We start from the raw sequence: 115,343 nt of genomic DNA, 5'->3' as shown, positions 1-115,343 counted from the left end.
AACTGTTGGGACGTCAAGAACAATTAAACAGTGATCAGATAGGTTCTTCAGGTTTCCTTCGTATTTGGAGAGGGTATTTTGTCTATTCATCTTTAAGTCTTAAAGAGCAAATCTTAGGGGTTAATAATAAAGAGGTCTTGAAAAAACGAATAAAGAAATCATCGGTAAATTGGTCATTTAAAGATGAAAATGATTTGTATTTCAATACTGTACAGAGCTTTTTATTATATACAGGTGTTGTGGGCTTATTTCTTTTCTTACTTTTTATTATTTGGATTTGGAAGGAGAATAATTTAGCTGGTCGATGTATTTTAATAACCTTTTGTGCCTTGTGTTGTATTGCCAGCCTTTTCTTTACACATACAATGTTGTTATATTTAATCCTTTCTATATTGATGAAACGTGAGAATGTTAAATGTGAAATGATTAGAATAAAAATTTAATATGAATACATTTCGGAAATCTTATTCTGTTTTGTTAGTAACAGTTCATTATGGAGCTAATTTTGGATCTGCTTTGCAAACTTATGCAACGGTGAAAGTTTTTAATAAGTTAGGCGGTGAAGTTACTACACTTAATTATATACGTAGAAGCGCAACATGGCCTTCTTATTTTAAAGATGCTTTGCAGTCTCTGCCTCGTATGTTACGTAGGTTAGGTTTTATTCCGAAGAAGATACTTAATGATTATTTTCTTTTCGGAGGATTCTTGAAAAAATATTGCAATCTGACTCAAAGGTATACTTCATTAGAGCAAATTAGAAAGAACTTACCCAATGCAGATATTTATGTAACAGGTAGTGATCAGGTATGGAATAGTACATATAATGGTGGGATAGATCAAGTTTATTATTGGTCTTTTCTCCCTTCTGGTACTCGGAAAATTTCATTTTCATCATCTATAGGTAAAGAGGATTTACCTTCTGGTGAATTTGAGGAAATGAAAGAGCAGTTAGATTCTTATTCGGCATTGTCTGTACGTGAAAAGAGTGCAAAGTGCTTATTGGAAAAAATGGGTTTTGTGGATGTAGAACATTTGCTTGATCCTACATTTCTCTTGTCAAAAGAAGAATGGAGGAGTTTGATAAAGAAACGGTTGTATAGAGACGAATATATATTGATTTATATACCTTATAACATAACTTCTAAAGAGATAATTTATACTACTGCAAAAAAAATAGCATCAAAGTACAATTTGAAAATTCTTACCTTTTCAAAAGATTACCGTTCTGAGAAGAATGCAGATAAAACATTTTTTTTTACTTCCCCTGAGGATTTTTTGTCTTTAATGTACTATGCGAAATTTGTTATAACTAACTCTTTTCATGGAACTGCATTTTCGATTAATTTGAATAAACAGTTTTGGGTGTATGAGCCATCTAAGTTTTCGACTCGTATATTAAGTATCTTGGAATTGGTAGGTTTGAAAAACCGTTTGCTGAACGATGTAATTTTAGATGATAATGTTGAATCAATAATCAATTTTAATGATGTGAACGTGATACTTCAGGCTGAGAGAAAGAAAGCTATGAGTTTTTTACAAAAGTCTATTTGAGTTGTATGTATTTAGTGTCAGGAAATAAGTCTGAATGTTGTGGTTGTACAGCTTGTCAGCAAGTTTGTAAAGAACAAGTTATAACCATGCAAGTGGATAATGAGGGTTTTCTTTATCCTGTAAAGGATATTGATAAATGTACTAACTGCGGCCTGTGTGAGAGAGTCTGTGCTTTTGTGCAGCCTACTTATAATCATGAACAGCCAAATGTGTATGCTGCTTATATAAAGGATCAAAAAGAAAGGCAAAAAAGTTCAAGTGGAGCTTTATTTTATACGATAGCTAAATTCGTTATTAATTCAGGCGGTGTTGTTTTTGGAGCAGCATTGGATAAAAAACTGAGTGTGATTCATCAGTCCGCACAAACAATTGAAGAGTTAACCCCACTTCGAGGATCTAAATATGTTCAAAGTAGTTTAGGAGATACCTTTAATATTATAAAATCATTACTTAAGTCGGGGCGTTTAGTGTATTTTACAGGTACCCCTTGTCAAGTTGCTGGACTTAAGGCTTTTTTGCGGAAGGAATATTCTAATCTTCTTACATCTGATTTAGTTTGTCATGGAGTACCTAGTCAGAAGCTTTTCAATCTTCATTTGAAATATTTGGAAGAACAGTATAATGGTAAAATTATTGATTATCAATTTAGGGATAATAAGAGATGGAAAGGAAGTGAAATTACTACTTATATAAAAGAAGAACAAATATTTAAGCGTGTTTTGCCAAGTTATGATTTGTCCCCTTATTTGTATTCTTTTATGTATTCTCTAACTTACCGTTATTCTTGCTATCATTGTCCTTTTGCAAAAATACCTAGGCAAGGAGATATTACTTTGGCTGATTTTTGGGGAGTACGTAAATATTATCCTCATATAAACGCATCAAAGGGAGTTTCTTTGGTTTTGGTTAATACAGGTTTGGGAAGGCAAATTTGGGAAAATGTAGAAAAAGAAGTCATGAGTATTAAGTCTGATGTGATATCAGCTTCAAAATACAATAAGAATTTAGTAACAGCTTCTCTTATGCCCGCCGTTAGAAATGGTATATATGAACGTATAGATAATGAAGGATATGTCGTTATTGCAAATAGTGTGTTTCGTACTCCTTTTTATTGGCGTATAAGAATTCGGATATTTATAGGAAGTTTGTTGAATGACAAGGTTAAGCAGTTGATGCTAAATCTGCTCGCTAAATATAAAAAATAAAAATTAGTTATTATTTGCTGTCAGTATGAAAAAAGTAATGCTCGTTTTCGGAACTCGTCCCGAAGCAATCAAAATGGCTCCTCTTGTAAAAGAGTTCCAAAAACATCCTGAGATATTCCAGACAATTGTATGTGTAACAGGACAACATCGGGAAATGTTAGACCAGGTTTTAAACATATTTGAAATAAAGCCTGATTATGATTTAAATATAATGAAGCAAGGACAGGATTTATATGATGTAACGGCTAAAGTATTGACTGGTATGAGGGATGTATTGAAAGATGCTCGACCGGATATTGTATTGGTACATGGAGATACAACAACGTCAACATCATCTGCATTAGCTGCTTTTTACCAAAAAATCTCTGTCGGTCATGTGGAAGCTGGACTTCGTACGCATAATATTTATAGTCCGTGGCCTGAAGAGATGAATCGTTTGATTACAGGACGTATTGCTAATTATCATTTCTCTCCGACACAACTTAGTCGGTGCAATTTATTAAATGAAGGGGTACGTGAAGATGCTATTATTGTGACTGGTAATACTGTAATAGATGCTCTTTATATGGTTATTGCTAAAATAAGAAAAGATAAATTGTTAAATAGCGAATTGAAGGAGATTCTTAAGAATGCAGGATATGATACCAATAGATTAATTAAGAATAAAAAGATGGTATTGATAACTGGACATAGACGAGAAAATTTTGGTGATGGTTTTATTTCAATGTGCTGTGCAATAAAGTCACTAACAGAGAAGTATCCCGATGTCGACTTTGTTTATCCTATGCATTTGAATCCTAACGTGCGTCGACCTATTCATGAAGTATTTGGGGAGAATCTTTCTGAATTGGATAATATGTTTTTCATAGAACCATTAGAGTATCTATCGTTTGTATATTTGATGGAAAAGGCTACAATAGTATTGACTGATAGTGGTGGTATACAGGAGGAAGCGCCAGGACTTGGAAAACCGGTTCTCGTAATGCGTGATACAACGGAACGTCCAGAGGCTCTTGATGCAGGAACTGTAAAACTGGTGGGGACTGATTATGAAAAAATCGTTAATAATGTATCGCTTCTTATAGAAGATTCATGTGCCTATGAACAAATGAGTAAAGCGGTCAATCCTTATGGAGATGGTAAGGCATGCTTTAGAATAGTGGAATATTTGAAACAGTAATATGAAATCATTTTTATTAATAGACTCTTCTTATCCTATCAATACAAGGAATATTCGTTTTCTTAATTCACTCAAGAAATATTTTCCAAATGCTTCTGTTGAATTTATTGGGTGGAATAGAAAGGGACGTGAAATTCTTGAAGAAGATAGGAAAATGCCTATCTATAATGAGATCTCGGAATTGGGAAATCGTAAGGCTAAACTTTTAGGACTTTGGGGCTTTTATAAATTTATTCGGAAATATAACAAACAGATGAAGCCGCAAGTTTTAATAGCATCTCATTGGGATAACTTACTATTAACCGTTTTATTAGCTAATCAGAATCAAAGAATTATATATGAAAACCTAGATATTCCGACTTCTACAAATAAATGGGTATTAAAGGTTCTTCACTTGATCGAAAAATGGTGTTTGAGGAAAGTAGATTTAATGACTGTTGCTTCACGTTTTTATGTCCCTTTATATTCAGATTACCGTGGAAAAGTTATTATAATAGAGAATAAATTGCCTAATGATGTACCTCGGATAACAGATTATCATTTATGTACTAATTCTCAGGCAAGTAATAAGGTTTTGAATATAGTGTTTCTGGGTAATATTAGGTATGTAGAAATTCTTAATAATTTGATAGAAGCAATACGTGACGATTCTTCTTTGTTTCTCCATATATATGGAGACGGGCCTTTTTATGATGAATTGCAATCTTTTGCAAAGGATGTCGCTAATGTGAGGTTGTATGGTAGATACAGTTATGGAGATATAACTCAAATATATTCTCAGGCAGATTTAATTTGGGCTGTTTATCCTGCTGATGATTATAATGTAAAATATGCCATCTCTAATAAGTTTCATGAATCACTTTACTATGCAGTTCCGGCAATTTATGCGTCAGGAACAGAACTGGCAAGTTTTGTAAGTCAAAATAGAATAGGCTTTGAGGTTGATTGTTATAGTGTTCAAGAAATAAGAAATTTATTTAATAAAATAACAAAAGAAAATTTGTTGGAAATTCATGGTGAATTATTGCATCAAAGAATACAAGAGAAAAAATGGGATGAAGAATTTATGCCATTTATAGATTATTGTAAAAATAATTAAATGTCTAAGATGCTAAACAAAAATAGAAAATTTCTTTTTCTTTCTCCCAAACCTCCTTATCCACTTAATGATGGGGGGAAAATTCGCTCATATCAGTCTTTATATTTTTTATCTAAGATTGGTTTAGTAGATGTTTTATATGTATCGGAAGAGAAAGATAACTTAGTAGTTGAGAGGGGGATAAAGTCTATAGCCAATAAAATCTATCCTTATTATATATCTAAATGGCGTAGATTGATAAATATGTTTTTAGGTTTGTTTGGTAAAAGGCCATTAAGAAATAGAATGCTTTATGTGTCGATAATTCAGAAATGGATTAATGATAATATAGAGAATTATGATGCTATATATTGCCAGACGCTTCGAATGGTTGATTATGTCATAGGGAAAAGTAATGCAGATATATATGTAGACTTTGTTGACGCAGTTTCAATGAATTATGAGAAAGCAGCTAAAAATTCTTCTTTATTACACTCTGTCTTTTATCGAATTGATTATAAGAGATTGTGCTGGTATGAAAAATTTGTCTTGGAAAATGTAAAACATTCTTCTATTATTTCAAATGTGGATAAAGAGTACATCGCTTCTAGAATGAAAGCTCCTATAAATTTATGTGTTATAGGTAATATGGTTCAATCTACGGGTAAGCAGGTTCGGCCGGCTGAAAATGAAAATATGATTTTGTTTGTTGGAAGAATGGATTATGAACCTAATGTTATAGCTGTTATAAATTTTGTAAGAAATATATTTCCTTATATAAAATCTTATTTCCCATTGGTAAAGTTTTATATAGTTGGAGCATTTCCGTGTTCTCGTGTTTTAAAACTTGCTGATAAAGATGTTATTGTGACGGGATTTGTTGATGATATTTATGATTTTTACGCAAAAGCAACAATTGTTGTAGCTCCTATGCTCACAGGAGCTGGTATTCAAAATAAAATCATTCAAGCAATGGAATTGGGATGTTGTGTTGTTACAACTACTATTGGAGCTGAAGGATTAGATATACAGAATGAAGAATTAGTGATAGCAAAAGATGCCAATGATATGATGAAAAAAATTCATTATTTGTTAGAAAATCCTTGTGAAAGGGCAAAAATAGGTGAAAAGGCAGTGGCTTATATTGAGAAAACAGTTAGCGAGTCTATAATTTTTAATGATTTTATGAATTTTGTAAATAACTGATAAATGAACAATTTTGAACCTTGGTATAAAGAAAAAATTTCCCTCATCTTCTCTGAAATCTTTGGTGGTATCTTTTCCCTTTCTTTTTTGAAAGCCATCTTTTCTTCCTTTGCCTATTTCTTACACGAACAGGTGATATGGCGAAAGAAGATTCACCATAAAGGAGATTATCGTATTCATGCACGTGCCTCTTTACGCAATGCTCAAAATATTTATTTGGGTGAAAATGTTCGTATTACAATGGATTGCTGTATATGGGCAGAACAGCATTCTAAAATAGTGTTTGGCGATAATGTACTGGTCGGTCCAGGAGTAAAGATGTTTTGTGGAAATCACGGTACAAAGCTTTGTAATACTCCGATGGTGTATCAGGAACGTCGTGAGAAAGATATCGTTATTGGCAATGATGTATGGATTGGTGCCAATTCTATTCTTGTTTCTGGTGCAAAGATAAATGATGGAGCTATTGTTGCGGCTGGTTCGGTGGTGACAAAAGAAGTACCAAAGAATGCTATAGTAGCTGGATCACCAGCTAAAGTTATCAAATACCGTTCTTAATAATAAATATCATTTCTCTCTATTTTTTTATGAATTTATTAACCTTCGACATTGAAGACTGGTATAATTGCGACTTTATCTCAGGTGATTTCAATTGGGATAAACATGAAGTGCGTATATATCAGGGAGTAGACCGTATTCTCACAGAATTAGAGAAACGGAATCAAAAAGGAACATTTTTTTGCCTTGGCTGGATTGCGGAAAGACATCCAGATGTGATTCGTTCTATTCAAAAGCAGGGGCATCATATAGGTTGTCATTCCTATCAGCATGAGTTGTCTTTCCGTTTTGATGAGAAGGCATTTAAAGCAGATACATTGAAGGCGAAATGCCTGATAGAAGATGTGACGGGAGAGGAAGTGAATGCATTTCGTGCTCCGGGTTTTTCTATTACCAAGAATAATACTTGGGCGCTTTATTGTTTGGCAGAGATGGGATTCAGATATGATTGTTCGATGTTTCCTGCTCCTCATGATTATGGTGGTATGCCAAGTTATGGAGAAGGTGTTCCGAAACGTATTGATGTTGGTGATGGAAGGATTATTAAAGAGTTTCCTATAAATATCCATCGGATAATGGGCAAACATATTGTTTTTTCCGGTGGTGGTTTCTTCCGTTTGTTTCCTTACTGGTTAATTAATCATTGGGGAAGACATAGTGATTACATGATGACTTATTTTCATCCGAGAGATTTTGATGAAGGACAACCTGTCATGAAAAACTTACCTGCCGTACGTCGTTTTAAAAGTTATGTGGGTATAAAAGGTGCGTTTACTAAGTTTCAACGACTATTGGATCACTATGAATTCTATAATGTGGAACAGGCGGATGAACTGATAAATTGGGATACTATTCCTGTAATACAATTAGATAGTTTAAAATAAGAGAATCATGAATATATTAATTACAGGTATTCACGGTTTTGTGGGCTCCAATCTTGTTCTTGCCTTAAAAGGACATCATTCCCTTTATGGTCTTGATATTATCGCCCCTGAAAAGGAGGGAGTAGTAAAAACTTTTGCTTGGAAAGATATTGAAACGACTTCTTTTCCGATGCAGCTGTTACCCAAGTTTGATGCTATCATTCATTTGGCAGGCAAAGCGCATGATACAAAGAATCAGTCTGCTTCTCAGGTCTATTTTGATATCAATACAGGGCTGACACAGAAGATATTTGATTTCTTTTTAGAATCATCTGCGAAGAAGTTTATCTTTTTCAGCTCTGTGAAAGCTGCTGCAGACAGTGTAGTGGGGGATATGCTGACAGAAGATGTGATACCGACTCCGGTTGGTCCTTATGGAGAAAGTAAGATTGCAGCTGAAGAATATATTCTTAGTAAGTTGAGAAGTGAACATGGAGAATTAAAAGTTGCTATGCAGCGCGATAAACAGGTGTATATACTTCGTCCTTGTATGATTCACGGTCCTGGTAATAAGGGTAATCTGAACTTGCTTTATAATGTGGTAAAGAAAGGTATCCCCTGGCCTTTAGGCGATTTTGAGAACAAGCGTTCTTTTACTTCTATAGATAATCTTTGCTATGTAGTGGAAGGTTTGTTGACAAAAGACGTAGCGAGTGGTATTTATCACATGGGTGATGATGAAGCCTTGTCTACGAATGAACTGATAGCCCTTATGTGTAAAGCTATGGGTAAGGAGCCTCACATCTGGAAAATGAACAGAAAAATGATGGAAGGTTGCGCAGGGCTTGGTACGCTGCTTCATTTGCCTTTGAATACAGAACGGCTGAGAAAACTGACTGAGAATTATGTGGTAAGTAATGAGAAGATAAAATCTGCTCTTGGCATTGACCGGATGCCCGTCCGTGCGGCGGATGGAATAATGAAAACAATACGGAGTTTCTAACCTATTTATAAATTGTAAATCGTGTATTATATCATTATATTAGTTCTGCTCTTTGTAGCAGAACTTTTTTATTTTAGAGTGGCCGATAAGTGTAATATCATTGATAAGCCCAATGAGCGTAGTTCTCATTCACGGATAACTTTGCGTGGTGGCGGTATAATCTTCTATTTTGGAGCTTTGGCCTATTTCCTGAGTAACCATTGGGAGTATCCATGGTTTATGTTGGCATTGACTCTGATCACTTTTATCAGTTTTGTAGATGATATCCGTTCTACTTCCCAAGGCCTGAGGTTGGTGTTTCACTTTACTGCTATGGCTCTAATGTTTTACCAATGGGGCTTGTTTTCGCTTTCTTGGTGGTGGATCATTATAGCTTTGATTATTTGTACGGGTATCATTAATGCTTATAACTTTATGGATGGCATCAATGGCATCACGGGTGGTTATTCATTGGTTATCCTTGGTGCATTAGCATATATCAATTCTGAGATCACTACGTTCGTAGAACCGGTTTTGATCAATACCGTTCTTTGTTCCGTCTTGGTCTTTTGTTTCTTCAATTTTCGTAAGAAAGCGAAGTGTTTTGCGGGTGATGTCGGTTCTGTGAGTATCGCTTTTATTCTCCTTTTTCTGATAGGGAGACTTATAATTAAAACAGAAGATTTCAGTTGGATAATCCTGTTATCCGTTTATGGTGTCGATAGTGTCCTGACTATTATTCATCGCCTGATGCTTCATGAGAACATCGGTTTGCCCCACCGAAAACACATGTATCAATTGATGGCAAACGAGTTGAAAATACCTCATGTTGGGGTATCATTAATTTATATGGCGGCACAGGCTTTGGTCATATTGGGTTATTTCTGTTTCGTGGGATATGGTTATTGGTATTTGTTGGGGATAATTGTATTATTGAGTGGCATTTATGTGTTGTTTATGAGAAGGTATTTTCATTTGCATATTCAAAAGAGAAAATAAAAATGAGTCTTCGGCTTTAGGAAGCAATGCGATGAATATCTGATAAAAACATTCTTTTTTTAAATAATAACGGGCGGTAAGGCGGTAGTTTGATGAACTATCTCTTACCGCCCGTTTCTTTTTTATAGTTTAAAATTCTACAACTTTATTTCTATCCTTATAACTTTATTGTATATTTGCCAAAACAATTCTATATTCACTGAATGGGCTTATTTAGGAAAATAATATATAGTTTTTTTCTTTTCTTACTGGTATCCATTTTGGGGCTTTCATCAGTTTTTGCAGTGACTGGGGAACACCCGGTACTGATTATCAGTTCGTATAATCCGGATGCTCGTCAGACTTCCGGAAATATATACGATTTCATGGAAGAGTTTGAGCGTCTGGGTGGAAAAGCTCCGATAGCTTTGGAAAACATGAACTGCAAAAGTTTCTCCGAGTCGCCACAGTGGAAATCGAAAATGGCGGAGATACTGGATAAGTATGAGGGAAAGCATGCGCCTGTATTACTTGTTTTAATTGGTCAGGAGGCATGGGCTGCCTATCTGTCACAAGCAGACTCTATACGCGGAAAGTTCCCGGTACTGACTTCATTGGCAAGCCGCAATGCCATTATTCTTCCGGATGATTCTGTAAATCTGAAAACATGGATGCCTGATGCAGTGGATTTCTTTAATGACTTTACTGATTCTTCTGTCAAAGCCGGTTTTGTTTACGAATATGATGTGGAAGCCAATATCAATCTGATAAAACACTTATATCCGAATACTAAGAATATAGCTTTTGTTTCTGATAACAGTTATGGAGGCGTTTCCTTGCAAGCCCATGTAGTAGCGGAGATGAAGAAACATCCGGAGTTAAATCTGATTCTACTGGATGGACGTACAAATACGATTTATACCATCAGTGATAAACTTCATGAATTGCCCCCGAATACAGCTTTGTTGATGGGTACCTGGCGTGTGGATATGTACGACGGATATTTTATGCGTAATGCAACTTATACCATGATGGAAGCTGCGGGTGATGTACCTACATTTTCCATTAGTTCTGTCGGTATCGGTTATTGGGCTATAGGTGGAGTGACACCCTCTTATCGGCCATTGGGCAAGGATATGGCGTATCAGGCAGTCCGTTTGCTGCAAGGAGCTGACAGTGATCGTATAGAAGTAGAAGTCATTCCTAATAAAGTGATGATGGATAGTAAGATTGTGAAGGAAAAGCGTCTGGATCTGTCTTTTATTCATCAGCCGATAGAAATGGTGAATGAGAATCCATCATTCTACGAACAATATAAATATCATATCTGGACTGTTGCAACCATTTTAGTCGTGTTATCTGCGGGGTTGTTTGTTTCATTGTACTTCTATTACCATACCAAAAAGCTGAAAGATGAACTGCAAGAGTCGGAGAGCGCTTTGAGAGATGCGAAAGACCGTGCAGAAGAGTCCAGCCGTCTGAAGAGTGCCTTCCTCGCAAATATGAGTCATGAAATCCGTACTCCGCTGAATGCAATTGTGGGATTCTCGGATGTATTGGCTTCCGGGGGAAGTTCGGAAGATGAACAGCAGGGGTATGTTGATATCATCAAAACCAATTCTGATTTGCTGCTTCGCCTGATAAATGATATTCTGGATGTTTCCCGTCTGGAGGCGGACCGGGTTACGTTTACATTTGAGGAATGTGATGTAGTGCCGTTGTGCCAACGCGTTTTGGCTTCTGTCAGTCAGGCTCGCAAGTCGGAAAATGAGTTTATCTTTGAGTGCGACCGTGAAAGTATGGATATGCGCACTGACACTCAGCGTCTGCAACAGGTTATCATAAATCTGCTTTCCAATGCCGATAAGTTTACCCGGAACGGTAAGATTACTTTGGGACTGAAAGTGGATGAGAAGCAAAGAGAAGTCCTGTTTTCTGTCTCGGATACGGGTACAGGTATTCCTTTGGAAAAACAGAAGCTTGTATTTGAGCGATTTGAAAAGCTGAACGAGTACGTACAGGGCACAGGATTGGGACTTTCCATCTGTAAGTTGACCGTAGAGAAGTGGGGAGGAGAGATCTGGGTGGATCCGGGATATACGGATGGGGCAAGATTTGTATTTACACATCCATTAGACATCGAACAACCAAAGAAATAACTAATAACTATGAAGAGAGTTTCCTTTTTTTTAGGGTGGATATTCCTCCTGGTAGTAGCTGTATCAGCTCAGGATAAGATCGTAAAGCTGAAAATAGTAGAGACCAGTGATATACATGGGAACTATTATCCTTATGATTTCATACTTCGCCATGAGGCTGGAGGAAGTTTGGCGCGCATACATGCTTTTGTGCAGAAAGAGCGTGAAGTTTATAAAGATAATCTGCTTCTATTAGATAACGGGGATATTCTGCAAGGCCAGCCTTGTGCCTATTATTACAATTATATTGACACTATTTCTCCGCATCTGGCAGCTGAAGTGTTGAACTATATGCAGTATAATACCGGCAATATGGGTAATCATGATGTGGAGACCGGGCGTGCCGTGTTCGACCGTTGGGCAAGAGACTGCAAGTTTCCCATTTTAGGCGCTAATATTATTGATACGGCTACGGGAAAGACTCATTTCAAACCTTATGAAGTTTTGGAGCGAGATGGCGTGAAGATCGTAGTGTTGGGTATGATTACTCCTGCTATTCCTATATGGTTGTCGGAGAACTTATGGAAAGGACTGCGCTTTGATGATATGGAAGAAACGGCTCGCAAATGGATGAAGATTATCCGGGAAAAAGAGAAACCTGATCTGGTGATCGGTATTTTCCATGCCGGACAGGATGCATTGCTGATGGGCGGTAAGTTTCGTGAAAATGCTTCTGTAGAAGTAGCTCGTAACGTTCCCGGATTCGATATCGTCCTGATGGGGCACGATCATGCCCGTGAATTGAAGAAGATTAAAAATATAGCCGGAGATTCTGTTTTGATTATGGATCCCGCAAGCAAGGGAATTGTTGTGGCAAACGCAGATGTTACTTTGAAACTTCGAAAAGGAAAAGTCATAGAGAAGCATATTGACGGCGCTTTGACGGATATGAAAGATTATGCTGCAAGTGAGGATTTCATGAAGCATTTTGCTCCCCAGCTTAATGCGGTGCAGGATTTCGTATCCAAGAAAATAGGCAGCTTCACAGAAACCATTTCCACGCGTCCTGCCTATTTCGGTTCTTCTGCCTTTATTGACCTGATTCATTTGTTGCAACTTGAAATAACAAATGCTGATATATCACTTGCTGCGCCCCTGTCGTATGATACGGAAATTAACAAGGGGGATGTGTTTGTGAGCGATATGTTCAATTTATATAAGTATGAGAACATGCTCTATACCATGAAATTGTCCGGTAAGGAAGTGAAGGATGCGCTGGAAATGTCATATAACTTGTGGACGAATCAGATGAAATCTGCTGATGACCATCTGTTATTGTTCCGCAAACAACGTCGTGAAGGCGCAACGGATCGTGCTTCTTTCCAGAATTTTAGTTTTAACTTCGATTCGGCAGCCGGCATCATATATACGGTAGATGTAACAAAGCCGAAAGGGGAGAAGGTTACTATTATCAGCATGGCTGGCGGCACTCCTTTTTCTATGGACAAGATGTATAAAGTAGCACTGAATTCATACCGTGGTAATGGTGGTGGAGAATTGTTGACTAAGGGAGCCGGGATTCCTCAAGATGAATTGAAAGGGCGTATCTTGTTCTCTACAGATAAAGATCTGCGTTATTACTTGATGCAGTATATAGAGAAAAAGGGAGTGATTGAACCGCATGCGTTAGGGCAATGGAAATTTATTCCCGAAGAATGGGTGGAGCCTGCCGTCAAAAGGGATTATGAATACTTGTTTGGAAAAGTGGAAAAATAATCGCTATCTTTGCAGTCGCAAATTTTAAAAAGGTGGTAGGAACGTGAACAAAGAGATGAAAAGAATTATAGGAGCTGTGTGCTTGTTGGTGCTGTTTGTGGCATATCAGACAAGTATTACAGCTTTTACTCATGTTCACTATGTCAATGGAGTGATCATTACGCACTCCCATCCGTTTCACGGTAAACATACACACTCCAAATCCGAACTTCTCGTTATTGGTCGTTTGTCAACTTTCCAGGCCCCGGAGGTTGATGTATATGAAGATTTGCACCCCATGCGAATACTTCTGGCAGTGCTGGAAGCTGAACAGGTGTCGCCTTTGGTAAAAGGAGGGGGAGAGCAGACAATTTCTCTTCGTGCTCCGCCGGCGCTCGCGGCGTAAATGATAATTTATTTAAATTATCATTTCTCTTTCCTCTTTTAATTTTATCAATACATACATTTTTTGAGCGCAAATTAATGAAAAAACATATACTTGCGCTGGTGCTTACGGTAGTTTGCATCAGCCTCTATGCTGTGAATCCTATAAAGGAAGGCAACATGATTTCCGGTCACGTGATTGTGAAAGGAACAGAAGAAAATATACCTTATGCAACTATATTGATTAAAGAAAACGGTCAGGGAACAGTCTCAAATGAAGAAGGCCAATTCGAATTTCGCAAGCTTCCTGCCGGAAAATATACGCTTCGTGTATCAGCTGTAGGTTATAAGACGCAGGAAAAAGAAGTAACTGTCAGTAAGGATTTTACCGCAGTTGTGCACTTCCCGATGGTGGAGGAAAGTTTCATGACTGATGAAGTGGTTGTATCTGCCAATCGCAATGAAGTGAGCCGGAAGAATGCCCCGGTTGTGGTGAATGTGATGAGTGCCAAACTTTTTGAGATGGTGAACTCCACCGACTTGGCAAAGACTCTGAATTACCAGTCCGGCTTGCGTGTAGAGAACAATTGTCAGAATTGTGGTTTTCCCCAGGTGCGTATCAATGGGCTGGAAGGTCCGTATTCTCAGATTCTGATTAATAGTCGTCCGATTATTAGTGCCCTTAGCGGCGTGTATGGACTGGAGCAAATTCCTGTAAATATGATAGAGCGGGTAGAAGTTGTACGTGGTGGTGGGTCTGCCCTGTTCGGAGCGAATGCAGTGGGAGGTACCATCAATATTATCACCAAAGACCCTATCAGTAATTCCTTCCAAGTTTCCAGTATGTTTTCGTGCATGGACGGACAGTCGTGGGAACAATATATGGGCGGTAATGTCTCCTTGGTTGCTAAAGATAATTCCTATGGTATTGCCTTGTATGAAAGCTATCGTAACCGTAACCCCTATGACCGTGACGATGACGGCTTCTCCGAACTTGGTAAGCTGAATATGAATACCTTTGGTTTCCGTGCCTACTATCGTCCTACACACTTCAGTCGCATCAATTTGGAATATCATACAACCAACGAGTTCCGGCGCGGTGGCAATAAGTTTGATTTGCAGCCCCATGAGTCCGACATCACAGAACAGACCAAGCACATCATCAATAGTGGAGGTGCCAGCTACGATCTGTTCTGGCGTGAATATAAGCATAAAATATCTCTTTACGGCTCTGTGCAGCATACAGACAGAAACAGTTACTATGGGGCTCAGCAAGACTTGAATGCTTATGGTAAGACTGATGATCTGACTTGGGTTGCCGGTGGTATGTATGTTGGTAATATGAATAACTGTTTCTTTGCTCCGGCCACTTTTACCGGTGGATTGGAATATCAGAATAACTCCCTGCATGATGTCATGACCGGTTATCACCGTGATATGAAGCAGGATGTACGTATTGCCAGTGCTTTTGTTCAGAATGAATGGAAGATGAGTCAGCTTACCATGCTGGTAGGTGCCCGCCTCGACAAGCATAATCTGATAGACAAACTAATTTTCAGTCCGCGCGTCAATTTCCTCTATAAGCCGGCTGAAGATTTTCAGGCTCGTCTGACGTATTCTACCGGTTTCCGTGCACCACAGGCTTATGATGAAGACTTGCACGTGACCGCTGTAGGCGGTGAGGGCGTTCAGATTAAGCTGGCTGACAATCTGCGTGAAGAGCGCTCTAATAGTTACAGCGGTTCTATAGATTGGAGTACATACCTCGGACACTGGCAGGCAAACGTTCTGTTGGAAGGTTTCTACACAGATCTGCGCCATGTATTCGTGTTGGAAGATATCGGTAAAGATGAGAACGGTGACAAGATAAAAGAACGTCGCAATGGTAGTGGCGCACGTGTATACGGTGTCAATCTGGATGCAAAGCTGGCTCATGGCAAAGAGGCGCAGTTCCAGTTAGGTTTCACGGCACAGCGTAGCCGCTATACGAAAGCTGAAGTTTGGACCGAGGTAGATGATGAAGAGTTGACCACCAAACGTATGATGCGTACACCGGATTACTACGGTTATTTTACTTTCTCTTCTGCGCCGTTGAAGAACTTTGATTTCTCTTTGTCCGGTATTTATACCGGTAAGATGATCGTTCCTCACTATGCACCGGTAGATGCTCCTGAAGGAGCTTTCTGTAATATCGAGAAAGACCGTATGGAGGATACTCCCGATTTCTTCGATCTCAATCTGAAGTTGAATTACACTTTTGTGTTGCGTGACCATATCAAGTTGCAACTCAATGCCGGTGTACAAAATATCTTTAATAGTTTCCAAAAAGACCTGGATAAAGGGGAGTTCCGTGACTCCGGTTACTTCTACGGACCTACACAGCCGAGAACGTTCTTTATCGGTTTTAAGATTATGAATTAGATTAAGGTCTAAATTTAATATTGCGGGGGCTTCCGAAATTATTGCAAGGGCTTATGAATTTATTGTAAGAGCATAATTTCAGAAGCCCTTTCTTATACTAATGTTCCTTTTTTCTTTTTTTTAGGAGATTTCGGACGGTTTTCAGCGAAATATTGCTTATGTTTGCCGCGTAATTTAAGAAAGGGAGATGAAAAATATAAAGAACGTAGACATAGCAACTATTCGCCGTTTTCCGGCAATGGATTTTATCGGGAATGATTTTGCCATATTCGACAATATAGGAGATATTCCCTTGTTTGGTTACCCTACGCGTCTGAATGCGTCTTGCCTGACACTTTGCCTGAAAGGGCATTGCCGGATACGCATCAATCTGAAAGAGCATGAACTAACCGCAGGTGTTCTGGTGGTCACACTACCCGAGCAGATCTTGCAGCAAGTGGAGCGTTCGGATGATTTTACCGGAGTTTTCATTGTAGTATCCGGACAGTTCATTGATGATGTACTTCCTACGGTGCAGCAGTTGTTCCCTTTGTTTTTCATGATTAAGGAACAGCCTTGTGTACACCTTAAACCGGAAGAGATGGATGCCATTCAGGAATATTATTCTTTCCTTCAGAAGAAAGTAAAACTGAAGGACAACCCTTTCCGTAAAGAGATTACACAAGGATTGATTCTTTCTTTGTTTTATGAGATATACGGTATCTATCAGGGTAATGAACCTGCGGTCAGAAAAACGAAAACCCGGAAAGAAGATCTCTTTGAACGTTTTATTCGTTCGATTTCCGAATCATATAAAGTAGAACGAAGTGTAGCTTATTATGCCGACAAGATGTTCCTCACAGCCAAGCATCTTTCTACGGCTGTAAAAGAAGTGAGCGGAAAGACTGCCGGTGAATGGATTGACAGTCTCGTTATTCTGGAAGCCAAAGCTCTGCTGAAATCTTCTGAAATGAGTATTCAGGAGATTTCAGACGAGCTTCATTTTGCCAATCAGTCTTTCTTTGGCAAGTATTTCAAGCATCACACAGGTATGTCTCCGAAAGAATATCGTAAGCAATAGTACACAGTGTCGGAATATTCTTTATTTTTGCAGCTATCAAATACCCTCAAAAATAAGAAAGCATGGAAAAAAGAGAAATTGATCTTACTGTATCCTGCTATGGAAAAGTAAAGGATGTGGAGTATGATGTTGTTATACTTCCCTGGGGTGCTACGGAACCCCATAATCTGCATCTTCCGTATCTTACTGATTGTATTCTGCCTCATGATATAGCCGTAGATGCCGCTGCTTTGGCACTGGAGCATTCAGGTGTGCGCTGTATGGTGATGCCTCCCGTACCTTTTGGCGCTCATAATCCCGGACAGCGTGAACTTCCTTTCTGCATACACACCCGCTACTCTACCCAGCAGGCCATTCTGGAAGATATTGTAGCTTCCCTGTATGCTCAGGGGATGCGTAAATTGATTATTATCAGCGGGCATGGAGGCAATAACTTCAAAGGCATGATACGTGACCTTGCTTTTGTCTATCCGGATTTCCTGATTATAGCCACTGACTGGTTCAGTATTGTTTCTCCCAAAGGCTACTTTGAAGCTGAAATAGACGATCATGCCGGTGAATCGGAAACTTCTGTGATGATGCATTACCATCCGGAATTAGTGAATCTGGATGAAGCAGGCGATGGAAAATCCAAGCCGTTTGCCATTCCTTCGCTGAATGAGAAGGTGGGCTGGGCACCTCGTCATTGGGATAAAGCTACGATAGATAGTGGGGTAGGGAATCCCAGGAAAGCTTCAGCAGAAAAAGGAGCATATTATGTAAAACCAGTAATAGAAAAGCTCGCCCAACTCTTTACGGAAGTTGGGCAAGGTGAGCTCTACTAAGCAAAATGAAAAGCTTACTTATCTACTGACATTAGCCATTTGCCATCTCTTTTTACCATTGATTGCGTACCATCCTGCGTTTCTCCGTTTCCGTAGGTTTGCTTAATCTTTACTGTTGCGCTGTTTCCATCTTCCGATATTTCTTCTGATATGATCTCTATGCTTTTCAGTCCGTCCTTTTTTTCATATTCTTTGGAAACTTTCTCTTTCAGCATGGACACAAGCCCGTCCTTTTGCTCTTTCATTTTTTCCGCACCTACGCTTTCATCAAATGCAAGTCCGTCTACAAACTTTTCATAGTCACCTTTGATGAGATAATTACCATACTTTTTCATAGCATCTCCCGGGCCACTTGAAGAGCAAGCTGTCATTAAAAACATAGTCATAACCATCAGACTAAAATAAAATACCTTTTTCATACGCTTTTTTTTAAAGTGATTAATGTGTATTTAAAAATTGTATATCAAACAGAGACGCTTGCTCTGTGCAATATCGTTGGGCAGGAGATAATCTCCTCTGAATCCGGGAATATTTACGTGGCTGACACGCCCTTCAGGTAAATCTATTCCCTCTTTTCTGTATACAAAGTCTATCAACTCCGTGCAATACATCTTGGTGGTGTCTGCCAAGTCATAATCATGATCGAATAATACATGGCTCTCATAAAGATGTTCCGCGTGAGTTGCTGCCCGGTATCTGGCTACCGAATCCCCTGATACACGCATGATAGCTCCGTTAACAGCTTTTCTTTTCTCAAAGAACACTTCTAAGGTTTCCATTTTTACACGGTCAGGGTCGTCCTTAAAATCCGGTTCACCAGGTACGGCATGTATCACATACCATTGTCCGGCTTTCTTTTTCAGGATGCCGGTATGCGAATAAGCGCCTTCCCGGTCTGCAGCCAACACCACTCTGCTGGTAATCCCTGTTCCTCTTCTGAAAGCGATATCTCCATCCCGGAATAGTTCTTGTGGTAGCTCTACCGGAGGTGTCTCTTTATCTGAACTTCCCTGGCATCCGATCAGTACAAGGGTAAGAAACAATATTGTTTTCAGTAGTGATACGTGTGTCTTCATTTCCATCCGTACAAATATATAAATTAATTTGCATCATTACATGTTTTTTAAATGATTTTTGTAGTGTAAACGAAAAAAGAGGCAACAACCTTACTCAGTTGTTACCTCTTTTTTAATTTATACCCTAAAAACTAATCTCTTTTACCTATAAAAACTAATTCTATTTCTTTTCTGATGGCGCAAAGGTAGAGAGTTTCAGGGAAAAATGATTTGATATAAATCAAAAACTGAATATTCTTATCGTATTTCTTACAATATCCCTGCGCGTACACGGCTCAGAGTTTCAGGTGTCATTAGCAAGTAAGATGCGATATGTGACAATGGTGCCCGCTTGATGACTTCCGGATGGGTGTGCATCAGCATATTGTAGCGTTCGCGGGCTGTCTCGAAACGCCATGAGTCGGCTTTCACCTGGGATACGATGAGTGAGTATTCCAGTATCTTGCGATAGAACATATTTATTTCCCAGGAGATTTCGGTCAATCTCATGAATTTGTCGTAGGGGAGAAGGTAGACTGTACAAGGCTCCAGGGCCTCTGCCATCAGGCGGGTCGGTTCTTGTTTCAGAGTGCTTTCGATGCAGATGATGACACAACCCTCGTAGGAAAAGTGTTCAGTGACGTCCTTACCGTTTTTATAATAGAATTGGCGCATCATGCCTTTTCCAACAAATACCATGTGGTGGCAGACTTGTCCCTCCTTGAATAAGAGTTCACCCTTTTCCAGCTCTTTGCGGATCAGAATATCTTCTATCAGTTTTCTACCTTCAGGTGCCATGCCCGGATAACGGGAGTTCACAGTGGCATTAACTGTCTCTTTTAATAATGTATCCATAATTGTTCGCTGGTTTCTGTAACTGTTTCCGGGGACAAAGGTATAAAAGATTTGATTTATATCAAATCTTATTAAGTGATTAGCGGTTAGTAATCACTTAACAAACCCTTTAGTCGTCCACTTCATACTGTACCAGCGTTTTACGAAGATGGCTCCACGGATGTTCTCGTCCAGCAAGAAGGCGACCCACATACCACAGATGCCCCACTCCAGAGGGATACCGATGATGTAGCCCAAGCCGACGGCAACGCTCCACTGAACAACCAGACCGACATAGAAGGGGTAGGTGACATCCCCGGCGGCACGCAAGGCGTTTGTTGCGAAAATATTGATGGGACGTCCGATTTCAAGAATGACATCGATGATGAGGATGGTGGTTCCGAGCCGGATGATTTCTTCATTGGTAGTAAGCCAATGGAAGATCGTGTTTCCGAATATAGCAAGGATGGTGGAGAGTATAACGGTGATCATGACGGATTTCTTCATAACATATTTACCCATGAGGAAAGCGGCATGAGGTTTCTTTTCTCCGATGAGATGCCCGATGCAAATGGCACCCCCCTGCGCCATGGAGATGCTGAACAGATAGGCAAACATGATGATGTTGACACAATAGGTGCGTGTGGCAAGCGCTTCTACGCCCAGCATATTGATGAAGAAGGTAATCACTACTTGCGAAGAACTGTAAGAAAGTTGTTCGCCGGCGGAGGGAAGGCCGATTTTCATCAGGTTCTTTAGCTCTATCCATGGGAACGGGCGGAAATAGGCAACGGGGAAGCGGTGGATATGTTTGCGAAACAGGATAATGAATAAAAGTATCATAGATACACCCCGACTGAAAGCAGTAGAGATGGCAGCTCCTTCTACGCCGAGCTCGGGAAAACCAAAGCGACCGAAGATGAGTGAGTAATTACCTATTATATTTAGGATATTGACAACAACGGTTACTAACATCGGATAAATGGCTTTGTTGGCACTGCGCAGGGAGGCGGAAAGCGTTAATGAAATGGCTTGGAAGAAGGCAAACGCGCCTACAATACGCATATAGTCCATGCCATCAGTCATCAGTTCGGAAGTCAGTCCCATCAGGTGCAGGATAGGTCCGGTACCAAAGAAAAGGAGCAGGCTGATGGATAGGCCTACCACTATGTTCACAAGGATTGAAACACCGACCACTTGCACTACTTTCTTTTGCAGGCGGGCACCGAGATATTGGGAGCAAAGGACGGAAGTACCGAGATTGATGACCTCGAACACGAGAAAAGTGAGCATGATAATCTGATTGACCACCCCCACAGCGGCAACACTACTATCGGAGTGGCGGCTCAACATAATAGTATCCACAGCGCCCAGCATCATAATGAGCAGGGTTTCTATGAAAATAGGGGCGGCAAGCTTGGCTAGCCGCTTTTTTAAACTTTCCTGATGTATCATTTCGTATGTGTTTGAGACACGGTGATGAAAAATCGCGCAAAGGTACGCAAAGGGAAGGATAGGAGAATTGATATGAGTCAATTTTCAGGGGCACCGCATCAAAATTAATTCGTTTCTGTGTAGAAATGAGGTAAATGATTTTAGCCTATGTATTCAATCTCTTAGACGCAGATGACACGGATGACACGGATTTAAAGGCTGCGCTGTCACATCAATAAATAAAAAATCTGCGTCATCCGTGTCATCCGCGTCTAAAAAATAAATCATCACTTCATTCAAAACCCTCCAGAAAAGAAATAAATGGAACTTTCAATTTGAACACAAATTCTTTCACTCTTTCATTTTTTTTCTATGCCTTTGCTTTTGACTTTTAACAGATTACATCTTTTTGTGAAAAAAGTCAGAAAAAAATATGATGAAAAGATTTGCATAGTCCAAAAGTTTCCCATACATTTGCACCGCATTTGAGAAACAATGCAGGTTTAAGGAAGTGTGGGTGAGTGGCTGAAACCACCAGTTTGCTAAACTGACGTACGGGTAACTGTACCGGGGGTTCGAATCCCCCCGCTTCCGCAAACAGCCGGTGGATTCGTCTAACGGTTAGGACACATGCCTCTCACGCATGTAATACGAGTTCGATTCTCGTATCCACTACGGTAAAAAAGCATAATGCACTCTTAGCTCAGCTGGTAGAGCAATTGACTCTTAATCAATGGGTCCAGGGTTCGAGTCCCTGAGGGTGTACAAAGTATAGAAGCGGTTATCAAATAATGATGACCGTTTTTTTTATGCAATTAATTCTCATTCTCCGGGAATACTTCCTATCTTTGCACTCCGAAATCAATTAAAAGCGTAAACACATTGGATTGGTTATACAGTTTATTCGTTGAACATTCCGCTCTACAGGCGGTTGTAGTACTCTCGTTAATCTCCGCTATTGGCTTGGGACTGGGAAAAATACACATCTGCGGCATATCGTTAGGCGTGACGTTTGTATTTTTTGCAGGGATCATTGCCGGACATTTCGGGCTGTCCATTGACCCGCAGATGTTGAACTATGCTGAGAGTTTCGGCTTAGTGATATTCGTGTATGCACTGGGATTGCAGGTCGGTCCGGGTTTTTTCAGTTCGTTCAGGACGGGTGGTGTGCAACTGAATATGCTGGCAGTGGGCGTGGTGCTGATCGGTACGGTGATGACGGTGCTGGGTAGCTATGGACTGGGAGTTTCCCTGCCGGACATGGTGGGTATCCTCTGTGGTGCCACAACCAATACCCCTGCGCTGGGTGCCGCACAGCAAACCTTGAAACAGATGGGTATTGAAGCAAATACGCCGGCTTTGGGGTGTGCGGTGGCATATCCATTGGGCGTAGTGGGAGTGATTCTCGGTATCCTGCTGATACGCAAAATGCTGGTACGTAAGGAAGATCTGGAAGTCAAAGAGAAAGACAATGTGAATAAGCCGTATATCGTTGCATTTCAGGTGCACAATCCGGCAATTTTTAATATGAGCATAAAGGATATAGCGCAATTGAGCTATCCTAAATTCGTGATATCACGTTTGTGGCGAGACGGGAATGTGAGTATCCCTACTTCCGAGAAGGTGATTAAAGAAGGTGACCGTCTGCTGGTCATCACTTCCGAGAAGAATGCGCCTGCCTTGACAGTGCTGTTCGGTGAACAGGAAAATACGGACTGGAACAAGGAAGATATCGACTGGAATGCTATCGACAGCCAGTTGATTTCGCAACGTATCGTGGTGACACGTCCTGAACTGAACGGAAAGAAACTGGGTTCGCTGCATCTGCGCAATCATTACGGCATCAATATCAGTCGCGTATATCGCAGTGGCGTGCAGTTGCTGGCTACGGCGGAACTAACTTTGCAGTTGGGTGACCGGCTGACGGTAATAGGTGAGGCGGCTGCCGTACAAAATGTGGAAAAAGTATTGGGCAATGCTGTCAAGAGCCTCAAAGAACCTAATCTGGTTGCTGTATTCGTGGGCATCGTCCTTGGCCTTGCATTGGGAGCAATACCTATCGTTATCCCCGGTGTCAGCACTCCCGTGAAGTTGGGACTTGCAGGAGGCCCGATTATCGTAGGCATTCTTATCGGTACTTTCGGTCCGAGAATGCACATGGTGACCTACACAACCCGCAGTGCCAATCTGATGCTTCGTGCCTTGGGCTTGTCGCTCTATCTGGCTTGTCTGGGATTGGATGCGGGTGCCCATTTCTTCGATACGGTGTTCCGTCCGGAAGGTTTGTTGTGGATAGCTATCGGCTGTGCGCTGACTGTGCTTCCTGTACTGATAATGGGAATCATTGCTTTCCGTTGGATGAAGATAGATTTCGGTTCGGTGGCAGGGATGCTGTGCGGTAGTATGGCGAATCCGATGGCATTGAATTATGTAAATGATACCATTCCCGGTGATAATCCTTCAGTTTCTTATGCTACGGTTTATCCCTTGTGCATGTTTCTGCGTGTGATTATCGCCCAAGTGCTGTTGATGTTCTTTTTAAGTTGATAGTGAAGAGTTGGGAATGTAGAGTTGAGGATTGGGAATGCAAAGTAGAGGATTAGGAACGTAGAGTTGAGGTTTGGAATGAAGACACAAGCCCATATGTAATTTGTAAATTGTAATTTGTAATTAGATATCATGAGTAATATTACCCCTGAAAGCATCATGAGCGACTTGCGTTATTTGCAGTTGCTGTCACGCAGTTTCCCTACAATTGCGGATGCCAGTACAGAAATAATCAATTTGGAAGCTATTTTGAATCTCCCGAAGGGGACAGAACACTTCCTGACCGATATTCATGGTGAATATGAAGCCTTTCAGCATGTGTTGAAAAACGCTTCGGGAGCCGTGAAGCGAAAAGTGAATGAAATCTTCGGGCATACCCTGCGCGAAAGCGAGAAGAAAGAGATATGTACGCTGATTTACTATCCCGAAGAGAAGCTGCAACTGATTAAAGAACAGGAGGCTGACCTGGACGACTGGTATCTGATCACATTGAACCAACTGGTGAAAGTTTGCCAGAATGTATCTTCCAAATATACACGTTCAAAGGTACGCAAGGCACTTCCGGCAGAATTTTCGTATATCATTCAGGAATTGCTGCATGAGTCGAGTGTAGAGCCTAATAAGCATGCCTATATCAATGTGATTATCAGCACTATCATCTCTACCAAGCGTTCAGATGATTTCATCATCGCGATGTGTAATCTCATCCAGCGACTGACGATTGATTCCTTGCACATCGTAGGAGATATCTACGACCGTGGTCCGGGAGCGCATATCATTATGGATACACTCTGCGATTATCATAACTTCGATATCCAGTGGGGAAACCACGACATTCTTTGGATGGGAGCAGCCTCAGGTAATGATGCCTGTATTGCCAATGTGATCCGTATGTCGATGCGTTACGCTAATCTGGCGACATTGGAAGACGGGTATGGCATCAACTTGCTGCCGCTTGCCACGTTTGCCATGGATACCTATGCGGATGATCCCTGTACAATCTTTGCACCGAAGATGAACTTCGCAGATGGTAACTATAACGAGAAGACTTTACGGTTGATTACCCAGATGCATAAAGCCATTACGGTGATACAGTTCAAACTGGAAGCGGAGATTATAGATCGTCGTCCTGAGTTTGGCATGCAGAACCGAAAGTTGCTGGAAAAGATTGATTTCGAGAAAGGCGTCTTTGTGTACGAAGGAAAGGAATATCCGCTTCGCGACACCAACTTCCCGACGATTGATCCGGCTGATCCGTATCGCCTGTCAGATGAAGAACGGGAGTTGATTGATAAGATTCATGCTTCGTTCATGAACAGTGAAAAGCTGAAGAAGCACATGCGTTGTTTATTTACGTATGGAGGTATGTATCTGATTTGTAATAGTAACCTGTTGTATCATGCTTCGATGCCTCTGAATGAAGATGGCAGTTTCAAGCGTGTCCGCATCGGAAAGAAAGAATATTGGGGCAAGAAATTATTGTGTAAAACGGATCAGCTGATACGTACAGCTTATTTTGATGAAGACGGTACGGAGGAGAAGAGTTTTGCGCTGGATTATGTGTGGTATATGTGGTGTGGCCCAAATGCTCCATCGTTTGACAAGGATAAGATGGCAACGTTTGAACGTTATTTCATCGGAGATAAAGAACTGTCTAAGGAGACCAAAGGATATTATTATACTTTGCGTAACCGTGCGGATATTTGCGAGCGTATTCTTGCGGAATTTGAGGTTACAGGTCCTCATTCACACATCATTAACGGACATGTGCCTGTGAAGATTATCAAAGGTGAGAAGCCGATAAAAGCAGACGGTAAACTGCTGGTGATTGACGGTGGATTCTCCAAAGCATATCAGCCGGAAACCGGAATTGCCGGATATACGCTGGTATATCATTCGCATGGCTTACAGCTAGTGCAACATGAACCGTTCCAAAGCCGTCAGAAAGCAATAGAAGAGGGACAGGATATCAAATCCAATACTTTCGTCGTTGAGTTCAATTCACAACGCATGATGGTGAAAGATACCGATAAGGGAAAAGTACTGGTAACGCAGATACAGGACCTGAAGAAGTTGCTGGTAGCGTATAGGACGGGATTTATAAAGGAAAAGTGATTTAGTATTTAAACACCACCACTCCTCCTTCCAGGATCATTCCTTTATCGTAAGTAACCCCCTTGTTGTAGTAGCGGCTGCCACCGTAACCACCGGTGACAAATATACCGAGGCGGTCTGTTAAGCGATATTCCAGATTGACACGTGCCTGGAGGGCGTAGAGGCGTGCGGGGAAACCGTAATCTTTATTCTTGAAGTTTTCGATGTGCTGGAAGCCCAGGTCACCGCTGATGAACAACTGCTTGTACAAAGGTAATTCGAGGCCGGCACGATAGAAGAGGGAGGCGGAAAACTTATCGCTGAAATCCAGATAGTGCGTACCACCGCCTAAGATGGTATAGAACAACTTGTTCTTGAAACGGGCACCTACATTTAGCTTTGTAGTGTTTCCTCCGAAAAGCATTAGCTGTACTTTTGTATCCGGATTGGCATTTACCAGACCTAACTGGAAGCCATCGAAGTTCTCCTTATAGTAATTGAATAATCCGATTTGCAATCCTTTTCCGCTTTTTGCCATGTTCATGGGGGCAAGTTGCGCACCGGTAAAACTTCCGCCTATCACGTTACCGAGTCCGGATATTTGCATACCGTGCATGTTTTCTCCTGTGATGTTGCCCAAGCCGCTGATTTGTATGCCTCGCAGACTTTGGCCTACAATATTCAGAAGCCCGGAAGTGGTGATGCCATTGAAGCTCTCACCCGCAATATTGGCTAATCCTGCCAAGTGCACACCCGAAGAGTTCTCACCGCTAATGTTCAGCAGACCACCTATGATAACACCACTGGTGTTGTCTCCTGTTATATTGGTGAGCCCCGAAAAAATGACACCTTGTGCATGATTTCCTGTGATACCGACTAAACCGGATATGGATACGCCACTGAGATTATTCCCATTCACGTTACTGATACCGGCAATCTGGACGCCTCGCATACTGCCTCCTACTAAGTTGGCAAGTCCTGTGATTTGTACACCGTTCATGTCACGCAGCACCACTCCGCCCAGTAGATTGATACCCACACCGTTCAGGCGGTTCATGGAGGAAAAAAGACCGAGGTTTAGGCAGGTACTGCCGACAGTGTCAGTCGGCTGCGTAGACATGTTCTTCCACAAGGATAGGTTGATGCCGACAGGCTCTCTGTCTTTCTTTGTTGTTGACGGACTGTCAGTGGTCTGTGCAGGAAGTGTACCCGCAACCATCAGTAATGCAATAATGAATGGAAATAATCGTCTCATTGGTTTCAATCTTTAATTTCGTCCGGCCAGGGGGCTAATTTGCCGGTGGCACGAAGTGTAGGACGCTGCGCATCTACCGACCGGAGATAGTTACTTAATTTCTGTGCTAATTTCTTTACGATACGTGGATTCTTTATAGCCACGTCGTTTTTCTCGCTGATATCTTCCGGAATATTAAACAGTTCACGTTTACCGTCCGCAAAGTAATATACAAGTTTCCAGTCACCGGAGCGGATGGAGCAGGTGGCTCCAATACCCGGGCCCGAAGGTCCCCAACTATGGGGATAGTGCCAATAGATAGCACGATCCTTGATTTTGCCCTTTCCTGTCAACAACGGCATAAAACTGATACCATCCCGTTGTTGCACGGTAGTGTACTTCTGGACACCTGCTATCTCAAGAATAGTCGGATAGAAATCTTCAATCATCAGATAATCTCCACATTTCGTATCCGGAGCTACTACACCGGGCCAGCTCACGATCATCGGTTCGCGTACACCGCCCTCGTAAGCGGAACCTTTTCCGCTGTTAAGCGGGTAATTCTGTGTATGCAGTTCTCCGGCACGGGTATGTGCAGCCAGGCCGCCATTATCGGACATGAAAAGAATGACTGTATTTTCTGTCAGATGGTTGCGTTCCAGATAGTCCATCAAATCTCCCAGACTTTTATCCATCCCTTCAATGAGGGTGGCATAGGCGGCCTCTACGGGTGGAAGTCCTTTATCCAGATATTTCTGATAAAAGCGATAGTCCGGTTGTATAGGCGTATGAATGGCATAATGAGCCATATATAAGAAGAATGGTTCATCCTTTTGTTGTGCACTATCCAAAGCCTTCATCGCTTCCAGTGTAAGTGCTTCGCTGAGGAAGGTATCCGTACCATGATATTTTTCCAATCCCGGAACTGCTGCCAACGGACTTTTCCCGTCCGGCTTATTACCGAAATTATTCTTGCCGTAGTAACTGGCCGGTGAACCGGCAGCGTGTCCGGCTATGTTTACTTCAAAGCCCATCGTCAGCGGATCAGCTCCAGGAGTATCATTTGCTCCAAAGTGGGCTTTACCGCAATGAATGGTCTGATATCCGTTCTCTTTAAGCACTTGTGCAAGCGTAGTGACTTGTGTAGTGCGTTCGATTCCCGCTTCCTGACAAATACCATTCACATTCCATTCCGGATAGATCATCACAGAGTCCGGTTGTTCATGCGTTGTATTTTTGCGTAATGTCCAACTTGTCACACGATGCCGCGCGGCATTCATCCCTGTAAAAAGACTGACCCGGGTGGGGGAGCTGATACTACAAGCGTATGCTTGTGTGAACATCTTCCCTTGTGCCGCCAGACGTTCCATGTTCGGCGTGTGGTAAGTGTTGTTGTAATGCGTTCGTTGAGTCCAGAAAGGCAGCGAAGTATCCTGCCATCCCATGTCGTCAACCAAAAACAGAACTATGTTCGGACGTTGCTTTTCTTTCGGCGCTCCCTTTTCCGGAGATGCCGCAATCGCTTCTCCTGCCATACCGCACATGGGTAATATGGCAGCAGATAGTAATAATTCGTTTTTCATTTGAGATGATACTTTATAAAGGTTAGTGTTTTTTCCCTATCCTTTCGCCTCTTGGTACAAGAACCGTTTGATGGAGCGTTTGGGCGTTTTCTCAAATTCTTCAGGATAGATTTTCATTTTGAGTATCTGGCTGTACGCCGGAAGCTCTGCGTTTAACGCAACGCGATTTTCTTCCATCACACGTTCGATGTCCGTAGTGGTCAGACCATGTGCAAAAGCATCGTCAAAGTCAGGATATACCAGTCCGACAAGCTTTTCATTTTGCTGTACGATAATGCTTTCGGCAACATACGGCAGGTTGTTCAACTTGTCTTCTATTTCTTCGGGGTAGATATTCTGTCCGCTGGCACCGAGCAACATGTTCTTGCTGCGTCCCTTGATGGTTACATTGCCCTCGGCATCCATCAGCGCAAGGTCACCGGTGTGCAACCAACCGTCTGCATCAATAGCTTCACGGGTAGCTTCTTCATTTTTATAGTATCCCAGCATGACGTTAGGTCCGCGGCATACGATTTCTCCCGCTATGTTTTCCGGATCAGGAGAAAGGATTTTCACTTCTATACGGGGGACGGCCTTACCGCAGGAACCCGGTTTGAAGCGTGACCAGTCTTCGTAACAGATGATCGGTCCGCATTCCGTCATTCCGTAACCTACCGTGTAGGGGAATTCTATCATGCGTAGGAACTGTTCTACTTCCTGGTTGAAAGCGGCACCCCCTACGATGACTTCCGCAAAACGTCCACCGAAGGCACTGACTACTCCTTCGCGTACGGTTGTCTTGATTTTATCGTTGATAATGGGGACTTTAAGCAATAACTTCATAGTCGGCGTTTCCAGTTTCGGAAGCACGTTTTTCTTGATAATCTTTTCAATGATAAGTGGCACAGCTACTACAAGGTGCGGCTTCACTTCCGAGAATGCCTGGAAGATAATCTTCGGACTTGGCATACGGGTGAGGAAGTATATCTGACATCCTGCGGCGAACTCGTACAGGAATTCGAATGCCAGCCCATACATGTGTGCCATCGGTAGCATGGAGATAATCTTATCTCCGGCCTTCAGTGGCAATACCTCAAATGCAAATGCTGTATTCGACCACAGACTGCGATAGGGCAGCATTACGCCTTTAGAATAACTCGTCGTACCGGAAGTATAGTTGATTACTGCCAGTTCTTCAGGCTGATCCTTGTGATATTCGATGTGTTCCTTGCGGAAATTCTTGGGATATTTCTTGCCGAACAACTCATTCAGATGTTCGCGGGCATAATCCAGTTTTTCCGTACGGGATATCAGGATAGAGAAATCCGTCATCAGGATGATGCCTTCCAGAATGGTCATGGCGGCTTCGTTCAGATTCTCCCATACCTGGTCGCCCACAAACAGTAATTTGGCTTCGGAATGGTTTACGATATTATGTATATTATCCGCTTTAAATTCGTGCAGGATGGGAACTGCAACAGCCCCGTAGGTCAGTGTAGCGAGGAAAGTAACTCCCCAGTGTGAACTGTTACGTCCGCAGATGGCAATTTTATCTCCTTTCTTGATGCCGCTTGCTTCGAAGATTAAGTGTACTTTCTCTATTTTGCGGGCTACGTCTTTGTATTGCAGGGTAGCCCCATTATAATCGGTCAGGGCATCCAGGTCCCAATTCTGTTTAATGCTGTTCTCAATATAGGCGATAAAACTTTGTTCCATGATATTATATATTGCACATTTAGTTGAAAATTGTGCAAATATAAGGCTTTATAGAAAGAATGCAAATTTTTAACTGAAAAAAGCGGGGGGATATGTACAATTTAGCTTGGGCAGATGAAGCTCACCACAGAGTAACACAGGGTTCCACAGAGTTTAATCAATTTGAGCTCAAGGAAAACAAACTCTGTGGAACTCTGTGTTACTCTGTGGTGAATTTAATGCATTACCGCCCTAAGTACCAGTTGTACATGCGTTGTACGCCTTCTTTGATCTCCACTTTGTGTTGCCAGCCCAGAGCGTGCAGTTTTGAGGGGTCAGTCAGTTTGCGCATGGTTCCGTCCGGTTTGGTGCTGTCGAAAGTCAGCTGACCTTGGTAACCCACGGTGGAAACTATCAGTTCGGCCAGTTCGCGGATAGAGATTTCTTTGCCTGTACCTATATTGATATGGCAGTTACGGATGTCTTTATCACCTTGTTTGTAGGTGTCTTTGAAGTCTACATGCTCCATTACGAAGACGCTGGCATCTGCCATTTCTTCGCTCCAGAGAAATTCGCGAAGAGGTGTGCCTGTGCCCCATAATTTCACTTCGCTGTCGCTGATGCCGTATTTGGCAAGGATGGCAAGGATATCTTCCTTACTGCTGTTGCCGTCGATGCCTTCTACCGGACGCTGGTTCAGGTCTTTGCATATTGCATCCCAGTCGCCTTGCTTCAGGCAATGAGCCAGATGTATCTTACGAATCATGGCAGGGAGCACATGGCTGCGTTCCAGATCGAAGTTGTCATTCGGACCATAGAGGTTGGTAGGCATTACGGCGATGTAATTCGTGCCATATTGCAGGTTGAAGCTCTCGCACATTTTCAGGCCGGCAATCTTGGCGATGGCGTACGGTTCGTTGGTATATTCCAGCGGAGAGGTGAGGAGCACTTCTTCTTTCATGGGTTGTTCGGCATCACGCGGATAGATGCAGGTGCTTCCCAGAAAGAGGAGTTTCTTCACATTGTGGCGAAAACTTTCACCGATGACGTTTTGCTGTATTTGCAGGTTTTTGTAGATGAAGTCGGCACGGTAAATGCTGTTTGCCATGATGCCGCCTACGAAAGCAGCGGCAAGGAATACATATTCCGGTTGTTCTTCATCAAAGAATTTACGTACGGAAACGGCATCCAGCAAGTCGAGTTCTTTATGGGTTTTGCCAATGAGATTGGTATATCCTTTATCTTGCAGGTTTTTCCAGATGGCGGAGCCTACCAGACCACGGTGTCCGGCTACGTAGATTTTGGCGTTCTTGTCTAACATTATAGTTCTATTTTTTATATATTATTTTTCAAGTGATCTCAGATATAGCTTCTTCACAAACTTCATATCGTGTGCTGCCATGATTTTCACCAATTCTTCAAAACTGGTTTGTCTCGGATTCCACCCTAAAAGAGTTTTGGCCTTTGTCGGATTACCTAACAGCTGTTCCACTTCGGCAGGGCGGAAATATTTAGGATCTATTTCTACAAGCGTTTTTCCCGTTTGCATATTGATACCTTTTTCTTCTACACCTTCACCTTCCCATCGCAGTTCGATGCCTACTTCCTTGAAGGCAAGCGTAGCAAATTCGCGGACCGTATGCATTTCGCCTGTGGCGATTACGAAGTCTTCCGGTGTATCGTGCTGAAGAATCAGCCACATACATTCTACATAATCTTTTGCATATCCCCAGTCGCGGCGAGCATCCAGATTACCCAGATACAGTTTGTCCTGGAAACCTTGGGCTATGCGGGCGGCGGCCAGCGTAATCTTACGGGTTACGAATGTTTCTCCTCTGCGTTCGCTTTCGTGATTGAAGAGGATACCGTTTACGGCAAACATACCATAACTTTCGCGGTAGTTCTTTGTAATCCAGAAGCCGTATTGTTTGGCTACTCCGTATGGGCTGCGGGGATAGAAAGGAGTTGTTTCCGATTGGGGGACTTCCTGTACTTTACCGTAAAGCTCTGAAGTGGAGGCCTGGTAAATCTTTGTCTTTTTCTCCATGCCGAGGATGCGGACAGCTTCGAGCATACGCAGCGTGCCGATGGCATCTGCCTCTGCGGTGTATTCCGGTACGTCGAAAGACACTTTTACATGGCTTTGCGCAGCGAGGTTATAGATTTCGTCCGGCTGTACCTGTTGGATGATGCGGATCAGCGAGCTGCTATCCGTCATGTCACCGTAATGCAGGTTAATGGTGCGCTTTTGCTTCATATCGCGTACCCATTCGTCGAAGTACAGATGTTCGATGCGCCCTGTATTGAATGAAGAAGAACGACGGAGAATACCGTGTACTTCATATCCTTTCTGTAATAAGAATTCGGCGAGAAACGAACCGTCCTGGCCTGTTATTCCGGAGATTAAAGCTGTTTTCATATTGTAAGCTTCTTTATTGATTATTTTTTGCGGGGCAAAATTCGTTATTTTTTACGAGAATACAAAACTTATTGGCTTGTCACTTATATATCTTATCTACCACCAGTGCAATTGCCCCATCTCCCGTTACATTGCATGCAGTACCGAAGCTATCCATTGCAATGTAGAGTGCAATCATCAGTGCCTGTGCCGATTCATCGAAACCGAGCATGGATTGCAGAATACCCAAAGATGCCATGATGGCACCACCGGGCACTCCCGGAGCAGCCACCATCGTGATGCCCAGCATAAAAATGAAACCGGCAAATAAAGGGAAATCAAAAGGTATACCTTGCATCATCATCAGAGCAAGAGCGCATGCTACGATTTTCAGCGTGCTGCCGGATAAGTGTATCGTGGCGCAAAGAGGGATAACAAACCCTGCAATATCGGGTGACACACCATTCTTCTTTGTCTGTTCCAGGGTAACAGGAATGGTGGCGGCGGATGATTGTGTACCTAAAGCCGTGAAATAAGCGGGTAGCATCCGCCCCAACAGCTTAAAAGGATTTTTACGGACAAACAGCGCAGCGATGCAATATTGAAATAACAGCAGGAAGATGTGCAGCAGGAAGATTACGCCGATAATCTTTATGAATACCATTAAGATGGAGAATACCTGTCCCGAATGCGTCATATTAAGGAATATACCGAATATATAAATAGGGAGGAGCGGTAGGATCACTGCACTGATCATACGGACAATGATATCCTGAAAATCACGTGCTGCATTCTTAAGTGTATCGTTTTTCAGTTGGGCAAGTCCCAACCCTAAAGTGAACGCCAGTACCAGTGCCGTCATTACATTCATGAGCGGTGGAATGGCGACTGAGAAAAACGGCAATATCCCTTGTGCTTCGCTGACCTCTTCCAACGGGGCACCGGACTCTATCAGATGAGGATATATGGTTACTCCTGTAAAGTAAGAGAGGAAACCGGAAAACAGGGTTGCCCCATAGGCTATCAGTGCGGTAATCAACAGCAGTTTCCCGGCGCCTTTACCGATATCGGCGATAGCTACGGTAACCAGTCCCACAATAATCAGTGGTATGGAGAAATTCAGAAATTCGCTGAAGATACCGTTGAATGTAACGAACAGGCGTACCAATTCTCCGGGAAGAAAATTACCAAAAAGAATACCTAATGCGATGGCTATAATGATACGCGGCAATAATCCGATATGTAGTTTTTTCATAAAACTGAATTTAAGTTTCTCCATTGGAATAGAGTTATGTTTGCAAAAGTACGATTTTTATTCGAAATTCATACGAACAAATGCCCTTGACATATTGTTTCCATTTCAATGAAACAATAACAAAAAATGCAAGTTATGACAGAAAAAAGACAAAAGACAGACATCGGCTTAATCGGACTTGCCGTGATGGGGGAGAATTTAGCTTTGAATATGGCGGACAAGGGATGGCATGTGTCCGTGTTTAACCGTACTGTTCCGGGAGTGGAAGAAGGTGTGGTAGAACGCTTTATCAACGGTCGTGCCAAAGGGAAAAATATTGAAGGATACACTGAAATTCCTGACTTTGTAGAGTCCATTTCCGCCCCGCGCAAAATCATGATGATGGTGCGTGCCGGCAGTGCCGTAGATGAACTGATGGAACAGCTCTTTCCGCATCTCTCTCCGGGAGATATCTTGATAGATGGAGGCAACTCAAACTATGAAGATACCAACCGCCGTGTGGCATTGGCCGAATTGAAAGGTTTCCGCTTTGTCGGTGCCGGTGTTTCGGGTGGTGAAGAAGGAGCGTTGAACGGTGCTTCTATTATGCCGGGCGGTTCCGTTACTGCCTGGGATGAAGTAAAGCCCATCCTGCAAAGTATTGCTGCACGTGCTGCCGATGGTACTCCTTGCTGTGACTGGATTGGTCCGGCCGGCTCGGGACATTTCGTTAAAATGATACATAATGGTATTGAATACGGTGATATGCAGTTGATTGCCGAAGCCTACTGGGTGATGAAGAATCTTCTGCAACTGAATAATGAAGACATGGCTTCCGTCTTTGCCCACTGGAATGAGGGTAAGTTACGTAGCTATCTGATAGAAATCACAGCCAATATCCTTCGGCATAAGGATAAGGCGGGCGGTTACCTGATTGACAAGATACTGGACACTGCCGGGCAGAAAGGCACCGGTAAGTGGTCCGTTATCAATGCAATGGAATTGGGTATGCCCCTGGGACTGATTGCAACGGCTGTTTTTGAGCGTAGTCTTTCAGCGCAGAAGAATCTGCGTGAGGCAGCTTCCAAACAATTCATTTGCCAGCGTTCACAAGTGGTCTATAATAAGCCGGAACTGGTGAAAGATATTTATTCCGCTTTGTATGCTTCTAAACTGGTATCTTATGCACAAGGTTTCGCCGTGTTGCAAAAGGCGTCCGAATCTTTCGGCTGGGATCTCGATCTGGCATCCATTGCCCGTATGTGGCGCGGAGGCTGCATCATCCGCAGTATATTCCTGAATGATATAGCTGCTGCTTTTGAAGCACAGCAGAAGCCGAAGCATTTGCTGCTCGCTCCTTATTTCCGGGAAGAAATCAAAGAGTTGCTCTCCGGTTGGAAGCACCTTGTAGCCCATGCGATGAAAGAGGAACTGCCTGTTCCGGCTTTCTCTTCCGCATTGAACTATTTCTATTCGCTGGTATCTGCGAAGCTCCCTGCTAATATGATTCAGGCTCAGCGTGACTATTTCGGTGCACATACCTTTGAGCGTACCGATGAACTCCGCGGACAGTTCTTCCATGAAAACTGGACCGGACATGGCGGAGATACAAAATCAGGTACCTATAATGTATAAAATGAAGCCCTGGTAATAAAATTATAAAGCAAGAGCTAATGAATTTATTACAAGGGCTAATTTGCAGAAGCTAATCAAAAAAAACAAGATTCTATGAGTAAATTTGTAATGATCATATTCGGCGCTTCGGGCGACTTGACGAAACGCAAGCTGATGCCGGCACTCTATTCGCTCTACAAGGATAATCGTTTGCCCGAAGGATTTGCCGTTCTCGGTATCGGCCGTACCGACTACGCAGATGAAACTTATCGCGACTATATCCTGAACGAGCTGGAACATTTTGTCACACCGGCCGAAGTGGGAATGAAAGAGTTCTGCACTCATTTGCACTACCTTAGTATGGACCCTGCCATAGAAGAAGGTTACGGAACCCTGGACAGCCGTTTGCAGGAAATCACCGGTGAAAAGAAGCCGGACAATTTACTGTTTTATCTCGCTACGCCCCCCTCACTTTATGGCGTCATCCCTCTACATCTGAAAACAGCCGGATTGAATCGTAAACATACCCGCATCATTGTCGAAAAGCCTTTCGGCTACGACCTGAAGTCGGCACAAGATTTAAACCATATCTATGCTTCCGTTTTCGAAGAATCTCAGATTTATCGCATCGACCACTTCCTCGGCAAGGAGACGGCACAAAATATCCTTGCTTTCCGTTTTGCCAATGGCATCTTTGAACCGTTGTGGAATCGTAATTACATCGATTATGTAGAGGTTACCGCTGTCGAGAATCTCGGTATCGAACAGCGTGGCGGCTTCTATGACGGTACAGGCGCATTGCGAGACATGGTACAGAACCACCTTATCCAACTGGTGGCCCTCACTGCCATGGAGCCTCCCGCTGTCTTCACCGCTGATAATTTCCGTAACGAAGTGGTAAAAGTTTACGAGTCACTGAAACCTCTGACAGATGAAGATTTGAATGAACATATAGTCCGCGGACAATATACCGCTTCCGGTTCTAAAAAGGGCTACCGTGAAGAGAAGAACGTTCCCGCCGACTCGCGCACTGAAACTTACATCGCCATGAAGATCGGTATTGATAACTGGCGTTGGAGCGGCGTACCTTTCTACATCCGCACAGGAAAGCAGATGCCTACCAAGGTAACGGAAATCGTAGTACATTTCCGTGAAACGCCCCATCAGATGTTTCATTGCCATGGCGGACACTGTCCGCGGGCTAACAAACTAATCCTCCGCCTGCAACCCAACGAAGGTATTGTGCTGAAATTCGGCATGAAAGTTCCCGGACCGGGATTCGATGTGAAGCAAGTGATGATGGACTTCAGTTACGACCAACTGGGCGGACGTGCCACGGGCGATGCTTATGCCCGTCTGATTGAAGACTGCATTCAGGGCGACCCGACTCTCTTTACCCGCAGTGATGCTGTCGAAGCCTCCTGGCGTTTCTTTGATCCTGTACTACGTTATTGGAATGAATACCCAGATGCGCCTCTCTACGGTTATCCTGTCGGAACCTGGGGGCCACTGGAAAGTGAAGCTATGATGCACGAACATGGTGCCGACTGGACCAATCCGTGTAAGAACCTTACGAACACTGATCAATATTGTGAGCTATGAAAACTTATATCTATAGTACAGCTGCTGAAACGGCACGAGCTCTCATCAAGCACCTTATTAGTTTGATGGAGGAAGAGCCGCAGAAGATTTTTCACATTGCATTCAGTGGAGGCAGCACGCCCTCGCTTATGTTCGATTTGTGGGCAGAAGAATTCAAGGATGCCACTCCGTGGAGCCGTATGCGTATTTATTGGGTGGATGAACGGTGTGTACCTGCCGAAGACTCGGAGAGTAACTATGGCAATATGCGTCGGCTGTTGCTGGATGAAGTGGGAATGCCTGAGGAATATATTTTTCCTATTGACGGCAGCAACGATCCCGATGATGAAGCGAATAGCTATTCTCGCATAGTGCGTTGCAATGCGCCACTCTGGCATGGCTTTCCGGCTCTTGATATTGTTCTGCTGGGGGCGGGAGAAGACGGGCATACCTCGTCCATTTTCCCCGGTCAGGAGTATTTGCTTTCATCTTTCCATCCTTATGAGGTAAGCGTTAATCCCTACAATGGGCAGAAGCGCATAGCCATGACCGGCTGTTTGCTTTTTAATGCCAAGCAGCTGATTTTCTTTGTGACAGGCAGAAACAAGTCCAACGTTGTGCGCGATATTCTGGATTCGGGTGATACCGGTCCGGCTGCCTATGTGGCACACCATGCCTGGAATGTGGAAGTGTTTATGGATGAGCTGGCGAAACCTCAACCCATCCATGAGAGTGATTTATAAAAAAAGAGAGTGATTCATCATCAATTGGACGTTCCGCTTTCCAGAATGCTGACGATGGAGAACAGCGTGAAACAGATGCCGCCTAATCCTGCCAATACGCGTGCGGGAACAAAGTAGACATCATTCAGCGTTGTCATTTCAAACAGAAACGCAGAGAGGAAAAGACAAGTAAGCGCGGTGAGCACCGGAATGAGCGGAATCCGGTTCGCCAGCTTAAAGACGTTCCGCCAAATAACAGCCAGCAGAATTACTTTGCTGGATATACTGTAACAAACTAAACCCAGACCTATCATAATGTATCCGGTGGAAGACTTGCCCGGGTCGGCATTCGTCAGCACCCAAAGTCCCCACAGGATACTCAGTGTACCCATCACCAATACGAGGGCAGGCCACCATTTCCGTTCGGCACCACTATAAGAGTTACGTATCTGCCGGACAATGGTAGCAACCAGTGCAACTAGGCTCGTACAGATACATGCCAGTCCGGCCATTACGTGTCCGGCCACATAGTAAGCGGTGTGGATATCGCTTTGTCCCAATAACCAGAATGCCCAAACCCATGTGATGACGGCGAAAACAACAGCCAGAATGATGAGTATGTCCGCCTGTGCCGAAGAGAATGACTTGGCAGGTACGGCATGGTCAGTCTTTTTGGAATTTTGCGTGATGAAGGTGAAGCGGGTGGAAGAGGTGGCGGTGGTGGATACACATGCAGTGATGAAAGCTACTCCGCAGATGACATGTCCCGCAACGAAATGGGCCACTGTACTGCCATCATTAATGTACGTCATTCCACCGATGAAGCACACCACGGCAGCCAGATAACCGATGATGGGCAGGGCATATTTTGCCGCCGTACTATACGTGTGGATAATCTGCCGGATGATGGTACCTGCCGTAGCGAACAGCGCGATACATATCATTCCTAAAGAGAAGACCACGGGGCCCGCAACGAATCGGTTCGTGTCCGTCCCCATGTCGAGCACAAAGGCTCCATAGCCGAAACAAAAAAGGGCCATCAGCAATGGGATAGCCCTGAAAAGGATACTAATACCGTAATTCATAACTGTTATCGTTTTTAAGTTTCCCCTTCCAACAGTATTCCTTACGGTTTGTTTTCGGTTTTAATATTTGTTCACCACAGATTTATTTCTCAACGATGGCATTCATCATTTTGACAATTTGTATTTTTAGTTGACTGAGGATGTACTATTTCTGTCCGGAGGTCAATAGGATTGGAAGCGTGCAAACGAAAATGAATAAACGTCAGATAGTTAATGCGGTATCAAAATACTTACATTTATTCTGGATGAAATAAACGCACTGATAAGTGGGAAATATAATATCAATAAGTCAAATTCCGATATGTAGTAACCCTTTTGTTGGTATGTAGTAACCTTTTTGCCCATATGTAGTAACCATATCAGTCATAAGTAGTAACCCTTTTCTGCATAAAAAGCAGTTAAAACTGCAAGTATATACTGAAATAGCGCATTGTTATAATCATTTTATTCATAGAATATGCTGGAATGTAAATATTTGAAATATAGCATGTCACTAAAAATACAGAAATACTACCATGATGAGTGCATATTAACTGTTTTGCTGTTATTATGATGTTTTGTTTTCTAATCTTTTCAATTTCCTTTGGTCTCATGTCTGAGAAATTTGAATATGTATCTATTCATTTTAAGAACTTTGCAATGTGATTGTTTGTTTATACTGCAAATTAACTAACAACTTAACATGAATCAATTATGCGAAAAGTGAATGTTCTTTATAGTATGGTATTCATGATTGCACTCTTTGGAGTATCTGTAAATCATTTGAATGCTTGTACCCGTGTAGTCTATCAGGGGGATAATAATATGATAATAACCGGTCGTACTATGGATTGGAAAGAAGATACCCGTAGTAATATCTGGATTTTCCCGCGAGGTATGGAACGCAACGGAGAGGTAGGGAAGAACCCGATGCGTTGGAAATCTAAATACGGCAGTGTGATAACTTCGGCTTATGACATCTGTAGCACTGACGGTATGAATGAAAAAGGACTCGTTGCCAATCTGTTGTGGCTGGCAGAATCATCCTATCCCCAGTGGAACGGTGAGAGGCCGGCTTTGTCCATAGCCGCCTGGGTGCAATACATGCTTGATAATTTTGCAACGGTGGATGAGGCTGTTGCCGAGATAGAAAAGAATACTTTCGATGTGGTGTCGGATATGATGCCCGACGGTACGCGTATGGCTACCCTTCATCTTTCCATTTCGGACGCTACGGGTGATAATGCTATTTTTGAGTATGTAGACGGAAAGTTGGATATTCATCATAGCAAAGCATATCAGGTAATGACAAACTCACCTGTGTTTGATCAGCAATTGGCGCTTGATGATTATTGGAAGAATATTGGAGGAACCACTTTCTTACCTGGTACCAATCGTGCTGCCGACCGTTTTGTGAGAGCTTCTTTCTATATAAATGCTATTCCTAAAACAGAAGATACCCGTACAGCCTTGGCGAGTGTATTCAGCGTGATACGCAATACTTCCGTTCCGTTCGGCATCAGCACTCCTGATCAGCCGAATATTTCTTCAACCCGATGGAGGACGGTTTCCGATCAGAAGGATAAAGTTTATTACTTTGAGTCTACTTTATATCCCAATGTATTTTGGATTGACTTTAAGGATGTAGATTTCTCGGAGAAAGCGCCTGTCAAGAAGTTGAATCTTCTTTCCGGTAAAACGTATGCGGGAAATACTGCCAAAGAGTTTGTCGCTACAAAACCTTTCCAGTTCTTAGGAATCAAATAGTATGGATTTTACGCTCATAAAAAAATGAAATGCACCCTGACTACGCTTAGAAAGGGTGCATCTCTGCAAAACAAACAAACAGTTTCAACCTTTTATGACCGAAACTGAGATATACTATATATACTACGAATATATCTTTGGTTTTCTAACCAAAAACCTTGTATCTGCAAAGGAAGCTAATTTTGAAAGAAATGTCCCTAATTCTTTTTTACTTGTTATAAATAAAAGTCTCCGGGTGTATAAATAAAAATCTAAATCATTTGGATATTAGATATTTATATATCTTGTGATTTTGGGCGGATGGTAAATAAAAAAGCACTTCCTGTCGTTCGCTCACGGAGGAAGTGCTTCACACAAAAACTAAACTAGACTTAACTAAACTATTCTATTGGGGGAAGTTTCACAACTTCCTTTATCTGTTCGATGCAAAGGTAAAAAAACATTTTTTAATATGCAATAGGAAATTATATTTTGTCGACAGATTCGGATATTTTATCGACAAATGAATGTTATTTCTTAGCTCCTTTTATCCAGGAAGGTTTGAAATACCTGTTTATAACTATCGCTGACAGGGATATACGTTTTATCAAACACAATTCGTCCCCGATCAATAACTCTTATTTTTTCTTTCTGTACAATATAAGATCTGTGAACCCGCATGAAACGGGATGTCGGTAATAATTCCTCCATTGATTTCATACTCATAAGCGATAAAATAGGCCGGGCTGTATCTTCTGTATAAATCTTAACATAATCCTTTAGACCTTCTACATAAAGTATCTTTTTTAGTTCTATTTGTACCAGTTTATAGTCACTTTTTACAAATATACTTTCTATTTCTTCTTTAGGCTGTTGCAAGAGTTCAAACCATTGTACGGCTTTATTAGCTGCCTGCAAAAAATCCACGTAAGAAATAGGTTTTAGCAGATAATCCAAAGCATTTACCTTATAACCATCAATGGCGTATTGCTCAAAAGCGGTACTAAAGACAATACGGGTATGTGCATCTACCATTTTGGAGAATTCCAAACCGTTAAGTTCGGGCATCTGTATATCAAGGAAAAGCAAATCCATTTGCTTATCCGGCAGTTCCTTCATAGCCTGTACGGCGCTGGAATACTTTCCTTTCAATGTCAGGAACGGAGTTTTGTTGACGTAGCTTTCCAGTAAATCTAAAGCTAAAGGTTCGTCATCTACTATGGCACAAGTCAGATTCATACTTACTACTTAATACTTAAAACTGATTTATATTCTTTCCCATCGTCGCTTACTCCTTGGTTCCATTCATATTGGCCGGGATAAGTTAATTCCAGGCGTTTCCGCACTTGCTCCAGTCCTATGCCACTTCCACTTTTGTCAGTCTGGCTTTTGGGGTGGTAGCTGTTGGTAATTTCGCAGCATACCTGACCGGGGCTTTCACTGAAATGGATGTGGATAAAACTGGGTTCGGTGGGAGAGATGCCATGTTTGAAGGCATTCTCTATGAGGGAGATGAAAATGAGCGGGGCTATTTCCGTACGACTATCAGTTGGAACATCTATTTGTGTCTCTACGGTTACGTTTGCGGAGAGGCGGATGCGCATCAGTTCAATGTAGTTGCGGATGAAATCCATCTCTTTACCAAGAGAGACAAAATTCTGTTGATTGTCGTAGAGGACGTGACGCAGCAGGCGACTTAATTCCTGAACAGCAGCTTGTGCTTTATCGCTGTCGAAGGCGATAAGAGCATAGATGTTGTTCAGGGTGTTGAGCAGGAAGTGCGGGTTCAGTTGATTACGCAGGTTTTTCAGTTCCGCTTCCGTACGGCTTTTCTCGGCTTCCCGGCGTGCGGCTTCTACTTTTACCCAACGGCCACTCATACGGATGGCAGCGGCCAGTCCTACGGTGAGAACCATTGAGAAGACATCTCGCAGGATGAAGATCCAACTAGGAGGTCCGGGACGTTTATGAGCTTCGGGTTTCACGTACGTATGGAAGATGAAATCTTGCCAAAAGTGTACGCCGACAGCTGTACAAAGTATGAGCAGGAGATTCAGTAATACATATTGCTTGATGCGTCCCTCAAATAAGAAACGAGGGATGAAAAAACAGTAGTTTATGTAGAACATGATCAGGAATGATACCGGAACCGCACTGCCATGACGGAAATAGTCTACCCAGCTTACCGTAAATCCGCTACGATTCATCAGCAGAAACGGGAAAGCGAAAACGATTCCCCATCCGATGATATGGATGAGAACTTCTACAATCCGGCGAGTTTGGGAGTCTTGCATAATCATATTACAAAAATAATAATTTTAATGAAGAATGAGGAATTTCCATACAAATATGACTGCGCAGCATAATTCTTCATTCTTTATTTTTCATTCTTCATTTACTCGTATCTTATTGCCTCTATCGGGTCCAGATCCGCCGCCTTCTTAGCCGGATACCAGCCGAAGAATACACCGGTGATTGTACAAACTGCGAAGGAGAGGAATACACTCCATGCCTGGATGTAGATAGGCCAGTGGGCTACGTTCTTTACAATGAATGAGGCTCCGCAGCCAATGACGACTCCGATGATACCACCTGTGATACTGATAAGGATGGCCTCGATCAGGAATTGCGAGAGAATATCCACCCCACGGGCACCGACAGACATACGCAGACCGATTTCACGGGTACGTTCCGTCACGCTGACGTACATGATGTTCATGATACCGATACCACCTACTACCAGGGAGATGCCGGCGATACATGCCAGGAGTGTTGTCATCAGATCGGTAGTGGAGTTCAGCATGGTGCTGAGTTCCTGCTGACTGCGAATGGTGAAGTCGTCGTCATCACTCTCTTTCAACTTATGGTTACGGCGCAGGATGGTGGTGATTTCATCCATTGCATAATCCGTCATATCCTCGGAGAGGGCAGAGGCGAAGACACCTTGCAAGTATGTGACGGCAAGCATACGTTTCATTACCGTGGTATAAGGTGCCAGTACGATTTCGTCCTGGTCCATACCCATGGAGTTGTAGCCTTTGGCTTTAAGTACACCCACTACGCGCAGGGGCACCTGGTTGAAACGGATGATATGTCCGATAGGGTCCTGTCCGTCCGGGAAGAGATTGTCCACAATGGTTTTACCAATGATGCAGACTTTGGCGGCACTCAGAATGTCCGCTTCGGTAAACATCTCGCCACTCTCCACGCTCAACTGACGGATTTCGAGATATTCGGTGCCTACACCATTTACAGAGGCAGGATAGTTATTATTTCCTGCAATGAGTTGTCCGCTGGACGATACATTGGGGCTGACGGCTGCCAGGAAGTTGGTTTCATCCCGCAGGGCTTCGTAATCGGTCAGCTTCAGTGTCTGCATGGACGAGGCATCCTGACGGACACCGCCACGCATATCACCGCCCGGATGAATCATAATCATATTCGAACCCATTTCCGCGATCTGTGCCTGAATACTTTTCTTCGAGCCTTGCCCGATGGCGAGCATGGTGATGACGGACGCCACACCGATGATGATACCCAGCATGGTGAGGAAGGCGCGAAGCTTATTGTTGGCAAGGGCGCGGAGGGCTATTTTGAAAAGGTTTGTTCCGTTCATTGTTTTTTTAGTTACGGGCTACAAGCTACAAGCTACGAGTGCTTGGCAGCATGGCAGCGCAGCTACTTGTAACTCGTAGCTGGTAGCTTGTAGCTGGTTTATCAATCTTCATCACTTTTTGGCAGCGCTGCCAGAGCTTCTGCTGCTGAGAGGATTTTCGGGTTCACCGTATCTTCCGTCACATGCCCGTCGCGCAGACGGATATTCCGGCTACTGTACTGAGCTATTTCGGGATTGTGGGTGACAAATATAATAGTACGTCCTTCGGCATGCAGTTTCTGGAAGAGAACCAATATCTCAAAAGAAGTACGTGTATCCAGATTACCTGTTGCTTCATCGGCAAGGATTACCGCAGGGTTGTTCACCAGGGCACGGGCGATGGCTACACGCTGCATCTGTCCACCGGACATCTGGTTCGACTTATGTTCCAGGCGGTCGCCGAGCCCCACGGCTTGCAGGGCTTCGATGGCGCGTTGCCTGCGTTCGGCTGCTGAGACGGAGGCGTTGTACATCAGGGGCAATTCCACATTCTCTACGGCAGTGGTCTTTGCCAGCAGATTGTAGCTTTGGAAGACAAAGCCGATCTTCCGGTTCCGCAGGATGGCGCGTTGAGGTTTGCTCATGGCGCGTACGGATATGCCATCCAGCAGATATTCGCCGCTGGTGGGAGTATCGAGGCAGCCCAGGGTGTTCAGCAGCGTTGACTTACCGGAGCCGGACGTACCCATGATAGTCACGAACTCCCCTTCAGTGATGGAGAAGGAGACGCCACGCAGGGCATGGACCGTTTCTTCGCCCACCTGAAAGTCGCGCCGGATATTTTGTAATTCTATAACTGTTTTGCTCATTGTTTCGGAATTGTTTCGTTGAATAAATGATAATTTAGCGAAATGAAGAATGCAGCATGAAGAATTTGGCTGCGCTATGCAAGCATGCCGCAAGGTAATTCTTCATTCTTAGTTCTTCATTAAATTATCATTTACTATTCTTTTTCTTATTATTTCCCGGAGGGCCCGGCATGAAAGGACTTCTTTCGCCATCTCCCTGTCCTTCGGCTATAGTGGTTTCGGCACCTGTGCTAATCACCGCATCGGATACTATCTGTGTACCTTCGTTGATACCGCCTGTAATTTCGGTGACGATTCCGTTAGAGATACCTATGCTGACCGGATGTGCAGTGAATGTGTCACCTTCACGAGTCCAGACTTTATGTTCACCTTCGCAATCTTTAACCACTGCATTCGCTCCTACCAGTGGAACGGCAGGCGTAAAGCGCAGCGCTTTTGCCGGAACGCTCAGTACTCCTTGTTTATCCAGCGTGTAGATAGTGATGTTTGCCGTCAGTCTCGGTTTCAGCTTCAAGTCCGGATTGTGGGCGGAGATGACTACTTCATAAGTAACTACCGTAGTGGTGGAAGTGGTGCTGCTTGAACTGCTTGTGGCTCCCAGGCGAATCTGTGTCACTTTTCCTTCAAACACATCATTCGGATAAGCGTCTACCGTGAAACTTACACGCTGTCCTTCTTCTACATCGCCTATATCGGCTTCATCTACGTCAGCTACTACCTGCATCTGTGTCAGGTCGGCAGCGATGGTGAAGAGGGTCGGGGTTTCGAAGCCGGAAGCTACTGTCTGTCCCTCTTCCACGTCGCGGCTGATGACAACGCCATCGATAGGAGAGGTGATGGTTGCATAGGACAGATTGCGCTCTGCTTTGGCCAAAGATGCTTTACAGCTGTCGAAGGCGCTCTTTGCTTTCTGGTAGTTATAAAGACTTTGCTCGTAATCCGTATCACTGATGAGTTGTTTCTCATGCAATCCTTTGTTACGCTCGTAATTCTTCTGCTGATATTCATATTCGGCTTTGGCACCGTTGTAAGTAGCCTTTTGCGATGCTAATTCGCTTTGCAGGGTTACTTTGTCCATTTCGGCAATGAGCTGCCCCTTGGTTACTACTGAGTTATAGTCTGCGTACAGCCTATCGATGATACCGCTGACCTGTGTACCTACTTCCACTTCGGTCACTGGTTCGATAGTGCCTGTGGCCGTCACGGAATTGGAGATGTTAGCGCGGTCTACGGTGGCCGTCTCATATACCACCTTCCGCTTTTTGGCTTGTCCGCCAAATGTCCAAATAGCTATGCCGGCTACAATAATGACTCCGACCGCTAAGCTGATAATTTTCTTTTTACTCATACCTTATGTTTCTTATCTCGTTGAATGATATATTATATGTCTGAATTAATTTTTACATTGTACCTTGTTCCCGAATCAGTCGTTACCTTTGCCTATCTCAGTCGTTACCTTTGCCTGGTTACTCTAAAAGGATTGATAATCAGGGGTTTGAGATGATATGAATTGCTGAGAAATATATTGATATACAGGCTCGTTTACGTCATACGGTTACAACTGTATGCCTTCGCCCTGGTAGAAGCGGAGCAACTGCGCATTCAGTATTGCCATGTACTTGGCTTGCAGTGTTTCCTGCTGTGCGTTGAGCAGATTATTCTTCTCAGTCAGCAGTTCCACGGTATTCTTCATGCCTAGGTTGAATTGTTCCTGAATCAGATCGTAACTGGTCTGCGTGCTGCGCAATTTCTCGGCAGCGGCAACATATTGCTGCTGTGCACTGTTGGCATCCAGCCAGAGGCTTTCTATGGTCTTGTATAAAGTCTTCTGCTGATCCAGCAAGTCCAGTTCACTGGTCTGCTTTTGCAGACGGGCCTTTTGCACGGCACTCTTGGTCTGACGGTTGGTGAAGATGGGGATACTTACGGTCAGTCCCAGTGAGTTGTTCCAATTATTCTTTACCTGTTCGGAGAAGGAAAAGTCGTTGCCGTTGGCATTCGTTGTACCGATACCTGCGCTGAGGCTTAATGTCGGAATATATCCCGCTTTAGCGATGCTGATGTCAAGGTCGGATGCCTTCACATTCAGTTTGCCCGACTCTATCTCCGGGCGGAAAGTGAGGGCGGCTTGATACACATCCGTCTTGGTGGGTAGGGGTATCAATACATTCTCATCTCCCAGGGAGGGCAGATAGAGGTTCATTTCCTTTTCACCATCCAGTTCAAGTAGTTGTTTCAGTTGTAGTTTGTAGTCCTGAAGGGTGGCTTGTGCCGTCACTAACTGATATTTATCTGTGCTGACCTGCGCATCCAGTTGCGCAAGGTCGCTCTTGGCGATGCTTCCGGCTTCCAACAATTGCTGCCCGCGGTCACGTTCGGCCTGGCTGACGGCAAGTGTATTTTCGTTCACTTTCACAGCTTCGGCGGCATAGAGTATCTGCACGTATATCTGCGCGATACTTTCCTCGATGGAATTTTCACTCTCGGCAACGTTGAGCTCGGCGATGCGATTGTTTAGTTGCTGTTGCTTGATGGTGTTCAGACGCTTGCTACCGTTGTAAAGGGTCCAGTTGGCATCAATGCCATAACTGCCGTTGTACGAGGTTTTACTGCTACTGCTGGTGATGTTGTCGCCACTGATGATGGTACCGCTTTCACTGTTCGGGCGGTTCACAATGCGCTGGCTGATATTTGCCGAGAGGCTGGGAAAAAGGGCGGCCTTGGCCGTTTTTACATCTACTTCTGCGCTTTCCGCACTGATACGGTTACGCTTCAGGGTGATGTTGTGTTGCAAGGCATAGTCGATGCAAGTCTGCAAATCCCACTCGGCGGGAAGTGCTGTGCCAGCTTCGGGAGCGGCATCGGATGCCGTTAACTCTTGCGATGCAATGGGAGCGGCGTCCTGTGCCCTCAGTGTCGTGCTTCCGACACAGGCGCTTGCTACGCAGAGTGTTATCACTGTCAATCTTCTTACGTTTCTCATATCTTCGTTATGCTATATTGTTTAACGCTTGCGAAGATATGGTGTCGGAAAATGCCCTGCAAAAGAGATAGACGGTTCTGAATTTTTAGTCGTCGGAATGCTTTTTTATGTCGATGACTAACTTTTTGCCCTTTTATTTGTTATTTAATATATAAAAGTTTTATATTTGTAATGATTATAAATTTTCTATTATGAAGAATACAGTCCTGAAAATCTGGCGTTTTTACGTCGATGGTTTCCGAGGTATGACACTTGGGAGAACTTTATGGTTCATTATTCTGGTGAAACTCTTCATCATGTTCTTCATATTGCGCCTTTTCTTCTTTCCTAATTATCTGAATACGCCGGCCGTAGGCGGAGATAAAGAAGAGTATGTGGGCAGGGAGCTCATTCATCGTGCTATTGGTGATCCGCCTTGAGTAAAGCAATAACTCCTTTAACTTCTGAGTAAAGCAACTAACAATTAATAACTATAACTCGATTTCTTATGCTTGAACACATCGACACTTCTCTGATTGACTGGTCGAGGGCACAATTTGCACTGACCGCTATTTATCATTGGATTTTTGTGCCGCTCACACTGGGGCTGGCAGTCATCATGGGTATCATGGAGACTATGTATTATCGTACGGGTGATGAGTTTTGGAAACGCACCGCCAAGTTTTGGATGAAACTATTCGGTATCAACTTTGCCATAGGCGTGGCGACGGGACTGATTCTGGAGTTTGAGTTCGGAACCAACTGGAGCAATTACAGTTGGTTTGTGGGCGATATCTTCGGGGCACCGCTTGCTATCGAAGGCATTCTGGCCTTCTTTATGGAGGCTACTTTCATTGCGGTCATGTTCTTTGGCTGGGACAAGGTGAGCAAGAAGTTTCACCTGGCATCTACCTGGCTGACGGGACTTGGTGCTACGATTTCGGCCTGGTGGATACTTGTGGCAAATGCATGGATGCAAAATCCGGTGGGGATGGAGTTCAATCCGGATACAGTGAGAAATGAGATGGTGGACTTTTGGGCAGTGGCATTGTCGCCTACGGCGGTGAATAAGTTTTTCCATACGGTGTTGTCCGGCTGGGTGCTGGGTGCCGTGTTTGTGGTAGGTGTGGCGTGCTGGTTTCTGCTGAAGAAGCGGAATAGGAAGTTCGCATTGTCCAGCATAAAGATAGCTGCTTGGGTAGGTTTGGTTTCGGCCCTGCTCTCTGCATGGACAGGAGACGGTTCGGGCTATCAGGTGGCACAGACGCAGCCGATGAAGTTGGCTGCCATGGAAGGATATTATGAGGGGCAGCAGGGGGCCGGATTGGTTGCCATCGGTATGCTGAATCCTGAAAAAAAGACTTATAATGACGGACAGGATCCTTTCCTGTTCAGAATAGAGATACCAAAGATGCTTTCGTTACTGGCGGAAAGGAAGTTGGATGGATTCGTACCCGGTATCACGGATCTTATTGAGGGTGGCTATCAGTTGAAGGATGGAACGCAGGCACTTTCTGCCGAGGAGAAGATAGAACGCGGGAAAACAGCGATTGGTGCGCTGGCTGCTTATCGTGCTGCACAGGCTGCGGATAACGATGCCGAAGCTGTGGAAGCTGCCAAGGTGTTGAAGGAAAATGTAGCTTATTTTGGTTATGGATATATTAAGGATGTAAATGACCTGGTGCCCAATGTGCCACTGACATTCTATGCATTTCGCGTGATGGTGATGTTGGGCGGATACTTTATATTATTCTTTATAGTTGTATTGTTCCTGGCATACAAGCGGGATTTGTCAAAAATGAAATGGATGCACTGGGTAGCTCTGTTGACTATTCCATTGGGCTATCTGGCCGGACAAGCCGGATGGGTGGTTGCCGAATGTGGGCGTCAGCCATGGGCCATACAGGATATGCTGCCTGTAAATGCAGCTATCTCAAAGTTGGATGTCGGCTCCGTGCAGACAACATTCTTCATCTTCCTGGTATTGTTTACCGTCATGCTGATAGCCGAAATCGGTATCTTGCTGAAAGCGATAAAGAAAGGACCGGAAATTGAGGATTGATTAAGACTTAATCTTTAATACTTAATACTTAAATTATATGACCTACGTTTTTCTACAACAATATTGGTGGTTCGTGGTATCATTGCTGGGAGCCCTTCTTGTATTCCTGCTGTTTGTGCAGGGTGGTAATTCGCTTATTTTCTGTCTGGGCAAGACGGAAGAGCACAAGAAAATGATGATTAACTCTACCGGGCGGAAGTGGGAGTTTACGTTCACTACGCTGGTAACGTTTGGTGGTGCGTTCTTTGCATCTTTCCCATTGTTTTATAGCACGAGTTTTGGTGGTGCGTACTGGCTTTGGATGATTATTCTGTTCAGCTTTGTGTTGCAGGCTGTCAGCTATGAGTTCCAGAGCAAGGCGGGAAATCTGCTGGGAAAGAATACATACCGTACATTCTTGGTGATTAATGGAGTAATAGGTCCGGTGTTGCTGGGCGGTGCGGTGGCTACGTTTTTCACCGGTTCGGAGTTTTATATCGCTAAGGGGAATATGACGAATACGGTGATGCCGGTTATCAGTCATTGGGCAAATGGTTGGCATGGTCTGGATGCGTTGACTAATCCATGGAATGTAGTGCTTGGGTTGGCGGTGTTCTTTCTGGCTCGTATTCTGGGGGCTCTTTACTTTATTAATAATATTGATGATAAAGATCTGGTGGCACGTAGCCGCCGTTCGTTGATAGGTAATTCCGTGTTGTTCCTGGTGTTCTTCCTGTCGTTTGTTATCCGTACGCTGTTGGCAGATGGATATGCGGTGAATCCGGAGACGGGCGAAGTCTTTATGGAACCGTATAAGTATCTGACGAACTTTATCGAAATGCCGCTGGTATTGGTGCTGTTCCTGATAGGAGTGGTACTGGTGTTGTTCGGTATAGGAAAGAGTTTGTTGAAGACAAAGTTTGATAAAGGTATCTGGTTTACGGGCATAGGTACAGTGTTGGCAGTACTTGCATTGTTGCTGGTTGCAGGATATAATAATACGGCTTATTATCCTTCTACCAATGATTTGCAGAGTTCACTGACGTTGGCAAACAGTTGCTCCAGCCAGTTTACACTGAGGGTAATGTTCTATGTTTCCTTCCTGGTTCCGTTTGTTCTTGCGTATATCTTCTATGCTTGGAGAAGTATTGATATACATAAGATTAGTGAAAAGGAAATGAAAGATGGAGGACATGCGTATTAGATAGTTACGAGTTACGGGCTACAAGCTACGAGTAGCTGCGCTGTCACACTGAAAAGTACTCGTAGCTTGTAGCCTGTAACTATTTATAATGTACCTGTTGCATCCCGATCAGCCTGTCGTATCTTTCTCCAAAGGCCCGGTGGTAAACAAGGATCAGATATTCATTCTCTGTCTCATAGAAATTCCCCTCTGCCTGTGCAGTACTTCCTGCGGTGGTGCCGGGAGCCACATATAAGTATTGATAATTATACGCTCCCTGTTTCAGTAATTGCGTGCATTCATAAGCATGCGTTTCTGCATTATACTTCAACCGACTCTCTTCATTAAAATTATCATAAGTAAAAGCTCCTTGCAGATAGAAGTTCCCTTCAGTTAGCGGGTTCTCCCATAGCAGAGAGAAATGAACGAAGAAGTAATCTGCTTCAGTAGCATTATCTACCGCCTCGTCATATCGTATTACGAAGCGTCCGTTCTGATCTTGATCGTAACTGTAGTTTAGTAAGCGAGGCTCGTCCGGGCGGAGTGTGACATGATAGTAAGGAGCATGATAGCGAATACTCTCCACACCTTGCGAAGCATAGCGGGTACTCACCATTTCAAAACGCCGGTACTCGTTTCCCGCAGGAAATATCAAGGCCCGGTTATGTTCGTAACGTAGCTGATCGGGACCAATATAGGAAGGATGCAGATTCGTTACCCGGTTATCCGTACGATTATCCTGTAAGACGTGTACTTTGACTTCATTCTGCGGATTGCGGATAGGATATCCTTTATACTGAATGCTAAAACTCACCTGCTGGTGCGTTTTATTCCGGTCTATCTCAGTGTCACTGCTGACTTGTGCCGATACGTTCACCTCCTTTTGCAATACCCGGAAGCAGGTAGTGAAAGCCGGCTTATTCTTTCCCTCAGCATCGTCATAAACCGTCAGACGGTAGTTACCCGAAAGTTTCAGTTGTACCTGGTCGTTAGGAAGTGTCAGACGGTAATGCGTGTAGGGCAGGGTAGTATTGACGGAAATATCGTGATCTTCTATCGGATTGTCATTGAAACCATCCAGATATTCTGTTTCGGAAAGATCCGAAGGTGTCCAGTCCGCATTGCAGTGCGTGAGGATGTACTGGTAGCGGTGGTAATCGTGAGTCAGGTGGTCGAAAGATATTTCTACAGTTTCATTCTCTCCCAGCCGGATGACGGCAGGAGACATATAATCATTGTTGGCAATGACCTGCACCGTATGTATATGCTGATTATAAACTTCCGTACGCTGGGCATGCACCCCGCAACAGATGATACAAATCAAGAATAGCGACAAGACTTTTTTCATTCCTTACCATATTAAGCATACAAATATACACAGATTATTTCTTTTTCCTCTTCTCACTTTTCTGCTTCTTGACTTCTTTCTTTTCTACCGGAGGGAATTTGGGAACCAATTTCATCAATCTCAGGATTTGCGATTGTCTCCGCAGAATGTAAGCTGACGGATGCGCCGAATCAAAACGTATCGGATTGGGGAGTGTTGCCGCTATCAATGCACATTGTCCCGCAGTCAGTTTGGCGGCAGTGGTATGGAACTTATATTTGGCGGTAGCTTCTGCTCCATAAATACCTTGTCCCATTTCGATGGAGTTGAGATAAACTTCCATAATCCGTTCTTTCGACCAGCATAGTTCTATCAACCAGGTGAAATAAACCTCGAATCCCTTTCGTACCCATGAGGATTGCGGCCAAAGGAATACATTCTTTGCGGTCTGTTGGCTAATAGTACTGGCACCCCGTTTCCGTTTGCGGGTTTCATTCTCTTTCATGGCTTTTTTTATCTCTTCGAAATCGAAGCCGTTGTGGGTGGCAAAGCGATTATCTTCCGAAGCGATAACTGCCATCGGCAAATGAGGGGAGATCTTATCGAAAGAAACCCAAGTATGATGCCATACCGGCTTTTCGCCTTTGAAGAGTTGCTGGGTGCTGCGGATTACCATGAGGGGAGTGGTGTAAACAGGGATAAAGCGATACAGCACCACTGCCAGAATAGTGGAAATAAAGAAAAAGAGTATCAGGTTGCGGACTATCCGCAAGACTTTCTTTATACTCATTGTCGTGATTTTTAATGTTAAAAAGCTACGAGTTACAAAAAGCTACAAGCTATAAGTGCCTTTCGGACTGATAGCGTGGCAACTTGTAGCTTGTAGCTTTTTGTAACTTGTAGCTTATAGAGCTTACTTGCCTGCTTCTGCATTCTTAATCATCTGCTCGCTGGCGTACATGTAAATATCTACGCGGCGATTCTGGCTGGCTGACATGCTGTCGTCATACTGATTGTAGCCTACGCCTTCCACCTTCTTGAACTGTGAAGGAGACACACCGCAATCTTGCAGATAATTCTCTACGGTATATGCACGGTCTTTTGAAACCTTCATGTTAGCTTCATACGTACCTACTTTATCCGTATGGCCTACGATTGCAATATCTGTTGTAGGGTCTTCTTTCAATATCTGGGCCAGTTCACGCAGAGAAGACTTGGAAGTATTGCTCAATGTAGATGAATTGAAACCAAACAGGATACCTGATTCAAAAGTCACCTTTACAGCGGCTAGACCATTGGTATCTGTTACTTTCTCTACCTGTGCGCCTTCAATTTTGGCAGCTTCGGCGGCCTTCTTATCCATCTTATGACCGATGGCAACACCTGCACCCGTACCTACTGCTGCACCTACCGCTGCACCGATAGCCGCACCCTTACCTTTACCGATCAATCCACCGATAATGGCACCGGCAGCAGCGCCCGATCCACCACCTATCACACCACCTTTGGCAGTGTTATTCATTGTGCTGCAACTTCCCAATAATATAGCACCGCTCAATAGCAGTACACTAATCTTAATCTTTTTCATACTTTATTCTTTTAAAATGTTACTATGTTTATAATGCAAAGTTAGTTATATAACAATTATATTGTTATTATGTTTAGGGATTTTGTTCTGCATTTTTAGAGTATTTTTCTCTTTATCAATATAAACCACGAGGTAAGGATAATTCCTTTGGCGATAGTTGTTGCACTTACAGCCCACCATATGGCGTCTACGCCCATTCCCATGTGTACCAGGAACAGTGCTACGGGAATACGCATATAGTTAGCAGCTATGGGGGAATAAGCTTGGGCGGCCAATTAAAGCGATTGGAAGAAGATTACGATCTGGTAAAGAAAAAACGACCTATACTTTCCAAAGAGAATTCGCAAACAGTTCGCTACGATGTTTCTGACCTCTTTTTACGTTTTTGGTTCAGATACTTCATTAAATATCAAAATTATATTGAGATACAGAACTACGAACGCTTGGCTGATATTATCAAAAAGGATTATCCTACGTTCTCCGGTTTGGCACTTGAAATGTATTTCCGTCAGCAGATGATAGAAAGTAGGGAGTTTGCGGAGATTGGTTCATGGTGGCAAGGGAAAAATAATAAAGACCAGGATGAGATTGATATCGTAGGTCTGTACGCTGAAGAGAAGAAAGCTTTAGTAGCCGAAGTAAAACTACAATCCAAAAACTTTAAACCAGATTTATTTACACTTAAGGTAGAGGCTTTGCGGAAAAAAGTTTTATTTAAGTATGAAATAGAAAGTCGTTTGTTCTCGATGGATGATATGTGATCCGAAGTGACAGATTTAATGGAGATTGAATTTGTTGTCAAAAATAAAAAAAGCCCCTGTAAGTCAGAGGCTTTTTTCTGTGATCCAGCTGGGGCTCGAACCCAGGACCCCAACATTAAAAGTGTTGTGCTCTACCTGCTGAGCTACTGAATCAATCCTTTATTGCTGTTAAGCGGGCGCAAAGATAGAGACATTTTTTGAAAATGCAAAAGAATATCTCTTTTTTTGTTATCTTTGCCCAATATTCATCGAATGGGAATAGCATATACATTATTAATATAATACACTTAAAAACTTTATGGCAACAGTTGACGATAAAAAGATTATCTTTTCTATGGTAGGGTTGAACAAGACCATTCAGCAGAACAACAAGCAGGTGCTGAAGAACATCTACCTTTCGTTCTTTTATGGTGCAAAGATTGGCATCATCGGTCTGAATGGCTCCGGTAAATCTACCTTGCTGAAGATTATCGCCGGGTTGGACAAGTCTTATCAGGGCGAAGTGGTGTTTTCACCGGGTTACTCAGTGGGCTATCTGGCTCAGGAACCTTATCTGGATCCTACGAAAACCGTAAAAGAAATTGTAATGGAAGGCGTACAACCTATTGTGGATGCACTCGCTGAGTACGAAGAGATTAACCAGAAATTCGCTCTGCCGGAGTATTACGAGGATGCGGACAAGATGGATAAGCTTTTTGCTCGTCAAGGAGAACTTCAGGATATCATCGATGCAACTGATGCCTGGAATCTCGACAGTAAACTGGAACGCGCTATGGATGCTCTTCGTTGTCCGCCCGAAGATCAGCTTGTAGAACATCTTTCGGGAGGTGAACGTCGCCGTGTGGCTCTTTGTCGCCTGCTGTTGCAGAAACCCGATGTGCTGTTGCTGGACGAACCTACCAACCATCTTGACGCTGAATCCATCGACTGGTTGGAACAACATTTGCAGCAATACGAGGGTACGGTGATTGCCGTAACCCACGATCGTTACTTCCTCGACCATGTGGCAGGCTGGATTCTTGAACTCGACCGTGGCGAAGGTATCCCCTGGAAAGGTAACTATTCCAGCTGGTTGGAGCAAAAGACCAAGCGCATGGAAATGGAAGAGAAGACCGCCAGCAAGCGCTGCAAGACGTTGGAACGTGAGTTGGAGTGGGTGCGTATGGCTCCTAAAGCACGTCAGGCGAAAGGTAAGGCGCGTTTGAATTCTTACGATAAATTGATGAATGAAGATATCAAGGAGAAAGAAGAAAAACTTGAAATCTTTATCCCTAATGGTCCGCGTCTTGGAAATAAGGTTATTGAAGCGAAACATGTGGCAAAGGCCTATGGTGATAAACTTCTGTTTGATGATCTCAACTTCATGCTTCCACCCAACGGCATTGTGGGTGTAATCGGTCCTAACGGTGCGGGTAAAACAACACTGTTCCGGTTGATTATGGGGCTGGAAACGGTAGATAAAGGTGAGTTTGAAGTAGGAGAGACCGTAAAGGTAGCTTATGTCGACCAGCAACATAGCGATATCGACCCGAACAAGAGCGTATATCAGGTTATTTCCGGTGGCACGGAGCTGATTCGTATGGGTGGACGTGATATCAATGCACGTGCCTACCTGTCACGTTTCAACTTCTCCGGTGGAGATCAGGAGAAGCTCTGCGGTGTACTTTCGGGTGGTGAACGTAACCGTCTGCATCTTGCTATGGCTCTGAAAGAAGAGGGCAACGTGTTGTTACTGGACGAACCTACCAACGACATTGACGTGAACACACTTCGCGCTCTTGAAGAAGGTCTTGAAGATTTCGCCGGATGTGCTGTAATTATCAGTCACGACCGTTGGTTCCTCGATCGTATTTGCACCCATATACTTGCGTTCGAAGGTGACTCCAATGTCTTCTATTTCGAAGGCTCTTATTCAGAATATGAGGAAAATAAACAGAAACGTTTAGGGAAAGAAGAACCTACCCGTGTACGTTATAGAAAGCTGATGAATGACTGATAGCAGTGAGAATCTGATAGTATAACTAATATTTTCATGACAAATAGAAAGCTCTACAAAAAACTTGTAGGGCTTTTTTGTTATAAAAAGTTTCAATAACTCCTATATACCCTAAAATTTTGTAGCAGAAATGTAATACAAATCTAAATCTTATTAATTATATTTGCGTCTTAAAACAGTATTTAATACTTAATTAACATTCGTAATTAACACATTTAATTAACAAAAAACAGAAGTATGAAAAAACATCTAATTCATTTCCTGTTGGTGGCTGTGCTGTCCGTATGCAGTGCTGCGGCATTTGCCCAGACTACAGTGAGGGGGCAGCTTGTTGACTCGGAAACAGGCGAACCGTTAGTGGGCGCTGCTGTTATGGTAGAAGGCACTTCACAAGGAACTGTGACTGACATTGATGGTTATTTTAAGCAAGATGTTGCTCAAGGTGGGACATTGGTGTTCAAGTATGTAGGTTTTAAAGACCTCAAGAAGAAAATAACACAGAAGGGCGCTTCTGTTGATTTGGGTGCTATTCAAATGGAGCCGGATGCAGTGGTGTTGAAGGACGTGGTGATAACTTCGTCTGTGGCAGTAGCCCGTAAGACTCCGGTGGCAGTATCTACTGTTAATCCTGTGTCTATTGAAGATAAGATTGGTTCTCAGGAATTACCACAGCTCTTGAAGTCGACGCCAGGTGTTTATGCCTCCAATGAAGGTGGTGGTTATGGTGACTCTAACGTAAAGATTCGTGGCTTTAAGTCGGAGTATGTGGCTATGATGATTAATGGTGTGCCTATGAACGGAATGGAGAACCAAAAAGTGTATATGAGTAACTGGGGTGGTCTGATTGACGTGGCTAGCAGTATTCAAATACAGCGCGGACTCGGCGCCAGCAAGGTTTCTACTCCTTCGGTGGGTGGTTCGCAAAATATTATCACCAAGACCACTGATGCCAAGATGGGTGGATTTATTTCTTATGGCATGGGTAACGACGGTTATAATAAGGTGATGTTTAGCGTATCTTCAGGTCTTACAAAAGATGGCTGGGCCTTTACTTTATTAGGTGCCAGGGATTCGCGCGACGGTTATATTCAAGGTACAGAATCTGAAGCCTACACTTGGTTTATGAGTGTGGCAAAGCGTTTCAACGATAATCATCAGCTTTCATTCACCGCTTTTGGCGCTCCTCAGTGGCATAATCAGCGTAATATGGCGAATGGGTTGAACATTAAGGAATATCAACGTGTGAAACAATGGATGGGTGAAGAGAGCCCCTATCGTTATAACTCTACTTTTGGTTATCGTAATGGTCAAGTGATGAATTCTTCACGCAACGAGTATCACAAGCCTCAGATGTCGCTCAACCACTTGTGGCAGATTGACCATAAGTCAAGTCTCAGTACGGCTGCTTATATGTCTATCGGTACGGGTGCAGGTTATAGTGGTACAGGTGTGACGGGTTACAGCAGCTCTTGGTATGGTACGGGTAATGATGGTACAGTGAATACTCAGTTCCGTTGTCCTGACGGTACTTTCGATTACGATGCTGTGGATAAACTCAATGCTGATAACTATACTAATCCGGTGAACGTAAGCGGTATGCCCAACTATAATGGTTCGTTGATGATTATGAACAAAGCTTCGAACGACCACTTCTGGACAGGCTTGATTTCTACTTATACTACCAAGCTTGGTGATTACTTTGATTTCTATGGTGGTATTGACTTCCGTTACTATAAAGGATTGCACAAGAATGTGATTACTGACCTTTTCGGAGGACAGTATTATGTGGATTCTTATAACCGTAAAACTGTATTGGCTGAGAATAGCCTAAACGGTGGAAATGCTGCTTGGGTGAATCAAAAGTTAGGTGTGGGTGATGTGATTCGCCGTGACTATGATGGTTTTGTGATGTATGAAGGTGGCTTTGCCCAGTTGGAATATAATAAAGATAAAGTGAGTGCTTTTGTATCGGGTGGTCTTACTAATACCAGCTATTGGCGTAAAGACCGTTTCTACTATAGTGGCGACAAGCAGGTATCTTCGAAGAAACATTATTTGGGTGGAAACCTGAAAGCGGGTTTGAACTATAATCTCGATGAATATAATAATGTATTCTTCAATACCGGATTCATCAGTCGCGCTCCTATTTTTGATAATACTTTTATCAATTCTCAGAGTTCGCACGAACGCAATCCTGACGCTAAGAACGAGAAGGTTTATTCTTTTGAATTAGGTTATGGATATCGTAGTCATTATTTTACAGCTAATGTGAATGCTTACTATACCATGTGGAAAGACAAAGCTTTGTATGATACCGGATCTTATGAAGATGCGAATGGAGCTTCTCAGCGTTGGACAATGAACATGAGCGGTGCGCAGGCAAACCACATGGGTATAGAGCTTGACTTCATAGCTAAACCTTTCCGTTGGATGGAAGTTAACGGTATGTTCTCTTGGGGAGACTGGCGCTGGAATGGTACGGCAAAGGGCTTCATGATGAATACTGAAGGACAGATAATGGCGAACAGCCGTGGTGAGATTGCTACAGACATGAACAATGTGGATCAGTACAAGTATACTATCAAAATGGACAATGTGCAGGTAGGCGGTTCTGCTCAAACCACAGCCGCTTTAGGATTGACATTCCGTCCTATGAAAGGTTTACGTCTCAATGCCGACTGGAATTTCTTTGCGCGTAACTATGCTGACTATGATATTGATGCGAGCCAGGCTACCCAGAAAGATGCTTATGTGGTGGAGAAACCTTGGGAGATTCCTTCGTGGAGTACATTCGATGTTAGTGCGGGATATACCTTTGATTTGGGTAAGATACGTGCTACATTGAGCGGCAATGTAAACAACCTGTTCAATCAGGAGTATATAGCCGATGCCCGCGATGGAAGCAATCACGATTGGGAAACTGCCACACGCGTGATTTATGGTTGGGGACGTACTTATAGTGTAAGACTGAAGTTTAATTTCTAAGTGAACATATTTATGAAGAAACATATATTATTAGGAATCGCATTGGCTTCACTGTTTACGCTCGGAGCCTGCGACTACAACGAGGATAATTTTCCCGGATTTGATGAGAAAGCAACCATCACAGATGTTCGTACGGATACTCTCGTGCTGACGGATGCCTATTATGGCAAAATAGCCTCTATGCCAAAGAACCAGGGGTTGGCTCTCTCCAAGGATCCGGAGAACCAAACCTATCTTACGGCATTGAATCAGTTAGGTAAGACCAAGATGTTTACCGATATGGTAGCTCCTGAGGACTATCTGCCCGCATTTGTAGATTCGCTTTATGCTTATCTATCTGATAACTCCAAAGTTTTGGTGCGCTATAATGTCGGTAAAGAGCAGCCCGAATATCTCTCCAAGATAAACGAGGCCGAGAATTTTGACCTTACTTCCGCTAATTACGCCACAGTATGGGGCGAGAGTATGGTGGTAAAATACCTCACTCCCTCTACACTGAAGAAAATTCCCGCTTTGCTGAAAGAAGGTGTCAAGAGTCCCAAGGAGGGTGATGTACGTCAAGTAAATTATGCTTGGTCGGAAACCGAACCTAGTACAGGCGGTGGAGAATTGCCTGAAACAATTGATAAAATATCGGATGCTTTGGCTGAAGCAGGGGATTATAAGGTACAGGGTACTGTAATAGCAACCTATGCACGCGGATTTTTGTTGAGCGATGACAGTGGACAAATATTGGTTTATCTTAATGTGAAGCCAAATTACACGGTGGGCGATATCGTGACCGTAGAAGGAACTACTAGTAAATATGCTAATGTGATGCAGTTTGGTAATACTTCCGTGGTGACAAGATCAGGTCGTGCTGATTCATTCAGCTATCCGGAACCTAAAGAATATACAGGAGCACAATTGGATGCTTATGTAGGAAAGGTTGATGGATTTCACTATGCGAAAATTGTAGGCGAATTGATCATTGATGGTAATTATATAAACTTGAATGTGGCTGGAGCTACCAAACAGGGGGCTATTTCATATCCGTTTGATGGTGTGGTTGACAAGAGTTTACATGGAAAACAGGTGGAAGTAATTGGCTATCTGATTGGTGCGACCAGTCGTTATAATGTTATGGCAACGTCGGTTGAACCGGTAGATGCAGCGAGCACTTTCTCTCCGGTAGGAGAGGTTGCACTTGCCAAACCGGGCGAATATGCTGTAAAAGGACAAGTTATAGCCAAGTATCAGCGTGGATTCTTGTTGAGTGACGGTTCTGGAACAATTTTGGTATTTGACAAAAACGGATTTGATTTCGTGCCAGGGGATATTGTAAAGGTATCTGGTGCTGTTACTAATTATGCTGGATTTAATCAATTTGGAACAACACCGGTATGTGAAAAATTGGCAGATGGTACTGCTAAAGCTCCTACCGCTTTAAGTTTGGATGCTACTGCAATGGAAGAGTATCTTACTGCGCCTTTTATTGCTTATGTGGAATATACTGGCAAACTGAGTGTTTCAGGTACTTATTATAATGTAATCATTTCAGGTACGGATAAGTGTCAGGGAAGTATTCAATATCCTATTGATGGAGTTGTTGATGAATCACTTAACGGTAAGCAAGTGACAGTAGAAGGTTATACATTAGGCGTAAGTGGTGGTAAGTATATTAATACTATGGCGGTCAAAGTGAGCGAAGCCACTACTACTAAGGCTATTTCTCGTGCTGTTACCCGTGCTTCGGACGTGAAGCCCAATGCTGCCGCTCTCTATCGGTATGATGGTTCGGCTTGGACGGTGTACGAAGAAAGTGCAAGTATTGGCATCAGCGTAATGCAACCTGCTGATTATGTTGCTACTGGTTCGGACTATTTGAGCAATGCCGATGCTGTATTGCCTATTTATCTAAAGAATGCATTCCCCTATGCGCAAAGTGGTGATACCAAAGCAGTGGCTTATTTCGGTAATAAGGATTATGCTGTGATGGCTGATGAATATGGTTTCGATGGTACTGCATGGGTGAAGAAGAACACTGAAACGGAAACTGCTGAAATGGCGTTCTTGAAGACTTCTGGAAGTTGGGCGGAAGCCAAGGAGTATTACAGCAATGACTTTGCTGGCGTAGTTCACAACGGTGCTCATAAGGTGAATGTGAAGCTTGATGATATGGATTATGTATGGAGTGATGGCGCAGGTTATACCCGCATTAAGGCAAGCGGATATTATCAACGTAACCGTGATACGGAGGCTTGGCTTGTTACCGGTGAGATAGACCTGACCGAGGCTATTGCTCCGCAGGTGGTGTTCATGGCTTCAGCTGATTATCTGTATGGAGGTAAGATTGAGAATGCGGTGTCTGTACACGTGTCCGATAATTATATTCCTGCTGATTCTGAAAAGATGGATGAAATTGTTGCGGCATTGCAGGCTGCAACATGGAGTGAACCGCTGTCTTTCGAATGGCCTACAAGCTCTAAAGAAATTGAAATGCATTCTTCTATGGCCGACTATGTGGGCAAGAAGGTATATGTGGCATTCCGCTATGTAAGTACTAACGAACCTGGATTTGCTCCTACGTTCTATATGAGTAATTTTGTGGTGAAGGAATAATTTCTGAGAGAATACTATAGGCAATGTGGTAATGAACCTTGGATGGTCATTACCACATTTGCTTTCTTAATACTATTAAATCAAAAAGAGAAACAAAGATGAAACAACTATCTTACCTATTTCTTTTGCTGGCTGGTCTTTGGTTGGCAGGTTGTGATGATTCTTCAGACGCTTCGCTCATTCCTGAGATAATACCTACTGAGCAAGGTTCTGACACTTACGTGATGAAAGGCTACGAGTCGGCTGGTAATGGCTTCAACGTTTATAAACCTGAGGCTATCGGTACTCCTTTCTATATTAAGTCCAAGGCTTTTACAGGTCGTAACTATGCGTTTGCTCCTGTCAGTGGTGAATCGCTCGAAGGGCTTACCACCATTCCAGCTGCCAATGCTTTCAGCGAAAATGCCGAAGTGAAACCTGCCACTTGCTATTGGGTGCGTTTCAACCGTTACAACCATTATCAAATGGGAAAGCTTCGCGTGGCCTATATTAACGGCAACGAAGTGGGCATAGAGTATGTGGCCGCTGATGATGTGGACGTGAACAATGCCAATGTTGCTAACGGTAATAAGGCTGACAATCTTGAAGTTCCCGCTCTCAATACTGCCAATCAGTATATCGAATATTATGCTAGTGTATCCGATGAAGAGGGTGCCAAGCAGGTACTTAACTTCTCTTTAGAGTATATTGCTTCTAAGAAGCATTCGGCTTGGGTAGCATTCGAATTTGATCCCATTACTTCGCAAGACAATGTTAAACGTACCAACGAGTGGGAACAAGACGATCCTAATATAGACAACAGCGTGGAGGTGACCGAATCCATGCACAAGAGTGACGGCTATGACAAAGGACACATCTGTGCCAGCGAAGACCGTGTTTACAGTACGAGCGCTAATAAGCAGACGTTCTATTATAGTAACATTTCACCACAGATAGGAAGTTTTAATCAGAAGTATTGGGCAGCCCTGGAGAAGCAGGTGCAGACTTGGGGGCGTTCTACCGGCAACGGCGTGTATGATAAGCTTTATGTGGTGAAAGGCGGTACTACCGACCGTTTACTCACTAACTTCACTGGTGTGAAGAAAGCCAATGATGGACTTTATCCCACTACAAATGCCGAGGGGCTGACTCCTGGTGGTCTGATTTGTCCCAGTTATTACTACATGGCTTTGTTGAGTGAGAAGGCAGGCGTTTATCATGCTATCGCTTTTTTTGTTCCTCATTCAGAGTTATTGCCAGATAATCCCGGAAAAAATGAGTTTATGGTTTATGCAATTTCCATTGAAAGTTTGGAGTATGAGACAGGCATTGATTTTTTCTGTAACTTGCCCAATGAGATAGAGAAGAAAGTTGAAGCTGTTTACAATGCCGAAGACTGGGTTTGGTAAAAGACAAGATATAATAAAAATAGAAGAGGTTGTGTCAAACGTTTTGATACAACCTCTTTTTTAGATTCCCTTTTTCTTTGTTGCCACTGTTCCTTCTTCGCCTCAAAACACGGGTACTCTTTTGTTTGTTCCATCGGCTCCACTTTCCCGTTTCCATTTGAAATTACTTTCTTTGCCATTACTATCATAGGATAGGGGGTAGAAGTTCTCAAGAATATAAGTACCGGAACGATCATGAATTTAAAGTGGTCGTATTTATAAGTATATAGTTGCTTCCTATCATGGAAATTCTGTTTACTCCAAATGGTAACTTGGTTCACCCCATATGGTAACTCCATTTACATACCGAGGTAAAGGTCGTTACATACCGAGGTAAAGAGCGTTACAATAGGAGGTAAAGGTCGTTACATACTGGAGTAAATGCTTTTACATTGGCATGTAAATAGATTGTAAATACTATCTATTGATAATCAAAGTGTTATCTAAATATCTGAACAGTACTACTTCATTTCTGAGTGATAATACAAAAAAGTGACTGTTTAAAGTATAACGAGTTAAAGGACCTCTAATGTGACGATGAGCCTGTGTTCTTTCGTTATGGGAGCACTGCTTTGCAGGTGGTGCAGCCACCTTGGTGGTTGTAAGCGCGTACCAGATAGAAGCCGTGCGCCAGATTCCGGACGGGCAGGGTGAAATGATTGTCGGTGCTTCCTGTATTGGGAGCGTTGTATGAGGCGATGACTTGTCCGCTGACGCTGACAATCTCCACACGGGCAAGGGTAAGGTTGGCAGAAGTTACTAAAGTGAGGTAGCCGCTGCGCGGATCGCCTGTTAGGCGGATAGAAGGGCGGGAAATTGTCGGAGCTTCGATACCTGTGCTGCCGTTCCCCAGATTCAGGAAGGTGACGATGGGGTTGTGGTCGGAGCAGCGGTACATATTGTCTTTCTGTACGCCGCTTTGGTCGACGTCCATTTTCTGTGGTTCGTCGGCGTTGATGCGGAAGGGACGGGCGTCGGTTACTTGCTTTTCAAGAGTACTTGTGCCCAGACTGTGATCCAGATAGCCTACTGCGTAACTGCCATTGCTGAAGTAAGCATAACTGTACTGATTGGGGGCATAGGAGGTGAGCAAATTGACCAGGCCACCGTCTTCGAGGGTACGGATTGGGTCTTCGCAGGTATAGGCGTTCAAGTCGCCTACTATCAGGACGTCTGGATCATTGTAGGTTTTCGTGATTTCTTTGATGAACTTCAGGGTGGCTTCGGCTTCCTGCACGCGGCGGGGATTATAAGCACCTTGACCGTCACCTTTATCTTTGTATTGCTCCGGAACATTGCTGCCTGATTTTGATTTCCAGTGATTGCAGCAGAGGATGAAACGCTCCTGATTGCTGTTCAGTTGGAAACCTTGGGCGGTTTTGCGTTCCGGCAGGTAATTGTCGGCGAGTTTGTTCAGACTGATGGCGCCCACGAGGGTAACTGCATCGCTATTGTAGATGAAACAGGCCATGTCCTGCACGTTGTCTTTATAATAGCGTGTCTTGTATTTCTGCGTGTTGCAGTTCCGGTTCAGGAGCTGGCAGAGTTCTTCCAGTCCGGCGGCTCCTTCTACTTCCATAAAGGCGTAGATGTCGGCTTGCAGTGCTTGCAGGGCGAGGGCTACTTTGGGCAGCTTGATGCTATAGGTGCTTACGTTTTTGCCGAAGTGTTCCAGGTTGAAGCTGACCACTTTCAGGTTGTACGTTTCCGGGGTGTCGCAGGAGGTGGGGCGTTCGTTACCTTTGAATTCGGGTTTCCGGGTCAGGGTGATGGTGTATGTGCCGTTGCTGTAGCTGGCTTTTCCGGTCAGTCCTTCTATGGTTTGCCCGATGCGGCAGGTTCCGTCTGCATCGACGATGGGGAAGGAACCTTGCTTTACGGTGAGTTGGTTTTTCTGGTTCTCCAGGTTCTTCTGATTGAACATATCCACACCCGGTTCGAATTTTTCGGTAGGAGTCCATAGCTGGCCGTTGGAAAAGGTCAGTGTGCCATACGTGTAGCTGTAGTTGTTTGTCAGCGTCAAGGTGTTTGTAATGGTCACTTCTTTCCCGTTCAGGGCACTTGTTTTGAAGTCGTCGGGGAAAATAACAGGTTGCTGGGCAAACAGTGATATAGGGATCAGATTAAGAAGTAGAAGTAGCGGTTTTTTCATAGGTAGTTTCATTAGATGGTTGTTTCTCATTTCTTTATTTTCATTTCCATCAGCACCGGATTATGGTCGCTGCACAGGTCCAGATCGGGCGAGTAGTAACGGTATCCTTGGATGCCGGGCGAATGGAATATGTAGTCGATGCGCAACAGGCGTTTGAAGTAGCGGTAGGTATACATGTAGCCGCGACCGCTGGTGCGGAAGCCGTCTTTGAGGACATCGGACAGTTCGGCGTAGGTGTAGGAGGATGGCAGGGAGTTGAAGTCACCGCAGGCCAGTATGGGGTAGGGGCTGGCAACTACCAGTTGGCGGATGCTGTCCGTTTGTTCGGCGCGTTTCACGAAGTTATCGTGCAGGGAAGTGATGGCGCCTTGCACGACTTCTGCTTCACGACGGGTGTCGTTACTGTTGGCAAGTCCACGTTCCCATTTCCGGCGGTTCTGGCTGACGCTGGTGGTCTGTAAGTGGTTGTTGAGCAGACGGACGGTGTCGCGTCCCAGGATAATGTCGCACTGCATGCTACAGTTGGCGCTTTGCTGGTAGGAAATGAACTGGGGATTGACGAGCGGGTAGCGGCTGAACACGGCGATAGGAAGTACTCCGCGGATAGAATCCTCGGTAGGGATCAAGGCGTAGCGCCAGTGGGAAAATACGTTACGGATGCTGTCCATCGGGAAGTATTTGTTGTCGCCACATTCCTGGAAGCAGAGGACGTCGACTTCCTGTTCTTTCATGTAGCGAGCGATTTCCTTGCAGGAGTAGCCTGTAATCTCTCCTCCGAAATTGCCAACGTTGTAGGTGGCTATTTTCAGGTATCCGTCGGCATAATTGCTGCTGTAGTGGCCTTCGGGAATCTTCTTGGTGAAGCTGAATTGGAAGATGGCAAGGATATATCCGTAGTTAAAAACTAATGCTACAAGGGGAACGAATGCCCAGCGCTTGCGGGCGAATGCCCAACAGATGGCGACTAACAGATTGCACAGCAATAGTGCGGGCAATGCTAATCCTAGTACGGGCATGTACCTTGAATTGGCGGGGTCGAAGTTCCCGGAGAATGCAGCAATCATCGTGACAAGGGCCAATACGATGCTCAGGAGGACTGGAATGCTGCGGAATAAACTTTTGATTTCTGATTTTCCCATGTTGTGATAAAGCTACAAGCTACGAGTTACAAGCTACGAGGGGCTGCGCTATCATACCGAAGTCATTTGTAACTCGTAGCTTGTAGCTTATTTTATTACATTTACCGGTTTTCCGTCAATATATGCTTTTAAGTTGCTGATAAGAATATGTACCAGCCTTTGGCGGGCTTCAAAGTTGGCCCATGCGATGTGAGGGGTGATGAAGCAATTCCGGGCGGTGAGTAACGGATTGTCGGCACGGGGTGGTTCTTCGGAAAGAACATCCAGTCCGGCGGCGTAGATTATGCCGGCATTCAGGGCATTGGCAAGATCTTGTTCGTTGATGAGCGGACCGCGTCCGGTATTGATGAGGATGGAGGTGGGTTTCATCAAGGAGAGGCGGTTGGCGTTGACCAGTTCACGGGTACTGTCGTTCAGCGGGCAGTGCAGGCTGACGATGTCACATTCGTGGAACAATTGGTCGAGTTCCGCTTTACGGATTTCGGGAGGAAGTTGGAGGCGCGATTTGGAAGTGTAGGCCCATACCTTCATACCGAAGCCGATGGCTATACGGGCGGTGTTGTAGCCGGTCTGTCCCAGTCCTACGATACCGATTTTTTTTCCGAGCAGCTCAATGAGTGGAGTGTCGTAGAAGCAGAAGTCGGGATTCTTGCTCCAGTTTCCCTTGCTGACTTCTTCGGAATAATGGCGTACTTGCTGGGTGATGTTCAGGATATGGGCAAATACCATTTGTCCGACAGAGGGGGTACTGTATGCAGGGATATTGGTGATGATGATGCCGCGTTCGCGGGCGGCGTTGATGTCTACCACGTTGTAGCCTGTAGCCATCACGCCGATGTATTTCAGATCGGGCAGGGCAGCCATTGTCTCGCTGTTGATCACTACCTTATTGGTAAGGATGGCTTCTGCACCGGCAGCACGTTCAAGAACTTCGCCGGGAGCGGTGCGATCATAGATCGTGCACTCGCCTAACTCTTTCAGCTTATCCCAGCACAGATCACCGGGATTCGTGGTGTAACCGTCTAATACTACAATTCTCATTTTGTATATATTTAAAGTGAGTACGCAAATTTAGGGAAAAGATTTGAGATTACGATTTTCTGAACTTATCCTCACCCCACAACGCTTTCATCCGTTCCGCATGTTTCTGCTCGGCAACATTGTCCTGTGCTTCCCACAGACGGCGGTCTTTCAGCTCGTCGGGCAGAAATTGTTGCTTGACGAAGTGACCGGGATAATCGTGCGCATACTTATAATTGTCTCCATAACCCAACTGTTTCATCAGTTTGGTAGGTGCATTGCGCAGGTGCAGGGGTACGGGCAGATTACCGGTCTGGCGTACAAGCTCCAGGGCATTGTTGATGGCCATGTAGGCGGAGTTGCTCTTCGGGCTTGTGGCAAGATAAACGGTGGCTTCAGCCAGAGGGATACGTCCTTCGGGCCAACCCACTTTCATTACGGCGTCGAAACACGCATTGGCAATCAGCAAGGCGTTCGGGTTTGCCAGTCCCACGTCTTCCGAAGCGGAAATGACAAGACGGCGGGCGATGAATGCGGGATCTTCTCCGGCTTCCACCATGCGGGCCAGCCAATAGATGGCACCGTCGGGATCACTGCCACGGATGGATTTGATGAAGGCGGAAATGATATCATAATGCATCTCTCCGTCTTTGTCGTAGGCAAGCGGATTCTGTTGCAGGCGTTCTGTCACCATCTCATCGGTAATGACGACGGGATCTCCGGCTTCGGAAGAAACAACGAGATCCAGAATGTTGAGCAATTTGCGGGCGTCTCCACCACTGTAGCGAAGCATGGCGGTGGTTTCTTTCAGCTCGATGGTACGCTCTTTCAGTATATGATCGGTGGTAATGGCACGTTGCAACAGTTCCAGTAAATCATCTTTTTCCAAAGATTTCAGCACATAGAGTTGGCAGCGTGACAGCAGCGGACGGATTACCTCAAAAGACGGATTCTCCGTGGTGGCGCCTATCAGCGTCACTGTGCCTTGTTCCACAGCTCCGAGCAGTGAGTCTTGCTGTGACTTGCTGAAACGGTGTATTTCATCAATGAACAGGATGGGACTGCCTTGCGAGAAGAAACGGTTGCTCTTCGCGCGGTCTATCACTTCGCGCACATCTTTCACTCCACTGGTCACAGCGCTCAGTGTGTAGAACGGAGTTTCCAGTTTGTTAGCGATAATCTGTGCCAGAGTGGTTTTGCCTACACCCGGAGGACCCCATAGTATGAACGAAGAAATACGTCCTGCGTCAATCATCTTGCGCAGCACCGCACTCGGTCCTACTAAGTGTTTTTGACCGATGTACTCGTCTAAGGTTTTAGGGCGAAGCCTTTCTGCTAATGGAGTCATTTTAATTACGAATTATAAATTACGAATTGCGAATTACAAATTAATCGTTTGTAATTCGCAATTCGTAATTTCTAAAATATCATTAATATCATGAAGCGTATGCCATCTTTCTTTACTCCCGGTATATCGGTGTAGGTGAGGCGGCGTACATATTCGATATGCAACAGCTTGAATATGTTGTAGATACCTACACTGGCTTCCAAGTAGGGAGTGCTGCCCATTACGTGGCTGGTGGGGACACCGTCGCGCATGGGGAAAAGGAACAACTCGCTGTTATGGCTCTTGTACGGATTGTTTTTGTCCGTCAGGGTGCCGTACATACCACGGATGCGGAAAGTTTCGCGCCATTTCAGCTTCTTGATAAGCGGGATGCGGTTGAACAGCTTTCCGTTCATGTCGTAGGTCAGGGCGAGAGAGGCGTAACGGTCGTTCAGGAACTCCATGTTGTTGATCAGGCTGAATGACTCGTTGTGCTGGGTGATGTATGACAGATTCGCCATGGGCAGGTTTAGCAAGGGGAACGGTACAGTGTTCCACTGCGCGCCGGCACGGGCGGTAATATCCAGTTTACCCCACGAACCGAACCAGAAACGTTTACGGATACTGGCTTCTGTAAGGTTGAAGTTGTACTCACCGCCTAACACGCCTTTCAGACCGAGAGTATGGGAGAGGGAGAAGATCGGAGCATCCAGCGATACGGGCACACGGCGCTGCTTCGTGTTGACATACGTCTCACCCGGTGCGTAACGCAGGGTGACACCGAGTTCGGTGGTGGTGATGTCCTTGATGAAGGTATTCGTATCATCCCATATTCCGGCGATGTTACCGTCGTTTTTCCAGTATTGCAATACACCTCCGGCAGGCTGGTCGTTGCGGTGGCGCGCCATGGCTTTGATGGAGAAACCGGTATTGGTTTCCAGTTCGTAGGTCAGGGTAGCGTCGCGCATGTACGACATCTGGTCTACTTTGGTCCACTTCCAGCCCACAAACATATTATCCTTGTCCGTTGAGAGGTATTTATCCATGGGGGACATGACGTCGTAACTGTAATCGAAAGCCAGGTAGTGCTTGGGGAATTCCCACAATACATATTCGCGCTTGTTGAACGAGTAGGCTGCCTGACCTTTATAGAACCATTTCTTGTCCTTCGTACCGTAGGCCGCATATCCGCTGAAGCTCCAGTGCGGATCGAGGTTACCGGTGGTCATACCACTGAGACGGAAACGTGTACCATTCACGTAATTGCTTGTGATGGTGGTATTGATAGGCCCGAAGTCGAACTTGCTGGGGTGTTTCTTGGTGCCCGTTTCCACGAAGTTCTCAATCAGGGCTTTCGCACCGAAGATGACATATTTGAATCCGGGAATTTGCTCAATACGGTTCATGAAGACGTCCATGTTACTCTCTTTCTTTGTGAGGGGAACCTGACGCACACTCGCCCAATATTCATCACTCTTGTTGAGCATGTTGGCTTCTTTGATGACGTTGCCTTTCAGGCGGAAGAGACGAGGTTCAATGTCTTCAAAGTTGTAATTAGAGTATTTGGTAGTACGCTGCACTTCAAGTCCTTGTATACCTTTTACGAATTGCAGTTCTACGGTCATGTCATCGTCCGTAAGTACCCAGTTTCCGTCCGGCATCTGCTCGAATTGCTGCACTATGTCGAGGTTGTCCACAAAGTTCACACCGGTCTTTTTGGGCAGGTTCATGGTGCACTTCTTGACGGCATAAGTAGAATCCTTCACTACATAGAGATGTCCCGTGAAACCGAAATCCTGTGAGTTTTGCGGCACGAAGGTGAGGTGCACACACTCCTGACGGTCCACCATGATGGTGTCCATGAGGTAGTATTTATAGAAACTGATGGCCCCACGACCGATGGGGCTGACGAAGCGGCGTTGCAGGAGCCGGATGTCATCGTCGTAGATATTGACATCGGAGAAGACATCGGTCAGGATGGTTCCCAACATGTCTCCCGTATTGAAAAATTCCTCGATACCGCTGGAGTTCATACCCTCGATGATGGTCTTTTCGCTTTTGGGACTTTTGCGGTAGATGGTTCTCGAAGACGTCTCCTTGATGGAGATGGGGAGGATCATCTTGTTGGTCTTGGGCGATACTTCCACCTGGTCTTTAAAGAATGAGAATTTCTTGTAGATGCCCTTTTCCATCTTTTCGGGGGTGACGTCATTCATGGACATCTTCATCTTTTCGTATTTCTGATACTGGTAGAAGTCGTTGGCTTCCAGTTTCAGTTCTTTCTTGTTCTCGATCACTTTCCTCATAAAATCCACGGCGGGATTGTTCTTACGGGAGTATTTCTCTTTCTGGGGCTTCACCACAACTTCGGAGAGCATGACGTCGGCAGGTGCCAGTTTCACGTTCAGTACTTTGGTGGTGGGCTTCAGGGTAACTTTCTTGGTCACGTATCCGATGGCGGAGAATGATAATTCATTCCAGCCTTTACGGGTTTCCACTGTGTATTCGCCTTCGGCATTGGTGATGGCACCCACGCCTTTTCCCTCGTATTGAACGGTGATGTACATTAATGGTTCATTGGTGAGGGAGTCAGTCACGACACCTTTAATCTGTGCGGATGCGCTGTGTGCGACGAATAATGACAGCAGAAAAAGGATGAGAACTATATATTGTTGTTTCATATTTAAGTCAGTATGAGGCCGCAAAGTTAACAAAATACAGCTAAATAAGAAGTAAATATAATCTAAAGAAATAAGAGGAATGTTTATATCTGCTTTAACTTTCATATGATTTGTGCTATATTTGTCGCGTAAAATTCACAATATGCTGTCCATACTCATTCCGGTGTATAATATAAATTGCGTCTCGTTGGTTCGGAAATTATATGAGATGGCCCTGCTGACGGAGTTTCCTTTCGAAATTTTGGTGGCGGACGATGCGTCGTGCCGGAAAGTGAGGGAAGAAAACCGTGTGTTGAACCGATTGGACGGATGTCGTGTGCTGGAACTGGAGACGAATCATGGTCCCGCATTTATCCGCAATTATTTGGGTGAACAGGCGCGTTATCCTTATTTGCTTTTTCTGGATACGGACACAAGTCCGGTAGGTGAGGACTTTCTTTCTTTATACCTCAAAAATGCGCGCGAACAGGTAGTCTGTGGTGGTTTTTGTTATCCGGAGGAGGGGGACTCCTTTCTGCGCAATAAATACGGAGCGCAGGTGGAAGCGCAACCGGTTGCCGAACGTCGCAAGCATCTTTATCAGCGATTTATAAGTATGAACTTTTTTATTCCGAGAGAGCTTTTTCTGCGTGTCCGTTTTGACGAAACGTTTCATTTGGGATATGAGGATACCGCTTTCGGAAAGAGGCTGGAAGATGCGGGTATACCAGTGTTGCATATTGAAAATCCAGTCTGGCATCTGGTGGAGGAAGATGCGGCTTCTTTTTTGGTGAAAACACGCCGTTCTGTGAAAAACCTCTTGGGCTGTGAACAGGAATTGCTTCCATACGTCCGCTTATTGCGCTGGTACAATAGTTTAAAGCGGTTTCATGCTGTTGCACTAACCGCTTTCCTATTTCGTATATCTGAGAGTCTTTTGGAAAAGAACCTGACAGGAAAACACCCCTCTTTACGGCTTTTCGCTTTCTATAAGTTAGGTTATTTCTGTTGGTTATCTGTTTATAGGAGTTGACTCCTATAACTCCCTTTAACTCCTAATTCAGTAATGCTCCTTTAATTCTCCGTTAATCAACGTCTGTACGATACGTTCCGCTGTACGTCCATCCCAACGGTCGGGCAGGGTAGTATGTTTCCATTCGCCGAGCATTAGTTTTTCCAGAGCATTGGCAAGAGCCACGGAATCTTCATTCACTAACTCATTGGTACCTACACGCCAGGTTTCGGGGTGCTCAGCGTAGGAGTTGAGCGTGATGCAGGGGACATCGAGGAAGGTAGCTTCCTCGGCAATGTTTCCGGAGTCCGTTACAATGCCTTTTGCATGGTTGATGAGGTAACCGAAATGCAGATAACTTTGAGGCGGCAGGATGTGCAGATTAGGCGCGGGGATGTCCAGCGATTTGATGGCTTTTTGCACATAAGGGTGCAAGGGCGCAATGATGGGCATGCCTTCGGATTTCTCAATCAAGGTTTGTATCAACGATTTGAGCACATGTTTCTTGGTCAGCAGGTCGTGCCGGTTGAGGGTCAGCAACAGGTAACCGCGCTTTTCCAGCCCTATGGTGGAGAACCATACAGGTTGCAACAGACGGTGACGGTTGTAGCGGACGGTATCTATCAATATATTACCTACATAATGGATGTATTCGGGAATCATGCCTTCCTGGTTCAGGTTACGGTTGGCTACCATGCCTGCGGTAAACAGATAGTCGGAAATGGCATCTACGATGGTGCGGTTTACTTCGCGGGGCATATTCATATCGAACGAACGGGTTCCGGCAATGAGGTGCGCGACTTTCAGACCGCGCTTTTTGGCAACGATGGAACAGCTCATGGTAGCGGTAAGATCGTCTACAACGAGTACTACCTGCGCGGGATGATTGTTCAGTTCCTTCTCGAAAGCAAGCATGATGGCGGCTGCCACTTCCGAATGGTCGTGTCCGGTGACTCCCAGATAACCGTCCGGTCGCCTCATGTCCAGGTCGGAAAACAAGGAGGCATCCAGACTGGTATCATCCTGTCGCCCGGTGTAGACGAGACGGTATGAAATCTTCTTTCCAGCTTCCTGCGCGGCTTTGATGGCCCGGGTGATGGGAGCTATTTTCATGAAGTTGGGGCGTGCGCCCGATACGATTGTTATTTTCATTGCATATAAATTGATGAGACAAAAATACGTTTTCTTAGGGAAATTATTCGTTACTTTGCCCATAATTTTAATGAATACCGATTATAAATCATTAAACATTTAACGTTAATCATTGATTATCATGCCTACATTTGTTCAAATTCTCGATTTTATAGGTACGTTCGCTTTTGCCATCAGCGGTATCCGTCTGGCATCGGCAAAGCGGTTCGACTGGTTTGGGGCGTACGTGGTAGGTTTCGTGACGGCTATCGGCGGCGGTACCATCCGTGATGTGTTGCTGGGAGTGACGCCGGGGTGGATGACTGATCCTATCTATCTGATTTGTACGGGACTGGCTTTACTTTGGGTCATTCTTTTCGGAAAGCATCTCATTCACTTGCATAATACGTTTTTCATCTTCGACAGTATCGGTCTGGCACTGTTTACGGTGGTCGGTGTAGGGAAGAGCATTGCATTGGGATATCCGTTCTGGGTAGCCATCATTATGGGTAGCATTACGGGTGCTGCGGGTGGAGTGATCCGTGATGTGTTTATCAATGAGATACCGCTGATTTTCCGAAAAGAGATTTATGCGATGGCATGTGTGGTAGGCGGTACGGTCTACTGGTTGTGCGATCTGCTGGGAATGCAGTCCTATGCTTGTCAGGTGGTGGGCGGAGTATCGGTGTTTGTGACGCGCATTCTGGCGGTGAAGTATAATATCTGTCTGCCGATTCTTACGGGAGGCGGAGAAGAGGAGGAAGGCAAGGAGTAATGAGAGAAAGAACTACAAGTTACAAGCTACAAGTGCTTTTCAGCGTCATAGCGCAGCAACTTGTAGCTCGTAGCTTGTAACTCGTAGCTTAGAACAGTGCGTCTTTCGTGTTGAATAATTTTCTTTCATTCAGTTTCACTACTTTGCCGTATTTCTCCAGTTTCTTCAGATCAATATCTTTCGGGTTACCCATGATGCCGATGCAGTAAGGTTTCCCCTTAATATTCTCTTCGTAGAACTTCACGATATCGTCAAAAGTCAATGCGTCAACCTTTGGCAGATTCTCCTTGGCAGGGTCTGCATTGTAACCTATGCGCTGCAATTCTCTCATGTTCTCCGCTTTATCGCGGAAAGAAGGATGAGTTGTCAGCATCTCCTGGCGTATGTAACTTTTGATGTTATCGATACGGTCTGCATTCTTAGGCATATCCGTTACCAATCCCATGAAGACATCCAGCGCGTCATTGGCTTTGTCGTTCTGCGTACCGATGTTACCAAACAGGTAAGTGGGGTTACCGGGCAATGCAGGAGTGCCTATGTAGGCTCCGGCTGAGTAAGCCATAGAACGTTTTTCACGGATTTCAGTCATTACCAAACCGTTGAAACCACCGGAGAAATATTGATTGAACGCATCGCGTATTGCATCATCTTTCTTATCATATTTTGCCATCGGCAGGTAGAAATAAATTTGTGCCTGTTCCGCATCCGTGTTAGGCAGGAAGTAAATGGTATTTTCCGTTACTGAAACCATCGGCTTGTCTTGCGGAGATGTAGATGGCTTTTCGTTGGCAACCAGCGGCAGATTCTTGCTGAGGACGTCGTAAGCATTATCGAAAGGCATTGTTCCGCAATAGAAGATTTCGGCTTCATAGTTGGATGCGCGGTTGATATCACCTGTCAGTTCGGAGATCTGCAATTCGTAGATTTCCTTATCTGTCAGTTCGTCAATATAGGATGACTTATCCTGGAAGATCATGTATTGGAGGAGTGCGTTGGATAAGGTGTTTACATTCTCCTTACGTTGTTGGCGGCTACCCAGCATGGAGCCTTTGATACGGCTTAACTGTTTTTCGTCCAGTTTCGGCATCAGGATCTGGCGGGCAAGAAGCTGACAAGCTTGTGGCAAGGTTTCTTCGTAGCCTTCCATGGTGATGTAGAGGTAGTTTTGATTGGCGCTTACGCGGCAAGTTGCATTCAGCCTACTAAGTTCCTCTTTCAGTTGTTGCGGCTCATAAGTACCCATGATACCGGCGTTGTTCATCAAGTCCGCTGCAATGCCCAGTTTCGGGAAATCACGTACTCCGACACCATAACGGAGTGTGAGGCTGAATACGTTGTTTTCCGGATTCTGCGAATAATACATCTTGGAGCGGTCATTCAGTTGTTTGCTCTGTATCTCGCTGAAGTCGAGGAATTTCTCTTCCACTTGTCCGATAGGCATATTCTTGAACTGTGTAGCATACAAAGATTGTTTGCCTACAGGCGGTTCGATAGGTTTGTAACCCGGTTTCTTGATTTTTGCATTCTTATCCAGCTTGCCTTTTTCAATGTAGATGGCCAGGTAATCGTTGGTCAGGTATTGTTTGGCAACACGCTTGATATCCTCTGTGGTAATAGCCATTACCTCATCTTTGTAGTTGAGAACTTGCCCCAGGTCTTCTTCACTGATAAAGGCCTGCATCAGCATGAGGGCTTTGGAAGTATTCGATTCCATCATCAGGTCGAAGTCACGACACATGTTGTTCTTGATTGCATTGATCTGCCATTCTTCGAATTGTCCGTTGGCGATTTTCTCGATAGCTTTCAGTGCTTTCTTTTCAGCACTCTTGTTCGATTCGAAACGACGTTGATTTTCATCGTACAGTGGGGTGCAACGTACGATATTGCGGCCTTGTTCGCGGCGGGTGTCTGCATAGGCATAACCATTGGTCAGTTCACCATCGATGGTCAATTTGTCCAACGTACCGGTGCTGCTGCTGTTGCTCAGCAAAGACATGGCGATTTCCAGAGGCTTTTCATCGGGATGTCCGGAAGGTACACCTTTATATACGAGGCATACATTGGGATAATAACCGATTTTAGCATTATACTGCTTGCGACCTTTGATTTCAAGGTCAGGATAAGTTTTACGTTCGGGAGTAGCCTTAGCCGGTAAACGACCGAAAGTGGCGTTGATACGTCCGCTGATTTGCTTGGCATTGACGTTACCCACAAGAATGAGTACCATGTTTTCGGGAGTATACCATTCGTTGTAGTATTCGATCAGTTTGCTCAGACGAGGGTTCTTCAGGTGTTCCGGCAGACCGATGATGGGCCGTGCATACGGATGTCCTTCATAGGCGACACTCGAAATGAATTCTTGCTGTACGCTTCCCGGATTATCTTTATACATATTATATTCTTCGTATACACTTTCCAGCTCAGTCTGAAAGGTACGGAATACCGGGTTGATAAGACGCTGTGAGTAGATTTCCAACCATTTATTGATCTGGTAGGGAGGGAATGAGTTGTGATAGTAAGTTACATCGAAGCTGGTTCCGGCGTTCAGTCTCTTTCCACCCATGCTTTCTATCAGGTTCATGAACTCGTTGGATACACTAACCTTTCCGGCTTCTATGGTCAGCTCGTTGATCTCTTTAGCGATTGCTTCTTTCTTAACGGGATCAGCTTCGTCGGCCATTTCATCGTACTTGGCAATGATTTTATCATAAAGAGGCTTTTCGGTAGCCCAGTCCAGTGCACCGATTTTGTCGGTACCCTTAAACATCACGTGTTCCAGGTAGTGTGCCAATCCTGTGTACTCTGCCGGATCGTTCACTGAGCCTGTTCGGCAGGCCACAATACCGTACACATCCGATTTCGTGTTGTCTTCCCATATATATACAGAAAGGCCGTTCTTCAGCTTGAAAGCTTTCAATCCTTGACCGAATGACGGCAAAGCGATAGCCATGATAGCCAGAAGAGTGATTGATTTAATAATTCGTCTCATAAAATAAAGTGTTTTTAAATAAAGTGTTTTTGCTATATGTAGGCAAAACTATAAAAAAATCACAAACAGTTTACGAAATCTTCGGAAAAAGATACGCTTTTTACAAAAATCACCACCAGAAAACTCTCAAAAAGGGGGTGAAAACTGATAATTGATAGTTTTTGCCCTAAATAAAAACAAAACTCGGTCCTTGGAAACTCCAAAACTTCCCTATACTTGCAATCGTGAATTTAAAATAATTATTAACTATTTAAAAGAGCAAAGTATGAATACCTACAGTTTTAGGAAGGATTTGATTAGTGTGCAAGAAGAACTGCTTCGCTTTGCATATAAGTTGACAGCCGATAAAGAGGAGGCGAATGATTTATTGCAGGAAACCTCACTCAAGGCATTGGACAACGAAGACAAGTACATGCCCGATACCAATTTCAAAGGGTGGATGTACACCATTATGCGGAATATCTTTATTAATAACTACCGCAGAATCGTTCGCGAACAAACTTTCGTGGACCAGACAGATAACCTTTATCACTTAAACCTGCCGCAAAACTCCGGTTTTGCAAATGCCGAAGGATCTTATGATTTAAAAGAAATGCATCGCATCGTGAATTCGTTACCCCGCGATTATAAAGTTCCTTTTTCCATGCATGTCTCCGGTTTCAAGTATCGTGAAATAGCTGACCGTCTCGGATTGCCTTTAGGAACTGTAAAAAGCCGTATCTTCTTTACCCGCCAACGGCTACAACAAGAACTGAAAGACTTTGTTTGAAAACAAACAGTGCAGACTGAAGACTGACAAACTTAATATTTATAGCCCAGGGCAATGCTCTGGGCATGTTTTTTGTGATGGGATTGGTTCCTTTCTTTCGTGTTATGAACTAAATGATAAATAATCTTTTAGACGCGGATGACACGGATAATATACCGAATGGTGCTAATCACTTATCACTAAACCCTAATCACTTTTATTCCTTTCTTTCCCGGTATGAATATAATTTTAGGCGCATAATCCGCGCCTAAATCATTATCAGCATTTAGCTCATTACTGTACCATAATGCCCCCCCTCCATCCTTTCCGATAAATTATCGTCTGAATCATAGAGGAATGAAATGATGAGAAATGTTATAAAATGAAAAATAAGTTTCAATGTGGTATTAAACATATCTTTTATTCTAAATAATTCAAATATAAGTTTGACTATATGTCAGAATAAACCTTTATATTTGTACTTGTTAAGTTAACCGAGTAATTCATATATGTTAAACCGCTAACTGTTGACTGCGATGAAAAAGGAAATTAAATTCAGTCTTGTTTACCGTGATATGTGGCAATCTTCCGGTAAATATCAACCCCGTGTAGATCAATTGGTACGTATCGCTCCGTTGATTATTGAAATGGGGTGTTTTGCCCGTGTGGAAACGAACGGGGGAGCTTTTGAGCAAGTGAATCTGTTGTACGGTGAGAATCCTAACAAAGCCGTACGCGCTTTTACCAAACCTTTCAATGAAGTGGGTATACAAACGCATATGCTGGACCGTGGTCTGAACGCTTTGCGCATGTATCCTGTGCCTGCCGATGTACGCCGTCTGATGTATCGTGTGAAGCATGCGCAAGGGGGGGATATCACCCGCATCTTCTGTGGACTGAACGAGACGCGGAATATAATTCCTTCTATTGAATATGCATTGGAGGCAGGGATGATACCGCAGGCAACTCTTTGTATCACACACTCGCCTGTGCATACGGTGGAATATTATGCCCATGTTGCCGACCAACTGATTGAAGCGGGAGCACCCGAAATCTGTCTGAAAGATATGGCAGGCATCGGTCGTCCGGGTATGCTGGGACGGTTGACGAAGACGATTAAGGAAAGGCATCCCGAAGTGATTATCCAGTATCACGGTCATAGCGGACCAGGGTTGTCGATGGCTTCTATCCTGGAAGTTTGCGAGAATGGCGCCGACATCATTGATGTGGCTATGGAACCGATGTCCTGGGGTAAAGTACATCCGGACGTAATCTCCGTACAAGCTATGCTGAAAGATAAGGGCTTCCAGGTGCCTGATATCAATATGAAAGCATATATGAAGGCACGTGCCATGACACAGGAATTTATAGATGACTTCCTGGGCTATTTCATGGATCCGACCAATAAACACATGTCCTCTTTGCTGTTGAAGTGTGGTCTTCCGGGTGGTATGATGGGCTCCATGATGGCCGATCTGAAAGGAGTGCATTCAGGTATAAACATGATATTAAGAGGGAAGAATGAACCGGAACTCAGCATTGATGACCTGCTGGTGATGCTCTTTGATGAGGTGGAATACGTATGGCCTAAACTGGGGTATCCTCCGTTGGTGACACCGTTCAGCCAGTATGTGAAGAATGTGGCATTAATGAATCTTATGCAGTTGGTGAAAGGTGAAGAGCGTTGGACGATGATAGATAATCATACGTGGGATATGATTCTCGGTAAGAGCGGACGTCTGCCGGGCGAGCTGGCTCCTGAAATTGTGGAATTGGCGAAATCAAAAGGATATGAATTTGTGGATACTGATCCGCAATTGAACTACCCGGATGTTTTGGATGAATATCGGAAAGAAATGGACGAGAACGGTTGGGGGTATGGAGATGATGAAGAAGAACTCTTTGAACTTGCCATGCACGACCGTCAGTATCGTGATTACAAGTCCGGCACAGCCAAGAAGCGTTTCGAGGATGAGTTGCAACGTGCCAAAGATGCGTCTATGGTGAAGAACGGATACTCGGAAGAAGAAATCCGGAAGCTGAAACGTGCCAAGGCCGATCCGATTATTGCACTAGATAAAGGACAGGTGTTGTGGGAAGTATCTGTGGAAGGTCCTTCTGTGGCTCCGTTCATAGGGCGTAAATACCAGCATGATGAAGTGTTCTGTTACCTTTCAACCCCGTGGGGAGAATACGAAAAGATATTGACCGGATTTACCGGACGCGTTGTAGAGATATGCGCCAAACAAGGCGATACCGTGAATAAGGGCGATGTGATTGCCTATATTCAAAGAAGTGATATCTTTGCGTAATAAGTGATTAATGGTTAGTGATTAGCAGGCTGCACTATGATACCGCAGGAGCTAATCACTAGCCGTTAATCATTTATTAACCCACTTCTTTATCGTCTCCTTCAGTACCTCTTGGGTGAAAGGTTTGGTCAGGAAATCATTACAACCTGCTTCGAGTGCTGCTTTGCGGTCATGATCGTAGGCAAAAGCAGTCAGGGCAACAATGGGAACGTCCGGTGACAGTTCACGAATGACCTTCGTTGCATCCAGTCCGCCAAGATTGGGCATTTTCATATCCATGAGGATGATGTCCGGGTTTATTTCTACGAACATGTTGACAGCTTCCATACCATCTTTGGCACGTTCCAGATGGTATTCTTTACTAAGAATAGCTTTGGTCAGGATGTAATTGCTGTCCGTGTCTTCGGCTATCAGAACAGTTTTCATCTTTGTGCTTTTAGTGGCTGGAATTGGTGTGCTTTCTGCATTTGCAGTTATTATACTTTGCTCTTCGGCTGTCAGTTCGCTGCTTTCAAGTGCGCTTTTAAGCATTTCCTTTTCTTTCTCCTTGGCTGTATTGGCAGGCAGGGTAAAGGTGAAAGTAGTACCTTTACCCAGCTCGGAAGTTACGGAAATTGTTCCACCCAGACGTTCAATAATGGTCTTGCAAATGGCTAATCCCAAGCCTGTTCCTTGTGCGAAGTTATTGGCTTTCACAAAGCGTTCAAATACTTTTCCTATCTTTTCGGGAGCGATACCCGTACCGGTATCGGTCACATGAAATACTATTTTTTCTCCCTTTTGGTGATATCCGTAACTGATGCTGCCTTTGGTCGTGAATTTGAACGCATTGCCTATCAGATTTGAAATGACCTGGAAGATGCGGTTCTTGTCCGAGTCGATGTGGAGTTCTTCGTCTGAAGGTTCAAAAATCAGCTCGACACCTTCCGGGCAGCGAAATACGTGGGCGTCATGTATTTCCTTGCACAGCGGATGCAGGCGGACCGTGGCGACACTGAATTCTACAATGCCGGCTTCTATCTTCGAGAGGTCGAGAATCTCATTGATGAGTTGCAACAGGCGCTCGTTGTTTGCCTCTACTATGTTATAATAACTTTTGCGTTCTTCGGTATCGTCGCTTTCAGCAATGATGCGTGAAAAACCGACGATGGCGTTGAGCGGTGTACGTATCTCGTGGCTCATATTGGCGAGGAATGCCGATTTGAGTTGGTCGGAAGTTTCGGCTTTCTCTTTGGCGACCATCAGTTCACGTCTCATCAGTTCCATGTCGGTGATGTCCCATTCGATGCTTAATAAAATGGGAGGGAAGTCGCTACTTTCTATTTTCATCTTCCGCTTGTCGAGGAAGAGGGAATTGCCGTTACCATCGCGTTCTTCCGCCACCCAATGCATTTCCTCTCCGGTGGCGGTTACTTCAATATCCTGTTTCCTCTTTTCTTCCGCTATTTCAGGACAATAAAAATCATAGTCATCTTTTCCCAGGGCTTCCTGCATGGTGATGTCCCGATTGTATGACTCACGATTGCGGTAGATATATTTATAGCCGTTTTTAATGTCTTTCACGACAACACCGGCGGGTAGGTTCTCAATAATTTTATCCAAAACTTGATTTAATTGCTTGATTTCCTGTTCTTGACGGATGCGTTGTGTTATGTCCCTGCCGAATGTCCAGATCGTTCCTATTCCTTCGTCGCTGGTGACCCAATAAGAATTTCCTTCAATGGCAAGCACTTCGGGACGAAGTGGTAACGGGTTATGGACGATGTAACCTTGATTGGATTCTCCCCGCTTGACGCTGGCGGCAAATTCTGCCCATGTTTTCTGGTTACGGCCATACGATTGGAGGTCGTATATCTTCATTTGAGTAATGTCATCCGTATTGCTTATGTTGTGCCGATCTTTAAAACAACGGTTGGCGAATATGAGCGTACCATCTTCCCGGGCTGAGTAGATATCTTCTGTTGAATTGTTTATGGCGTGGGTAAGCAGGTTGATGTCATTGCGGCGGCGTTGTATATCTGTGATGTTTTGTATATAACCTTCCATAGTGGTGTTACCGTCTCTATGGCGTTCGCGTGCAAAGGCTTTGAGGCGGATGTAGAAGATTTGGCCCTGATAAAGAATACGATAATCCACGCTGTTCTCCATATCACCTTGCAGATTTTGTTCCAACCAGTTATTGAAGGTTTCCCTGTCTTCCGGAAGTATATATTTCAGGTATATGTCTACGTTGATATGTTGTGGCTCTTCGGTACACATGATATCGGTATGACCAACATAGCTGAAAGTACGTGTGTCGGACTCGTATTGCCAACTGCCGATAAGAGCGGCTTTCTGAATCTCGTAGAGTTCCCGGTTGTTCCTTTCCAATTCCAGTTTTCGTTGGCTGCGCTCCGTAATGTCCCGGTATTGGCATAATACCAGGGCACCGTACGGCTGCATGATACACTTAAAGAAATAGGTATCGTCCTTCAAACAGAGTTCGTAATTGCGGGTCGACTTTGTTCTGTGCGACAAGACTTTCTTGAATTCCGGATAAAACTCGCTATATGTTCTGGACGGCAGTATCGCCAGCAAGTTCTTTCCGAGTAGTTTTTCTTCTTTCAGAAACCAGAGATCCACGTTGTGGATGGCTATATCTACGCACACTCCATCCTTGTCCATGAGTATCAATGTATCTGACGTCATATTCAGGAGTTTCTCGGAATTGTTCGTGTCTTTCAGAATGTTTTTCATTGTCTTTCTTTGTTTTTAGATTTATTGGTAGGCGGCTTGTTAGCCTGCCCTTCGTGCTTTTTCCCAGGCTCCGCTTTTATTGCCTTTACGTTTGCTCAAGTAGCGGAATCCTCTTATCACGTTTACGTTCATGAAGAGGAAGTAGTATGGAATAAAGAGTATCTTGTTCTTTATGTGCCTTCGGGAGAGAACATAGCCCCAGATTCCCATCAGATAAAACAGAATTTGTAACCCCAGGATAATAGCATAGAATAGTGGCTGGGCAGTGGTGAAAAGCAATACTACGTTGAGGGGAAGCAGCAGGAATAACAGGATGGGAGTGATGGACCACCGCAGGACACGATGAGACACATATTGGAAGTTGAGCAGGCCGTAGCGGAAAGGGTTCAGTAATGGACGCAGTCTCCAGATGGATTGCAAACCTCCGGCTGCGATGCGTACTTTGCGTTTTTCCTCTTCCTGCATATCAGCAGAACCATTTTCGGTGGCATAGGCGGCAGCGCAGTAAGCGATGGTGTAACCCCGCATGACGATGCGAAGGGAGAGAATGAAGTCGTCGAGCAATGTATCTGTCTGCATATCCTCGAACAGTTCGCTGCGGACGGCAAACAATTCTCCGGCAGCGCCTACAGCCGAGTAGAGGCGTGAATCGAGGGCTTTCAGCTTAGACTCATATTTCCAGTAAATGCCTTCCCCACCGGATGCGGCATTATCCTTTGCCTGCATGGCTATACGTTTTTCGCCTGCCACGCAGCCCACTTTGGGATTGACAAAGGCATGAACAATTTCACGTAAGGCTTCCCGGTTCAGATGTGTATTGGCATCGGTGAATACGACAAGGGGAGTTTTTACAAACTTCATACCCCGGTTGAGTGCAGCGGTTTTTCCCTGGCGTACGGGTTGGTGGAGTACAGTGGCTTGTGGCCAGCGTGCAAGGCGTTCGTTGGTATGGTCGTTACTGCCGTCCGTAACCCAGAATATCTGTAGTTTCTCTGCGGGATAATCCAACTCCAGGCAGTTCTGCATCTTCTCATTCACAACATCTTCTTCGTTGTAAGCAGCGATGAACAGGGTCAGTTCCGGCAAATCCCCGTCGGGGGGCATGGGGTAATGTACCAGTTTACGGAAAGTTTCTTTAATTTTGACCAAAATGTACAATACAATTCCATATCCTATATAAGTGTAGAATACAATAAACAGGCTTATCCAGAATACTATCTCGAAAGTTCTCATTATGTGATGTTCTCAGTTTTGTTTAAGGTAAACAAGATAATAAAGCCCAAAAATATGGATAATCTTTTACTGATGCAAGAGAATCGGTAAAAATAGTTGCTGGTTGTGAGTTCTAAATTGTCCGTTATGGGGTATTTTTTACATTGCATATACAAGACGGAAACAAATCATTCATTCATTAAAATGCTTCTGTCATGTTGAAGTAGAACAATGTTTGATTGTTAACTGTATTTTTACCCAAGTCGAGACGCACGTTCATGCGGGGTTGCACCTCGATGCGTAATCCTATGCCATAATTGGGCAGTACACCTTCTATTTTGCCCATAGTGGGCCCCATGAAACCACAACCTGCCCATCCCACAAAACCTACATGGTTGAGCATGCGTTTCACCCAGGTACTTTTGTCGGTGTTTATCATCTGGCGATATTCTGCCATGACTACATGGGAGGATTTATCACGATACTGTCCCATATAATAACCGCGCAGGTCGAAAGGAGTTCCTGTAAGGACGTATTGCGTCAACGGCACGTCACCGAATACATTTTTACTCTGGGCCGTCCAGGCGAGTACCCTGCGTTTACCCAGGCTCTTATACTGGCGGTAATCTATCTCCAGACGATAGAAATTGTCATCGCTTCCGAGAAATTTAGTGTACATCATTCCACGAAAATCAAGGTACATACCACGATATGCATTGGCAGGGATGTCACGACTATCGTAAGTCAGCAGGAAGCCGACGCCGGAGTTGAAGTTAGTATATCCTTTGCTGGTTCCGCCCGCCGCTTTGTAGGAAGGCTCGTTTACCAGATGCTTGGCAGGTTCCGTGATGTCGTCATAGTTGATGTCTATCTGCGGACCGGCAAATATATTACTGTTGCCCAGTCGGAACAGGAACCAGGGGTTGAACTGTATGCCGCTGTAACGATATTGGCTGGTGGTGTCGCTGCGGACATAATTTTTATTCGTATTATAACCTAATCCATAGAAGTTGTCTTCCGTATTCTTGTAAGCAAACTTTCCGAAGATGCGGAAGCGGTCGCCTTTGAAGAAGAGCTGGGGTTTGGAGAAGAGGTTGATGCCGCCATTGAACAGGAAAGCAATAGCTACGGGGACTACAGAACGCAACTGTGTGGTGTCACTGGGATTCATCCGGAACGTCATCAGGGCGCTTCCGCCAAGTACGGCACCAAAGTCGGGGGTGTAACTGGGGCCACCCAGAATGTTATAATGCAGATTTCGCTTTGCTACCTTTTGTTTTCGTAATTCACGTTTGGTCAATGCCGGAGTCGTGTCATTGCTGGTAGCCAAGTTTATCATTTCCTGAGCGGAAAGAACTGTTACTGAAAACAGTAACGTCACAATACCTATTATATATTTCTTCATATCATACGAATGAGGGTGCAAAGAAAACTAATTTATTTGGATAAGTTTTCAACTCAATTGACAATAAATCTAAAGAATTTACTAAAAGTTTCAAAAAAGCAATTAAATTTGCATCACCTCATGAGGTAAACAAAACCTATCCGGTCCGTATCTGCTCCGTGCCTTCTCCGTACCTGCTCCGTGTCTATACATACGGAGATAGTACGGACTTGGTACGGAGCAGATACGGACTTGCTACGAGCCTGTCTTGGTCCGGATGTATTGAGAGGCAGATTTCTTGTTTGCGAAACTTGAATAAATAACATAAAACTATTATTTCATGAATAAACGAATTTTATCAGTTTTTGTTTTCAGTGCCGCTTTGTTTTCTATGCAGGCACAGGACGGGAAGGGTGGTATCAGCGAAACCATGCTGCATCAGATTAAACAGAGCTATCAGGGATCTATTGCCGATAAAGCCTTGCGTAATGCTATTGGCAACAACGACATCCGCAAACTGGCCCTCAACCAGGAAAATCTGACAGGTATGGATACTCATTTCTCCGTGAAAGTAAACTCCAAAGGAATTACAGACCAGAAATCTTCCGGCCGTTGCTGGCTTTTCACTGGGCTGAACGTGATGCGTGCCAAGACTATTGCCCAATATGGCTTCCAGTCTTTTGAATTTTCAGAGATTTATCCTTTCTTCTGGGACCAGTTGGAGAAAGCGAACCTTTTCCTCCAAGGTGTAATCGACACAAGCAAAAGTCCGATGACCGACAAGACCGTGGAATGGCTTTTCCAGCATCCGTTGAGTGATGGAGGAACGTTTACGGGGGTTGCCGATATCGTCAGCAAATATGGTCTGGTGCCTAAAGAGGCGATGCCGGAAACGAACAGCAGCGATAATACGGCGCGCATGGCAAACCTCATTTCCCTGAAACTGAAAGAATACGGATTACAGTTGCGTGACCTTGCTTCCAAAGGAGCAAAACCTGCCGCACTGGATAAAGAAAAAACAACGATGCTCGGCACCATCTATCGCATGCTGGTGTTGAATCTTGGAGTTCCGCCCACGGAATTTGACTATGTACGCAAAGATGCCAAAGGCAATCCCGCAGAAACAGAACATCATACCCCGATGTCCTTCCTGAAAAAGTATGGTGACGAAAACCTGCTGACCAACTACGTGATGGTGATGAATGACCCCACCCGCGAGTACTACAAATGCTATGAGATAGACTATGACCGCCACCGCTACGACGGCAAGAACTGGACATACGTTAATCTGCCTGTAGAGGACATCAAGGAAATGGCCATCGCCTCCCTGAAAGACAGTACCATGATGTATTTTTCCTGCGATGTGGGCAAGTTCCTGAACTCAGAGCGTGGACTGCTCGATGTGAAAAACTATGATTACGAATCATTGATGGGCACCACTTTCGGCATGGATAAGAAACAGCGTATCCAAACCTTTTCCAGTGGCTCCAGCCATGCAATGACCCTCATGGCAGTGGACTTGAATCAGGACGGACAGCCTGTGAAGTGGATGGTGGAGAACAGTTGGGGTCCCGCAAGCGGTTACCAGGGACACCTGATTATGACTGACGAATGGTTCAACGAATATATGTTCCGTCTGGTGTTGGAAACCAAATATGTGCCTGCCAAAGTGATGGATATATTCAAGCAGAAGCCTATCCGTCTGCCGGCATGGGATCCGATGTTTGCGGAAGAAAATTAGAAATAATTATTGGAAGGGCTAATAAAATTATTGCAAGGGCAAATCGAATTATTGCAGTGGTATACTATTTTAGCCCCTTTTCAGTAGCCCTATTATTGTCGTGCTCGTTAACGAAAGGAATTGCGGAAATTTATCCGTAATTCCTTTCTTTTTTACTCTTTATTCACGTTCTTTTTTGCTACTTTTGCGGCAAATTAATGAAACCATTATTTTATATAAACGCATGGCAAATGTAATTAAGTTACGTAAAGGCCTTGACATCAACCTGAAAGGTAAAGCTGCTCAGGAGTTAAAGTCTGTGAAAGAGCCGGGATTCTACGCATTGGTTCCCGAGGATTTCACGGGTATCACTCCGAAAGTGGTGGTCAAAGAACAGGAATATGTGATGGCCGGAGGACCCTTGTTTATCGACAAGAATCATCCTGAATTGAAATTTGTTTCGCCCGTAAGCGGCGTAGTGACAAGCGTGGAGCGCGGTGCACGCCGCAAAGTGCTGAACATTGTCGTTGAAGCTGCTGCTGAGCAAGACTATGAAGAATTCGGTAAGAAAGACGTGAATGCCCTGAACGGTGAGTCAGTGAAAGCTGCATTGCTGGAAGCAGGTATGTTCGCTTTCATCCGTCAGCGTCCCTACGACGTGATTGCTGACCCTACGATGTATCCGAAAGCCATCTTCATTTCAGCCTTCGACAGTAACCCGCTGGCACCCGATTTCGAGTTCGCCCTGAAAGGCGAGGAAGCAAACTTCCAGACAGGACTTGACGCTCTTGCCAAGATGGCAAAGACGTATCTGAGTATTAGTGTGAAACAAAAGGCAGCAGCGTTGACGCAAGCCAAGAATGTGACGATTACCGCATTTGACGGACCGAACCCGGCCGGAAATGTAGGCGTACAGATTAACCACATTTCCCCTATCGTGAAGGGTGAAACCGTGTGGACAATCGGTGCGGAAGCAGTCATCTTCATCGGTCGTCTGTTCAACACTGGTCGTGTGGACATGACGCGTAAGGTAGCTGTGACAGGTTCCGAAGTGTTGAAACCTGCATACTGCAAACTGAAAGTAGGCGCCCTGCTGACAAACGTATTCAGTGGAAACGTGACCACAGGCAGAGACTTGCGCTACATCAGCGGTAATGTACTTACAGGTAAACAGGTAAGCCCGAACGGCTTCCTCGGCGCTTTCGACAGTCAGCTGACAGTAATTCCCGAAGGTGACGACATCCATGAAATGGCAGGTTGGATTATGCCGCGTTTTGATCAGTTCAGCGTAAATCATTCCTATTTTAGCTGGTTGATGGGCAAGAACAAGGAGTATGTACTCGATGCACGTGTCAAAGGCGGCGAACGCCACATGATTATGTCCAACGAGTACGACAAGGTATTCCCAATGGACATCTTCCCCGAATATCTGGTGAAGGCTATCATTGCAGGCGATATCGACCGCATGGAGGCCCTGGGTATCTACGAAGTAGCTCCCGAGGATTTTGCCCTTTGCGAATTTGTATGCTCTTCAAAGGTAGAAGTTCAACGTATTGTTCGTGCCGGGCTCGACATGCTTCGTGCTGAAATGGCGTAATTCAATTAAAAATTAAGAATTAAAAATTAAAAATGAAAGCGTTAAGAAATTATCTCGACAAGATAAAGCCGAACTTTGAAGAGGGCGGTAAATACCACGCATTCCAGTCTGTGTTCGACGGATTCGAGACATTCCTGTTCGTCCCCAACAGGACTTCGAAATCGGGAACGCACATTCACGACGCTATCGACAGCAAACGCATTATGTCGATGGTGGTTATTGCGTTGATACCGGCGTTGTTGTTCGGTATGTATAACGTGGGTTATCAGCATTTCCATGCTACCGGTGCTACTGGTAGCTTTATCGAATTGTTTGCCTACGGTTTCCTGGCTGTATTGCCAAAAATCATTGTATCTTATGTAGTAGGTTTGGGTATTGAGTTCGTAGTGGCTCAGTGGAAGAAAGAAGAAATCCAGGAAGGTTTCCTTGTTTCCGGTATCCTTATCCCTATGATTGTTCCGGTGGACTGTCCGCTGTGGATTCTGGCAGTGGCTACTGCATTCTCTGTAATCTTTGCTAAGGAAGTGTTCGGTGGTACGGGTATGAACGTATTCAACGTTGCCTTGATTACCCGTGCATTCCTGTTCTTCGCATATCCCACCAAGATGTCCGGTGATGCCGTATGGGTATCGGGTGATTCTATCTTCGGCATGGGACAGGCTGTTGACGGATTGACCGTAGCTACTCCTTTGGGTGAAGCTGCCACTACAGGTGCCGTTCCGCCTTTCTCCTGGGATATGGTGACGGGGCTGATACCGGGTTCTATTGGTGAGACGAGTGTAATTGCCATTGCCCTCGGTGCTATCCTGTTGCTGGTAACGGGCATTGCAAGCTGGAAGACGATGTTCTCCGTATTCGTAGGTGGTGCATTCATGGCTTGGGTGTTCAATACAGTTGGTCCTGACACTCCGATGGCTCAGATGCCTTGGTACGAACACCTCGTGCTGGGTGGTTTCTGTTTTGGTGCCGTGTTCATGGCTACCGACCCCGTAACTTCGGCACGTACCGAGACGGGTAAGTATATCTTCGGTTTCCTGATTGGCGTCATGGCCATCGTGATCCGTGTACTGAACCCCGGTTACCCCGAAGGTATGATGCTCGCCATCCTGCTGATGAATATCTTTGCTCCGCTGATTGACTACTGTGTAGTACAGGGCAACATCAGCCGCCGCGAGAAACGTGCAATCAAGTCTAACAATTAAAATACCCGAAGAAAATGAATACCAATAGTAATAGTTATACTATCATTTATGCTTCGGTAATGGTTGTTATCGTTGCATTCTTGCTGGCATTCGTTAGTTCCTCACTGAGAAGCATTCAGGATAAAAACGTGGAACTGGATACGAAGAAGCAAATCCTTGCTGCATTGAACATTAAGAATGTTGCGGATGCCGAGGCTGAATATAATAAATATGTAAAGGGAGACATGCTGATGAACGTGGACGGTACATTGACCGAAAACACAGGCGCATTTGCTACCGGTTACGAAAAAGAAGCTAAAGAACACCAACGCCTGCACGTATTCGTGGCAGAAGTGGACGGAGAAACGAAATATGTATTCCCTGTTTATGGTGCCGGTCTTTGGGGCGCCATCTGGGGTTATGTTGCACTGAACAGTGATAAGGATACCGTTTACGGTGTTTATTTCTCTCATGCCAGTGAAACTCCGGGTCTGGGTGCTGAAATCGCAGGTCAACACTTCCAGGATGAATTCTTGGGCAAGAAGACACTGGATAACGGCGAAGTTGCCCTCGGTGTTGTGAAAAACGGCAAGGTAGAGAAACCTGATTTCCAGGTGGACGGTATCTCCGGCGGTACGATTACTTCTGTAGGTGTGGATGCTATGCTGAAAACTTGTCTGAATAGTTACAAGAGTTTTTTAACCAATAATGATGAGGAATAAGGATATGGGACAGTTATTTTCAAAGAAAAACAGAGAAGTATTCTCTAATCCGCTAGGCATGGACAACCCCGTTACCGTACAGGTGCTGGGTATCTGTTCTGCACTGGCTGTAACTGCCAAGCTGGAACCCGCCATCGTAATGGGGCTTTCGGTAACAGTGATTACGGCTTTTGCCAATGTGGTGATTTCGTTGCTGCGCAAGACTATCCCCAACCGTATCCGTATCATCGTTCAGTTGGTTGTGGTAGCCGCCCTGGTAACCATTGTGAGTGAAATCCTGAAAGCGTTTGCTTACGACGTAAGCGTACAGCTTTCCGTTTATGTAGGTTTGATTATTACAAACTGTATCCTGATGGGACGTCTGGAAGCATTTGCTATGCAGAACGGTCCCTGGGAATCCTGCCTTGATGGTATAGGTAATGGGTTGGGATATGCCAAGATTTTGATTATCGTAGCTTTCTTCCGTGAGTTGTTGGGTTCCGGTACGTTGCTCGGCTTCAACATCCTGAACCACGAATGGTTAACGAATATAGGTTATGTGAACAACGGCTTGATGCTGATGCCGCCGATGGCGTTGATTATCTGCGCTTGTATCATCTGGTATCAGCGTGCACGTCACAAAGAGTTGCAAGAAAAGTAATATAAATGAAGAATGAAGAATGATGAATGAAGAATTGGCGGCACTATGGCGCTGCATAGAAATTCTTAATTCTTAATTCTTAATTCTTAATTCAAAGAATTATGGAACATTTAATAAGTTTATTTGTCCGCTCCATCTTTGTGGACAACATGATATTTGCGTTCTTCCTGGGTATGTGCTCTTACTTGGCTGTATCCAAGAACGTGAAGACTGCCGTAGGACTGGGTATCGCCGTTACTTTCGTATTGGTGGTTACGCTTCCGGTCAACTATTTGTTGCAGACCAAGGTGCTGGCTGCTAACGCTATCATTGAAGGCGTTGACCTCAGCTTCCTCAGTTTTATTCTTTTCATTGCCGTAATTGCAGGTATCGTGCAGTTGGTGGAGATGGTGGTAGAGCGTTTCAGCCCGTCGCTGTATGCTTCACTGGGTATCTTCCTGCCGTTGATTGCTGTAAACTGTGCCATCATGGGTGCTTCGCTCTTCATGCAGCAACGCATCAATGTAGGTGAGAGCGATCCGAAATATATCGGTGATATATGGGATGCTATCTCTTACGCACTGGGTTCCGGTATCGGTTGGTTGCTCGCCATCGTAGGTTTGGCGGCTATCCGCGAGAAGATGGCTTACTCTGACGTTCCTGCTCCGCTGAAAGGCTTGGGCATCACGTTTATTACAGTAGGCTTGATGGCAATGGCATTCATGTGTTTCTCTGGTTTGAACATCTAATAAAGAAAGGAATAAAACAATGGATATAAATTTAATATTAGCGAGCATTGGAGTATTCCTGGTGGTTATTCTGCTGCTTGTCGTTATCCTGTTGGTTGCCAAGAATTTCCTGGTACCCTCGGGTAATGTAAAACTGACTATCAATGGCGACAATGTGCTGGACGTAGAGTCCGGTTCCACGTTGCTGAATACGTTGTCCGTGAACGGTATATTCCTTTCTTCCGCTTGTGGTGGTAAGGGTTCTTGCGGACAGTGTAAATGCCAGGTGCTGGATGGTGGTGGCGAAATCCTGCCGTCCGAAGTTCCTCACTTCAGCCGTAAACAGGTACAAGACCATTGGCGTCTGGGTTGCCAGGTGAAAGTGAAGAGCGACATGGGCATCAAGATTGACGAGTCTGTGCTCGGTGTAAAAGAGTGGGAGTGCGAGGTTATCTCCAACAAGAACGTGGCTACGTTCATCAAAGAGTTCATCGTGGCGTTGCCTAAGGGTGAACACATGGACTTCATCCCGGGTTCTTATGCACAGATCAAGATACCTAAATATTCAATGGACTATAACAAGGATATTGATAAGAGTCTGATTGGTGACGAGTACTTGCCCGCATGGGAGAAATTCGGTTTGTTTACATTGAAGTGTAACAATGACGAAGAAACCATCCGTGCATATTCTATGGCTAACTATCCGGCAGAGGGCGACCGTATCATGTTGACGGTACGTATCGCAACCCCGCCGTTCAAGCCGAAAGATCAGGGACAAGGTTTCATGGATGTGCCTGCGGGTATCGCTTCTTCTTATATCTTCACGCTGAAACCGGGTGACAAGGTAATAATGAGTGGTCCTTACGGAGACTTCCATCCGATATTTGATTCTAAGAAGGAAATGATGTGGATTGGTGGTGGTGCCGGTATGGCTCCGTTGCGTGCACAAATCATGCACTTGACGAAGACACTGCACACTACAGACCGCAAGATGACTTACTTCTACGGTGCACGTGCATTGAACGAGGTATTCTATCTGGAAGACTTCCTGCAAATCGAGAAGGATTTCCCGAACTTTACGTTCCATCTTGCATTGGACCGTCCGGATCCTGCAGCAGATGCAGCCGGCGTGAAGTATACTCCAGGCTTCGTTCACCAGGTGATTTACGAAACTTATCTGAAAGACCACGAAGCTCCTGAAGATATTGAATACTACATGTGTGGGCCTGGTCCGATGTCGAAAGCTGTTGAGAAGATGCTCGACGATCTCGGTGTTCCGGCTCAGAACCTGATGTTTGATAACTTCGGCGGATAAGTTGAAACTTCAAAGTTTATAAATGACTTCGATATTTTAGAAAACTCCTGCATGGCTACGGCTACGCAGGAGTTTTTTTGTTATCTTTTGATAAGATAAACTGTATTCCGGCATAACTTTTTCATGTAAGCATGAAAGTTCTACACTCAAATTACATTATCTTTGGCTCGTCATAGAAAAAATCATTATGGAAATTCAAGATATACTCAGAAATCTGCAAATAGAACAACTCACCCCAATGCAAGAGGCAACGCGGGAGGCTTATCGTGAAAACAAAGATTTAGTATTGCTTTCGCCTACAGGTTCGGGCAAGACACTGGCTTTTCTTCTTCCATTGGTGCAATCGCTGAAGGCAGAAATGCAAGGAGTGCAGGCTATTGTTTTGGTACCTTCGCGCGAACTGGCGTTGCAGATTGAAACAGTTTTCAAATCTATGGGAACTCCATTTAAGGCAATGAGCTGTTACGGTGGTCGTCCCGCTATGGAGGAGCACCGGACAATGAAGGGCATTAATCCTTCAGTTGTCATCGGCACACCGGGACGAATGAACGATCACTTGCGGAAAGAGAATTTCAATGCGAGCAGCGTCACTACACTGGTGATAGACGAGTTCGATAAATGCCTTGAATTCGGTTTCCATGATGAAATGGCGGAAGTTATCGGGCAGTTGCCTTCCCTAAAAAAACGTGTGCTGCTTTCTGCTACTGATGCTGAAGAAATTCCCCAGTTCACCGGTGTAAGAGACGCTGATAACTCTCAACGTTCAACTCTCAACGTTCAACTTGTCAAGCTTGACTTCCTCGATCCGGAAGCTCTTGCTCCACGCCTGAGACTTCATAAAGTCCTTTCTCCCGGGAAAGATAAACTGGAAACTTTGTATAATCTGCTTTGCACACTCGGACATCATTCAACCCTTGTTTTCTGTAACTATCGCGAAAGTGTGGAACGGGTAACAGCATATTTACAATCAAAGAAATTTCTTTGTGATATGTTTCATGGCGGCATGGAACAGCCCGACCGCGAACGTGCACTTTATAAATTCCGCAATGGCAGTTGTGCTGTACTGATTTCTACCGACCTTGCTGCCCGCGGACTGGATATTCCTGGCATTGAGAACGTAGTTCACTACCATCTTCCTATCAATGAAGAAGCCTGTACGCACCGCAACGGACGTACGGCTCGTTGGGAAGCTGACGGAAATTCCTATCTCATCCTGCACAATGAAGAACGGGTTCCTGAATACATTCCCGAAGATATTGAAATCTTTGAGTTTCCGGAAGTACTGCCGAAGCCGGCCAAGTCCCGATGGGCTACCTTATATATAGGTAAAGGAAAGAAAGATAAGCTGAACAAAATCGATATTGTCGGCTTCTTATATAAGAAAGGTGGACTGGGGCGTGAAGATGTGGGACAAGTGGATGTGAAAGAACACTATGCTTTCGTAGCTGTGCGCCGTAGTAAAATGAAACAGTTGCTCACGTTGATACAAGGTGAGAAAATTAAAGGAGTAAAGACGATAATTGAGGAAGCTAAGTAAGTTTTCTTATAAATATTCACTTTTTTTGCGTCTAAACTTCTGAATATAAAGTAATAAAATCGTATTACTATTAGATTCTTCTAAAAGTCCGTTCTTGATAAGTATGGATAACAAAATGGTGCATATATCCTGTATAAACCATAAAAAAGTAAGCTAAATGCGCTGTTAAAATAGAATTTCATTATGAAAGGTTTGTTTTAAAGAAATATTTCCGTAATTTCGCAAGGTCTAAAGACACTAATGAACGAAATTGTATAACCAAAACAAACTTCAAATGAAAAAGCATAATTTCAATGCAGGACCTTCTATTCTTCCTCGTGAGGTGATTGAGGATACGGCAAAAGCTATTCTTGATTTCAACGGCTCAGGCCTCTCACTGATGGAAATCAGCCACCGTGCTAAGGACTTCCAACCTGTTGTGGACGAAGCCGTAGCACTATTCAAAGAATTACTCAATATCCCCGAAGGGTATTCGGTACTGTTCTTGGGCGGTGGTGCCAGTTTGGAATTCTGCATGGTCCCCTTCAACTTCCTCGAAAAGAAAGCGGCTTACCTGAATACAGGTGTATGGGCTAAGAAAGCCATGAAAGAAGCCAAAGCTTTCGGTGAAGTAGTTGAAGTCGCTTCTTCCGCAGAGTCTACTTATACTTATATTCCTAAGGATTATACAGTGCCTGCTGATGCTGATTATTTCCACATCACGACCAATAACACTATTTATGGTACTGAACTTAAAGAAGACCTGGATGTAAACGTTCCGATGATTGCCGATATGTCTTCCGATATTTTCTCCCGTCCTATCGACGTGTCTAAATATATCTGTATCTATGGCGGTGCACAGAAGAATCTGGCTCCTTCAGGCGTAACCTTCGTTATCGTGAAGAATGACGCTTTGGGTAAGGTATCCCGCTATATTCCTACGATGCTGAACTATCAGACACATATTGACAGCGGTTCTATGTTCAACACTCCTCCGGTTGTTCCCATCTATGCTGCATTGCAGACTTTGCGTTGGATCAAGGCACAGGGTGGTGTGAAAGAAATGGAACGCCGTGCCATAGAAAAGGCAGATATGCTGTATGCTGAAATCGACCGTAACAAGATGTTCGTAGGTACAGCCGCACAGGAAGACCGTTCACGCATGAATATCTGCTTCGTGATGGCTCCTGAATACAAAGAACTGGAAGCTGACTTCATGAAGTTTGCTACAGAAAGAGGTATGGTAGGTATCAAGGGACACCGTTCAGTGGGTGGTTTCCGTGCATCTTGCTACAATGCTATGCCGAAGGAAAGCGTACAGGCTTTGATTGACTGCATGCAGGAATTTGAGAAACTTCATTAATAATATTTTATTCACCACAGAGTACACAGAGGTCACAGAGGATAATTAATAAAAACTCTGTGTATTCTGTGTCCTCTGTGGTGAGTCTTTTTTTAATATCATAAGAATCATGAAAGTATTAATTGCAACCGACAAACCGTTTGCTAAAGTAGCTGTAGACGGTATTCGCAAAGAAATTGAAGCAGCAGGTTATGAACTTGCCTTGTTGGAGAAATATACAGAGAAAGCCCAGTTGCTGGACGCAGTGAAGGATGCCAATGCTATCATTATCCGTAGCGACATTATAGATGCCGCAGTATTGGACGCTGCAAAAGAACTGAAGATTGTAGTACGTGCAGGTGCAGGTTACGATAATGTAGACCTGGAAGCTGCCACTGCTCATGGTGTGTGCGTAATGAACACCCCGGGACAGAACTCTAATGCCGTAGCCGAACTTGCTTTCGGTATGATGGTGATGGCTGTCCGCAATATGTATAACGGTACTTCCGGTACGGAATTGAAGGGTAAGAAACTGGGTATTCACGCTTATGGTAATGTAGGTCGCAACGTGGCTCGCATAGCCAAGGGTTTCGGTATGGAAATCTTTGCTTTCGATGCTTTCTGTCCGAAAGAAGTGATTGAGAAAGACGGCGTGAAAGCTGTTGACTCTGCTGATGAGCTTTATTCTGCTTGTGACGTAGTTTCATTGCACATTCCGGCTACTGCTGAAACGAAGAATTCTATCAACTATGCTTTGGTAAATAAAATGCCGAAGGGTGGTGTATTGGTAAATACTGCACGTAAGGAAGTTATCAACGAAGCAGAACTGATTCAGCTGATGGAAGAACGCGGTGACCTGAAATACATGACTGATATCATGCCCGCAGCTCACGAAACATTTGCTGCCAAGTTCGTAGGCCGTTATTTCTCTACACCGAAGAAGATGGGTGCACAGACTGCTGAAGCTAACATCAATGCCGGTATTGCTGCCGCACAACAGATTGTTGGTTTCCTGAAAGACGGTTGCGAGAAATTCCGTGTTAATAAGAAATAAGAATGAATAGTAAAACTGCCTATAAATTTGCAGCTGTCTATCTGACGATAGGTGCTGGTGTTTTTGCACTAAGCAGTATATTCAGAAAAGAACTTTCAGATTTCGCCCTCGGCTTTTGCGAGGGCGTATCTGTTGTGTTGATATTAGGCAGCGCAATCTATTTGATAGTGCATTTCATGAAAAAGAGATCTCAATAATCCATTAAAAACACACCTTGACTTATGGCAATAATTAAACCGTTTAAAGGTATCCGTCCACCGCAGGAGCTGGTGGAGCAGGTGGCTTCCCGCCCGTATGATGTGCTGAACTCAGCAGAAGCACGTGAAGAGGCAAAAGGAAACGAAAAATCGTTGTATCATATCATTAAACCCGAAATAGACTTTCCCGTAGGTACCGACGAACACGATGAATGTGTTTATCAGAAAGCTGCCGAAAACTTCCAGATGTTTCAGGACAAAGGCTGGCTGGTACAGGATGATAAAGAAAACTACTACGTCTATGCGCAGACCATGAATGGGAAAACGCAATACGGTTTAGTAGTAGGTGCCTATGTACCTGATTATATGAACGGCGTCATCAAGAAACATGAGCTGACCCGTCGCGATAAGGAAGAAGACCGTATGAAGCATGTTCGTGTGAATAATGCCAATATCGAACCGGTATTCTTTGCATATCCTGACAATGCTACTCTGGATGCTATTATCGCTCATTATACAGCCGAAAAGCCGGTATATGATTTCATTGCTCCTGGTGATGGCTTTGGTCATACTTTCTGGATTATTGATAAGCAGGAAGACATTGATGCCATTACGAAGGAATTTGCTAAGATGCCCGCTCTTTATATTGCCGACGGACACCATCGTAGTGCCGCCGCCGCTTTGGTAGGAGCCGAAAAAGCTAAGCAGAATCCGAATCATACCGGTGACGAAGAATACAACTACTTCATGGCAGTTTGTTTCCCCGCCAACCAACTGACTATTATTGATTACAACCGTGTTGTAAAAGACTTGAATGGCTTGACACCTGAACAATTCCTGACTGCTGTCAGCAAGAATTTTACGGTAGAAGAAAAAGGCACTGAAATCTATAAACCTGCCGGTTTGCATAATTTCTCTCTTTATCTGGATGGCAAGTGGTACAGTCTGACCGCTAAACCGGGTACTTACAATGATAATGATCCGATTGGTGTACTGGATGTTACTATTTCTTCCAACCTGATTCTGGATGAAGTTCTCGGTATCAAAGATCTGCGTTCGGATAAACGTATTGATTTTGTTGGAGGTATCCGTGGTCTGGGTGAGTTGAAGAAACGTGTGGATAGTGGTGAAATGAAAGTGGCTTTGGCACTTTATCCTGTCAGCATGAAGCAATTGATGGATATTGCAGATACGGGCAATATCATGCCGCCTAAGACAACGTGGTTTGAACCGAAACTACGTTCGGGATTGGTGATTCATAAGCTGGATTAAAATATGAAATAAAAAAGTGAAGCGAGGATGTTCCTGCAAAGGATATCCTCGCTTTTTCTTTAAGGGTGATGCTTATTAAAATATCGTTTCCTCATCCAGCGGTCAAAGATAAGGAACAGAGGCATTGCGATAAGTATCAGTAAATAGAATGAGGGAATTTGGATCTTTTCCGTTTCCAGTATTTCGGGGCGGATGAAGGCTTCTCTGATTGTATTACCGAAATAAATCACTAATCCGGCAATGCAGCATCCTATTAAGAATATGGAAGCGGCTATCGTAGCAAACAGCGTTCTTCGTTCCGATTTCTTTTCGCGTAAGCGTATGGCTTCTTCCACCTTCCTCATGGTCTGGTAGGCGAAATTGGAAGGTAGACGAAATCCGTTTTCCTCTTTTATGGCTTTTTTCAGCCCTTTGTCTTTTTGTTCTTCGTTCATACTTCCTCTTGTTTTATGAGTACATATATCTTTTTGCGTACGCGATGCAATTTTACTTTTGCATTGCTTTCCGTCAGGCCCAGAATCAGGGCAGTTTCATTCAATGACTTTTCTTCGTAGTAGAACAAGGTAATCAAGGCACGTTCGTCTGAGTTAAGTTTTTCTATGGCTCTGTTTAATCTGATAATCATTTCCTCACTTTCATCATTAAGCGTTTCATCTACTTGTTGGTCGGAAATGTTGGCGAGCAACGTATCGTCCATGGCAAAGGTATCGAATTTTTTCTTACGGGTTGCCGAAATCGCCGTATTATAAGCAATGGAATAAATCCATGTTGAGAATGAGCTTTCGGCTTTGAAAGAGGAGAGATGTTGGAACGCTTTCAGAAAAACGTCTTGCGTCAACTCCTCGGCATCTTCCTGGTTACAGATGATACGGGCAATCAGGGAAAAGACCTGTTGACCGTGTTGATTCAGGAAGTATTCGTATAGAGCAGTTTCTCCTCTCAGTATGCGTTGGATAATATGTGTTTCGTTATTCTCCATTCTGCCTTTTAGACGTAACTCTTTGTAGGAGGTTACATTATTTCTGAGAAATATTTTTTTTGATGAAATGTGTAACCTTACACAAGACACTGCGTCTAAAGTGTACAAAGGAACAAAAATACTAATTTAAAACGAAACGAATATGATGGATTTTATCATGGTGCCTACGATTTTGGCAATTATTACTTTGGGGATTTACAAACTGTTTGAACTGTTCGTATGTAAAAAGGAGCGCTTGATGCTTATTGAAAAGATGGGAGATAAGTATCAACCGGATGTGGCTTGTATGCCGAAACTTTATGGTAACTTTTCTTTTTCAGCATTGAAATTAGGATGTCTGCTGGTGGGTATGGGCTTAGGATTGTTGATAGGATTTGTAATTTGCACTTCGGCAATTCCCGGATATTTAGATAAGGATGTGGATAACTGGCGTGTTTATCGTGAGACAGTATCTTTGGTCTATGGAGCTTGTGTACTTTCATTGGGAGGTATCGGGCTTATCGCGGCCTTTATTGCAGAGTTGAAGCTTAGTAAAAAATGATCGCTGAATTTTAGGGATTTTCTTATGATGAAAAAGAGTTGTCAGTCATTTGCAACTTTTTTTGTATTGAGGGAGAACTTTAAGGACTATCTGTGTGTTACTATGTTAGTAATAACCTAAACCAGATAACGATATGGATAAAAAAGATGAAAAGACTCTTCAAGAGAAGAGCAAGATACAAAAAGATGCTGAAGAAACATTGCCTGGACGACAATTGGGTTTATATTCCAAGGTCGATAAGAAGGAAGTGCGCAATATGGTTTCGGAGATAAATCCTGATAAGAATAGTTTTGGCAGCAGAGGATAGTTTCGGCTTTATTAACTACCTTTGGATAAGATAAGCTGCATTTCGGCATAACTTTTTCATACAAGCATAAAGGTTCTGCGCTCAATTTGCATTATCTTTGCAAAACATTAGCCTTTCAGCTATATTGTAATGTATAAAAATTGTAGAACAATGAAGACGAAAAAACGTAGGGATGCCCTGTCGGCATTCAAGGAAGCGAACCGCTTGATAGAGATGGAACGCAATGGTGGACGTTGGATTGCAAAAGATCGTCCGCATAAGAACAAGAAAAAGTATTGTCGTAAAGATAGTAAGAAAGAGTTGTCACGTATGATCGATGGCAGCTCTTTTGTTTTATATCACTCTTTTTGCTAACTTCGTCCTCTCTAAAATAAAAAACTATGTTTCGTAAACTTGTAGCAATAGAACCCGTAAGTCTGATTCCGTCAGCAGAAAAAGCACTGCATTCGTATGCAGAAAAGGTAGTGATGTTCCCTGATGTTCCGGCAGGGGATGATGAAATAGTAGCCCGTATCGGAGATGCCGATGCTGTGCTATTGAGTTATACTTCACAAATAAACAGGAGTGTGCTTGAGAAGTGCCCGGATATAAAGTATATCGGTATGTGCTGCTCGCTGTATTCACCGGAGAGTGCCAATGTAGACATTCGTTATGCGAACGAGCGGGGGATTACTGTAACCGGTATCCGGGATTATGGGGATGAAGGTGTGGTGGAATATGTAGTCAGCGAACTGGTGCGTTGCTTGCATGGATTTGGTCAGGAATCCTGGGAAGAAATGCCCCGGGAGATCACAGGGCTGAAAGTAGGTGTCATAGGATTGGGTAAATCCGGTGGTATGATTGCCGATGCACTGAAATTTTTGGGGGCGGATATTGCTTATTTTGCCCGTAGTGAAAAAGAGGATGCGGCTGCCAAAGGATATCGTTTCTTACCCTTGGGAGAACTTCTTTCTCAGAGTGAAGTCGTTTTTTGTTGTCTCAATAAGAATACAGTCCTGTTGCATGAGGCTGAGTTCGAACAACTCGGAAATAAAAAGATATTGTTCAATACCGGGCTGTCTCCGGCATGGGACGAACCCGCGTTCGTTAAGTGGCTGAAAGGTGATAACCTTTGTTTTTGTGATACACTGGGAGCTTTGGGTGGAGCACATCTTTTAAGCCATCCGCATGTCCGCTGTATGCAGGTATCTACAGGCCGTACCCGTCAGGCGTTTGACCGCCTGAGCGAGAAAGTACTGGCCAATATAGAAGCATATAACCGATAATGTAATCAGAAGAATACAATCGGTGATGTTATGTTAAGCAGGGTGTTCACAACAGACCACCCTGCAATTTCAGCAGTGGCGCTGTACACATCAATTACGGCATGCACCTGATTGTTCTTTATTTCCACTCTTTGAGTGTCTCCCACGAATCCGGGAGTGGATTGTATGGACATTTCCATATTCTCCGGGCCGATGGAGGCCAGTGAAGCAGCAACGGCTACATTGACTTTGGTTGGGAACATGGCTATGGCTTCAGTAGCATTTCCTGAGAAGACAACACGTTGATCCGTTTGCAATGCCTCATCATATACAGCTGTTCCCTTCAAGGCATCAGGACCTTTTTCATTAAAGAATTTAGCTTTTGCATTTCCCATTAAAGAAGCTGTCCGCAGAACATCGAAACCGCCCGTAGCACCGGAAACGATGTATACACGCGTACCGTTCGCTTTGGCAGTCTCCATCACTTCCTGATAGAAAGCAGTGTCTGCCAGAGCACCGATAGACAAGGTGACGATGGAAGTACCGTTCTTTAGGGCGGGTAACGCGAACTCTTTCATGGCAGCAGGAGAGGCTGCTTCTACCAGATAATCCGGTTTCAGTGCCAGTAAATCTTCCGGGGTTGTACATGCTACGCAGGATTTCTCGTGCTGCTGCATTTTACTAACTATACGTTCAGCTTTTTCTGCTGTACGTGAGTAAACTCCAACTAAATCATATTCCGGCAACAAGCCATTAACAACTGCATCCGAAACTATTCCGGCCAGTCGTCCACATCCGACAATAACTAATTTTTTCATGGAGCAAAGATACCGCTTATTCATATAATCTCCAAAAACGCATGATGAGCTTATTCTGTATTTGGGTGGATAGCATAAATGTTGTACTTTTGTGGGAAAGAAGAATCATTTATAACTTATGGGACGAAAAGAAGAATATAAATTGCAAAATGAGCAGTACCTGGAGGCTTTGCGTGCAGGGAATGATATCCGGGAACTGCCTTGCGGAATTCTATATCGGGTATTGGAAGAAGGGAATGGCGGCAATACTCCCCGTTTGAATAGCGTTGTAACTGTGCATTATAAAGGCACTTTGATAAATGGCCACGAGTTCGATAACTCTTGGAAACGGAATTACCCTGAGGCTTTTCGTCTGAATGAAGTCATTGAAGGCTGGCAGATAGCCCTGCAACGAATGCATGTAGGAGATCATTGGATTGTTTATATTCCTTATGCAATGGGATATGGTACACGTAGCAGTGGTCCTATTCCGGCTTTCTCTACTTTGGTGTTTGACGTCCAGCTATTGGGAATTGCGTAAATACGGACTAATTATGAAAATACTGATTATCAACGGAAGTCCCCGTAAGCAAGGACATATTTCGAAAATGCTGCAATTGATGGAAACGGAAGCCCGGGCGAATGGTGACGAAGTTACTGTGATTAGAGTGGCTGACCTGCAAATCCGTTCCTGCATCGGCTGTATGAGTTGCCGTGAGAAACTGAAATGTTGTTTGCCTGAGGATGATGCACAACGTGTGCTGAAGCAGATAGAAGAAGCGCAAGCACTGATAATCGGTGCTCCCTGCTATTGGGGAAACCTGCCGGGACAACTGAAAGTGATGTTCGACCGCATCGTTTACGGAATGATGGGAGAGACCTCACGAGGTATTCCCATCGGCCTGCATAAAGGTAAAAAGGCAGTTATCGTAAGCACTTGCACTACTCCATATCCTTTCAATATATTCTTTAATCAGACAAGGGGAGTAGTAAAGGCGCTGAAAGAAATCCTGAAATGGAGCGGCTTTAAAGTTTTTTCAACCATCGAGAAAGGCGGAACGAAACAACATCCCGGACTGACGGAAAGAGTAATGAAACGTTGTTGCGGAGTGATACATAAACTCTGATACGGAGACACATTTTTTTCTAATCATTTCTTCTTGCAAATACATTCGACTGTTTGCTGTATATTTTTGCGTGCAACTTCCGGTCTCATAGATTCTTCTAACGATATGAATGGAGGGTTAACAGAGAAGACCCCTTCAAACCCGGCCTGTTGTAATTCATCCGAATCTTCTATATTGCCGGCTAACAGGATTACCGGAATATCTTGTTTCCGGGCTTCAGCAAGTATGCCGGAAGGAACTTTTCCCATCAATGTTTGCCGGTCAGCTTTTCCTTCTCCGGTAATGATCAAGTCAGCGTTTTTTATTTTATTACTGAAGTCAAGAGCTTCCAGCATCAGTTGTATGCCGGGTTTCAGTTCCGCATTCAGGAAAGCCAGCAGACTACCGCCCATACCTCCGGCGGCACCGGCTCCGGGATGATTGGAAATATCTTTTCCCGTCGTATGACGGATGACTTCTGCAAAGTTTTGCAGTCCTGCATCCAATGCCTCCACCATTTCCCGGTCTGCTCCTTTCTGAGGCGCAAAGACATAAGCCGCTCCTTCGGGACCATAGAATGGATTTTGTACATCGCAGGCAACAGTAAATCGGCAACTGTTTAAAGCCGGATGGACACAAGTGCTGTCTATATGCGCTACTTTTATTAATGCTTCTCCACGGCCTGTCCCTATTTCTTTACCCTTCTTGTCTGAAAAATGAAAGCCTAATGCCTGAAGCATTCCTAACCCGGCATCATTGGTTGCACTGCCACCGATGCCAATGGTAAAGTTGCGGCAACCACGCTCCAAAGCATCACGAATGATTTCTCCCGTGCCGTAAGTGGTAGTCAGCATCGGGTTTCTTTTTTCCGGAGGAACTAGAGGCAATCCGCTGATGCTCGCCATTTCTATGAAAGCTGTTTTCCCATTTTCGGAAATGCCGTAATAAGTATTGTGCCACTTCATCAATGGATCGTGGGCGGAAATCGGAATTTCCTGACCGTTGGTTGCCATAATCAGCACATCCAGCATTCCTTCGCCTCCATCGGCTATGGGCAGGCAGATAACTTCACATTCCGGGTATACGGAACGAATACCCTCGGCAGCTGCTTTTCCAGCTTCTGCCGAGGGTAAACATCCTTTAAAGGAGTCAATAGCTATGACTACTTTCTTCATATATTTAGATTTCCTCTATATCTTCTATATCTTCCAGTTTGGCTTCGGCTTTTGCTTCTATCTTTGTCAGTTTCTTGGTGTTGTTGGCAATGACGGCCAATGCGCGATACAACTCGGCAAGCAGGCGTGCGAACACTACAATCAAGAAGCCGTATATAGGCATCAGGAAGAACATGCCGGAGGGTATCGGCAGTATGTATTTGATTTCATTGGCAGCAAAGATTGTAATAACCACCGAACATAGTGTGCCGATGACACCGATATAAAGTCCCAGCCATTCACCCATCGTCTGTGTCAGGTGCGATACAACGGGAATGGCAATGAATTCATTTTCTTCCTGGATAGCTTCTTTCAGTTTGTTTTTCCGGTTCATCCAGAGCAGATAGCTTCCCCATGCTCCTGCGCAAAGGATAATGAACAGCAGAATGAAAGCAAGGATTAATTTCCCTTCGGCATATTTAAAGAAGTCCATCTCGATGACCTTTGCCAGTATAAAGATAGGAAACAGCAAGTTCAATACGGCAAAGATGACATAGAGCCAGCGGAAGGGTTCGCGGAAGAAACGACCATTGTCGATGTAACCCAGCAGAGGGTCGAGAAAGGTAAACAGCTTGTTGTTCATAGCGATAAATGTTACTTATGGAAGGACCTTGCATGCTAAGATTATCAGTATGAGGTCCTGATACATACTCATAATCAGACTTTTTTCTATGGAATGCGTCGTACTTTTGACAAATTTACGAAAAAAACTTCTAAAATCTGCCTGTTTCGTCTGAAAAAGAGAGAGGATTAGAAACTATTTTCTCATAACAAGAAGAATACTTATCTTTGCAGCATGAGTGAAGATACCTACAAAACCATAAGCGCCCCTTCCGAAGGGATTTACACTGAGAAGCGCAGCAAGTTCATTGCTATCGCTTTGCCCGTGCGTACTGTCGATGAGGTAAAATCGCATCTGGAAGTTTATCAGAAGAAATATTATGATGCCCGCCACGTCTGCTACGCCTATATGCTAGGGCCCGAACGTAAAGATTTCCGCGCCAATGATAACGGAGAACCTTCCGGTACGGCAGGAAAGCCGATCCTGGGACAGATAAACTCCAATGAACTGACGGATATACTGATAATCGTTGTCCGTTATTTTGGCGGCATAAAGTTGGGAACAAGCGGACTGATTGTTGCTTATAAAGCTGCTGCCGCCGAGGCGATAGCTGTTGCCGAAGTGATAGAGAAAACGGTGGACGAAGCGGTGACCTTCTTGTTTGAATATCCCTTTATGAATGATGTAATGCGTATCGTAAAGGAAGAAGAACCGGAAATTCTGGAACAGTCGTATGATATGGATTGCCGTATGACACTTCGCATCCGGAAGTCGATGATGCCGAAGTTGAGGGCGCGTCTGGAAAAAGTAGAGACATTACGCTTCGGGGAAGTGTAATGTCTCCGGCTTCCTGGTGATCCGGTACGTTTATTTCAAAGACAAATCATTATAGTGGATTTTCCGGTGTGTACCATCGCAAAAGGGTTGTTTATAGGACTTACCGCACCGGCATAAGGCAATTCTACCTGTTCGTATTTCTGCTTTTCCTTCTCTGTCTATCAGTTTAAAATTGCCTTCTACAATGAAAGGTCCATTCGGTGTAGCTGTGATGGCTACTATATTCTTTTCATTTTCCATGCTATAGGGAGTTAAATGTTTGATGTTTTAAGTAGAACGTTTCTACATGAAAATAGTTTGTCTATTCACTTTCTTTTGGAGGGATTTCCTTATCTTTAAATAAAATAAGCTGCATTTCGGCATAACTTTTTCATGCCAGCATGAAAGTTCTGCCTTCGATTTGCATTATCTTTGCACACTCGTTAATTAGGAAAAAAACAATTTATTATGGCATTTGAAGCTACAAAACGTGAGTTGGGCGAACTCTACACATTCTTTCGCCTTCTGGCAGACGGAAAGGTTTCACTGGGTACACCGCAAGCCCGGAAGGATGAAACGAAGTGCTGGCCTGTTGCGCTGATACAGAGGGAGGAACATGACGGTACGCGTCGTTATTATATAGAGCAGGGCAATGTCCGCATTGTCAGTGGTGTGATAGAGAAGGAGGGGACATTTGTTGCAGCCGATAAGGAGGAACAAGTCATCCCCCGTGAAGATTTTGGCGGAGCGGCCGAGTTTATTCTTGAGTTACTGAAGACTACCAGCGGTACTGACGCCATTGAAGTTCCCGAAGAACTGGAGGCATTTCTGGATGCGGTCAATATCTACGACCTGGAAGCGAAGACGGAAGACCGTACGGATTTCTCAGTAGCTTTCTGGCATGCCGAGGCTCCGTTGACGGGATTCAATGTTCGTTGTCGTCTCAGCTCAATGAATCCGTTGCTTGATGGCGGACGTACGGCAAATCTGAAACTGGAACAGTCGGGCGTTAAATTTGCTACGCCTACGGTGAATAAGGTGAATGCTTTGCCGGAGTCTCCTACGGAAGTGACTGAGCGTATGCTGATGATTGAACGTCTGGGCGGAGTACTGAAATATTCCGATGTAGCCGACCGTGTATTCCGTTGTAATTTGCTGATGATTGATTTGCATTTTCCTCGTATGCTGGCTGAAATGGTGCGTATGATGCATCTCGACGGCATAGCCCGTATCAGTGAACTGACGGAACGCGTCAAAGAGATAAATCCCTTGAAGATAAAAGATGAGCTGATAAACAAGCATGGTTTCTATGAGTTTAAGATGAAGCAGTTCTTGTTGGCACTTGCCCTTGGTATGCGTCCGGCAAAGATTTATAATGGTACGGACTCTGCCGTTGAAGGTATTTTGCTGGTGGATGCAGAAGGAGAAGTGCTTTGTTATCATAAGTCGGAGCGCCGGACATTTGCCGACTTCCTTTTCCTGAATACCCGTTTGGAGAAAGGCTCGGTAGACAAGGACAAGTACGGCTTTCTGGAAAAAGAGAACGGCGTGTATTATTTCAGACTGAATGTAAAGGTTGGATTGACAAAAAAATAAAGAGTATGAATGAAGTTTTAAAAGCCATCAAGTCGCGTCGCAGTGTACGCGCTTATATGGAACAACAGATTTCACAAGAAGATCTGAATGCTATTTTGGAAGCGGCAACCTATGCTCCAAGTGGTATGAATTATCAGACGTGGCATTTCACAGCCATTCAAAATGCCACGGTGCTGGAAGAACTGAATAAGAAGATCAAAGGCGCTTTTGCCAAGAGTGAAGAGCCTCGTTTGCAGGAGCGTGGACACAGCCAGACCTATTGCTGTTATTATCATGCGCCTACGCTTGTCATCGTATCCAATGAACCGATGCAGTGGTGGGCAGCTATGGATTGTGCCTGTGCTATGCAGAATATCTTCCTTGCTGCAAAATCTCTCGGAATAGGTTCCTGCTGGATCAATCAATTGGGGCAGACTTATGATGATCCTGAGGTACGTGCTTTCCTGACGGAGTTGGGTATTCCCGAAAATCATCGTGTGTACGGTTGCGCTGCTTTAGGTTATGCGGCAGCTGCTCCGGTTAAGGAAAGGCAGCTTGCGGAAGGCACTGTGACTATTATTAAGTAATACCGGACCTGCTTTTCAGGAGCTATCAACCTGATAAAATTCATCTCTATATTTCCAGATTTGTTTCATGGCTTGGAACTCTCAGTTTCACACCGAGAAACAGGCAGTTTCATCCTTTGAAACAGGAAATGAAGAATAAGGATGAAAAAGGGATCATGCGGAAGAAATTTTTTTCTTCCCGTTTATAAATAGAAAAAGTCCGCAGGGGAGGCGGCAGTCAGGTAATTAATGAATTATACATGAAGCAATTTTGTATAATCCGCCACCTCGCCCTTTGGACTTCCTCTTTTCACAAAGAGGGCTGAAATGAAATTATATCCGGATCTTTATCTCTGCATGTCAATGATGCCGCTGTCCGTATCGCTATTGTTCAATCCCTTGTTTCCGGCTTTGTGTTTGCGGCCGAACTCAAACGTATAGCCTACACGGAGTATGAACATCTGCCCCGTCTCCTTCACAAAAGTTTCCGAACGGAAGGGAGCCACTTCACTGATACGTTCTTTTCCCACCTTATAATTATTGGTGAAAGGAAACAGAACACCAATCCCTGCCTGAAAGTTCTGCTTGGCATACATTGCCATAAATGCCGTCTGATTTTCATTCTTCTTGATGGTCTCACCGAAGAAGTTGTTCTGCACCTTCCTGAATTGCCCGAGCAAAGAGAAACCTTTGTATTGCAGTTGCGCCATCACACTGTAGTAAAATTCATCGTATGTGTGGCTGTATTCCAAACCTTCCGACCAACTGCGGGTGTATCCTCCCGAAGCATAAAGAGTCAGGAAATCTTTCAGTCCGAACAGCGTTGCCCCGTTTGTGCCGATCATCAGTTCCGCATTCAGACTTTGAAACGAGCGTTGGTTTTCATCTTTCAGTATCAGTTTCCCATCCTCGACGAAGATACTTTCCATGATGGGACTGTCGTAATACTGATGGCGCAGGCTCAGATTGGCATTGAACTGTTTCTTAGAATAACTGTAGGACAAGGAATTTGTGAACTGCTGGTATGTTTTCAGTAACGGGTTACCACGGACAATCTGTATGGTATCAATAGCCTGTTCCACATCCGTCAGCGAACCGAGCGACGGTATAGCGGGACTGATGTTGAACCGGTAGCGCAGGAAACCCGCTTTCTTCAAATTATAACTCAATCGTACGGTAGGCGTGAAAGTATAGTAAGTATGGTCTTCGTCACTTTCTTTGAACCAGGCGCGCGTCATGCCCACGCTGCCTGCATAACTGAAGTCCTTTACCTTGCCCTGCACCTCAAAGAAAGCGGAGGTCTGTGCCTGATCCATCTTCGAAGTTGTGGGGTTGGAACCTTTGTACTCATTTTCCGTCCTCATCTGATAGTGGCGGGCACCGCCGCTTAGTTTTATATCCTTGAAACTCTTTTCATAAATGGCCTCACCGATGATGGAGCGTTTGTCACCGTCTACCAGTGTCTGAATATCTGCCAGTGGTGTATTCTCGTTTTTGTACTCCTTATATTTCCGGTTGTTTTTGGTATGGATGAGCGTTCCCGTCACATTCATCTGAATGCTCTGCTGATGGGGCAGGGTATGTTGGAAGTAAAGGTCGAGTGCCGGAGAATAGCTGGATGAATGGTTGTTGACGTACGAATAAATAGATTTCGTATCGTCTACCGCCCACATTTTGTTCAGTTCATTCTGATAGGGAGTGTTGTTGAGGTTATTGCGAAAGATGGCGTTGAATACATACTTGTCCGCTTTTGTCAGATTGTAAGTCAGATTCAGGTTGTTGATGAAACTGAGTGCTGGAGATTCATCTTCGATACCTTTCTTGATGCGGTCGATGGTACGGTCGCTCAGATAGAACGTTTCGTGAGATTCGAGGCGGCTGTGGTATTTGCCATTCTTGTTGAAGTAGTCGATGCCCCATTCGGAGTTCTTGTAGTTGAACTTCGCACTCAGGAAATTCTCTCCCCACAGGGTATGGGGCGAGTCGGAAAGCTGGAAGTTTACCACACCACCTGTTTCGCGGCGACGCAGGATAATATTGACTACAGCACCCAGTTCGTTGTCACCGTATTGCTTGCCTGGGTCTTCGATGAACTCCACGCGTAGCACGTCTTTGGCTCTGACGGCGGCTATTTCCTTGTCCGTCACTTTGATGCCGTTGATACGGGTTTGTACGGCTCCGCCACCGCTGACGCTCATGCTGTTGGTGAAATTGTCCACTTGCAGGCGGGCGATGCCAAGGTTGTTCAGCAGGTCGTAGGCACCGAACGAGCGTTTTAGCTGGCTCTCGGTGGGCAGGATAATCTGACGGTCCACGCGTTGAAGCACGTTGCTGGCGGATACGGTCACTTCACCCAGGCTTACGGCATTTTCCTGCAACTGTACATCGCCCAGGTCGAGGTTGTTGTTCAGTTTCAGTAGGATGACTTCACTTTGATAGCCGATAAAAGTAATGGCCAGGCGGTAATTGCCCGCCTTGATTTTATTGAGAGTGAACTTGCCTTGTGCGTCCGAAGTCACTCCGGTCACCAAGGTAGAGTCCGTGGTCCATAGCGATACATTGGCGGCTATGATGGCTTCTTGCGAAGTATCTGTAACACGTCCTTTGATTGTAAGGTTCTGTGCCTGCGCACTGAGTGCGGAGAGGACAAACAGTAGTAAAAATAGTTTTGTTTTCATATTTGTTCCTGTTAGTAGGTTACTAATCAATTAGGGATACAAATTTCACTCCTCCTCATCAGGGAAGATCTTATATATTGTATTTCAATCGTTTATACTTTCTTCGTTGAGGCGGCGAAAGTTAGGCTTGTACGGCGGAATTCAGTTCGTACATCAGAGTAAAAACTTTGACTATGATGAGTACGAAGAGGAGTCCGAAAGTAATCCATAATGCTGTCTTTGCGTATCTCTTCATGAACTGCTGTTTTTAAGTTTATTATATCGTTCTGTTATTTCATCTATGCTGATGCCGAGCAGGTCCATAATGTTGAACAGGTCGGCAAGCTGGTTTTCAAAGAATTCTTTCTTCTGTATCTTCATTACTTTCTTCATGGCATCCTTTGAAAGATAGAAGCCCATGCCCCGTTCGGGATAGATGATGTCCTCCGCTTGCAGGTATTCGTAGGCCTTCAGCACGGTGCGCGAGTTCACGGCAAGCTGCGTGGAAAGTTCCCTGACCGAGACTACCCGTTCGCCCGCCGTCCACTCACGGGTGAGTATCTTGCTGAAACAGAAGTCTACAATCTGTTGGTATATCGGTTTGTTGGTCTTGAAGTCCATAGCTTACAGTTGTTTTTCTTTGAGTAGGAAGTAACTCGATATCCATGTGCCGATGGTGAACAAAGCCGGGGTGGCGTAATTGCAAAAGGCAATGACAGCTTCTCCCGTACTGCTCATGGGAAAATTATATATAGGATAGGCTATGATATTGGACAGCCAGTAGCCTTTGGTATCAGCAGGGCTGCATAAGTATGTAAATGCGCCAAGACTAAGCAGGGCACTGAGGCAGAGGCATAACATGATGAAGGAGCTTATCAGTTTCTGGCGTTTGAAGGCTATGCATCCGATAAAGAATATGCCTTGTAGCAGACTGTACGTCAGCATCTGGTCCTTTTGAATGATATAAGGTTCTATCTGGCTCCCGAAATATTGCAGATAGTTGATTCCTGATAGATTGAATATTCCTTTAAGAACTGCTATTAGCAAGATGCAGAATAACGGGATTATAAGTATGTATTTCATCCACAAGTGCAGGAACTTCTCAAAAACGGAAGCGGGCATCAACAAGTATAGAGTGGAGGTTTGTTTGGTGATATTCATCTCCAACAGGCAGGGGGCAATGCAGAGGAACCACAGTACGTAGCGACTAAGGGAGAGAGCCTGTGTATGTTTTATGTAATAGCTTGAGCCCTTGTTGATGTCATACATCATGCAGAGAAGACAAATGCCCAGCACAATGCCGGCACTCCAAAGCAAGTGTTTGCCGGTTTCCAGTTTCTTGTACTGTTCCAGCAGGAAGAAACGTTTTAGGTTGAAGGTTGCATTCATAATTTCTTGTTGTTATTTTATAAATGATAATTTAGCGAAATGAAGAACTAAGAATGAAGAATTACCTTGCGGCATGCTTGCATAGCGCAGCCAAATTCTTCATTCTTCATTAAATTATCATTTTTATCTTTTCCGGCACTTGCAGCATTGCTTTATACAGCAATTCGATATCCGGTGTATTCTCTTCCTCCTCCTCATTAGGCAGCACGGAGAAATATCCGGGCAATTCCTGTTCGCTGTAAATACTGTTTTCGGGCAGACTGTCTGTCCGGGCAAAGAGGAGGCGCTGGCTGATTTCGTCCAACGAACGGTTCAGCAAGATTTCGCTTTCGCCGAGGATGATGAGGTGATCCAGCAGGTTCTCGAAGTCGTGTGCCTGATGAGTGGAGATGAGGAGCGTACTGTCATCATCTATGCTGCGGCTGATGATACGTTTCAGAGCTTGTCGGGATGTGATGTCCAGTCCGTTTGTAGGCTCGTCGAGTATCAGGAGCGGGGTATGCAGTGCAAAGGCATATGCCAGCATCGCCTTTTTCTGCTGACCATAAGAAACTGCGGATAACTTCTGCTTCCTGTCAATCTTCAGTTCTTCAAGATTCTGTTCAAACTCTTTGTAGTTGAAGTGAGGATAGAAAGCGGAATGCCGTGTGGCAAAAGCGGAAATGCTTTCGGAAGGCATCTGCATTTCTTCGGGCAGAAAGAAGTAACGGCTCAATAAGGCGGGTTCTCTTTTTGCCGGATTCATCCCATCAATGCTGCACTCTCCTTTCCAAGGAAAAAGTAGTCCGCAAAGGAGATGTATCAGTGTGGTTTTACCTACGCCGTTCTCTCCCAGAAGTCCGTATATTCCGTTGCCTATTTCCAAAGATATATCATTGAAAATAGGGTGGTTAGACTTGTAGCCATAGCTGATGTTTTCTATCTTTATCATAGTTTCTTAAGTGTTGCACTGATGTACAACACTGCAAACGTAAAGGAAGCGAAGGAGAAAAGCAAGGAAGGGGGAGGATTATTAATATATTTTAGCAGTTGGTGGCGACTATAGAATCAGCCACACCGCCATCATGTGGCATGCCGAACCTCCCAATACGAAGAAATGAAAAACAGAATGCATATAGCGCTGCCGGAAAGAGTAGAACACCGCCCCGGTGATGTAGCAGATGCCTTCACCGATCATCCAATAACAAGTTCCTGCGGCAACGGCATATAGCGGTTTGAAGGCAACCAGTACGGACAGCCCCATAACGATGAAGCAGATTGTTTCCACATTGCTATGTTCCTCCATTTTGCGGAAACTCACGATGGTGCCGATAATGGCACATAACCAGATAAAACCGAATAATCCCCATCCCCAAACGCCTTCATCCCGTAGTGCTATCAACGTAACGGGCGAGT

96 protein-coding genes, 4 tRNA genes and 2 pseudogenes (2 of these 102 cut by a window edge) are annotated in these 115,343 nt (G+C 44.3%); 58 read left to right on the top strand and 44 right to left on the bottom strand.

Annotated features, from left to right (window positions below; all coding sequences use genetic code 11):
- From VYM24_RS20995 to VYM24_RS20920, 16 genes are all read left to right on the top strand, one after another.
- Positions 1-443, top strand: the end of a protein-coding gene (locus tag VYM24_RS20995; RefSeq protein WP_330940835.1) for a hypothetical protein. Its footprint begins 538 nt before the window's first position; 443 of the gene's 981 nt are visible here — the last part of the coding sequence; the start codon falls outside the window, past its left edge; it ends in the stop codon at positions 441-443.
- A 1-nt stretch (position 444) separates the two neighbouring features.
- Positions 445-1,554, top strand: a complete 1,110-nt coding sequence (locus tag VYM24_RS20990; RefSeq protein ID WP_330940834.1) for a polysaccharide pyruvyl transferase family protein — start codon at positions 445-447, stop codon at positions 1,552-1,554.
- A 5-nt stretch (positions 1,555-1,559) separates the two neighbouring features.
- A complete protein-coding gene (locus tag VYM24_RS20985) occupies positions 1,560-2,759 on the top strand; it encodes a Coenzyme F420 hydrogenase/dehydrogenase, beta subunit C-terminal domain (protein WP_330940833.1) in 1,200 nt (399 codons plus the stop codon).
- 25 nt (positions 2,760-2,784) lie between these two features.
- Positions 2,785-3,939 (top strand): non-hydrolyzing UDP-N-acetylglucosamine 2-epimerase, encoded by a 1,155-nt coding sequence (gene wecB / locus VYM24_RS20980; RefSeq protein WP_330940832.1) that lies wholly within the window; start codon positions 2,785-2,787, stop codon positions 3,937-3,939.
- Between the two features lies 1 nt (position 3,940).
- On the top strand, positions 3,941-5,038 hold the full coding sequence (locus VYM24_RS20975; protein ID WP_330940831.1) for a glycosyltransferase: 1,098 nt from the start codon (positions 3,941-3,943) through the stop codon (positions 5,036-5,038).
- Positions 5,039-6,223 (top strand): glycosyltransferase, encoded by a 1,185-nt coding sequence (locus VYM24_RS20970; protein ID WP_330940830.1) that lies wholly within the window; start codon positions 5,039-5,041, stop codon positions 6,221-6,223.
- A 3-nt stretch (positions 6,224-6,226) separates the two neighbouring features.
- Positions 6,227-6,781 carry an acyltransferase gene (locus tag VYM24_RS20965; protein WP_330940829.1) on the top strand — a complete coding sequence of 185 codons (555 nt, stop codon included), beginning with the start codon at positions 6,227-6,229 and terminating at the stop codon, positions 6,779-6,781.
- Between the two features lie 29 nt (positions 6,782-6,810).
- Positions 6,811-7,665, top strand: a complete 855-nt coding sequence (locus VYM24_RS20960) for a polysaccharide deacetylase family protein (RefSeq protein WP_330940828.1) — start codon at positions 6,811-6,813, stop codon at positions 7,663-7,665.
- A 7-nt stretch (positions 7,666-7,672) separates the two neighbouring features.
- Positions 7,673-8,647, top strand: coding sequence for an NAD-dependent epimerase/dehydratase family protein (locus VYM24_RS20955; protein ID WP_330940827.1), 975 nt, complete (start codon positions 7,673-7,675; stop codon positions 8,645-8,647).
- Positions 8,648-8,668: 21 nt separating this feature from the next.
- A complete protein-coding gene (locus VYM24_RS20950; protein WP_044270496.1) occupies positions 8,669-9,625 on the top strand; it encodes an MraY family glycosyltransferase in 957 nt (318 codons plus the stop codon).
- Between the two features lie 203 nt (positions 9,626-9,828).
- Positions 9,829-11,763 carry a sensor histidine kinase gene (locus tag VYM24_RS20945; RefSeq protein WP_259029127.1) on the top strand — a complete coding sequence of 645 codons (1,935 nt, stop codon included), beginning with the start codon at positions 9,829-9,831 and terminating at the stop codon, positions 11,761-11,763.
- A 9-nt stretch (positions 11,764-11,772) separates the two neighbouring features.
- Positions 11,773-13,518 (top strand): bifunctional metallophosphatase/5'-nucleotidase, encoded by a 1,746-nt coding sequence (locus VYM24_RS20940; RefSeq protein ID WP_330940826.1) that lies wholly within the window; start codon positions 11,773-11,775, stop codon positions 13,516-13,518.
- A gap of 55 nt (positions 13,519-13,573) precedes the next feature.
- Positions 13,574-13,903 (top strand): hypothetical protein, encoded by a 330-nt coding sequence (locus VYM24_RS20935; RefSeq protein ID WP_022210170.1) that lies wholly within the window; start codon positions 13,574-13,576, stop codon positions 13,901-13,903.
- Between the two features lie 77 nt (positions 13,904-13,980).
- The gene (locus tag VYM24_RS20930) at positions 13,981-16,302 is read left to right on the top strand and encodes a TonB-dependent receptor (RefSeq protein WP_330940825.1); all 2,322 of its coding nucleotides are present in this window, start codon (positions 13,981-13,983) and stop codon (positions 16,300-16,302) included.
- A gap of 187 nt (positions 16,303-16,489) precedes the next feature.
- Positions 16,490-17,362 (top strand): helix-turn-helix domain-containing protein, encoded by an 873-nt coding sequence (locus tag VYM24_RS20925; RefSeq protein WP_044270503.1) that lies wholly within the window; start codon positions 16,490-16,492, stop codon positions 17,360-17,362.
- 62 nt (positions 17,363-17,424) lie between these two features.
- Positions 17,425-18,186: a creatininase family protein gene (locus tag VYM24_RS20920; protein ID WP_299088330.1), complete on the top strand. Its 762-nt coding sequence runs from the start codon at positions 17,425-17,427 to the stop codon at positions 18,184-18,186.
- Between the two features lie 14 nt (positions 18,187-18,200).
- On the opposite strand, the gene VYM24_RS20915 is transcribed toward VYM24_RS20920, so the two are convergent.
- The 4 genes from VYM24_RS20915 to VYM24_RS20900 all read right to left on the bottom strand — a co-directional run bounded on the left by VYM24_RS20915 (position 18,201) and on the right by VYM24_RS20900 (position 21,530).
- Entirely contained in the window at positions 18,201-18,605 is a 405-nt protein-coding gene (locus VYM24_RS20915) for a DUF4878 domain-containing protein (protein WP_217713617.1), read from the bottom strand.
- A gap of 30 nt (positions 18,606-18,635) precedes the next feature.
- A complete protein-coding gene (locus VYM24_RS20910) occupies positions 18,636-19,268 on the bottom strand; it encodes a C40 family peptidase (protein WP_330940824.1) in 633 nt (210 codons plus the stop codon).
- A 243-nt stretch (positions 19,269-19,511) separates the two neighbouring features.
- Positions 19,512-20,096 carry a Crp/Fnr family transcriptional regulator gene (locus VYM24_RS20905; protein ID WP_217713619.1) on the bottom strand — a complete coding sequence of 195 codons (585 nt, stop codon included), beginning with the start codon at positions 20,094-20,096 and terminating at the stop codon, positions 19,512-19,514.
- A 93-nt stretch (positions 20,097-20,189) separates the two neighbouring features.
- A complete protein-coding gene (locus tag VYM24_RS20900) occupies positions 20,190-21,530 on the bottom strand; it encodes an MATE family efflux transporter (protein WP_330940823.1) in 1,341 nt (446 codons plus the stop codon).
- A 486-nt stretch (positions 21,531-22,016) separates the two neighbouring features.
- Between VYM24_RS20900 and VYM24_RS20895 the strand changes: the two genes are divergently transcribed.
- The 5 genes from VYM24_RS20895 (at position 22,017) to VYM24_RS20875 (ending at position 26,171) form a co-directional block, all read left to right on the top strand.
- Positions 22,017-22,103, top strand: a tRNA-Ser gene (locus VYM24_RS20895).
- 9 nt (positions 22,104-22,112) lie between these two features.
- A tRNA-Glu gene (locus tag VYM24_RS20890) sits at positions 22,113-22,184 on the top strand.
- A 17-nt stretch (positions 22,185-22,201) separates the two neighbouring features.
- Positions 22,202-22,274, top strand: a tRNA-Lys gene (locus tag VYM24_RS20885).
- 117 nt (positions 22,275-22,391) lie between these two features.
- The gene (locus tag VYM24_RS20880; protein ID WP_291549617.1) at positions 22,392-24,056 is read left to right on the top strand and encodes a putative transporter; all 1,665 of its coding nucleotides are present in this window, start codon (positions 22,392-22,394) and stop codon (positions 24,054-24,056) included.
- A 132-nt stretch (positions 24,057-24,188) separates the two neighbouring features.
- Positions 24,189-26,171 (top strand): fructose-bisphosphatase class III, encoded by a 1,983-nt coding sequence (locus VYM24_RS20875; protein ID WP_044270514.1) that lies wholly within the window; start codon positions 24,189-24,191, stop codon positions 26,169-26,171.
- Position 26,172: 1 nt separating this feature from the next.
- Here the strand turns inward: VYM24_RS20875 and VYM24_RS20870 are convergent, their stop codons facing one another.
- The 6 genes from VYM24_RS20870 to VYM24_RS20845 all read right to left on the bottom strand — a co-directional run bounded on the left by VYM24_RS20870 (position 26,173) and on the right by VYM24_RS20845 (position 34,294).
- A complete protein-coding gene (locus tag VYM24_RS20870; protein WP_330940822.1) occupies positions 26,173-27,405 on the bottom strand; it encodes an LA_2272 family surface repeat-containing protein in 1,233 nt (410 codons plus the stop codon).
- A gap of 5 nt (positions 27,406-27,410) precedes the next feature.
- The gene (locus VYM24_RS20865) at positions 27,411-28,967 is read right to left on the bottom strand and encodes a sulfatase (RefSeq protein ID WP_330940821.1); all 1,557 of its coding nucleotides are present in this window, start codon (positions 28,965-28,967) and stop codon (positions 27,411-27,413) included.
- 36 nt (positions 28,968-29,003) lie between these two features.
- Entirely contained in the window at positions 29,004-30,662 is a 1,659-nt protein-coding gene (locus VYM24_RS20860) for a long-chain fatty acid--CoA ligase (RefSeq protein WP_330940820.1), read from the bottom strand.
- Positions 30,663-30,885: 223 nt separating this feature from the next.
- Positions 30,886-31,962 (bottom strand): GDP-L-fucose synthase family protein, encoded by a 1,077-nt coding sequence (locus tag VYM24_RS20855; protein WP_299088345.1) that lies wholly within the window; start codon positions 31,960-31,962, stop codon positions 30,886-30,888.
- A gap of 21 nt (positions 31,963-31,983) precedes the next feature.
- Complete coding sequence (gmd, locus tag VYM24_RS20850) at positions 31,984-33,060, bottom strand: GDP-mannose 4,6-dehydratase (RefSeq protein WP_330940819.1); 1,077 nt, start codon at positions 33,058-33,060, stop codon at positions 31,984-31,986.
- Positions 33,061-33,139: 79 nt separating this feature from the next.
- Positions 33,140-34,294: a dicarboxylate/amino acid:cation symporter gene (locus VYM24_RS20845; RefSeq protein WP_291549612.1), complete on the bottom strand. Its 1,155-nt coding sequence runs from the start codon at positions 34,292-34,294 to the stop codon at positions 33,140-33,142.
- Positions 34,295-34,420: 126 nt separating this feature from the next.
- On the opposite strand from VYM24_RS20845, the gene gnd reads away from it, so the two are divergent.
- From gnd to pgl, 3 genes are all read left to right on the top strand, one after another.
- Positions 34,421-35,908, top strand: coding sequence for a decarboxylating NADP(+)-dependent phosphogluconate dehydrogenase (gene gnd / locus VYM24_RS20840; RefSeq protein ID WP_291549610.1), 1,488 nt, complete (start codon positions 34,421-34,423; stop codon positions 35,906-35,908).
- Between the two features lie 93 nt (positions 35,909-36,001).
- Positions 36,002-37,489, top strand: coding sequence for a glucose-6-phosphate dehydrogenase (gene zwf, locus VYM24_RS20835; RefSeq protein WP_291549608.1), 1,488 nt, complete (start codon positions 36,002-36,004; stop codon positions 37,487-37,489).
- On the top strand, positions 37,486-38,211 hold the full coding sequence (gene pgl, locus VYM24_RS20830) for a 6-phosphogluconolactonase (RefSeq protein WP_044270525.1): 726 nt from the start codon (positions 37,486-37,488) through the stop codon (positions 38,209-38,211). The genes zwf and pgl overlap by 4 nt, the downstream gene beginning before the upstream one ends.
- A 20-nt stretch (positions 38,212-38,231) precedes the next feature.
- Here pgl and VYM24_RS20825 read toward each other — a convergent pair whose 3' ends face one another.
- Positions 38,232-39,275: a DUF2776 family protein gene (locus VYM24_RS20825; protein WP_291549605.1), complete on the bottom strand. Its 1,044-nt coding sequence runs from the start codon at positions 39,273-39,275 to the stop codon at positions 38,232-38,234.
- Positions 39,276-39,995: 720 nt separating this feature from the next.
- Here VYM24_RS20825 and VYM24_RS20820 point away from each other — a divergent pair.
- Positions 39,996-41,021: a linear amide C-N hydrolase gene (locus VYM24_RS20820; RefSeq protein ID WP_291549633.1), complete on the top strand. Its 1,026-nt coding sequence runs from the start codon at positions 39,996-39,998 to the stop codon at positions 41,019-41,021.
- A gap of 516 nt (positions 41,022-41,537) precedes the next feature.
- On the opposite strand, the gene VYM24_RS20815 is transcribed toward VYM24_RS20820, so the two are convergent.
- The 6 genes from VYM24_RS20815 to VYM24_RS20790 form a co-directional block, all read right to left on the bottom strand.
- Entirely contained in the window at positions 41,538-42,239 is a 702-nt protein-coding gene (locus VYM24_RS20815; RefSeq protein WP_291549603.1) for a LytR/AlgR family response regulator transcription factor, read from the bottom strand.
- Between the two features lie 5 nt (positions 42,240-42,244).
- Positions 42,245-43,300, bottom strand: coding sequence for a sensor histidine kinase (locus VYM24_RS20810; RefSeq protein WP_330940818.1), 1,056 nt, complete (start codon positions 43,298-43,300; stop codon positions 42,245-42,247).
- A 95-nt stretch (positions 43,301-43,395) separates the two neighbouring features.
- Positions 43,396-44,616 carry an ABC transporter permease gene (locus VYM24_RS20805; RefSeq protein ID WP_330940817.1) on the bottom strand — a complete coding sequence of 407 codons (1,221 nt, stop codon included), beginning with the start codon at positions 44,614-44,616 and terminating at the stop codon, positions 43,396-43,398.
- Between the two features lie 101 nt (positions 44,617-44,717).
- Complete coding sequence (locus VYM24_RS20800) at positions 44,718-45,464, bottom strand: ABC transporter ATP-binding protein (protein ID WP_291549598.1); 747 nt, start codon at positions 45,462-45,464, stop codon at positions 44,718-44,720.
- Between the two features lie 127 nt (positions 45,465-45,591).
- The gene (locus VYM24_RS20795) at positions 45,592-46,812 is read right to left on the bottom strand and encodes an efflux RND transporter periplasmic adaptor subunit (RefSeq protein WP_330940816.1); all 1,221 of its coding nucleotides are present in this window, start codon (positions 46,810-46,812) and stop codon (positions 45,592-45,594) included.
- 207 nt (positions 46,813-47,019) lie between these two features.
- Positions 47,020-48,447, bottom strand: a complete 1,428-nt coding sequence (locus VYM24_RS20790) for a TolC family protein (RefSeq protein ID WP_291549594.1) — start codon at positions 48,445-48,447, stop codon at positions 47,020-47,022.
- Positions 48,448-48,638: 191 nt separating this feature from the next.
- Between VYM24_RS20790 and VYM24_RS20785 the strand changes: the two genes are divergently transcribed.
- The 3 genes from VYM24_RS20785 (at position 48,639) to VYM24_RS20775 (ending at position 51,671) form a co-directional block, all read left to right on the top strand.
- Positions 48,639-48,866 (top strand): DUF4492 domain-containing protein, encoded by a 228-nt coding sequence (locus tag VYM24_RS20785; RefSeq protein ID WP_007213586.1) that lies wholly within the window; start codon positions 48,639-48,641, stop codon positions 48,864-48,866.
- A 68-nt stretch (positions 48,867-48,934) separates the two neighbouring features.
- On the top strand, positions 48,935-50,488 hold the full coding sequence (locus VYM24_RS20780; RefSeq protein WP_291549592.1) for a cytochrome ubiquinol oxidase subunit I: 1,554 nt from the start codon (positions 48,935-48,937) through the stop codon (positions 50,486-50,488).
- A 37-nt stretch (positions 50,489-50,525) separates the two neighbouring features.
- Entirely contained in the window at positions 50,526-51,671 is a 1,146-nt protein-coding gene (locus VYM24_RS20775) for a cytochrome d ubiquinol oxidase subunit II (RefSeq protein WP_291549590.1), read from the top strand.
- 79 nt (positions 51,672-51,750) lie between these two features.
- Here VYM24_RS20775 and VYM24_RS20770 read toward each other — a convergent pair whose 3' ends face one another.
- The 4 genes and pseudogenes from VYM24_RS20770 to VYM24_RS20755 form a co-directional block, all read right to left on the bottom strand.
- On the bottom strand, positions 51,751-52,998 hold the full coding sequence (locus tag VYM24_RS20770) for a type IX secretion system plug protein (protein ID WP_291549589.1): 1,248 nt from the start codon (positions 52,996-52,998) through the stop codon (positions 51,751-51,753).
- Positions 52,999-53,032: 34 nt separating this feature from the next.
- Positions 53,033-53,767, bottom strand: a complete 735-nt coding sequence (gene mtgA / locus VYM24_RS20765; protein WP_291549587.1) for a monofunctional biosynthetic peptidoglycan transglycosylase — start codon at positions 53,765-53,767, stop codon at positions 53,033-53,035.
- 123 nt (positions 53,768-53,890) lie between these two features.
- On the bottom strand, positions 53,891-54,565 hold the full coding sequence (locus VYM24_RS20760) for an OmpA family protein (protein WP_007213591.1): 675 nt from the start codon (positions 54,563-54,565) through the stop codon (positions 53,891-53,893).
- Between the two features lie 95 nt (positions 54,566-54,660).
- Positions 54,661-54,816: pseudogene (locus tag VYM24_RS20755) on the bottom strand (MATE family efflux transporter); the annotation flags it as partial.
- Between VYM24_RS20755 and VYM24_RS20750 the strand changes: the two are divergent.
- Positions 54,817-55,326 (top strand): annotated as a pseudogene (locus tag VYM24_RS20750) (DUF234 domain-containing protein); the annotation flags it as partial.
- Positions 55,327-55,406: 80 nt separating this feature from the next.
- On the opposite strand, the gene VYM24_RS20745 reads toward VYM24_RS20750, so the two are convergent.
- Positions 55,407-55,479, bottom strand: a tRNA-Lys gene (locus VYM24_RS20745).
- A gap of 145 nt (positions 55,480-55,624) precedes the next feature.
- Between VYM24_RS20745 and ettA the strand changes: the two genes are divergently transcribed.
- The 4 genes from ettA (at position 55,625) to VYM24_RS20725 (ending at position 64,296) form a co-directional block, all read left to right on the top strand.
- The gene (ettA, locus tag VYM24_RS20740) at positions 55,625-57,322 is read left to right on the top strand and encodes an energy-dependent translational throttle protein EttA (protein ID WP_330940815.1); all 1,698 of its coding nucleotides are present in this window, start codon (positions 55,625-55,627) and stop codon (positions 57,320-57,322) included.
- Positions 57,323-57,559: 237 nt separating this feature from the next.
- Entirely contained in the window at positions 57,560-60,307 is a 2,748-nt protein-coding gene (locus VYM24_RS20735) for a TonB-dependent receptor (protein WP_299088385.1), read from the top strand.
- A gap of 12 nt (positions 60,308-60,319) precedes the next feature.
- Positions 60,320-62,908: a hypothetical protein gene (locus tag VYM24_RS20730; protein ID WP_299088388.1), complete on the top strand. Its 2,589-nt coding sequence runs from the start codon at positions 60,320-60,322 to the stop codon at positions 62,906-62,908.
- A gap of 98 nt (positions 62,909-63,006) precedes the next feature.
- Positions 63,007-64,296 (top strand): DNA/RNA non-specific endonuclease, encoded by a 1,290-nt coding sequence (locus tag VYM24_RS20725; protein ID WP_330940814.1) that lies wholly within the window; start codon positions 63,007-63,009, stop codon positions 64,294-64,296.
- Here the strand turns inward: VYM24_RS20725 and VYM24_RS20720 are convergent.
- The 6 genes from VYM24_RS20720 to VYM24_RS20695 all read right to left on the bottom strand — a co-directional run bounded on the left by VYM24_RS20720 (position 64,269) and on the right by VYM24_RS20695 (position 72,654).
- Entirely contained in the window at positions 64,269-64,475 is a 207-nt protein-coding gene (locus VYM24_RS20720; RefSeq protein ID WP_299088392.1) for a hypothetical protein, read from the bottom strand. The two genes, VYM24_RS20725 and VYM24_RS20720, sit on opposite strands and share 28 nt — an antisense overlap.
- A 416-nt stretch (positions 64,476-64,891) precedes the next feature.
- Complete coding sequence (locus VYM24_RS20715; RefSeq protein WP_330940813.1) at positions 64,892-66,487, bottom strand: endonuclease/exonuclease/phosphatase family protein; 1,596 nt, start codon at positions 66,485-66,487, stop codon at positions 64,892-64,894.
- Between the two features lie 26 nt (positions 66,488-66,513).
- The gene (locus VYM24_RS20710) at positions 66,514-67,626 is read right to left on the bottom strand and encodes an endonuclease/exonuclease/phosphatase family protein (RefSeq protein ID WP_330940812.1); all 1,113 of its coding nucleotides are present in this window, start codon (positions 67,624-67,626) and stop codon (positions 66,514-66,516) included.
- Between the two features lie 87 nt (positions 67,627-67,713).
- A complete protein-coding gene (locus VYM24_RS20705; protein ID WP_291549571.1) occupies positions 67,714-68,667 on the bottom strand; it encodes a D-2-hydroxyacid dehydrogenase in 954 nt (317 codons plus the stop codon).
- A 49-nt stretch (positions 68,668-68,716) separates the two neighbouring features.
- Positions 68,717-69,994, bottom strand: coding sequence for a replication-associated recombination protein A (locus VYM24_RS20700; RefSeq protein WP_291549570.1), 1,278 nt, complete (start codon positions 69,992-69,994; stop codon positions 68,717-68,719).
- A gap of 71 nt (positions 69,995-70,065) precedes the next feature.
- A complete protein-coding gene (locus tag VYM24_RS20695; RefSeq protein WP_299088403.1) occupies positions 70,066-72,654 on the bottom strand; it encodes a DUF5686 and carboxypeptidase-like regulatory domain-containing protein in 2,589 nt (862 codons plus the stop codon).
- 142 nt (positions 72,655-72,796) lie between these two features.
- Here VYM24_RS20695 and VYM24_RS20690 point away from each other — a divergent pair, with 142 nt between their 5' ends.
- A complete protein-coding gene (locus tag VYM24_RS20690; RefSeq protein WP_330940811.1) occupies positions 72,797-73,666 on the top strand; it encodes a glycosyltransferase family 2 protein in 870 nt (289 codons plus the stop codon).
- Between the two features lie 27 nt (positions 73,667-73,693).
- Here the strand turns inward: VYM24_RS20690 and VYM24_RS20685 are convergent, their stop codons facing one another.
- Positions 73,694-74,797 (bottom strand): UDP-N-acetyl glucosamine 2-epimerase, encoded by a 1,104-nt coding sequence (locus VYM24_RS20685; RefSeq protein ID WP_299088405.1) that lies wholly within the window; start codon positions 74,795-74,797, stop codon positions 73,694-73,696.
- Between the two features lie 121 nt (positions 74,798-74,918).
- Between VYM24_RS20685 and VYM24_RS20680 the strand changes: the two genes are divergently transcribed.
- On the top strand, positions 74,919-75,551 hold the full coding sequence (locus tag VYM24_RS20680; RefSeq protein WP_195425980.1) for a trimeric intracellular cation channel family protein: 633 nt from the start codon (positions 74,919-74,921) through the stop codon (positions 75,549-75,551).
- Between the two features lie 88 nt (positions 75,552-75,639).
- On the opposite strand, the gene VYM24_RS20675 is transcribed toward VYM24_RS20680, so the two are convergent.
- Positions 75,640-78,540, bottom strand: a complete 2,901-nt coding sequence (locus VYM24_RS20675) for a M16 family metallopeptidase (RefSeq protein ID WP_299088409.1) — start codon at positions 78,538-78,540, stop codon at positions 75,640-75,642.
- Between the two features lie 265 nt (positions 78,541-78,805).
- Here VYM24_RS20675 and VYM24_RS20670 point away from each other — a divergent pair, with 265 nt between their 5' ends.
- A complete protein-coding gene (locus tag VYM24_RS20670) occupies positions 78,806-79,309 on the top strand; it encodes an RNA polymerase sigma factor (protein WP_007215087.1) in 504 nt (167 codons plus the stop codon).
- Positions 79,310-79,824: 515 nt separating this feature from the next.
- Positions 79,825-81,600, top strand: coding sequence for an oxaloacetate decarboxylase (locus tag VYM24_RS20665; RefSeq protein ID WP_330940810.1), 1,776 nt, complete (start codon positions 79,825-79,827; stop codon positions 81,598-81,600).
- A gap of 69 nt (positions 81,601-81,669) precedes the next feature.
- Here the strand turns inward: VYM24_RS20665 and VYM24_RS20660 are convergent, their stop codons facing one another.
- From VYM24_RS20660 to VYM24_RS20650, 3 genes are all read right to left on the bottom strand, one after another.
- The gene (locus VYM24_RS20660) at positions 81,670-84,336 is read right to left on the bottom strand and encodes an ATP-binding protein (protein ID WP_330940809.1); all 2,667 of its coding nucleotides are present in this window, start codon (positions 84,334-84,336) and stop codon (positions 81,670-81,672) included.
- Between the two features lie 39 nt (positions 84,337-84,375).
- Positions 84,376-85,569, bottom strand: coding sequence for a glycosyltransferase family 2 protein (locus VYM24_RS20655; protein ID WP_330940808.1), 1,194 nt, complete (start codon positions 85,567-85,569; stop codon positions 84,376-84,378).
- Positions 85,570-85,747: 178 nt separating this feature from the next.
- A complete protein-coding gene (locus tag VYM24_RS20650) occupies positions 85,748-86,953 on the bottom strand; it encodes a BamA/TamA family outer membrane protein (RefSeq protein ID WP_291549554.1) in 1,206 nt (401 codons plus the stop codon).
- A gap of 319 nt (positions 86,954-87,272) precedes the next feature.
- On the opposite strand from VYM24_RS20650, the gene VYM24_RS20645 reads away from it, so the two are divergent.
- From VYM24_RS20645 to VYM24_RS20590, 12 genes are all read left to right on the top strand, one after another.
- Positions 87,273-88,673 carry a C1 family peptidase gene (locus VYM24_RS20645; RefSeq protein WP_330940807.1) on the top strand — a complete coding sequence of 467 codons (1,401 nt, stop codon included), beginning with the start codon at positions 87,273-87,275 and terminating at the stop codon, positions 88,671-88,673.
- A 223-nt stretch (positions 88,674-88,896) separates the two neighbouring features.
- Positions 88,897-90,249 carry a Na(+)-translocating NADH-quinone reductase subunit A gene (locus VYM24_RS20640; RefSeq protein WP_009128511.1) on the top strand — a complete coding sequence of 451 codons (1,353 nt, stop codon included), beginning with the start codon at positions 88,897-88,899 and terminating at the stop codon, positions 90,247-90,249.
- A 32-nt stretch (positions 90,250-90,281) separates the two neighbouring features.
- Positions 90,282-91,451, top strand: coding sequence for an NADH:ubiquinone reductase (Na(+)-transporting) subunit B (locus tag VYM24_RS20635; protein ID WP_294612044.1), 1,170 nt, complete (start codon positions 90,282-90,284; stop codon positions 91,449-91,451).
- 14 nt (positions 91,452-91,465) lie between these two features.
- A complete protein-coding gene (locus VYM24_RS20630; RefSeq protein ID WP_117724733.1) occupies positions 91,466-92,152 on the top strand; it encodes a Na(+)-translocating NADH-quinone reductase subunit C in 687 nt (228 codons plus the stop codon).
- 4 nt (positions 92,153-92,156) lie between these two features.
- Complete coding sequence (locus tag VYM24_RS20625) at positions 92,157-92,792, top strand: NADH:ubiquinone reductase (Na(+)-transporting) subunit D (protein ID WP_025832034.1); 636 nt, start codon at positions 92,157-92,159, stop codon at positions 92,790-92,792.
- 101 nt (positions 92,793-92,893) lie between these two features.
- Positions 92,894-93,520, top strand: a complete 627-nt coding sequence (gene nqrE, locus VYM24_RS20620) for an NADH:ubiquinone reductase (Na(+)-transporting) subunit E (protein WP_291549548.1) — start codon at positions 92,894-92,896, stop codon at positions 93,518-93,520.
- 19 nt (positions 93,521-93,539) lie between these two features.
- Entirely contained in the window at positions 93,540-94,814 is a 1,275-nt protein-coding gene (nqrF, locus tag VYM24_RS20615) for an NADH:ubiquinone reductase (Na(+)-transporting) subunit F (protein WP_291549546.1), read from the top strand.
- A 187-nt stretch (positions 94,815-95,001) separates the two neighbouring features.
- Positions 95,002-96,351, top strand: coding sequence for a DEAD/DEAH box helicase (locus VYM24_RS20610; protein ID WP_291549544.1), 1,350 nt, complete (start codon positions 95,002-95,004; stop codon positions 96,349-96,351).
- A gap of 274 nt (positions 96,352-96,625) precedes the next feature.
- Positions 96,626-97,693 carry a 3-phosphoserine/phosphohydroxythreonine transaminase gene (serC, locus tag VYM24_RS20605; protein ID WP_007213643.1) on the top strand — a complete coding sequence of 356 codons (1,068 nt, stop codon included), beginning with the start codon at positions 96,626-96,628 and terminating at the stop codon, positions 97,691-97,693.
- A gap of 109 nt (positions 97,694-97,802) precedes the next feature.
- Positions 97,803-98,726, top strand: a complete 924-nt coding sequence (locus VYM24_RS20600; protein WP_007213644.1) for an NAD(P)-dependent oxidoreductase — start codon at positions 97,803-97,805, stop codon at positions 98,724-98,726.
- A gap of 2 nt (positions 98,727-98,728) precedes the next feature.
- Complete coding sequence (locus VYM24_RS20595; RefSeq protein WP_291549542.1) at positions 98,729-98,923, top strand: hypothetical protein; 195 nt, start codon at positions 98,729-98,731, stop codon at positions 98,921-98,923.
- A gap of 24 nt (positions 98,924-98,947) precedes the next feature.
- The gene (locus tag VYM24_RS20590; protein WP_291549540.1) at positions 98,948-100,195 is read left to right on the top strand and encodes a DUF1015 domain-containing protein; all 1,248 of its coding nucleotides are present in this window, start codon (positions 98,948-98,950) and stop codon (positions 100,193-100,195) included.
- A 59-nt stretch (positions 100,196-100,254) separates the two neighbouring features.
- On the opposite strand, the gene VYM24_RS20585 is transcribed toward VYM24_RS20590, so the two are convergent.
- Positions 100,255-100,629, bottom strand: a complete 375-nt coding sequence (locus tag VYM24_RS20585; RefSeq protein WP_291549537.1) for a hypothetical protein — start codon at positions 100,627-100,629, stop codon at positions 100,255-100,257.
- Positions 100,626-101,174, bottom strand: coding sequence for an RNA polymerase sigma factor (locus VYM24_RS20580; protein WP_007213647.1), 549 nt, complete (start codon positions 101,172-101,174; stop codon positions 100,626-100,628). The genes VYM24_RS20585 and VYM24_RS20580 overlap by 4 nt, the downstream gene beginning before the upstream one ends.
- A 142-nt stretch (positions 101,175-101,316) precedes the next feature.
- Between VYM24_RS20580 and VYM24_RS20575 the strand changes: the two genes are divergently transcribed.
- The 4 genes from VYM24_RS20575 to VYM24_RS20560 all read left to right on the top strand — a co-directional run bounded on the left by VYM24_RS20575 (position 101,317) and on the right by VYM24_RS20560 (position 103,287).
- Entirely contained in the window at positions 101,317-101,715 is a 399-nt protein-coding gene (locus VYM24_RS20575) for a DUF6249 domain-containing protein (protein ID WP_291549534.1), read from the top strand.
- Between the two features lie 133 nt (positions 101,716-101,848).
- The gene (locus VYM24_RS20570; RefSeq protein ID WP_299088446.1) at positions 101,849-102,022 is read left to right on the top strand and encodes a hypothetical protein; all 174 of its coding nucleotides are present in this window, start codon (positions 101,849-101,851) and stop codon (positions 102,020-102,022) included.
- A gap of 150 nt (positions 102,023-102,172) precedes the next feature.
- Positions 102,173-102,376 (top strand): hypothetical protein, encoded by a 204-nt coding sequence (locus VYM24_RS20565; protein ID WP_007213650.1) that lies wholly within the window; start codon positions 102,173-102,175, stop codon positions 102,374-102,376.
- Between the two features lie 26 nt (positions 102,377-102,402).
- Positions 102,403-103,287, top strand: coding sequence for a D-isomer specific 2-hydroxyacid dehydrogenase family protein (locus VYM24_RS20560; RefSeq protein ID WP_330940806.1), 885 nt, complete (start codon positions 102,403-102,405; stop codon positions 103,285-103,287).
- Positions 103,288-103,292: 5 nt separating this feature from the next.
- Here the strand turns inward: VYM24_RS20560 and VYM24_RS20555 are convergent, their stop codons facing one another.
- Positions 103,293-104,084 (bottom strand): aspartate dehydrogenase domain-containing protein, encoded by a 792-nt coding sequence (locus tag VYM24_RS20555; RefSeq protein ID WP_330940805.1) that lies wholly within the window; start codon positions 104,082-104,084, stop codon positions 103,293-103,295.
- Between the two features lie 118 nt (positions 104,085-104,202).
- On the opposite strand from VYM24_RS20555, the gene bamJ reads away from it, so the two are divergent.
- Complete coding sequence (bamJ, locus tag VYM24_RS20550; RefSeq protein WP_291549525.1) at positions 104,203-104,604, top strand: BamJ family beta-barrel-assembly machinery protein; 402 nt, start codon at positions 104,203-104,205, stop codon at positions 104,602-104,604.
- 13 nt (positions 104,605-104,617) lie between these two features.
- Positions 104,618-105,190 carry a flavodoxin family protein gene (locus VYM24_RS20545; protein WP_330940804.1) on the top strand — a complete coding sequence of 191 codons (573 nt, stop codon included), beginning with the start codon at positions 104,618-104,620 and terminating at the stop codon, positions 105,188-105,190.
- A 23-nt stretch (positions 105,191-105,213) separates the two neighbouring features.
- On the opposite strand, the gene VYM24_RS20540 is transcribed toward VYM24_RS20545, so the two are convergent.
- Both VYM24_RS20540 and VYM24_RS20535 read right to left on the bottom strand, forming a co-directional pair.
- A complete protein-coding gene (locus VYM24_RS20540) occupies positions 105,214-106,344 on the bottom strand; it encodes a glycerate kinase family protein (RefSeq protein WP_330940803.1) in 1,131 nt (376 codons plus the stop codon).
- A 4-nt stretch (positions 106,345-106,348) separates the two neighbouring features.
- Complete coding sequence (locus VYM24_RS20535) at positions 106,349-106,966, bottom strand: hypothetical protein (RefSeq protein WP_291549521.1); 618 nt, start codon at positions 106,964-106,966, stop codon at positions 106,349-106,351.
- 213 nt (positions 106,967-107,179) lie between these two features.
- On the opposite strand from VYM24_RS20535, the gene VYM24_RS20530 reads away from it, so the two are divergent.
- On the top strand, positions 107,180-107,782 hold the full coding sequence (locus VYM24_RS20530) for an IMPACT family protein (protein ID WP_291549520.1): 603 nt from the start codon (positions 107,180-107,182) through the stop codon (positions 107,780-107,782).
- A 30-nt stretch (positions 107,783-107,812) separates the two neighbouring features.
- Here VYM24_RS20530 and VYM24_RS20525 read toward each other — a convergent pair whose 3' ends face one another.
- On the bottom strand, positions 107,813-108,022 hold the full coding sequence (locus VYM24_RS20525; RefSeq protein ID WP_007213658.1) for a CDGSH iron-sulfur domain-containing protein: 210 nt from the start codon (positions 108,020-108,022) through the stop codon (positions 107,813-107,815).
- Positions 108,023-108,229: 207 nt separating this feature from the next.
- On the opposite strand from VYM24_RS20525, the gene VYM24_RS20520 reads away from it, so the two are divergent.
- Positions 108,230-109,357: an HpaII family restriction endonuclease gene (locus tag VYM24_RS20520; protein ID WP_291549519.1), complete on the top strand. Its 1,128-nt coding sequence runs from the start codon at positions 108,230-108,232 to the stop codon at positions 109,355-109,357.
- 5 nt (positions 109,358-109,362) lie between these two features.
- Positions 109,363-109,923 carry a nitroreductase family protein gene (locus tag VYM24_RS20515; protein ID WP_330940802.1) on the top strand — a complete coding sequence of 187 codons (561 nt, stop codon included), beginning with the start codon at positions 109,363-109,365 and terminating at the stop codon, positions 109,921-109,923.
- 326 nt (positions 109,924-110,249) lie between these two features.
- Here the strand turns inward: VYM24_RS20515 and VYM24_RS20510 are convergent, their stop codons facing one another.
- The 5 genes from VYM24_RS20510 to trhA all read right to left on the bottom strand — a co-directional run.
- On the bottom strand, positions 110,250-112,580 hold the full coding sequence (locus VYM24_RS20510) for a TonB-dependent receptor (RefSeq protein ID WP_330940801.1): 2,331 nt from the start codon (positions 112,578-112,580) through the stop codon (positions 110,250-110,252).
- A gap of 231 nt (positions 112,581-112,811) precedes the next feature.
- A complete protein-coding gene (locus VYM24_RS20505; RefSeq protein ID WP_291549516.1) occupies positions 112,812-113,180 on the bottom strand; it encodes a GntR family transcriptional regulator in 369 nt (122 codons plus the stop codon).
- 3 nt (positions 113,181-113,183) lie between these two features.
- Positions 113,184-113,948: a hypothetical protein gene (locus tag VYM24_RS20500; protein WP_330940800.1), complete on the bottom strand. Its 765-nt coding sequence runs from the start codon at positions 113,946-113,948 to the stop codon at positions 113,184-113,186.
- A 109-nt stretch (positions 113,949-114,057) separates the two neighbouring features.
- Positions 114,058-114,879 carry an ABC transporter ATP-binding protein gene (locus VYM24_RS20495; protein WP_330940799.1) on the bottom strand — a complete coding sequence of 274 codons (822 nt, stop codon included), beginning with the start codon at positions 114,877-114,879 and terminating at the stop codon, positions 114,058-114,060.
- 108 nt (positions 114,880-114,987) lie between these two features.
- Positions 114,988-115,343 carry the 3' portion of a PAQR family membrane homeostasis protein TrhA gene (gene trhA, locus VYM24_RS20490; RefSeq protein ID WP_291549513.1) on the bottom strand. The gene runs 304 nt beyond the window's last position, so 356 of the gene's 660 nt are visible here — the last part of the coding sequence; its start codon lies off the right edge, out of view — the gene reads right to left on this strand; it ends in the stop codon at positions 114,988-114,990.

Origin of the sequence: Bacteroides sp. MSB163, from assembly GCF_036416795.1 — a bacterium.
In the GTDB taxonomy this organism is placed as follows: Bacteria; Bacteroidota; Bacteroidia; order Bacteroidales; family Bacteroidaceae; genus Bacteroides; species Bacteroides maternus.
Note: the sequence above shows the minus strand (reverse complement) of the source record. Positions and strands in the feature narration are given on the sequence as shown.

Bases quoted from the DNA above. Each gene is read 5' to 3' on its own strand.
- VYM24_RS20990 (WP_330940834.1), top strand. From the start codon at position 445: ATGAATACATTTCGGAAATCTTATTCTGTTTTGTTAGTAACAGTTCAT.
- VYM24_RS20985 (WP_330940833.1), top strand. From the start codon at position 1,560: ATGTATTTAGTGTCAGGAAATAAGTCTGAATGTTGTGGTTGTACAGCT.
- wecB (WP_330940832.1), top strand. From the start codon at position 2,785: ATGAAAAAAGTAATGCTCGTTTTCGGAACTCGTCCCGAAGCAATCAAA.
- VYM24_RS20975 (WP_330940831.1), top strand. From the start codon at position 3,941: ATGAAATCATTTTTATTAATAGACTCTTCTTATCCTATCAATACAAGG.
- VYM24_RS20970 (WP_330940830.1), top strand. From the start codon at position 5,039: ATGTCTAAGATGCTAAACAAAAATAGAAAATTTCTTTTTCTTTCTCCC.
- VYM24_RS20965 (WP_330940829.1), top strand. From the start codon at position 6,227: ATGAACAATTTTGAACCTTGGTATAAAGAAAAAATTTCCCTCATCTTC.
- VYM24_RS20960 (WP_330940828.1), top strand. From the start codon at position 6,811: ATGAATTTATTAACCTTCGACATTGAAGACTGGTATAATTGCGACTTT.
- VYM24_RS20955 (WP_330940827.1), top strand. From the start codon at position 7,673: ATGAATATATTAATTACAGGTATTCACGGTTTTGTGGGCTCCAATCTT.
- VYM24_RS20945 (WP_259029127.1), top strand. From the start codon at position 9,829: ATGGGCTTATTTAGGAAAATAATATATAGTTTTTTTCTTTTCTTACTG.
- VYM24_RS20940 (WP_330940826.1), top strand. From the start codon at position 11,773: ATGAAGAGAGTTTCCTTTTTTTTAGGGTGGATATTCCTCCTGGTAGTA.
- VYM24_RS20935 (WP_022210170.1), top strand. From the start codon at position 13,574: ATGAAAAGAATTATAGGAGCTGTGTGCTTGTTGGTGCTGTTTGTGGCA.
- VYM24_RS20930 (WP_330940825.1), top strand. From the start codon at position 13,981: ATGAAAAAACATATACTTGCGCTGGTGCTTACGGTAGTTTGCATCAGC.
- VYM24_RS20925 (WP_044270503.1), top strand. From the start codon at position 16,490: ATGAAAAATATAAAGAACGTAGACATAGCAACTATTCGCCGTTTTCCG.
- VYM24_RS20920 (WP_299088330.1), top strand. From the start codon at position 17,425: ATGGAAAAAAGAGAAATTGATCTTACTGTATCCTGCTATGGAAAAGTA.
- VYM24_RS20915 (WP_217713617.1), bottom strand. From the start codon at position 18,605: ATGAAAAAGGTATTTTATTTTAGTCTGATGGTTATGACTATGTTTTTA.
- VYM24_RS20910 (WP_330940824.1), bottom strand. From the start codon at position 19,268: ATGGAAATGAAGACACACGTATCACTACTGAAAACAATATTGTTTCTT.
- VYM24_RS20905 (WP_217713619.1), bottom strand. From the start codon at position 20,096: ATGGATACATTATTAAAAGAGACAGTTAATGCCACTGTGAACTCCCGT.
- VYM24_RS20900 (WP_330940823.1), bottom strand. From the start codon at position 21,530: ATGATACATCAGGAAAGTTTAAAAAAGCGGCTAGCCAAGCTTGCCGCC.
- VYM24_RS20875 (WP_044270514.1), top strand. From the start codon at position 24,189: ATGAGTAATATTACCCCTGAAAGCATCATGAGCGACTTGCGTTATTTG.
- VYM24_RS20870 (WP_330940822.1), bottom strand. From the start codon at position 27,405: ATGAGACGATTATTTCCATTCATTATTGCATTACTGATGGTTGCGGGT.
- VYM24_RS20865 (WP_330940821.1), bottom strand. From the start codon at position 28,967: ATGAAAAACGAATTATTACTATCTGCTGCCATATTACCCATGTGCGGT.
- VYM24_RS20860 (WP_330940820.1), bottom strand. From the start codon at position 30,662: ATGGAACAAAGTTTTATCGCCTATATTGAGAACAGCATTAAACAGAAT.
- VYM24_RS20855 (WP_299088345.1), bottom strand. From the start codon at position 31,962: ATGTTAGACAAGAACGCCAAAATCTACGTAGCCGGACACCGTGGTCTG.
- gmd (WP_330940819.1), bottom strand. From the start codon at position 33,060: ATGAAAACAGCTTTAATCTCCGGAATAACAGGCCAGGACGGTTCGTTT.
- VYM24_RS20845 (WP_291549612.1), bottom strand. From the start codon at position 34,294: ATGAAAAAACTACATATCGGATTATTGCCGCGTATCATTATAGCCATC.
- gnd (WP_291549610.1), top strand. From the start codon at position 34,421: ATGCAAGTTATGACAGAAAAAAGACAAAAGACAGACATCGGCTTAATC.
- zwf (WP_291549608.1), top strand. From the start codon at position 36,002: ATGAGTAAATTTGTAATGATCATATTCGGCGCTTCGGGCGACTTGACG.
- pgl (WP_044270525.1), top strand. From the start codon at position 37,486: ATGAAAACTTATATCTATAGTACAGCTGCTGAAACGGCACGAGCTCTC.
- VYM24_RS20825 (WP_291549605.1), bottom strand. From the start codon at position 39,275: ATGAATTACGGTATTAGTATCCTTTTCAGGGCTATCCCATTGCTGATG.
- VYM24_RS20820 (WP_291549633.1), top strand. From the start codon at position 39,996: ATGGTATTCATGATTGCACTCTTTGGAGTATCTGTAAATCATTTGAAT.
- VYM24_RS20815 (WP_291549603.1), bottom strand. From the start codon at position 42,239: ATGAATCTGACTTGTGCCATAGTAGATGACGAACCTTTAGCTTTAGAT.
- VYM24_RS20810 (WP_330940818.1), bottom strand. From the start codon at position 43,300: ATGATTATGCAAGACTCCCAAACTCGCCGGATTGTAGAAGTTCTCATC.
- VYM24_RS20805 (WP_330940817.1), bottom strand. From the start codon at position 44,616: ATGAACGGAACAAACCTTTTCAAAATAGCCCTCCGCGCCCTTGCCAAC.
- VYM24_RS20800 (WP_291549598.1), bottom strand. From the start codon at position 45,464: ATGAGCAAAACAGTTATAGAATTACAAAATATCCGGCGCGACTTTCAG.
- VYM24_RS20795 (WP_330940816.1), bottom strand. From the start codon at position 46,812: ATGAGTAAAAAGAAAATTATCAGCTTAGCGGTCGGAGTCATTATTGTA.
- VYM24_RS20790 (WP_291549594.1), bottom strand. From the start codon at position 48,447: ATGAGAAACGTAAGAAGATTGACAGTGATAACACTCTGCGTAGCAAGC.
- VYM24_RS20785 (WP_007213586.1), top strand. From the start codon at position 48,639: ATGAAGAATACAGTCCTGAAAATCTGGCGTTTTTACGTCGATGGTTTC.
- VYM24_RS20780 (WP_291549592.1), top strand. From the start codon at position 48,935: ATGCTTGAACACATCGACACTTCTCTGATTGACTGGTCGAGGGCACAA.
- VYM24_RS20775 (WP_291549590.1), top strand. From the start codon at position 50,526: ATGACCTACGTTTTTCTACAACAATATTGGTGGTTCGTGGTATCATTG.
- VYM24_RS20770 (WP_291549589.1), bottom strand. From the start codon at position 52,998: ATGAAAAAAGTCTTGTCGCTATTCTTGATTTGTATCATCTGTTGCGGG.
- mtgA (WP_291549587.1), bottom strand. From the start codon at position 53,767: ATGAGTATAAAGAAAGTCTTGCGGATAGTCCGCAACCTGATACTCTTT.
- VYM24_RS20760 (WP_007213591.1), bottom strand. From the start codon at position 54,565: ATGAAAAAGATTAAGATTAGTGTACTGCTATTGAGCGGTGCTATATTA.
- ettA (WP_330940815.1), top strand. From the start codon at position 55,625: ATGGCAACAGTTGACGATAAAAAGATTATCTTTTCTATGGTAGGGTTG.
- VYM24_RS20735 (WP_299088385.1), top strand. From the start codon at position 57,560: ATGAAAAAACATCTAATTCATTTCCTGTTGGTGGCTGTGCTGTCCGTA.
- VYM24_RS20730 (WP_299088388.1), top strand. From the start codon at position 60,320: ATGAAGAAACATATATTATTAGGAATCGCATTGGCTTCACTGTTTACG.
- VYM24_RS20725 (WP_330940814.1), top strand. From the start codon at position 63,007: ATGAAACAACTATCTTACCTATTTCTTTTGCTGGCTGGTCTTTGGTTG.
- VYM24_RS20720 (WP_299088392.1), bottom strand. From the start codon at position 64,475: ATGGCAAAGAAAGTAATTTCAAATGGAAACGGGAAAGTGGAGCCGATG.
- VYM24_RS20715 (WP_330940813.1), bottom strand. From the start codon at position 66,487: ATGAAAAAACCGCTACTTCTACTTCTTAATCTGATCCCTATATCACTG.
- VYM24_RS20710 (WP_330940812.1), bottom strand. From the start codon at position 67,626: ATGGGAAAATCAGAAATCAAAAGTTTATTCCGCAGCATTCCAGTCCTC.
- VYM24_RS20705 (WP_291549571.1), bottom strand. From the start codon at position 68,667: ATGAGAATTGTAGTATTAGACGGTTACACCACGAATCCCGGTGATCTG.
- VYM24_RS20700 (WP_291549570.1), bottom strand. From the start codon at position 69,994: ATGACTCCATTAGCAGAAAGGCTTCGCCCTAAAACCTTAGACGAGTAC.
- VYM24_RS20695 (WP_299088403.1), bottom strand. From the start codon at position 72,654: ATGAAACAACAATATATAGTTCTCATCCTTTTTCTGCTGTCATTATTC.
- VYM24_RS20690 (WP_330940811.1), top strand. From the start codon at position 72,797: ATGCTGTCCATACTCATTCCGGTGTATAATATAAATTGCGTCTCGTTG.
- VYM24_RS20685 (WP_299088405.1), bottom strand. From the start codon at position 74,797: ATGAAAATAACAATCGTATCGGGCGCACGCCCCAACTTCATGAAAATA.
- VYM24_RS20680 (WP_195425980.1), top strand. From the start codon at position 74,919: ATGCCTACATTTGTTCAAATTCTCGATTTTATAGGTACGTTCGCTTTT.
- VYM24_RS20675 (WP_299088409.1), bottom strand. From the start codon at position 78,540: ATGAGACGAATTATTAAATCAATCACTCTTCTGGCTATCATGGCTATC.
- VYM24_RS20670 (WP_007215087.1), top strand. From the start codon at position 78,806: ATGAATACCTACAGTTTTAGGAAGGATTTGATTAGTGTGCAAGAAGAA.
- VYM24_RS20665 (WP_330940810.1), top strand. From the start codon at position 79,825: ATGAAAAAGGAAATTAAATTCAGTCTTGTTTACCGTGATATGTGGCAA.
- VYM24_RS20660 (WP_330940809.1), bottom strand. From the start codon at position 84,336: ATGAAAAACATTCTGAAAGACACGAACAATTCCGAGAAACTCCTGAAT.
- VYM24_RS20655 (WP_330940808.1), bottom strand. From the start codon at position 85,569: ATGAGAACTTTCGAGATAGTATTCTGGATAAGCCTGTTTATTGTATTC.
- VYM24_RS20650 (WP_291549554.1), bottom strand. From the start codon at position 86,953: ATGAAGAAATATATAATAGGTATTGTGACGTTACTGTTTTCAGTAACA.
- VYM24_RS20645 (WP_330940807.1), top strand. From the start codon at position 87,273: ATGAATAAACGAATTTTATCAGTTTTTGTTTTCAGTGCCGCTTTGTTT.
- VYM24_RS20640 (WP_009128511.1), top strand. From the start codon at position 88,897: ATGGCAAATGTAATTAAGTTACGTAAAGGCCTTGACATCAACCTGAAA.
- VYM24_RS20635 (WP_294612044.1), top strand. From the start codon at position 90,282: ATGAAAGCGTTAAGAAATTATCTCGACAAGATAAAGCCGAACTTTGAA.
- VYM24_RS20630 (WP_117724733.1), top strand. From the start codon at position 91,466: ATGAATACCAATAGTAATAGTTATACTATCATTTATGCTTCGGTAATG.
- VYM24_RS20625 (WP_025832034.1), top strand. From the start codon at position 92,157: ATGGGACAGTTATTTTCAAAGAAAAACAGAGAAGTATTCTCTAATCCG.
- nqrE (WP_291549548.1), top strand. From the start codon at position 92,894: ATGGAACATTTAATAAGTTTATTTGTCCGCTCCATCTTTGTGGACAAC.
- nqrF (WP_291549546.1), top strand. From the start codon at position 93,540: ATGGATATAAATTTAATATTAGCGAGCATTGGAGTATTCCTGGTGGTT.
- VYM24_RS20610 (WP_291549544.1), top strand. From the start codon at position 95,002: ATGGAAATTCAAGATATACTCAGAAATCTGCAAATAGAACAACTCACC.
- serC (WP_007213643.1), top strand. From the start codon at position 96,626: ATGAAAAAGCATAATTTCAATGCAGGACCTTCTATTCTTCCTCGTGAG.
- VYM24_RS20600 (WP_007213644.1), top strand. From the start codon at position 97,803: ATGAAAGTATTAATTGCAACCGACAAACCGTTTGCTAAAGTAGCTGTA.
- VYM24_RS20595 (WP_291549542.1), top strand. From the start codon at position 98,729: ATGAATAGTAAAACTGCCTATAAATTTGCAGCTGTCTATCTGACGATA.
- VYM24_RS20590 (WP_291549540.1), top strand. From the start codon at position 98,948: ATGGCAATAATTAAACCGTTTAAAGGTATCCGTCCACCGCAGGAGCTG.
- VYM24_RS20585 (WP_291549537.1), bottom strand. From the start codon at position 100,629: ATGAACGAAGAACAAAAAGACAAAGGGCTGAAAAAAGCCATAAAAGAG.
- VYM24_RS20580 (WP_007213647.1), bottom strand. From the start codon at position 101,174: ATGGAGAATAACGAAACACATATTATCCAACGCATACTGAGAGGAGAA.
- VYM24_RS20575 (WP_291549534.1), top strand. From the start codon at position 101,317: ATGATGGATTTTATCATGGTGCCTACGATTTTGGCAATTATTACTTTG.
- VYM24_RS20570 (WP_299088446.1), top strand. From the start codon at position 101,849: ATGGATAAAAAAGATGAAAAGACTCTTCAAGAGAAGAGCAAGATACAA.
- VYM24_RS20565 (WP_007213650.1), top strand. From the start codon at position 102,173: ATGAAGACGAAAAAACGTAGGGATGCCCTGTCGGCATTCAAGGAAGCG.
- VYM24_RS20560 (WP_330940806.1), top strand. From the start codon at position 102,403: ATGTTTCGTAAACTTGTAGCAATAGAACCCGTAAGTCTGATTCCGTCA.
- VYM24_RS20555 (WP_330940805.1), bottom strand. From the start codon at position 104,084: ATGAAAAAATTAGTTATTGTCGGATGTGGACGACTGGCCGGAATAGTT.
- bamJ (WP_291549525.1), top strand. From the start codon at position 104,203: ATGGGACGAAAAGAAGAATATAAATTGCAAAATGAGCAGTACCTGGAG.
- VYM24_RS20545 (WP_330940804.1), top strand. From the start codon at position 104,618: ATGAAAATACTGATTATCAACGGAAGTCCCCGTAAGCAAGGACATATT.
- VYM24_RS20540 (WP_330940803.1), bottom strand. From the start codon at position 106,344: ATGAAGAAAGTAGTCATAGCTATTGACTCCTTTAAAGGATGTTTACCC.
- VYM24_RS20535 (WP_291549521.1), bottom strand. From the start codon at position 106,966: ATGAACAACAAGCTGTTTACCTTTCTCGACCCTCTGCTGGGTTACATC.
- VYM24_RS20530 (WP_291549520.1), top strand. From the start codon at position 107,180: ATGAGTGAAGATACCTACAAAACCATAAGCGCCCCTTCCGAAGGGATT.
- VYM24_RS20525 (WP_007213658.1), bottom strand. From the start codon at position 108,022: ATGGAAAATGAAAAGAATATAGTAGCCATCACAGCTACACCGAATGGA.
- VYM24_RS20520 (WP_291549519.1), top strand. From the start codon at position 108,230: ATGGCATTTGAAGCTACAAAACGTGAGTTGGGCGAACTCTACACATTC.
- VYM24_RS20515 (WP_330940802.1), top strand. From the start codon at position 109,363: ATGAATGAAGTTTTAAAAGCCATCAAGTCGCGTCGCAGTGTACGCGCT.
- VYM24_RS20510 (WP_330940801.1), bottom strand. From the start codon at position 112,580: ATGAAAACAAAACTATTTTTACTACTGTTTGTCCTCTCCGCACTCAGT.
- VYM24_RS20505 (WP_291549516.1), bottom strand. From the start codon at position 113,180: ATGGACTTCAAGACCAACAAACCGATATACCAACAGATTGTAGACTTC.
- VYM24_RS20500 (WP_330940800.1), bottom strand. From the start codon at position 113,948: ATGAATGCAACCTTCAACCTAAAACGTTTCTTCCTGCTGGAACAGTAC.
- VYM24_RS20495 (WP_330940799.1), bottom strand. From the start codon at position 114,879: ATGATAAAGATAGAAAACATCAGCTATGGCTACAAGTCTAACCACCCT.